105 protein-coding genes and 3 pseudogenes are annotated in these 99,337 nt (G+C 57.2%); 49 read left to right on the top strand and 59 right to left on the bottom strand.

Annotated features, from left to right (window positions below):
• The first annotated feature begins 444 nt into the window (after nt 1–444).
• Complete coding sequence (metA, locus tag NFS22_RS11025; protein WP_251317816.1) at nt 445–1,359, top strand: homoserine O-acetyltransferase MetA; 915 nt, start codon at nt 445–447, stop codon at nt 1,357–1,359.
• Nucleotides 1,360–1,371: 12 nt separating this feature from the next.
• Here the strand turns inward: metA and NFS22_RS11020 are convergent, their stop codons facing one another.
• The 11 genes from NFS22_RS11020 to NFS22_RS10970 form a co-directional block, all read right to left on the bottom strand.
• Nucleotides 1,372–1,737, bottom strand: a complete 366-nt coding sequence (locus tag NFS22_RS11020; RefSeq protein WP_251317815.1) for a sulfite exporter TauE/SafE family protein — start codon at nt 1,735–1,737, stop codon at nt 1,372–1,374.
• Nucleotides 1,734–2,087 carry a TSUP family transporter gene (locus tag NFS22_RS11015; RefSeq protein ID WP_251317814.1) on the bottom strand — a complete coding sequence of 118 codons (354 nt, stop codon included), beginning with the start codon at nt 2,085–2,087 and terminating at the stop codon, nt 1,734–1,736. Before NFS22_RS11015 ends, NFS22_RS11020 begins: the two co-directional genes overlap by 4 nt.
• A 124-nt stretch (nt 2,088–2,211) precedes the next feature.
• Complete coding sequence (locus tag NFS22_RS11010; protein WP_251317813.1) at nt 2,212–2,706, bottom strand: flavodoxin family protein; 495 nt, start codon at nt 2,704–2,706, stop codon at nt 2,212–2,214.
• 46 nt (nt 2,707–2,752) lie between these two features.
• Complete coding sequence (locus NFS22_RS11005) at nt 2,753–3,016, bottom strand: metal-sensing transcriptional repressor (protein WP_251317812.1); 264 nt, start codon at nt 3,014–3,016, stop codon at nt 2,753–2,755.
• Nucleotides 3,013–5,586 carry a heavy metal translocating P-type ATPase gene (locus NFS22_RS11000; protein WP_251317811.1) on the bottom strand — a complete coding sequence of 858 codons (2,574 nt, stop codon included), beginning with the start codon at nt 5,584–5,586 and terminating at the stop codon, nt 3,013–3,015. Before NFS22_RS11000 ends, NFS22_RS11005 begins: the two co-directional genes overlap by 4 nt.
• A gap of 108 nt (nt 5,587–5,694) precedes the next feature.
• A complete protein-coding gene (locus tag NFS22_RS10995; RefSeq protein WP_251317810.1) occupies nt 5,695–6,450 on the bottom strand; it encodes a GNAT family N-acetyltransferase in 756 nt (251 codons plus the stop codon).
• A gap of 83 nt (nt 6,451–6,533) precedes the next feature.
• Nucleotides 6,534–6,689, bottom strand: a complete 156-nt coding sequence (locus NFS22_RS10990) for a putative motility protein (protein ID WP_251317809.1) — start codon at nt 6,687–6,689, stop codon at nt 6,534–6,536.
• A 99-nt stretch (nt 6,690–6,788) separates the two neighbouring features.
• Nucleotides 6,789–7,739: a hypothetical protein gene (locus NFS22_RS10985; protein WP_251317808.1), complete on the bottom strand. Its 951-nt coding sequence runs from the start codon at nt 7,737–7,739 to the stop codon at nt 6,789–6,791.
• Between the two features lie 14 nt (nt 7,740–7,753).
• The gene (locus NFS22_RS10980) at nt 7,754–9,817 is read right to left on the bottom strand and encodes a cell division protein FtsA (protein ID WP_251317807.1); all 2,064 of its coding nucleotides are present in this window, start codon (nt 9,815–9,817) and stop codon (nt 7,754–7,756) included.
• A 92-nt stretch (nt 9,818–9,909) separates the two neighbouring features.
• Complete coding sequence (locus tag NFS22_RS10975; protein ID WP_251317806.1) at nt 9,910–11,715, bottom strand: methyl-accepting chemotaxis protein; 1,806 nt, start codon at nt 11,713–11,715, stop codon at nt 9,910–9,912.
• Between the two features lie 169 nt (nt 11,716–11,884).
• On the bottom strand, nt 11,885–12,586 hold the full coding sequence (locus NFS22_RS10970) for a cell division ATP-binding protein FtsE (protein WP_251317805.1): 702 nt from the start codon (nt 12,584–12,586) through the stop codon (nt 11,885–11,887).
• A 126-nt stretch (nt 12,587–12,712) separates the two neighbouring features.
• On the opposite strand from NFS22_RS10970, the gene NFS22_RS10965 reads away from it, so the two are divergent.
• A complete protein-coding gene (locus NFS22_RS10965) occupies nt 12,713–13,678 on the top strand; it encodes a C39 family peptidase (protein ID WP_251317804.1) in 966 nt (321 codons plus the stop codon).
• Between the two features lie 42 nt (nt 13,679–13,720).
• Here NFS22_RS10965 and NFS22_RS10960 read toward each other — a convergent pair whose 3' ends face one another.
• From NFS22_RS10960 to fliD, 3 genes are read right to left on the bottom strand one after another with little or no spacing between them, the layout of a single operon-like run.
• Nucleotides 13,721–14,116, bottom strand: coding sequence for a hypothetical protein (locus tag NFS22_RS10960; protein WP_251317803.1), 396 nt, complete (start codon nt 14,114–14,116; stop codon nt 13,721–13,723).
• Nucleotides 14,113–14,499, bottom strand: a complete 387-nt coding sequence (locus NFS22_RS10955) for a flagellar export chaperone FliS (RefSeq protein ID WP_251317802.1) — start codon at nt 14,497–14,499, stop codon at nt 14,113–14,115. The genes NFS22_RS10960 and NFS22_RS10955 overlap by 4 nt, the downstream gene beginning before the upstream one ends.
• 24 nt (nt 14,500–14,523) lie before the next feature.
• Nucleotides 14,524–17,361, bottom strand: a complete 2,838-nt coding sequence (gene fliD / locus NFS22_RS10950) for a flagellar filament capping protein FliD (protein WP_251317801.1) — start codon at nt 17,359–17,361, stop codon at nt 14,524–14,526.
• 144 nt (nt 17,362–17,505) lie between these two features.
• Here fliD and NFS22_RS10945 point away from each other — a divergent pair, with 144 nt between their 5' ends.
• Both NFS22_RS10945 and NFS22_RS10940 read left to right on the top strand, forming a co-directional pair.
• Complete coding sequence (locus tag NFS22_RS10945) at nt 17,506–18,285, top strand: ParA family protein (protein WP_251317800.1); 780 nt, start codon at nt 17,506–17,508, stop codon at nt 18,283–18,285.
• 23 nt (nt 18,286–18,308) lie between these two features.
• On the top strand, nt 18,309–19,532 hold the full coding sequence (locus tag NFS22_RS10940) for a late competence development ComFB family protein (protein WP_251317799.1): 1,224 nt from the start codon (nt 18,309–18,311) through the stop codon (nt 19,530–19,532).
• A gap of 469 nt (nt 19,533–20,001) precedes the next feature.
• Here NFS22_RS10940 and NFS22_RS10935 read toward each other — a convergent pair whose 3' ends face one another.
• On the bottom strand, nt 20,002–20,220 hold the full coding sequence (locus tag NFS22_RS10935) for a ribbon-helix-helix protein, CopG family (RefSeq protein ID WP_251317798.1): 219 nt from the start codon (nt 20,218–20,220) through the stop codon (nt 20,002–20,004).
• Between the two features lie 86 nt (nt 20,221–20,306).
• Here NFS22_RS10935 and NFS22_RS10930 point away from each other — a divergent pair, with 86 nt between their 5' ends.
• The gene (locus tag NFS22_RS10930; RefSeq protein ID WP_251317797.1) at nt 20,307–20,843 is read left to right on the top strand and encodes a hypothetical protein; all 537 of its coding nucleotides are present in this window, start codon (nt 20,307–20,309) and stop codon (nt 20,841–20,843) included.
• 183 nt (nt 20,844–21,026) lie between these two features.
• On the opposite strand, the gene NFS22_RS10925 is transcribed toward NFS22_RS10930, so the two are convergent.
• A complete protein-coding gene (locus NFS22_RS10925) occupies nt 21,027–21,386 on the bottom strand; it encodes a helix-turn-helix domain-containing protein (protein ID WP_251317796.1) in 360 nt (119 codons plus the stop codon).
• Nucleotides 21,387–21,593: 207 nt separating this feature from the next.
• Between NFS22_RS10925 and NFS22_RS10920 the strand changes: the two genes are divergently transcribed.
• On the top strand, nt 21,594–22,007 hold the full coding sequence (locus NFS22_RS10920; RefSeq protein ID WP_251317795.1) for an NINE protein: 414 nt from the start codon (nt 21,594–21,596) through the stop codon (nt 22,005–22,007).
• A 182-nt stretch (nt 22,008–22,189) separates the two neighbouring features.
• On the opposite strand, the gene NFS22_RS10915 is transcribed toward NFS22_RS10920, so the two are convergent.
• Genes NFS22_RS10915 through NFS22_RS10905 form a run of 3 tightly spaced genes read right to left on the bottom strand, consistent with a single transcriptional unit; the run spans nt 22,190 to nt 24,926 of the window.
• Nucleotides 22,190–22,399 carry a helix-turn-helix domain-containing protein gene (locus NFS22_RS10915; protein WP_251317794.1) on the bottom strand — a complete coding sequence of 70 codons (210 nt, stop codon included), beginning with the start codon at nt 22,397–22,399 and terminating at the stop codon, nt 22,190–22,192.
• Nucleotides 22,400–22,450: 51 nt separating this feature from the next.
• Nucleotides 22,451–23,725, bottom strand: a complete 1,275-nt coding sequence (locus NFS22_RS10910; protein WP_251317793.1) for a recombinase family protein — start codon at nt 23,723–23,725, stop codon at nt 22,451–22,453.
• A 1-nt stretch (nt 23,726) separates the two neighbouring features.
• Nucleotides 23,727–24,926 (bottom strand): recombinase family protein, encoded by a 1,200-nt coding sequence (locus tag NFS22_RS10905; RefSeq protein ID WP_251317792.1) that lies wholly within the window; start codon nt 24,924–24,926, stop codon nt 23,727–23,729.
• Between the two features lie 221 nt (nt 24,927–25,147).
• On the opposite strand from NFS22_RS10905, the gene NFS22_RS10900 reads away from it, so the two are divergent.
• From NFS22_RS10900 to NFS22_RS10815, 18 genes and pseudogenes are all read left to right on the top strand, one after another.
• A complete protein-coding gene (locus tag NFS22_RS10900) occupies nt 25,148–25,969 on the top strand; it encodes a ParA family protein (protein WP_004081473.1) in 822 nt (273 codons plus the stop codon).
• Nucleotides 25,926–26,855, top strand: coding sequence for a ParB/RepB/Spo0J family partition protein (locus tag NFS22_RS10895; RefSeq protein ID WP_251317791.1), 930 nt, complete (start codon nt 25,926–25,928; stop codon nt 26,853–26,855). Before NFS22_RS10900 ends, NFS22_RS10895 begins: the two co-directional genes overlap by 44 nt.
• 11 nt (nt 26,856–26,866) lie before the next feature.
• Nucleotides 26,867–27,142: a DUF5720 family protein gene (locus tag NFS22_RS10890; RefSeq protein ID WP_004054662.1), complete on the top strand. Its 276-nt coding sequence runs from the start codon at nt 26,867–26,869 to the stop codon at nt 27,140–27,142.
• Nucleotides 27,143–27,171: 29 nt separating this feature from the next.
• Nucleotides 27,172–27,357: a hypothetical protein gene (locus NFS22_RS10885; RefSeq protein ID WP_016322379.1), complete on the top strand. Its 186-nt coding sequence runs from the start codon at nt 27,172–27,174 to the stop codon at nt 27,355–27,357.
• Between the two features lie 67 nt (nt 27,358–27,424).
• Nucleotides 27,425–28,324, top strand: a complete 900-nt coding sequence (locus tag NFS22_RS10880) for a DUF6017 domain-containing protein (RefSeq protein WP_251317790.1) — start codon at nt 27,425–27,427, stop codon at nt 28,322–28,324.
• 50 nt (nt 28,325–28,374) lie between these two features.
• Nucleotides 28,375–28,761, top strand: a pseudogene (locus NFS22_RS10875) (DUF7768 domain-containing protein); the annotation flags it as partial.
• A 5-nt stretch (nt 28,762–28,766) separates the two neighbouring features.
• Complete coding sequence (locus NFS22_RS10870) at nt 28,767–29,441, top strand: ABC transporter permease (RefSeq protein ID WP_251317820.1); 675 nt, start codon at nt 28,767–28,769, stop codon at nt 29,439–29,441.
• A 16-nt stretch (nt 29,442–29,457) separates the two neighbouring features.
• Nucleotides 29,458–29,646, top strand: coding sequence for a hypothetical protein (locus NFS22_RS10865; RefSeq protein WP_016215690.1), 189 nt, complete (start codon nt 29,458–29,460; stop codon nt 29,644–29,646).
• An 11-nt stretch (nt 29,647–29,657) separates the two neighbouring features.
• Complete coding sequence (locus NFS22_RS10860) at nt 29,658–30,305, top strand: ATP-binding cassette domain-containing protein (RefSeq protein WP_016215691.1); 648 nt, start codon at nt 29,658–29,660, stop codon at nt 30,303–30,305.
• A 179-nt stretch (nt 30,306–30,484) separates the two neighbouring features.
• Nucleotides 30,485–30,907 carry a hypothetical protein gene (locus NFS22_RS10855; RefSeq protein WP_251317788.1) on the top strand — a complete coding sequence of 141 codons (423 nt, stop codon included), beginning with the start codon at nt 30,485–30,487 and terminating at the stop codon, nt 30,905–30,907.
• Nucleotides 30,865–31,300 (top strand): annotated as a pseudogene (locus NFS22_RS10850) (response regulator). Before NFS22_RS10855 ends, NFS22_RS10850 begins: the two are co-directional and overlap by 43 nt.
• Nucleotides 31,301–31,777: 477 nt before the next feature.
• Nucleotides 31,778–32,107 carry a hypothetical protein gene (locus NFS22_RS10845; protein ID WP_251317787.1) on the top strand — a complete coding sequence of 110 codons (330 nt, stop codon included), beginning with the start codon at nt 31,778–31,780 and terminating at the stop codon, nt 32,105–32,107.
• Nucleotides 32,108–32,118: 11 nt separating this feature from the next.
• The gene (locus NFS22_RS10840; RefSeq protein WP_251317786.1) at nt 32,119–32,916 is read left to right on the top strand and encodes an ABC transporter permease; all 798 of its coding nucleotides are present in this window, start codon (nt 32,119–32,121) and stop codon (nt 32,914–32,916) included.
• A gap of 257 nt (nt 32,917–33,173) precedes the next feature.
• Nucleotides 33,174–33,557, top strand: coding sequence for a GntR family transcriptional regulator (locus NFS22_RS10835; RefSeq protein WP_004074184.1), 384 nt, complete (start codon nt 33,174–33,176; stop codon nt 33,555–33,557).
• Entirely contained in the window at nt 33,550–34,410 is an 861-nt protein-coding gene (locus NFS22_RS10830; RefSeq protein ID WP_004074186.1) for an ABC transporter ATP-binding protein, read from the top strand. Before NFS22_RS10835 ends, NFS22_RS10830 begins: the two co-directional genes overlap by 8 nt.
• On the top strand, nt 34,403–35,050 hold the full coding sequence (locus tag NFS22_RS10825; RefSeq protein WP_004074187.1) for an ABC-2 transporter permease: 648 nt from the start codon (nt 34,403–34,405) through the stop codon (nt 35,048–35,050). Before NFS22_RS10830 ends, NFS22_RS10825 begins: the two co-directional genes overlap by 8 nt.
• Nucleotides 35,051–35,058: 8 nt before the next feature.
• Nucleotides 35,059–35,445 (top strand): annotated as a pseudogene (locus NFS22_RS10820) (recombinase zinc ribbon domain-containing protein); the annotation flags it as partial.
• Nucleotides 35,446–35,777: 332 nt separating this feature from the next.
• Nucleotides 35,778–37,082 (top strand): DEAD/DEAH box helicase, encoded by a 1,305-nt coding sequence (locus NFS22_RS10815; protein ID WP_251317785.1) that lies wholly within the window; start codon nt 35,778–35,780, stop codon nt 37,080–37,082.
• 387 nt (nt 37,083–37,469) lie between these two features.
• Here the strand turns inward: NFS22_RS10815 and NFS22_RS10810 are convergent, their stop codons facing one another.
• The 5 genes from NFS22_RS10810 to NFS22_RS10790 all read right to left on the bottom strand — a co-directional run bounded on the left by NFS22_RS10810 (nt 37,470) and on the right by NFS22_RS10790 (nt 40,246).
• A complete protein-coding gene (locus NFS22_RS10810) occupies nt 37,470–37,625 on the bottom strand; it encodes a rubredoxin (protein ID WP_251317784.1) in 156 nt (51 codons plus the stop codon).
• 18 nt (nt 37,626–37,643) lie between these two features.
• A complete protein-coding gene (locus NFS22_RS10805; protein WP_251317783.1) occupies nt 37,644–38,186 on the bottom strand; it encodes a rubredoxin-like domain-containing protein in 543 nt (180 codons plus the stop codon).
• Nucleotides 38,183–38,605 (bottom strand): Fur family transcriptional regulator, encoded by a 423-nt coding sequence (locus tag NFS22_RS10800; RefSeq protein WP_251317782.1) that lies wholly within the window; start codon nt 38,603–38,605, stop codon nt 38,183–38,185. The genes NFS22_RS10805 and NFS22_RS10800 overlap by 4 nt, the downstream gene beginning before the upstream one ends.
• A gap of 114 nt (nt 38,606–38,719) precedes the next feature.
• A complete protein-coding gene (locus tag NFS22_RS10795) occupies nt 38,720–39,418 on the bottom strand; it encodes a TVP38/TMEM64 family protein (protein ID WP_251317781.1) in 699 nt (232 codons plus the stop codon).
• Nucleotides 39,419–39,550: 132 nt separating this feature from the next.
• A complete protein-coding gene (locus tag NFS22_RS10790; RefSeq protein WP_251317780.1) occupies nt 39,551–40,246 on the bottom strand; it encodes a hypothetical protein in 696 nt (231 codons plus the stop codon).
• A gap of 148 nt (nt 40,247–40,394) precedes the next feature.
• Between NFS22_RS10790 and NFS22_RS10785 the strand changes: the two genes are divergently transcribed.
• Nucleotides 40,395–40,754, top strand: coding sequence for a helix-turn-helix domain-containing protein (locus NFS22_RS10785; protein WP_251317779.1), 360 nt, complete (start codon nt 40,395–40,397; stop codon nt 40,752–40,754).
• 99 nt (nt 40,755–40,853) lie between these two features.
• On the opposite strand, the gene metF is transcribed toward NFS22_RS10785, so the two are convergent.
• From metF to serC, 6 genes are all read right to left on the bottom strand, one after another.
• Nucleotides 40,854–41,723 (bottom strand): methylenetetrahydrofolate reductase [NAD(P)H], encoded by an 870-nt coding sequence (gene metF / locus NFS22_RS10780; protein WP_251317778.1) that lies wholly within the window; start codon nt 41,721–41,723, stop codon nt 40,854–40,856.
• Nucleotides 41,724–41,837: 114 nt separating this feature from the next.
• On the bottom strand, nt 41,838–42,596 hold the full coding sequence (locus tag NFS22_RS10775; RefSeq protein ID WP_251317777.1) for an exodeoxyribonuclease III: 759 nt from the start codon (nt 42,594–42,596) through the stop codon (nt 41,838–41,840).
• Nucleotides 42,597–42,608: 12 nt separating this feature from the next.
• Nucleotides 42,609–43,781, bottom strand: coding sequence for a phosphoglycerate dehydrogenase (locus NFS22_RS10770; protein WP_251317776.1), 1,173 nt, complete (start codon nt 43,779–43,781; stop codon nt 42,609–42,611).
• A gap of 43 nt (nt 43,782–43,824) precedes the next feature.
• Complete coding sequence (locus tag NFS22_RS10765; RefSeq protein WP_251317775.1) at nt 43,825–44,673, bottom strand: YwqG family protein; 849 nt, start codon at nt 44,671–44,673, stop codon at nt 43,825–43,827.
• Nucleotides 44,674–44,687: 14 nt separating this feature from the next.
• Entirely contained in the window at nt 44,688–45,197 is a 510-nt protein-coding gene (locus NFS22_RS10760) for a TIGR04002 family protein (protein ID WP_251317774.1), read from the bottom strand.
• 65 nt (nt 45,198–45,262) lie between these two features.
• The gene (serC, locus tag NFS22_RS10755) at nt 45,263–46,348 is read right to left on the bottom strand and encodes a 3-phosphoserine/phosphohydroxythreonine transaminase (RefSeq protein WP_251317773.1); all 1,086 of its coding nucleotides are present in this window, start codon (nt 46,346–46,348) and stop codon (nt 45,263–45,265) included.
• A 346-nt stretch (nt 46,349–46,694) separates the two neighbouring features.
• Between serC and NFS22_RS10750 the strand changes: the two genes are divergently transcribed.
• The 3 genes from NFS22_RS10750 (at nt 46,695) to NFS22_RS10740 (ending at nt 49,475) form a co-directional block, all read left to right on the top strand.
• On the top strand, nt 46,695–46,916 hold the full coding sequence (locus tag NFS22_RS10750) for an HPr family phosphocarrier protein (RefSeq protein ID WP_251317772.1): 222 nt from the start codon (nt 46,695–46,697) through the stop codon (nt 46,914–46,916).
• A 357-nt stretch (nt 46,917–47,273) separates the two neighbouring features.
• Complete coding sequence (locus tag NFS22_RS10745) at nt 47,274–48,620, top strand: MATE family efflux transporter (protein WP_251317771.1); 1,347 nt, start codon at nt 47,274–47,276, stop codon at nt 48,618–48,620.
• Nucleotides 48,621–48,629: 9 nt separating this feature from the next.
• Nucleotides 48,630–49,475: a DegV family protein gene (locus NFS22_RS10740; RefSeq protein ID WP_251317770.1), complete on the top strand. Its 846-nt coding sequence runs from the start codon at nt 48,630–48,632 to the stop codon at nt 49,473–49,475.
• A 233-nt stretch (nt 49,476–49,708) separates the two neighbouring features.
• Here the strand turns inward: NFS22_RS10740 and NFS22_RS10735 are convergent, their stop codons facing one another.
• Entirely contained in the window at nt 49,709–49,924 is a 216-nt protein-coding gene (locus NFS22_RS10735; RefSeq protein ID WP_251317769.1) for a helix-turn-helix domain-containing protein, read from the bottom strand.
• 587 nt (nt 49,925–50,511) lie between these two features.
• Between NFS22_RS10735 and NFS22_RS10730 the strand changes: the two genes are divergently transcribed.
• On the top strand, nt 50,512–50,715 hold the full coding sequence (locus tag NFS22_RS10730) for a hypothetical protein (protein ID WP_251317768.1): 204 nt from the start codon (nt 50,512–50,514) through the stop codon (nt 50,713–50,715).
• A 36-nt stretch (nt 50,716–50,751) separates the two neighbouring features.
• Here the strand turns inward: NFS22_RS10730 and NFS22_RS10725 are convergent, their stop codons facing one another.
• On the bottom strand, nt 50,752–51,540 hold the full coding sequence (locus tag NFS22_RS10725) for a MerR family transcriptional regulator (protein ID WP_251317767.1): 789 nt from the start codon (nt 51,538–51,540) through the stop codon (nt 50,752–50,754).
• Between the two features lie 328 nt (nt 51,541–51,868).
• Nucleotides 51,869–52,540, bottom strand: coding sequence for a thiamine diphosphokinase (locus NFS22_RS10720; RefSeq protein ID WP_251317766.1), 672 nt, complete (start codon nt 52,538–52,540; stop codon nt 51,869–51,871).
• A 261-nt stretch (nt 52,541–52,801) separates the two neighbouring features.
• On the opposite strand from NFS22_RS10720, the gene NFS22_RS10715 reads away from it, so the two are divergent.
• Genes NFS22_RS10715 through NFS22_RS10705 form a run of 3 tightly spaced genes read left to right on the top strand, consistent with a single transcriptional unit; the run spans nt 52,802 to nt 56,211 of the window.
• Nucleotides 52,802–53,953, top strand: a complete 1,152-nt coding sequence (locus tag NFS22_RS10715; protein WP_251317765.1) for a cysteine desulfurase family protein — start codon at nt 52,802–52,804, stop codon at nt 53,951–53,953.
• A gap of 16 nt (nt 53,954–53,969) precedes the next feature.
• Nucleotides 53,970–55,346 (top strand): MATE family efflux transporter, encoded by a 1,377-nt coding sequence (locus NFS22_RS10710; protein WP_251317764.1) that lies wholly within the window; start codon nt 53,970–53,972, stop codon nt 55,344–55,346.
• A gap of 22 nt (nt 55,347–55,368) precedes the next feature.
• A complete protein-coding gene (locus NFS22_RS10705) occupies nt 55,369–56,211 on the top strand; it encodes an MBL fold metallo-hydrolase (RefSeq protein WP_251317763.1) in 843 nt (280 codons plus the stop codon).
• Nucleotides 56,212–56,391: 180 nt separating this feature from the next.
• On the opposite strand, the gene NFS22_RS10700 is transcribed toward NFS22_RS10705, so the two are convergent.
• Both NFS22_RS10700 and NFS22_RS10695 read right to left on the bottom strand, forming a co-directional pair.
• Nucleotides 56,392–56,928, bottom strand: coding sequence for a 4'-phosphopantetheinyl transferase family protein (locus NFS22_RS10700; protein ID WP_251317762.1), 537 nt, complete (start codon nt 56,926–56,928; stop codon nt 56,392–56,394).
• Between the two features lie 169 nt (nt 56,929–57,097).
• Nucleotides 57,098–57,613: a DUF6512 family protein gene (locus NFS22_RS10695; RefSeq protein WP_251317761.1), complete on the bottom strand. Its 516-nt coding sequence runs from the start codon at nt 57,611–57,613 to the stop codon at nt 57,098–57,100.
• Nucleotides 57,614–57,724: 111 nt separating this feature from the next.
• Between NFS22_RS10695 and spoVAC the strand changes: the two genes are divergently transcribed.
• Nucleotides 57,725–58,168 carry a stage V sporulation protein AC gene (gene spoVAC / locus NFS22_RS10690; RefSeq protein ID WP_251317760.1) on the top strand — a complete coding sequence of 148 codons (444 nt, stop codon included), beginning with the start codon at nt 57,725–57,727 and terminating at the stop codon, nt 58,166–58,168.
• Between the two features lie 37 nt (nt 58,169–58,205).
• Here spoVAC and NFS22_RS10685 read toward each other — a convergent pair whose 3' ends face one another.
• The 5 genes from NFS22_RS10685 to NFS22_RS10665 all read right to left on the bottom strand — a co-directional run bounded on the left by NFS22_RS10685 (nt 58,206) and on the right by NFS22_RS10665 (nt 63,846).
• On the bottom strand, nt 58,206–59,147 hold the full coding sequence (locus NFS22_RS10685) for an L-lactate dehydrogenase (protein ID WP_478293000.1): 942 nt from the start codon (nt 59,145–59,147) through the stop codon (nt 58,206–58,208).
• Between the two features lie 295 nt (nt 59,148–59,442).
• Nucleotides 59,443–60,777, bottom strand: a complete 1,335-nt coding sequence (locus NFS22_RS10680) for a hypothetical protein (RefSeq protein WP_251317758.1) — start codon at nt 60,775–60,777, stop codon at nt 59,443–59,445.
• A gap of 12 nt (nt 60,778–60,789) precedes the next feature.
• Nucleotides 60,790–61,872, bottom strand: a complete 1,083-nt coding sequence (locus NFS22_RS10675) for a phosphodiester glycosidase family protein (protein ID WP_251317757.1) — start codon at nt 61,870–61,872, stop codon at nt 60,790–60,792.
• Entirely contained in the window at nt 61,869–63,017 is a 1,149-nt protein-coding gene (locus NFS22_RS10670) for a glycosyltransferase family 2 protein (protein WP_251317756.1), read from the bottom strand. Before NFS22_RS10670 ends, NFS22_RS10675 begins: the two co-directional genes overlap by 4 nt.
• Nucleotides 63,018–63,069: 52 nt before the next feature.
• Nucleotides 63,070–63,846, bottom strand: coding sequence for a hypothetical protein (locus NFS22_RS10665; RefSeq protein WP_251317755.1), 777 nt, complete (start codon nt 63,844–63,846; stop codon nt 63,070–63,072).
• 326 nt (nt 63,847–64,172) lie between these two features.
• Between NFS22_RS10665 and NFS22_RS10660 the strand changes: the two genes are divergently transcribed.
• The 3 genes from NFS22_RS10660 to NFS22_RS10650 are packed head-to-tail and all read left to right on the top strand — an operon-like array spanning nt 64,173 to nt 65,378.
• Nucleotides 64,173–64,418, top strand: a complete 246-nt coding sequence (locus NFS22_RS10660; RefSeq protein ID WP_251317754.1) for a hypothetical protein — start codon at nt 64,173–64,175, stop codon at nt 64,416–64,418.
• Nucleotides 64,402–64,608, top strand: a complete 207-nt coding sequence (locus NFS22_RS10655; RefSeq protein ID WP_251317753.1) for a hypothetical protein — start codon at nt 64,402–64,404, stop codon at nt 64,606–64,608. The genes NFS22_RS10660 and NFS22_RS10655 overlap by 17 nt, the downstream gene beginning before the upstream one ends.
• The gene (locus tag NFS22_RS10650) at nt 64,605–65,378 is read left to right on the top strand and encodes a peptidoglycan recognition protein family protein (protein ID WP_251317752.1); all 774 of its coding nucleotides are present in this window, start codon (nt 64,605–64,607) and stop codon (nt 65,376–65,378) included. Before NFS22_RS10655 ends, NFS22_RS10650 begins: the two co-directional genes overlap by 4 nt.
• A 44-nt stretch (nt 65,379–65,422) precedes the next feature.
• Here the strand turns inward: NFS22_RS10650 and NFS22_RS10645 are convergent, their stop codons facing one another.
• The 3 genes from NFS22_RS10645 to NFS22_RS10635 form a co-directional block, all read right to left on the bottom strand.
• Nucleotides 65,423–66,079: a hypothetical protein gene (locus NFS22_RS10645; protein WP_251317751.1), complete on the bottom strand. Its 657-nt coding sequence runs from the start codon at nt 66,077–66,079 to the stop codon at nt 65,423–65,425.
• Nucleotides 66,076–66,636, bottom strand: a complete 561-nt coding sequence (locus NFS22_RS10640; protein ID WP_251317750.1) for an RNA polymerase sigma factor — start codon at nt 66,634–66,636, stop codon at nt 66,076–66,078. The genes NFS22_RS10645 and NFS22_RS10640 overlap by 4 nt, the downstream gene beginning before the upstream one ends.
• A gap of 241 nt (nt 66,637–66,877) precedes the next feature.
• Nucleotides 66,878–67,498 (bottom strand): flavin reductase, encoded by a 621-nt coding sequence (locus NFS22_RS10635; protein WP_251317749.1) that lies wholly within the window; start codon nt 67,496–67,498, stop codon nt 66,878–66,880.
• Nucleotides 67,499–67,680: 182 nt separating this feature from the next.
• On the opposite strand from NFS22_RS10635, the gene NFS22_RS10630 reads away from it, so the two are divergent.
• From NFS22_RS10630 to NFS22_RS10600, 7 genes are all read left to right on the top strand, one after another.
• Complete coding sequence (locus tag NFS22_RS10630) at nt 67,681–67,989, top strand: hypothetical protein (protein ID WP_251317748.1); 309 nt, start codon at nt 67,681–67,683, stop codon at nt 67,987–67,989.
• A 14-nt stretch (nt 67,990–68,003) separates the two neighbouring features.
• A complete protein-coding gene (locus NFS22_RS10625; RefSeq protein ID WP_251317747.1) occupies nt 68,004–68,384 on the top strand; it encodes a BlaI/MecI/CopY family transcriptional regulator in 381 nt (126 codons plus the stop codon).
• Entirely contained in the window at nt 68,381–71,047 is a 2,667-nt protein-coding gene (locus tag NFS22_RS10620) for a M56 family metallopeptidase (protein WP_251317746.1), read from the top strand. The genes NFS22_RS10625 and NFS22_RS10620 overlap by 4 nt, the downstream gene beginning before the upstream one ends.
• A gap of 323 nt (nt 71,048–71,370) precedes the next feature.
• Nucleotides 71,371–74,319 (top strand): acyl-CoA dehydratase activase, encoded by a 2,949-nt coding sequence (locus NFS22_RS10615; protein ID WP_251317745.1) that lies wholly within the window; start codon nt 71,371–71,373, stop codon nt 74,317–74,319.
• Nucleotides 74,316–75,218: a hypothetical protein gene (locus NFS22_RS10610; RefSeq protein ID WP_251317744.1), complete on the top strand. Its 903-nt coding sequence runs from the start codon at nt 74,316–74,318 to the stop codon at nt 75,216–75,218. Before NFS22_RS10615 ends, NFS22_RS10610 begins: the two co-directional genes overlap by 4 nt.
• Nucleotides 75,219–75,234: 16 nt before the next feature.
• Nucleotides 75,235–76,569: a 2-hydroxyacyl-CoA dehydratase gene (locus NFS22_RS10605; RefSeq protein WP_251317743.1), complete on the top strand. Its 1,335-nt coding sequence runs from the start codon at nt 75,235–75,237 to the stop codon at nt 76,567–76,569.
• Nucleotides 76,570–76,581: 12 nt separating this feature from the next.
• Nucleotides 76,582–77,097: a DUF6892 domain-containing protein gene (locus NFS22_RS10600; RefSeq protein WP_251317742.1), complete on the top strand. Its 516-nt coding sequence runs from the start codon at nt 76,582–76,584 to the stop codon at nt 77,095–77,097.
• A gap of 96 nt (nt 77,098–77,193) precedes the next feature.
• Here NFS22_RS10600 and NFS22_RS10595 read toward each other — a convergent pair whose 3' ends face one another.
• Complete coding sequence (locus NFS22_RS10595) at nt 77,194–79,623, bottom strand: ATP-dependent Clp protease ATP-binding subunit (RefSeq protein ID WP_251317741.1); 2,430 nt, start codon at nt 79,621–79,623, stop codon at nt 77,194–77,196.
• A gap of 120 nt (nt 79,624–79,743) precedes the next feature.
• Between NFS22_RS10595 and NFS22_RS10590 the strand changes: the two genes are divergently transcribed.
• The 5 genes from NFS22_RS10590 (at nt 79,744) to NFS22_RS10570 (ending at nt 83,899) form a co-directional block, all read left to right on the top strand.
• On the top strand, nt 79,744–79,914 hold the full coding sequence (locus NFS22_RS10590; RefSeq protein WP_251317740.1) for a DUF362 domain-containing protein: 171 nt from the start codon (nt 79,744–79,746) through the stop codon (nt 79,912–79,914).
• A gap of 316 nt (nt 79,915–80,230) precedes the next feature.
• On the top strand, nt 80,231–80,959 hold the full coding sequence (trhA, locus tag NFS22_RS10585) for a PAQR family membrane homeostasis protein TrhA (RefSeq protein WP_251317739.1): 729 nt from the start codon (nt 80,231–80,233) through the stop codon (nt 80,957–80,959).
• Between the two features lie 402 nt (nt 80,960–81,361).
• Nucleotides 81,362–81,925 carry an elongation factor P gene (gene efp / locus NFS22_RS10580; RefSeq protein WP_251317818.1) on the top strand — a complete coding sequence of 188 codons (564 nt, stop codon included), beginning with the start codon at nt 81,362–81,364 and terminating at the stop codon, nt 81,923–81,925.
• 14 nt (nt 81,926–81,939) lie between these two features.
• Nucleotides 81,940–82,365, top strand: coding sequence for a CD1247 N-terminal domain-containing protein (locus NFS22_RS10575; RefSeq protein WP_251317738.1), 426 nt, complete (start codon nt 81,940–81,942; stop codon nt 82,363–82,365).
• 127 nt (nt 82,366–82,492) lie between these two features.
• Nucleotides 82,493–83,899, top strand: a complete 1,407-nt coding sequence (locus NFS22_RS10570; protein WP_251317737.1) for a serpin family protein — start codon at nt 82,493–82,495, stop codon at nt 83,897–83,899.
• A 54-nt stretch (nt 83,900–83,953) separates the two neighbouring features.
• Here NFS22_RS10570 and NFS22_RS10565 read toward each other — a convergent pair whose 3' ends face one another.
• From NFS22_RS10565 to NFS22_RS10510, 12 genes are all read right to left on the bottom strand, one after another.
• The gene (locus tag NFS22_RS10565) at nt 83,954–85,324 is read right to left on the bottom strand and encodes a DUF1576 domain-containing protein (protein WP_251317736.1); all 1,371 of its coding nucleotides are present in this window, start codon (nt 85,322–85,324) and stop codon (nt 83,954–83,956) included.
• 6 nt (nt 85,325–85,330) lie between these two features.
• The gene (gene ribF / locus NFS22_RS10560) at nt 85,331–86,233 is read right to left on the bottom strand and encodes a riboflavin biosynthesis protein RibF (RefSeq protein ID WP_251317735.1); all 903 of its coding nucleotides are present in this window, start codon (nt 86,231–86,233) and stop codon (nt 85,331–85,333) included.
• A gap of 6 nt (nt 86,234–86,239) precedes the next feature.
• A complete protein-coding gene (truB, locus tag NFS22_RS10555) occupies nt 86,240–87,109 on the bottom strand; it encodes a tRNA pseudouridine(55) synthase TruB (protein WP_251317734.1) in 870 nt (289 codons plus the stop codon).
• Nucleotides 87,102–88,049, bottom strand: a complete 948-nt coding sequence (locus tag NFS22_RS10550; RefSeq protein WP_251317733.1) for a DHH family phosphoesterase — start codon at nt 88,047–88,049, stop codon at nt 87,102–87,104. Before NFS22_RS10550 ends, truB begins: the two co-directional genes overlap by 8 nt.
• Before the next feature lie 4 nt (nt 88,050–88,053).
• Nucleotides 88,054–88,443, bottom strand: a complete 390-nt coding sequence (gene rbfA / locus NFS22_RS10545) for a 30S ribosome-binding factor RbfA (RefSeq protein WP_251317732.1) — start codon at nt 88,441–88,443, stop codon at nt 88,054–88,056.
• Nucleotides 88,444–88,466: 23 nt separating this feature from the next.
• Nucleotides 88,467–88,694: an endonuclease domain-containing protein gene (locus NFS22_RS10540; RefSeq protein WP_277614762.1), complete on the bottom strand. Its 228-nt coding sequence runs from the start codon at nt 88,692–88,694 to the stop codon at nt 88,467–88,469.
• Between the two features lie 415 nt (nt 88,695–89,109).
• A complete protein-coding gene (locus NFS22_RS10535; RefSeq protein WP_251317731.1) occupies nt 89,110–89,250 on the bottom strand; it encodes a hypothetical protein in 141 nt (46 codons plus the stop codon).
• A 38-nt stretch (nt 89,251–89,288) separates the two neighbouring features.
• Nucleotides 89,289–91,661, bottom strand: coding sequence for a translation initiation factor IF-2 (infB, locus tag NFS22_RS10530; RefSeq protein WP_251317730.1), 2,373 nt, complete (start codon nt 91,659–91,661; stop codon nt 89,289–89,291).
• 20 nt (nt 91,662–91,681) lie between these two features.
• Nucleotides 91,682–92,299, bottom strand: a complete 618-nt coding sequence (locus tag NFS22_RS10525; RefSeq protein WP_251317729.1) for a L7Ae/L30e/S12e/Gadd45 family ribosomal protein — start codon at nt 92,297–92,299, stop codon at nt 91,682–91,684.
• Nucleotides 92,292–92,567 carry an RNase P modulator RnpM gene (gene rnpM, locus NFS22_RS10520; protein ID WP_251317728.1) on the bottom strand — a complete coding sequence of 92 codons (276 nt, stop codon included), beginning with the start codon at nt 92,565–92,567 and terminating at the stop codon, nt 92,292–92,294. The genes NFS22_RS10525 and rnpM overlap by 8 nt, the downstream gene beginning before the upstream one ends.
• 209 nt (nt 92,568–92,776) lie before the next feature.
• The gene (nusA, locus tag NFS22_RS10515) at nt 92,777–93,958 is read right to left on the bottom strand and encodes a transcription termination factor NusA (RefSeq protein ID WP_420908863.1); all 1,182 of its coding nucleotides are present in this window, start codon (nt 93,956–93,958) and stop codon (nt 92,777–92,779) included.
• A 61-nt stretch (nt 93,959–94,019) separates the two neighbouring features.
• Nucleotides 94,020–94,475: a ribosome maturation factor RimP gene (locus NFS22_RS10510; RefSeq protein WP_251317726.1), complete on the bottom strand. Its 456-nt coding sequence runs from the start codon at nt 94,473–94,475 to the stop codon at nt 94,020–94,022.
• A 317-nt stretch (nt 94,476–94,792) separates the two neighbouring features.
• Between NFS22_RS10510 and NFS22_RS10505 the strand changes: the two genes are divergently transcribed.
• Nucleotides 94,793–95,251 carry a hypothetical protein gene (locus NFS22_RS10505; RefSeq protein WP_251317725.1) on the top strand — a complete coding sequence of 153 codons (459 nt, stop codon included), beginning with the start codon at nt 94,793–94,795 and terminating at the stop codon, nt 95,249–95,251.
• A 28-nt stretch (nt 95,252–95,279) separates the two neighbouring features.
• Here the strand turns inward: NFS22_RS10505 and NFS22_RS10500 are convergent, their stop codons facing one another.
• The 3 genes from NFS22_RS10500 to NFS22_RS10490 all read right to left on the bottom strand — a co-directional run bounded on the left by NFS22_RS10500 (nt 95,280) and on the right by NFS22_RS10490 (nt 99,255).
• On the bottom strand, nt 95,280–97,250 hold the full coding sequence (locus tag NFS22_RS10500; protein ID WP_251317724.1) for a YgiQ family radical SAM protein: 1,971 nt from the start codon (nt 97,248–97,250) through the stop codon (nt 95,280–95,282).
• Nucleotides 97,251–97,658: 408 nt separating this feature from the next.
• Nucleotides 97,659–98,150 (bottom strand): hypothetical protein, encoded by a 492-nt coding sequence (locus tag NFS22_RS10495; RefSeq protein WP_251317723.1) that lies wholly within the window; start codon nt 98,148–98,150, stop codon nt 97,659–97,661.
• A 49-nt stretch (nt 98,151–98,199) separates the two neighbouring features.
• On the bottom strand, nt 98,200–99,255 hold the full coding sequence (locus tag NFS22_RS10490; protein WP_251317722.1) for a hybrid sensor histidine kinase/response regulator: 1,056 nt from the start codon (nt 99,253–99,255) through the stop codon (nt 98,200–98,202).
• Nucleotides 99,256–99,337 lie beyond the last annotated feature (82 nt).

Raw genomic sequence — 99,337 nt, 5'->3', positions numbered from 1 at the left:
TCATCAGCGGCGGGGATTATCTTACCACATCAGTTTCGCTTTGTCAAGCACTTCTTTAGATTTTTTTGAATCTTTTTTCGTGCCATACTTAGCCTGACCGGTGGTTCGTTGCTGCCGCAACGGTTTCATATCTTAACACACTTACCAGCCTTTGTCAAGAACTTTTTTCGACTTTTTTCAAAATCTTTTGTTCTCTCGCCCGGCTGACCGCTTCAGATACGTTGTCCTCGCGGACAGCTTCGACATAATACCACTCCGTCCATCCTTTGTCAATAGTTTTTTTCAAATTTTTTTAATTTTTTCTAAAAAACCCTATTTTTGCCTGCTCTGTCCCGGAATCCGCCTCAAAAGTCCGCCATTAGCGGACAAACTCCTGTATAATTTCCTCTTGCACAAAGACAGCGCTTGTGCTAACCTTTTACTATATGAGTAAGGAGGGATACTATGCCCATCAAAATTCCCGACTCCCTGCCCGCCAGGGCGACCTTAGAGGGTGAAAACATCTTTGTTATGACCGAGTATCGGGCCATTCATCAGGATATGCGCCCGCTTAATCTGCTCATTTTGAATCTGATGCCCACTAAAATTGTCACCGAGACCCAGCTGCTGCGCAAGCTGTCCAATTCCCCTCTTCAGGTCCAGGTGGAATTGCTCCAGATGTCCAGTCACACTTCTCAGAATACAGATGCCAGTCATCTGTCCTCCTTTTATACCACATTCGATCAAATTATGGACCGGAAATTTGATGGCATGATTATCACCGGTGCCCCGGTGGAAAACTACGATTTCACTGATGTGGACTACTGGCCGGAGCTGTGCAGAATTATGGACTGGACCAGCACCCATGTTCACTCCACCCTCCATGTGTGCTGGGGGGCTCAGGCGGGGCTGTTCCACCACTACGGTATCCCCAAGTACTCCCTGGACAAAAAGCTCTTTGGCGTCTTTCCCCATACCGCGCTGAAAACGCAGTCCCCTCTGTTCCGGGGGTTTGATGATGTGTTTTATGTCCCTCACTCCCGGCACACAGAGAACCATGAGGAGGATATACGCAGGATTTCGGAGCTGGAAATGCTGGCTGTGTCAGAGGAGGCCGGAGTTTTCGCCGTCAAGAGCGAGGACAACCGCCGCTTTTTCATTACCGGACACCCGGAGTATGATCCGGACACCCTGTCCCGGGAGTACTACCGGGATGTGGAAAAGGGACTGCCCATTGATGTGCCTAAGCATTACTTCCCCAACGACGATCCCAGCCGCCCCCCTGTCGTCCAGTGGCGCTCCGCCGGACAGCTGTTTTACACAAATTGGCTCAATTATTACGTCTATCAGACGACGCCTTACGATATTACACAGATTTAAACAAGGGCAGTCTTACTCTTTTTTCCTTCCAAACAGCTCAATTAACCCGATTACGATTAAGAACGCGCCAAAGCATTTTTTCAGCAATCCCACCTCAATGGCGGTGGCCGCCCAGGCGGACAGGGCGGCACAGATCAGTCCTGCACCTATGGCGGGGAGGAGGACCGGCTTTTCAATATAGCCGTTTTTCATGTGGGCGGGCAGGGCCATCAGCCCGGCGGGGAGAAAGTAGAGCAGATTGATCCCCTGGGCCAGGCGCTGGTCCACCCCGGCAAAGGCTGTCATATAGACCAGCAGCAGCGTCCCGCCTCCCACGCCGAACCCGGACAACACCCCTGTGGCTCCGCCTACAATCAGCGGCAATATCCAATTTTTCACAAAAAGCTCCTCACCCCTCCATAGATCAGCAACAGGCCGAAGGCCCGCTTGAGCCAGGGCATCTTAGTCCCTTTGAACCACTTTCCCCCGGCCCAGCCCCCTGCGGTGCCGCCAATTAGATAGGGCAGGGCGGTTATCAAGTCCAGCCCGCCCCGAAACAGGTAAATGACCACTGACAGGGCGCACAGGGGCAGAATTACCGCCACCGAGGTGGCGAAGGCCCGCCGCTGGTCCAGCTTGCAGTATCTGGTAAGCAGAGGGACAAACACCGACCCGCCCCCGCCGCCGAACAGACCGTTGGCAATACCGGCCAGCCCCCCGGCTATGGCGTATTTCCATTTTGAGCGCAAAAAACCGCCCCCTTCCAGGTTAGTGTGCCTGAAAGGGGGCATTTTATGTGTCTTCTCTTTTGAAAAGGCGGAAAGAAAACAAAGTTTTTCGCAAACGCTTCTTGTTAAGCAGCTGCAAGGGGAATTATGAAAAGAGCTCCTTTGCTTTCGTTGCCATCCGTGTTCCATAGACCACAAAGTTTTCTGCAAATTCATGAATGTTCAGCGTAATGTCAATCCCCACCGGGCCAAGGTGAATCACCGGTTTACCAAAGGACGCTCCGCCTGAGTAAGTAAGCGCCCCCATTACCATGCAGTGGTCCAGCATTTCACGGATACCAAGCTCTCCGCCGCCGTGAACATACTGAGCGGTGGTATATGCTCCCGCAAGCTTCCCGGCCAGTTCAAGCTTTCCTCCCTCTGCCAGCAGGTAGTTCATCATCTGCCCGGTAATATGCGCCGCATAAATGGGGGAGCCGAACACCACACACTTCGCTTCCTTCACAAATTCCACGTCTACGTCCTCAATAGGAAACCCTTTGGCCTCAACGCCTTCCACACAGTTCATGCCCTTTACTATCTGCTCTCCCATATTTTTGGTGTTGCCTGTGACCGAGTGATAAATAACTGCCATTTTCATAATCGTTTTGCACTCTTTCTTTTCATTGCATTGCGAGAAAAGCAGTTTATTCCGCCAGCTTATCCAGCAGGGCGGCCAGCTCCTCCAGCTTGGGGCCGGGGTCGCCGGAGGCCACCGCCTCCCGGACACAGCAGTCCATGTGGGCCCGGAGGACCATGCGGTTGGCTTTTTTCAGGATGGACTGGGCGGCCATGATCTGGCTGGAGATGTCCAGGCAGTAGCGGTCCTCCTCCACCATTTTCAAAATACCGTCAATCTGGCCCCGGGCGGTTTTCAGCAGGCGGTTGACCTGGACGGGATCGGCCTTCACTGGACGGACACCACCTCATACCCCGCCTCGGTTACGGCGTCGGTGAGCGCCTGGTTATCCACATCCTTGCTGAGGGTCAGGGAGGCAGACTTGCCCTCCAGGCTCATCTCCACGGCGGTTACGCCGTCAATGGCGGCCAGGGCCTTTTCCACCCGGCCGGTGCAGTGGGTACACATCATGCCCTCAATTTTCATGGTCTTGTTCATGGTTTTGTTTCCTCCTTGATTTGTTTTATCCTGTATCTCCAGGGGGCAGGAGCCCTTGCAGGCTTGCTCCGCTGGAGCTTCAGACCGGTATTTGCTCTTGAAAAAGCGCAGGCGCAGGGCGTTGGTTACCACCGTCACAGAGCTGAGACTCATGGCGGCGGCGGCAAACATGGGGTTGAGCTGCCAGTTCAGGGCGGCGTAGAATACGCCGGCGGCCAGAGGGATACCCAGGGAGTTGTAAAAGAAGGCCCAGAACAGGTTCTGCTTGATGTTCCGGATGGTGGCCCGAGACAGCTCCACAGCGGCGGCCACATCCAGCAGGTCAGATTTCATCAGCACAATGTCGGCCGACTCAATGGCCACATCGGTGCCCGCTCCGATCGCCAGGCCCACGTCGGCCCTAGCCAGGGCGGGGGCGTCGTTGATGCCGTCCCCCACCATGGCCACCTTCTTGCTCTCCCCCTGAAGGGAGGCGATCTTCCGCTCCTTGTCCTGGGGCAGGACTTCGGCCATGACCTGGGTTACTCCCAGCTCTCTGCCGATTGCCTCGGCGGTGCGATTATTGTCGCCGGTAAGCATGACCACCTCCAGCCCCAGCTCCTTGAAGGCGGCCACGGCGTCTCTGCTGGAGGGCTTGGGCGTGTCGGCCACGGCGATAACGCCCAGTATTTTTTTCTCTGTCTCATCCCCGAAGTAGAGGGGCGTCTTGCCCTGAGCAGCCAGCGCGTCGGCCTGCCGGGCCAGAGGACCGGGATCAATGCCCGCCTCCTCCATCATGGCCCGGTTGCCGCCAATATAGATGTGCTTGCCCAACTCAGCCCGGACACCCCGTCCGTGGACAGCGGTGAAGTTTCCCACAGAGGTGATGGGGATATTCCGCCGTTCGGCTTCCTCCACAATGGCGGCGGCCAAAGGATGCTCTGAGGGACCCTCCAGGCAGAAAGCCGTACAGAGCAGGCCGTCTTCAGGCAAGCCGGGGGCGGGCAGGATGTCGGTGACCACCGGCTTGCCCTGGGTGAGGGTGCCTGTTTTGTCCAGCACCACGGTATTCACGGTGTGGAGCAGCTCCAGGGCCTCGGCGGATTTGATCAAAATGCCGTTTTCCGCCCCTTTGCCGGTGCCCACCATGATGGCCACGGGGGTAGCCAGTCCCAGGGCGCAGGGACAGGAAATCACCAATACGGCTACCCCGGCGGTGAGGGCCTGGGTGACGGTGTGGCCGGTGACCAGCCAGGCCAGAGCGGCGACAAGGGCAATGCCCATCACCACTGGGACAAACACTCCGGCCACCTTGTCAGCCAGCTTGGCAATGGGGGCTTTCGATGCCGAGGCCTCCTCCACCAGGCGGATCATCTGGGCCAGGGTGGTGTCCTCCCCCACCCGGCTGGCCTCAAAGATAAAGGAGCCCGACTTGTTGATGGATGCGGCGGCCACCTTGTCCCCCGGACCCTTGTCCACGGGAAGGGACTCGCCGGTGAGGGCGGACTCGTCCACGGCGGATACCCCCTCTGAAATGACCCCGTCCACCGGGATGGACTGTCCCGGCCGGACAACCACCCGGTCCCCCACCTGGACCTCCTCCACGGGAATCTCCACTTCGGCACCGTCCCGGAGCACATGGGCTGTCTTGGGGGCCAGGTCCATCAGCCGGGTGATGGCCTCAGAGGTCTTGCCCTTGGAACGGGTCTCCAGAAACTTGCCCAGCGTAATCAGGGCGAGGATCATGCCGGCGGATTCGAAATACAGGTCCATATGGTACTTTGCCACCAGATCCATGTCGCCGTGACCCAGGCCGAAGCCCATCTGGTAGATGGCAAAAACGCCGTAAACAACGGCGGCGGCGGAACCCACCGCAATCAGGCTGTCCATATTGGGAGCCCGATTCCAAAGGGTTTTGAATCCCACCTTATAATACTTATCGTTGATATACATAATGGGCAGGGTGAGCAGCAGCTGGGTCAACCCAAAGGCCACCGCGTTCTCATGGCCCAGCAGAAAGGCGGGCAGCGGCGCACCCATCATGTGTCCCATGGAGATATAAAACAGCGGGATGAGGAACACAAAGGACCAGATCAGCCGCCTTTTCATGGCGGCCAGCTCTTGGCCCACCACGTCCTCCTGGGGCGCGGCCTGGACCTTCGCTCCCGCCTTTTGTGGCAGGGCCGCCCCGTATCCGGACTGTATTACCGCGGCGATAATATCCTCCGGGGATAGGACCGCCTCGTCATATTCCGCCGTCATAGAGTTGGTCATCAGGCTGACATCGGCGGCCCGGATGCCCTCCAGCTTGCGCACCGCCTTCTCCACATGGGCGGAGCAGGCGGAACAGGTCATGCCTGTAATATTGAACTTTTGTTTTGCCATTTGATTCACCTGACTTTCAAGGTTAGCTTTACCACCCCCCCGGGGTGGGGTGTTTCTATCATAACCTTGCCGTCCGACTTTGTCAAGTGGCAGTTTAAACTTTTTTCCTTAATTTATTCCCGACGGCCACCGCTTGCGCACCTTTTCCTCCACCCAGTAAGCGGTGTAGGGCCGGTCCAGCTGATAGCCCAGTCTTTGGGCTAGAGACACAGAGCGGCTGTCGTGGGCGTCCCAGCCGGGATAAATTCCTCCTTTCAGGCACTCCAGGATCAGCTTCGCCCCGCAGGCGGAGGCCAGTCCCATACGGCGGTAATCCGGGCGTGTGTCGATCTCAATCTCAATAGCCCCGGCGCAGACGGCGTAGGACGCCGCCCCCGCCACCGGCAGGCCGCCGCCCGCTGTGACCACAAAACCCAGTCCCTGTTCCAGAAACTCCTCTGCACGTTCAAAGCAGCCGCACAGGTCCCGGGCCCACTCTTTCTCCATCAGTGTAAAGTAGATCTCCTTATCGATAGGTCTAATCGAAAATCCCTGGGGCACAGAGGTTATAAAGGTAAATAACCTGCGTCGGTCAAAATTCTCCGGCGCGTGCTGGGTGGCATATCGGGTAAAGGGAAGGGCCCTCTCCCCCAGAATGGCCTTGATCTGTTCCGACCAGCCCCCACCGCAGGGGACCAGAATGGGGGCGGCTGTCTGGGCCACCAGTTCAGGCACCGGCCTGCCCGCCAGAAAGCAAAAGTCGCCGATTGAGGCCAGGGCACTGTCTTCGCCCCAGCGGGTCAGCTTCCCCATACGCCCCTGGAGGCAGGCCTGCACCATGGGGGACTCCCAGCCCGCAAAAAGCTCCGCAATTTTGTCTGTCATTGCAATCTCTCCTCTCCATACAGCAAAGCGGTGTGAGAGCCAAGCCTCACACCGCTTTTGGTTGCTGGAACGATCCGACTGTGTTACGCCCACACGTCAAAACCGTACTGGGCGGGCGCGGGCACATCGGACAGCATTTCGATCATATCCTGCGCCTGAGTTTCCATATCTCTCATAGCCATTTTCATCAGGCCAAAGGTATAATTGGTCTGAAACTGGGCAGCGCTGAGACCATCCATATGTAACCCTCCCTTCCAAGTAAATTTGGTGTCGCTCCGTTTAGAATATCGGCAAAAACTTCCGCCTTCTTAAGTGTAGAATCAAGGTTTCCCTTTGTATCAGCGTATGGTGCTCACGCTGTTGGTGTTGGGGTCCAGCACATACACATGATCGCCTTCCACGCTGAACAGGTACACTCCCGCAATGCTGCCCGGGTTACTGCTTTCATACACATTGAACCGGCGGCAATCCATGCCGTCTACCTTCACAAAGCCGTCCACGGGGAAAATAGTGTATTGATCCATAGAGTCTCCGGACAGGCCCAGGTGGGCGGGGGACATGCCCCGCAGCTGTTCCATCTGCATACTCACGCTGGAGGGCTCCTGGGTCTTGTCGGGCTCTGTCTCCTTCTTCGGGAAGGAAATCTTGCCCTCCGCCGTGGATACCCGTACGGCCAGGTTGGCGCTGGACTGGGACCAGCCAATCACCAGCTGGAAGACGCGGCTGGTCTCCGCCTCCTCCCCTTCGGCCACTGCCGCATTACGCGCCAGAATCAAAACTCCCTCGGCGTCCTGAAGCTCCGGACGCTCCTCCTGGACTACATAGCTCTCATCAGTGATGTAAAAGCCCTGCTCACTGCCCATCATAACGTCCAGATAGCGGTTCATGATGTCGGCAAAGCTGTTCAGCTCGTAAATATAGGTGAACCGGTCATCCACCCCGCCGGAGCTGTCACCCTTCGACTTTCCGGGACTGCGCAGGGCAATCAGCGCTCCGTCGCCCTCCTCCAGGATGGTATCAAGAGACGGGACGCTGTCCGCCCCCACCACATAGGTCTCCACCCCTTTTTTGGGAATGGGCTCCTCTATCTGCTCCTCAGGTGTAAGCTCCTTGTGCAGCAGGTCAATCCCGAAGTGGGGCAGCACAAAAAACACCGCCGCCGCCGCAATGGCGGCCACCAGTACCAGAGCAACGGGAATCAGAAGCAGCTTTTTCTTGCCGCCCTTCTTCTTGCCAGTATTTTCTCCGTTTTCAACATTTGCGGCTTTCACTTTTTTCGCTTTTTTCAAGACAGATCACTCCATTATGTTTCCAAATACCGGATGATTACTTCATCCTGGGGACGCAGCTCCTGGGTGAACGCGCATTCCTCCCCGTTTACTTGCAGCTCCACACCCCGGTCCAGATGCTCAAAATCAATACCGGAGTGCTCTAAAAGGTCCATCACAAAATAGGGCACTCCCTCCGGTTTGCCGGGCAGAATCAGCGTTTTTCCATTGAGCGCCACTTGCAGCACACCGTTTAACCGGGGCCGCTTCACGGGGGCCGGCTCAGGCTCCTTTTCCCCAGGGCGGGAGGGCGGGGCGGCGGGACGCTCTTGGACCTCCTCACGGACAAGCTCCGGTTTGGGGGCCGCCGCCTTGGGAGGGACCGCCCTTGGGGGCCCCACTTTTGGAGGCTCCGCTCTGGGAACCTTTGTTCTGGCCGGTTCTACTTTTGGAGTCTCCACCCTGGGAGGCGCTGTCTTCGGGGGCTCAGTCACAGCGGCCCGCTGTCCGGAATGGACACCGTGGGCAGAGGTGACAATCTGATCCCCGGTATTCAGCAGCGTGCCCAGATCAGCCAGCCTGCCGTTGAGGGTCACACCGCCAGTAAAGTCGGCCCCGAGCAGATCCTTCAACGTGCGCTTTGCGGGAGAGCCGGACACCGCCGGAGTAAACTCAATGCTGTCCCCCGCATAGACAACCGCTGAGGGGGCGGCCTCCGCCCCATTCAGCTTCAACACACAGGGGACCGCCGGTTCACCTCGGAAGAACATCCGCTGTCCATCCACTGTAATATTTAAATTTTTGCCCGTCCGGCCCAACAGGTCCGCAGAGTTGTAGCCGTTCATCATCAGCAGCTCCAGCACAGTCAGCGCGCCGCTGCGGAACAGCTTGGCGGGCTTGCCGTTGAGCATAATGCGGTAGCTGTCACTAATCAGTCCCAAGCCGGCAGACACCGCAATGCCAAGGGGGGTAGCCAGCTCCGGGTCGTTCAGGTCATAGTCATCAGAAAAGGCGGTAATATCATAATTGTTTCCCGCCAAAGCGACCCGGTTTTCATCCATCTCCAGTGCCTCGGCCACCATCTCCAGGATTCCATCCAGCTTGCTGCCCCCTCCCGCTAAAAAGAGGGCAGACGGGGCTCCGCCGTTGAGGGCGGTCACCCGCTGGGCAATCTCTTGGGCCAAGGCATAGGCAGGCTGCTGTACCGTCTCCCGCACCACCGCACCGGAAACAGTCTGCTCCAGGCCCAGCACGTCCCGGTAGGTGATGGTCTCCTCGTCCAGCTGGGTCTTCATCCGCTCCGCTGTGGCAAAGGGGATCAGGAAGCGGCGCATCAGCTCCTCGGTAATCTCGTCACCGGCAATGGTAGCCATGGTGTAGCCTACCACGGCACCGTCCCGGCACACTGCAATGTCCGAAGTGCCCGCACCGATATCGGTCAGCACCAGATTAAGCAGGCGCAGATCGGCTGGGATGGCCGCATTGAGGGCGGCAATAGGCTCCAGGGTCAGGCTGGCCACCTCCAGGCCGGAGGCCTCCATCACGGAATAGAGGCTCTCCACAACCTCCCGGGGGAGAAAGGTGGCCACCACCGTGGCCTCTAATATCTGGCCGGTGTGGTTGCGCAGGGTGGACATGGGGTAATGGTCCAGGTGGTACCCGGCAACGGTGTAGCCCACCAGATAAAAGCGCCGCTCCCCCTCCTGAACCTGACCCAGCATGGCCTCGGCCTCTGACACCGCGCCGCTCTCCAGCCTGCTGATCATATCGTTGGTAATGCGGGTGACTTCTGGAAATTCCATAGTATAGCTGCCCTGTTCAGTGCGCAGGGCGCGGCCAGCCGCCGCCACGCACACCCGCTCCAGGGAACAGTCCAGTTTTTTCTCCAGGCGGTCCGTCACCCGTCGGGCCACCTTGGCCACCTGGGCGATGTCCTCAATCTGGCCGTCCAGCATGGCCCGTTTGCCGTGTTCTTCCTTTTCAATGGCCAGCACTTGTAAGCGCTCGTCAACCACCCGGCCAACGATGCCGATGATGCTGCGGGTCCCGATGTCCAGCGCAAAAATCAAACCGCTGTCCTGGGGCTTTTTTTTCATCATCCGCGTGTACCTCCCATGGTCCTTGATTGCGAATATGGCGCCCCGATGGTCGGGGCGCCATATCCTTTACAGTACGCGCTCAGGGCGCCTGCTTAATACTTAACGCTGGAAAAAGGATTGGAACCGCCGCCGGAATAGCCATCATCATCACTGCTGTCCCAGCCGGAGGAGGCGGGGGCAGCGCTGTAGGAGGGCTGAGGCTTGGAACTGCTATAACCGAAATCCTGACGCAGCTTGAAGCGGGACAGCAGCTCCTTCATCAGCGTGGCCTGGCTGGACAGCTCCTCGCTGGCGGCCGCGGACTCCTCACTGGTGGCGGAGTTGGTCTGGACCACAGCGGAGATCTGGTCAATGCCTTCGGTAACCTGCATAATGGCCTGAGTCTGGCTCTCCACGGCCTCCACCACAACTTCCATCATGCCCACAACTCCGCTGGCCAGCTCGTTGGTCTGCTCCAGAGAGGTGGTAACCTTGCTCACGGCCTCGGTGCCCTCACGGACGGCGGACATGGAGCCGTCGATCAGGTCCTTGGTGGCCTTGGCGGCCTCGTCGGATCTGGTGGCCAGATTGCGCACCTCGTCAGCCACCACGGCGAAGCCCTTGCCGGCGGAGCCCGCGCGGGCGGCCTCAACGGCAGCGTTCAGGGCCAGGATGTTGGTCTGGAAGGCGATATTCTCAATGGTGGCGATAATCTTGCCAATCTCCTGAGAGGAGCTGGAGATGTTATCCATAGCCACATTCAGCTGCTTGACATACTCCACGCTGGTGGTAATCTGGTTGCCGGCCTCACGGACGGACTGGCCCGCCTGCTCGGCGGATTCGGCGGTCTTCTTGGCGTTCTCGGAGATATCGGCGATGGTGGCGGACAGCTCCTGAACGGCACTGGCCTGCTCGGTGGCGCCCTGGGCCAGAGCCTGGGCGCTGTTGGACACCTGGTCGGAGCCGGCGGCCACCTGGTCGGAGCTCTGGCTGATCTGAGTCAGGTCGTCGCTCATGCTGCGGTTGATCTCACGCACGGAGGACAGAATCTGGCTCAGAGCGCCCACATAAATGGCCTCGTCCTTTGTACGTACGTTGAAATTGCCAGCGGCCATCTCGGCCAGCAGATGGCAGGTATCGCTGATACACTCGCCCAGAACATGCTGGCTGGTACGCAGCGCGTCACACATCTCGCCCAGCTCGTTCTTGCCTGTGTAGTCCACCTGAACACCCAGATTGCCCTGGCTGAAACCGACCAGCGCACTGCGCACCTGGTTGCTGGGCTCCACAATGCTGCGGATGATCTTGGTAGCCATCATCAGTACAACCAGTGTAGCAACGATCATCACAGCGATGATAACAGCCAGACCAATATTAGAGGTTAAGTTCTGCTTGTCAATAATATCTTCCTGCTTTGCCTGAAGATCCTCTGCCAGCACCGTACCAGCGGTGGCGGCGGCGTCCAGCGCAGGAGTACACTCGTTGACAATCATCTCCGCCGCACGGTTGCGGTCGGTCTTGACAACCTCGGCAATCTTCTCCGCCTCGCCGGACCAGGCATCCAGGGTATTGACAAAAGCGTTGAGCAGGCTTCGGTCGCTCAACTCCGCAGGATAGGTCTCTTTCATCTCGGCAATTTCACTGTCAAGCTCTTTCAACTTGCTGGTAACAGCGGCAAGTCCATCCTGATTGCCGGAGAGGGCTACATCCCGCAGATTGCGGGCTGCGATATTGTAGTTGATCCGGCAGTCGGAAACCAGCTGGTTGGTCTTTACATAGTGGTCAAGGATATCCTGATAGGCATTCTTCTGCAAGTTCATCATAACCAGCGCGGTGATGATGATGATAACGGAAACCGAAATTGTTGTGCCAAAGCCTACGATCAGGCTTTTCCTGATGGACATGTTCTTAAAGTTCATGCTGTATTCCTCCCAATTTCTTCCCGCGCGCGCGGCGTGAGCATCTTGACTTGTATTATACACCACTTTCCCTTGAGACGCAAGAAAAAGTCAAGATTTTTGCTTTTTTTCCTCTACTTCCCTGTTTTGGCAGAAAATCAAAACTAACCTTCCATTTTCCCACAAATTTTCAAACAATATCGCCGTATTTCCCGTGCTGGACGTCTCCGGCCAATTTTCCGTCCACCAGCGTGATTACCCTGCGGCGCATAATGTTGACATACTGGCTGGCATGGGTCGCCATGATGATGGTGGTGCCTCGGCTGTTCAGCTCGTTGAGCAGGTGCATGATGTCCCAGATGGTGTCATCATCCAGGTTGGCGGTAAGCTCATCCAGCAGCAGCAGCGGCGGACTGCTGAGCAGCGCCCTGGCCAGCTCCACCCGGCGCACCTCACCAATGGACAACTGGGCGGGGAAGCAATCCCCCACATTGGGCAGGCCCACAAGGCCCAGGGCCTTCTCCGCCGCCGCTTTGCTCTTGCGCTGCATCCCGCTGGCCCGGCCGGCCACCATCAGATTTTCCATAATGGTCCGCTTGCGGATCAGCAGCGTCTGCTGGCTGACAATGCCGAAGGTACGGGTCAGCCGCACCTTCCAGGGGCCAAAAAACCGGGAGATATTGACGTTGTCCACATACACGGCGCCCTCTTCCGGGGCGATCTCCCCCCCGATCAGCTTCAGCATAGTGCTCTTTCCCGCCCCACTGCTGCCGATCAGAAAGACAAATTCCCCCTGCTGCACAGTGAAATCCAGTTCACGCACCGCGTAATGCTTGCGCTTATCCTCAGTTTTATATATTTTTGATACTTTTTCCATGCGTATTTCTGGCATTTCTCCTACGGCTCCTTGCTTTCATGATGGTGCGCCATAAATTTATAGTTCAAAAAAATCGCTTCTTGTAGTATAATCGTTTTTGAAGCAGTTGAAAAGAACTATTTTTAAATGTGGAGGGCGACTGTGAAAAATTATGAGCGACCGGGAAAGTGGAAACGATATATCTTCCCTGTTCTTCTGCTGGCCGTGGTCTGCATTGGATCTGTGGAGCTTCTAGTCTGCGCCTGGCGGGCGCCTGACGTATACAGCGCCATCACCGCCCCCGTTCGGGAGGCCGCCCGGCGGGCGGGGGAGCTGGGCGAGGCGGCCTGGGACCGCCTGGGCCAGCGCTTCGACTCCGCCGTGGCCGAAGGCGTCTATCAGGTTCAGGTCGGCCTGCGCCGCCTGGACGACTACCTCACCCGGGAGCCTGAGTCAGACCCGGAACCCGGCCCGGAGCTTGACGGCGAGGTTCAGCTGGTGGACAGCGAGGAGGTGGAGCCGCCCCCCAGGGCGCAGGCCGACTATTCTGTAACCGCGCTGGCCATACGGGGGGGCAAGCAGTACCTCACTGGCGGAAGCCGGGAGCTGGTCTACTATGACCAGACTGCCAGCACCTGGGCGGATGAGCCCTACGGTTCCGACACCATTGGCCGCTACGGCTGCGGGCCAACGGCCATGGCCATGGTGGTCTCCACCCTCACTGAAACCTCTGTTGACCCGGCCCGGATGGCCCAGCACTGCGTGGACCAGGGCTACTGGGCCCGGAAGCGGGGCTCCTACTGGTCCATCGTCCCCGGGGTAGCTGAGGATTTCGGTTTGACCTGCACCTCGCTCCCCCCTGAGGAGACGGACTCTGACACCATTATCCAATGCCTTGCCACCGGCCAGCTGCTGGTGGCCCTGGTGGGACCGGGCCACTTTACCAATGGCGGACATTTTATAGTTCTGCGGGGCGTCACCTTGGATGGCAGCATCCTGGTGGGCGACCCGGCCAGCTCCGAGCGCAGTCTGACCGCCTGGGACCTTGAGCTGATTTTGGAGGAGCTGTCCTCCACCCGAAACAGCGGCGGTCCTCTCTGGGCAATCTCCCCCAGCTTTCTGCCATAACGCCTCATAAAGAAATCCCCCTGGCTCACAGGGGGAATTTCTTTATTTTTTCTGCTCGTAGAAGGAATTTTTGCCGGCCAGACGGCGGTTCAGCCGTTCATCCAGCTCCACAATCCGCTCCAGCAGGCGGCGGGCAGCGCCTGCCTGGCTGTGGTAGGTGGTCTCCTCCTCCCCCTTGGGGGAGGCCCCCTGACCAAGAGCGGATACCCGCTCCCGATCCTCCGGGGACAGGCTCTCCTTTTTCATGTTGATGGCCTGTTTCAGCTCCTGCAGCTGGACCAGAGGGTCCTCCCGCAGGGCCAGCAGCATGCGCACCGACACATCATCACTGCGGTCCAGCGCCTCGCCCATCTGCCGGCTCAAATCCATCACCTCAGACAGGCAGTTATACTTTTTCCGCTCCAGCACGGCCAGATCCAGCCAATCTCCCTTTGTCATGCCCGGCGCTCCTGCCCGCCGCTGTTGCGTTCTGCGGCGCGGAAGGTGTCCCGCATATCGGCCAGCATGGGGCGCAGCCGCTCCAGCTCCTTCTTGTTTCTGCCGATTTTGACACGCCCCAGCTCATAGGTAAAGTAGTCGTACATCCGGCTTAAATCCCGGCTGATGGGATACTGGCGGTCCAGCGTCTCATCCAGGTAGTTGACAATATCGGTACAGCGGTCCAGCGCCGCCTCAAAGGTAGGCCAGTCCTGCTTATCCCAGGCAATAGAGGCCAAGGTGCTGCGTTTGACCAGCTCATCATAGAGCAGCAGCAGCAATTCCCCCGGGGTCATAGAGTTGATGGACTGCTGTTTATATTGCTGATAACCTCTTGCGTCCATGTACGATTATCCTTTCTTGCGGCATTAGCCGCCCATCATGCCCGCCAGGGTGGAGCTCTGGGAGTTCATCTGCTGAATCAGCAGCTCCAGGCGGCTGAACTGGCTGGTGTAGCGCTCTACCTGGCTGGTCAGCTTATCCTGCCATTTTTCAATCTGCGTGTTGTAGTTTTCAATTTCCTTCTGCCACGCATTGTTCATCAGGGACAGGGAGCTCAGGGAGCTGCCGGCCTGCTGAATCAGGATACCCTTGGGCTCGCCGGTGGTCTTGGCGTAGGTATCCAGAGTGTTCTTCATGCTCTGCATCACGCCGTTTTCACCGGTAAAGGTCTCAGTTACCTTCTCCGGGTCGCTTTCCAGGGCGGCGCGCAGCTTATCCTCGTCCAGAGTCACGGCCTGAACGCCGTCACTGATGGAATAGCTGATGGTGATACCCATAGAGCGCAGGGCCGCCTCGTTTGTGCCGGCAAAGGCGTTGCGCATCTTGTCATAGAGGGCGGACAGGTTCCGGTCACCGAAGAGGATACCCTGTTTGGCCTTCTCCTCGTAGCGCTCGATGGCGCTCTCCGACATGCCGGCCCGGTCGTCTTCGGTCAGCGGCTCGTAGCCGGCAAAGGTGCCGTCAGACTTCTGGTAGGGCAGGGTGGAGTAGGCCGACTTGATCTCGGCCATCATGGTGTTGTAGTCGTCGATCATGGTCTTCACGGCGTCCACAATCTTGTCGGAGTCGGTGGTGCTCTTAAAGGTGACGGCGTTTTGAGGCTTGCCCGCACTGGTCACGGCGTCCTCCTTGCCGTCCTCGCTCTTGTAGCCGTCGAACACGTCCTTCATGGTGATGGACAGCCCGTCGATGGTCACCGTGTTGGAGCTGCGGGTCATCTCCTTCTGCTCGCCGTTGACGGTAACGGTAAACTTGGCGTCCTGGCCGGGGGTATAGGAGATATTGGGGGCGTAGCTGGTGTCGAACTTCACCTCGTCGCCATCCCGATCTGTTATATTGAGCTCAGCCTGCGCGCCGCTCTTTTTGTCCTTCGCCTCAATCTGGCCTGTGTATTTGTTGTAGGCAAAGGTATAGTCTGTATTAAGCGCAGACCCGTTCAGCTGATCCACCACGTCTCCAAGCGTGGTATCCTTTGTGATATCAAATTCAATGTGGCTGTCTCCGGGTATCGCAAATGTGAACTTCGCGCTATCGCCGTCTTCCAGCCAATCAATGCCATAGGCGTCGGCAAAGCTGCTGCTGCTGTGGTCGATGACCTCAGTCGAGCCGAACATGGCCTGGGCCAGGCCCTCGCCAAAGCTGATCTCGCTCTCTACGCCGGTCTCCTTTGAAGTGAACAGGAAGTTCTTGGTGGTCTGAGAGTAGCTGACCTGCATAGCGGCCTCGGAGTTGCCGTTAATGTCGGACATGACCTCGGCCAGGGTGCTGTTCTTGGAGTAGCTGCCCACCACTACGCCGTTGATCTCAAAGTCGTACATTGGGTCGCCATTGTCGTCTGTGCGCAGGATCTTATTGCCGTTTTCATCCAGCTTATACTTGCCGTTTTCGTCCCGCTCATAGGCCTGGGTCATGTTCTGGCCCAGCTTGTCTCCCAGCAGCTCACCCAGAGTCTTGCTGGTGTTGAGATAGCTGGTGGCCGTCTTGCCGATACCCAGGGCACTGCCCACGTCGGTATTGATAATCAGGTCGGAGCCCTCCTGCACGTCAAAGCGCAGCTTGAGGCTGTCCCCTGTCTCATCAGCGTTTGTCACGGTGATCTTGCTGCCCTTAAAAGCCTTCTGCACCGCCTCGTTCAGCGCCTTGGTGTAGTTATCCGCGTTCAGCTCTGAGATGTCATTGCCGTTGGCATCCTTGAGGGCGTTGCCGTCAGCATCCACCAGCTTGCCGTCCTTAATGGTGGGCATGGTGATCTGCTTGGTGGTGCCGTCCAGGCTCAGATTCATGGTCTTACCGGACAGATACTCCGAATTTTTTACATCCTGGGTCAGGCTGTCGCGCATGCCGCCGGACAGACTGAAGGAGGTGGGCCGAGTCTCGCTGGCGTCTTCCAGGTCCAGCCCCAGGACGCTGGCCACATTGCCGCTGGCTCCGGAAATATACAGCCCGTTGCCCGCGTTGCCCAGCTCACTGAAGGAGATCTGCCCGTCATTGACATCAACCTTAATGCGCTGATTGGCGGTCTCCGCGACGCCGCTGCTAAAGGTAATCTTTTGGTCGGCCAGCTTCTGCTCAATGAGCTTGCCCAGAGCCTCATCCTCGCTGATCCCCGCGTTTTTCTCTTTAATCTCCTTCAAAGCCTCAACATCCTTCACCTGGTTAAACTGGATGCTGACGGTTTTGGTGCCGTAGGTCAGTGTCAGGCTGCCGCCCAGCTTGCCCAGCTCGGTGGTGCCGTTAATCAGGTCAACGCCCTCTTCGGCCTCAATGCTCTTGCCGTCTCCCGCCTTGAGATTGCTGGAAGTCCGGTACTGGGCGGCGGTGGCCAGCTGAGACACCCGGTCCAGGGAAATTTCGCTGTTGGTCTTGCCGCTGGCGGACACCCGGTCGGCAAACAGGCCCAGGGTACTCACCTTCACGGCGCTGTTGAAGAAACTGGGGGAGGCCAGGTTGCTGCTGGAGGTGTAGGAGGTGTACTTATTGCTGAACCCCACCAATTTGCTGATAATGCTCCGGTAGGCGTCCTGCTTCCACTCCACCTTGGTTACCTTCTGATTCAGCGTATTAATTTTTGTTTGATAGCTTTGAACCAGGCTTTCGATCATGCCTTCTGTGTCCAGGCCGCTGGCCAGGCCGCTGATCATGTTCGCGCTGTTCATCAGACTGCTGACTGTATTGCTGCTTGTTGCTCCGCTAATAGAGGCCATAGTAATCGCTCCTTCCGTCTTGTATCTGTATTCTAACGGTTTTTTATTGAAATTGAACGCAAAAATACTCTGTACTTTTTTATCGGCATGTAGTATGATTAAGTTAATAGCTCTCAGAGAAAGATTTTAATGGGAGGAGATCGTTTGTCCGCTATCATCACTATCACCAACCAGAAGGGCGGCGTGGGAAAAACCACCACGTCCAGCGCCCTGATGGACGGCCTGCACAGCAGAGGCGCCCGGGTACTGGGCGTCGATCTGGACCCCCAGGGCAGTCTGGGTTTCTGCCTGGGGTTGGATATTGAAAACTGTGCCACTATCTACGACGTATTGAAGGGCGCTCAGAGTATTAAAGACGCCGTTATGGAGTCTGACTGCGGGGATATCCTGCCCTCCAACATCCTGCTGTCTGCCGCTGAGCTGGAATTTAACCGGCCCGGCCGGGAGTTTTTGCTGAAAAACGCCCTGGCGGAGGTGGCGGAGGACTATGACTATATCATTATCGACACGCCTCCCGCCCTCAACGTGCTGACGGTAAACGCCTATGTGGCCGCCGACGGCCTGGTCATCCCCATGGCCCCGGAGATACTCAGCCTGCTGGGCGTGTCTCAGATCCGGGAGACTATCGATACAGTCCGCCGGTGCTACAACTCCCGCCTGCGGGTGCTGGGCATTGTGCTGAACAAGTTCAACCAACGCTTTACCCTCAACCGTGAGGTGCTGGAAATGACTGAGCAGATTGCCCAGCAGCTGGACACCAAGGTGTTCCAGTCCCGTATCCGCTCCGGCGTGGCGGTGGCCGAGGCCCCCGCCCACGGGGAGAGCGTACTGTCCTACGCCCCGGAGTCCAAAGTGGCCCGGGACTTCCGGCTGCTCATCAACGAGATTGCCCGTATGTACGACCCCACATTCCCTAACTCCTGAAACTTCGGAAAGGAGCCGTTTTCATGGCTGCAAACAAGAAAAATGCCAAAGGCAACAAAACCGCCCATGTATTAAACCTTCTCACCGCCCCCGGTGCCCCCAGAGAGGGCGCCCCCGCCGGCGAGGAGACTTCCCCGGCAGAGGCCGCCACGGAACCCTCCACCTCCGCGCCCTCCCGTCCTCTGCTCCCCCCCATTCTGGAGGTGGCCCAGGCCAATGACGACAATCTGTCCCAACAGATCCAGCGTGCCCTGGAGGAGGAGCTGGAGGAGGAACCCGCCGCCCAGCCGGCGGCTCAACAGCCCACACAATCTACCATTGAGGAGGTGCCCCCAGTGGCATCGGAACTGCCCATCACACAACAGCCCCCCGCGTCCCCTGCCACCTCGGCCGGCAAAATGAGTCAGGATGAGATCGAAAAGCTCCTGGCTGCCGCCAACGCCCCCGTAGACGAGCCCGCTCCCGCCCCTGTGCCCGAACCGCCCGCGCCCTCTGCACCCTCCGGCGGCAAGATGAGCCAGGAGGAGATCGAAAAGCTGCTGTCTGCCGCCAACGCCCCCGCAGACGAGCCCGCTCCCGCCCCTGTGCCCGAACCGCCCGCGCCCTCTGCACCCTCCGGCGGCAAGATGAGCCAGGAGGAAATTGAAAAGCTGCTGGCTGCCGCCAATGCCCCCGCAGACGAACCCGCTCCCGCCCCTGCGCCCGAACCGCCTGCGCCCTCTGCACCCTCCGGCGGCAAGATGAGCCAGGGGGAAATTGAAAAACTTCTGGCCGCCGCCAATGCCCCCGCGGAAGAGCCCGCCCCTGCGCCCGAACCGCCCGCGCCCTCTGCACCCTCCGGCGGCAAGATGAACCAGGAGGAAATAGAAAAACTTCTGGCTGCCGCCAATGCTCCTGTGGACAAGCCCGCCCCTGTCAATGAGTCCGTTCCCGCCCCTAAGCCAGCCCCCAACCCCCAGGAGGAAGAGGATGTGTCTTACACAAACATCATGGAGGTGCTGGTGGAGGAAAAGGCTCCGGGATATATGAAAAAATTCGGTCTGTGCACCTGCAAGCAGTGTCTGGCGGATGTCAAGGCCCTTACCCTTACCAACCTGGTGCCCAAATATGTGGTGCTGTCCAAGCTGGACCGCATTCCCATGCTCACCGTCTACGAGGGCCGCTTTAACTCCACCATTTTTGCCCAGCTCACCCGTGCCTGTAAAACCGTTATGGACCACCCCCACCACAACCGCAAAGAAGATTGACTTTACAATAAACGCCTGCAAAATGAAGACACCCCATTTGCTGGAACCCGGTTAACAATCCAGCAAATGGGGTGACGCCAAGACAGGGGCCAATTCCGGCCCGGACTGCCTGCTGCGGGCAGACGCAGAATATAAATCGTCATGTAAAGCAGGCAGTTCCAGATATTATCAGAGTGCGGATGACGGACAGCCGCGAATGGTATTTATCAAAGTATAAATGAAATGCAGGAGATAATTTCGGGAAAATCTCAAATTTATTATCCGCACCAGTTTCTGACACTTTTTCTATTCGACACAAAATCGCGAGGAAAAACGCGCAAAAACGGCAGGAACAGCAAATAAAAACACAAGGGGCGCAAAAAGCGTTCCTTGTGTTTTTTGTTGGAATGCTATGCAGCCAGTTAATTGTTTTCCCATGTCAAGTATGCTACTATTGATAAAAATTGTATTTTATTTTGTCCCCTGCCAGCTATTCAAGTTCCATATTTTGCACTCCATACCTTAGAATGATGTTGATAAGCTCATTGCGCGAACGGTTTGTTTCCGCCGCAATTTTGTCCAGTGCGTCAAGGATATCTACTCTAATCCGAATGGTAATAACCTTGTTCCCATCCTCGCCGCGCCTCTTAATCTGTAATGAATTATAGCTTGACAAAGAGGTACAAAGTACAATGCAATTAGATATCACTAAAGATATCAGTTTACATTACAGGAGGTATCAAAGAAAAACCACACAGATGGAAAAGGAGTACTATTAAAGAAGGAGAATTGGTTATGGATGATAAAATGAATGTTAATTCTGAGCAGAAGGAAAGTGTTTCTATGGTTTCCCCAGATGATAAGACGAATGCTGCTCCAGCAGCCAAAGGCGGCGCGGGAAAACTGGCAGCATTAATGCCAAAATTCGCTAAGAATAAGCTTGCCATCTTGGGTGTAATCGCCGTTGTAGTCATTGCCGTTGCATTTGCTTTCCTCCATAAGTCTAAATTTGAAAAGGTAAGAGACGAGTGCCTTCACATTGCAGGTATAGTTAGCGGAAGCGGCAACTATTTTACCATTGATACATATCCCGATACATACGAAAACATGGATGATGCCGTGGTGGCCCTCCTGCTTCCCAGCACACAGGAGAATGCACTGAAAGCAATTCGATATGCAAACGAACAGTTAGGTTTTAATGGCTCTGTATACTCCAAAATGATAAAAACCACCGCCTTAATGGGGCGTCAAAGCGAGGAAAATGATAAATACAAAGTATCTTGGACCTATCATCCAGATAATGGCCTTGAAGTGACATACGAAAAGAAGTAACGGCGATATAGCAGGGCGGCACGTCAACGTGCCGCCCTGCAACTGATCGAAAAAGCCTGCCAGCTTTCATGTTAAAACACGTTACCGCCACAAAATCACGGCGGACGCGGACGAAAACGGCGGACGCGGCGGTGGTTGTTCCTCGTAGCCAAAGCAAGCGCGGCTTTCCAGTAGCCGCGCTTGCTATTTCTGTTCAAAGTATCTTGAAAAATCGTGTATCACATCAGATATTAACGATAACTCCTTTATTTCATACCCATTTAGTGTTTTCATAATCCGTGCAATCTCTAAATCGCGCTCTGTCACGGGAGAATTGCTGCTAATGCTTTTCTTTTCGGCGCAGGCCCCTAACAAATAGTCGATAGACACATTGAGTGTAACACCTAAATTGAAAAGTGTATTCAATGCGGGGGCCTTGCGTCCGGCCTCTATTTCCCAAAGGTAGTTTCTGGATATTCCCACCTGTTCTGATAACGTTTCCAACGTCAGGTTAAGCCGTTTCCGTTCCGACTTGATTTTGCTGCCCATAAGAGTTAAATCCATAGTATTACACCCTCGACTGCCTTATTGATAGATTTTACAGCATACAGCCAGAAATTAAACACGCTAATTGATAGAAATATAAAGATTTTTCTTGCAATTAGCATTAAATCAGAGTATAATCAGTTTTGGTGCGTGACTGTTAGCAAGACCATGACAGATAGATAAAAATAACCCATTAGACGTGGGAGAATGAAAAGGAGCGAGACTATGTATTGCAGAAATTGCGGGAATGAAATGAACCAAAATGCGGTTGTATGCGTAAAATGCGGAGTATCCAAAGGTACTGGAAATTTCTATTGTCCACACTGTGGGAAAGAAACAAATCCAGTTGCGGCTGTATGTTTAAGCTGTGGGTGCTCTCTTGCAAATACAAACGCATCGGAAAACGCTAAGTCAAAATTGGTTGCGGGTCTGCTTGGGATTTTTCTGGGCGGTTTGGGAATACACGATTTTTACCTTGGAAATACCAAAAAAGCCATTATCCATATTCTGCTTGCAACAGTAGGGGCTTTCGTCTTCGTGGGGCCGGTCATTTCTGGAATTTGGGGCCTGGTCGATGGCATTTTTATCCTTACCGGAAAAATTTCTGTTGACGCAAACGGTAACGCTTTGCGAGATTAAGTATTGGGGCGGCACGTCAACGTGCCGCCCCTCAGCTGATCGAAAAAGCCTGCCAGCTTTCATATTAAAACACGTTACCGCCACAAAATCACGGCGGAAACGGACGAAAACGGTGGACGCGGCGGCGGTTATACCCCATGTAGAAAGGGCGAAGAAAAAGGGCGGGTTTCCCCGCCACAAGGTTAAACTTCATCATCCCTAATGTACTTCATAATGTCCTCTACCTCACAATCCAGTATTTTGCAGAACATTTCTATTGTGTGAGTGCTGACGCTTTCATTTCTCTTTAATCTGGTGATTTGCGCAGGGCTGATGTTGTACTTTTTTATCAGTGCATATTGCGAAATGCCTTTTTCCTTCATGACCTTCCACAAGTTGTTGTAAGAAATCATAACATTCAAGCCTCACTTTCCACTTGAATGTTAAAGGAAAATGATGTATAATCAGAATAACCAATATCGGTTATTATTCGTGCAAAATAAAGTAGGAGGAAACAAGAATGAAAAAACTTTTAGTACTCGCACTTGCAGCGGCTCTGGCCCTCTCGTTGGTGGCCTGTGGTGGTGGCGGTGACACAGGGGACACGAATACACCCAGCGGCGGGAACGGGGATATAACAAGTATAGGCATTTGTAGCGCACCAATGGACGGCCATAGTCAGCACAGAAGATCAGGCCCCGCAGGATATTGGGGATCGTCCCCAAGGCGTCATGACATCCAAGCCGCTCCTTATAGGCGCTGCTGGCCTCTACGGCCATTTTCTGAACCGCACGGAAGGTTTCTTCATCCACCAGCGGCTCATGGGTGTCGCGGACGATCACCCACTCGGATTCCGGCACATAGTAGGGCTTTTTCCCCTCGGAGAAGCCGGACCGCTTGCGTCCCTGGACCATGTGACCCAAGTAGACCTCGGCGGTCAGGACTTTTTTTACGGAGGCTATGGTCCACCGGGAATTGGCATAGGATTCGCACTTTGCCGCCCCCTTCAAGCAGAGATACCGTCCGGGGGAAGGGACTTCCTGCTCATTCAAGGTCCGGGCAATCCGCTGATAGCTCATCCCCGTCAGACGCAGGGAGAATATCTCACGCACCACCGGCGCAGTCTCCGGGTCCGGCTCAATCCGGTGGGCATTACCGGCACACTTCTGGTAGCCGTATGCCGCCCATGAACCGATGAACTCTCCTTTCTGTTGCTTGGTCGAAATGGCCGGAAGAATCTTCCTGGATATGTCCTTGCTGTAAACGGCGTTCATGATGTTTTTCAGCGGCACTATGTAGCCGTCCTGGGTCCGCTCGGCGGTCAGCGTGTCAAAATTGTCGTTGACGGCGATAAACCGCACGTCCAAGAGCGGGAAAATCCGTTCCAGATAGTTGCCGGTTTCCCGGTAGTTGCGGCCAAACCGGGATAAATCCTTCACCACAATGCAGTCTACCTTGCCAGAGCGAACATCCTCCATCATCCGTTCAAACTCCGGGCGGTCAAAGTTCGTTCCCGTCCGTCCGTTGTCGCAGTAAAGGTCATAGAGCCGCATATCCGGCTGGCCGTCAATGTAGCTTTGAATCAATTCCCGCTGTGTGCTGATCGTGTCCGCTCCGGGCTTTCCGCTGTCCTCTACCGACAAGCGGGCATAGCCGCCCACCTGATAAATCCGGCGGGGCTGTTCCGCTTGGACAGCTACCGGCAGGACGGGATTGACCTTGCGTTTCGTCCGCGCCATTTCAGACCGCCTCCCTTCCGGGAAGGGTTCCCTGGGCCTGCCGCAGCAAATCCATCTGCCAGTGAAATTCATCGTGCCAGCGGTAGACGATCTCCACACGGCGGTCACGGAAAATCAGGATACGCTCAATCAGCGATACAATGATGGTACGGTCCAGAGCGTCAATGTTCTGGTGCTTGCGGAACTGCTCCATCCAGCCCCGGCCCTCCGAAAAATTGCCCATTTCCCGGCTCATTTCCTCTTGGATGGCCTCGGCCTGTTCCTCCGCCTCGGCACGGCGGCGGGAGTAGGTCTTTTTCAAATCCTGGTATTCGTCCCGGTCGATCACGCCGTCAGCGAGGCTTTCATAAAGGGAGCGCAAAAGGGCCTGATTGCGGTCGATTTCTTCCCGTTTCTTCTCCAAACGGCCTTGCAGCTTTCGCATACCCGCTTGCTGAAGCTGGGCCGTGTCGGTCAGTTCCAGCAGGTCAGAGAGGTTGATCACATCCTGGATGTATCTTCTCAATGCGTCCAGCACGATCTCATCCAGCGTTTCCACCCGCATGGAGTGGGAGAAGCAGCGCTTTTCGTTCTTGTGCGCGGCGCACACATAGTACACATACTTCTTCTTGGCGGTGGGGACGGTTTTTCGTATCATGGCCCCGCCGCACTCGCCGCAGTAGACCATGCCGGAGAACAGCTCCACCGCCTTGCCGCTGACGCTGGTGCGCGTATCCAGGGCAAGCACCTTCTGAACGCTTTCAAAGTCATAGCGGTCAATGACCGGCTCATGGCAGTTCTCCACCACCGCCCATTCTTCGCGGGGCTTCACCACCAGCCGCTTCACCCGATAGCTGGGGGTGGTCACGCGCCCCTGCTCCAACACGCCGATGTAGACCGGATTTTTCAGAATCCGCAGCACCATCCCGGCATCCCACACGGATTCCTCTTTCAGCCGGAAGGACGTAGAGTAGCGCATCCCCTGGGACCGCTTGTAGTCCATAGGCGTGGGGATGCCCGCCGCTGTAAGGCGGTCGGCAATATCGCCCGCGCTGATTCCTTCCAGCTTCCACTTGAACATATCCCGTACCACACCGGCGGCGTATTCATCTACCAGCAGGCGGTGGCGGTTCTCCGGGTCCTTCCGGTAGCCAAAAACAGCAAAAGAGCCGATGAAATCTCCGCGCTGGCGTTTGATTTCAAGCTGGCTCCGTGTTTTCACCGAGGTATCCCGGCAATATGCCTCGTTGAACACAGGTTATTGGGGAAAGGGAAAGCAAACAGGCAAAAATCCAGTATTCATGCGGGTTTGCGGCGAGATGGCTCTCAAAAGCTAACCTCACAAAAGACAGATTATTGCACAATCACATATCGTTTCTAAGGGAGAATGTTGATTCCGGTCACATTCTCCCTTTTTTCATACCAAGAAACGAGGTGATTATCTTGAACACGCAAATCATCGCCATCGCCAACCAAAAGGGAGGTGTGGGCAAGACCACAACCTGTGCCAACTTAGGGATTGGGCTGGCGCAGGCCGGAAAGAAAGTGCTTCTCATTGACGGGGACCCGCAAGGGAGCCTGACCATCAGCCTGGGCAATCCCCAGCCGGATAAGCTGCCCTTTACCCTCTCTGACGCGATGGGCCGTATCCTGACCGATCAGCCGGTCCGCCCCGGCGAGGGGATTCTGCGCCACCCGGAGGGTGTGGACCTGATGCCGGCGGATATTCAGCTGTCCGGCATGGAGGTGTCGCTGGTAAACGCTATGAGCCGGGAAACGATTCTGCGGCAATATCTGGACAGTGTAAAGGGGCAGTATTCCCATATCCTCATAGACTGCCAGCCCTCCCTGGGTATGCTCACCGTCAACGCGCTGGCCGCCGCCAACCGGATCATAATCCCCGTCCAGGCGGAGTATCTGCCCGCCAAAGGGCTGGAACAGCTGCTCTCTACGGTAGCCAAAGTCAAGCGGCAGATCAACCCGAAACTGCAAATAGACGGTATCCTGCTGACGATGGTGGACAACCGCACCAACTTTGCCAAAGAGATTGCCGCCCTGCTGCGGGAAACTTACGGCAGCAAAATCAAGGTGTTTGGCACTGAGATTCCCCATTCTGTCCGGGCAAAGGAAACCAGCGCGGAGGGCAGGAGCATTTTCGCCCATGACCCAGGCGGCAAAGTAGCCGAAGGCTACGCAAATCTGACCAAGGAGGTGTTGAAACTTGAAAAGCAGCGCGAAAAAAGTAGAGCTGGCATCGGTCGATGATCTGTTTTCCACCGAGGAAAGCCGCGCCGACGCGGGGCGGGAAAAGGTGGTAGAAATTCCTTTAAGCGAGCTGCACTCGTTCAAGGGACACCCCTTCAAGGTCAAAGATGATGATGCCATGATGGAAACAGCGGACAGCATCCGGCAGTACGGCGTTCTTGTTCCTGCTATCGCCCGTCCTGACCCCAGCGGCGGCTATGAGCTGGTAGCCGGACACAGGCGGCATCGGGCCAGTGAACTGGCAGAGAAAGAAACCATGCCGGTCATTGTCCGGGATTTGGACGATGACGCCGCCACGATTATCATGGTTGACAGCAATTTACAACGGGAAAGCCTGCTCCCCAGCGAGAGGGCCTTTGCCTACAAGATGAAATTGGAGGCCATCAAACATCAAGGAGAACGGTCGGATTTAACTTCTCGCCAAGTTGGCGAGAAGTCCAGCACTTCTATTCAGCTTGTCGCAAATCAAGCTGGTGAAAGTCAAAGGCAGGTGCAACGCTACATCCGCCTGACCGAGTTAATCCCCGAACTGCTGAACATGGTGGACGAGAAGAAAATTGCCCTGAACCCGGCCTATGAGCTGTCCTTTCTCAAAAAAGAAGAACAGACACAGCTTTTGGACGCGATGGACAGCGAACAGGCCACCCCCTCCCTTTCCCAAGCCCAGCGGCTCAAGAAATTCAGTCAGGAGGGGCATCTGTCCATAGATGTAATGCGGGCGATTATGGGCGAGGAAAAGAAAAGCGATCTGGACAAGCTGACGTTTACCTCCGACACCCTGCGGAAGTATTTTCCCAAAAGCTACACCCCTGCCCGGATGCAGGAAACCATCATCAAACTGCTGGAACAGTGGCAGAAAAAGCGTCAGAGAGATCAGGAACGCTGAAAGGAGCGCCTATGAGAGATCACGTTGCCAGGGAGTTAAAGGGCCACAACATACTGGCTGTGGAACGGTTTCAGGATAAGACCCGCTGGATGGTGGAGTTTTCCGTCCTGCGGCCCCGTACCGCCTACGGCGCACCCGGCGATGAAACGCGCCTGTTTCTGGACGAGGACGGCTATCAGGCCGTTCTCGCCAGCCAGAAACGCCGGGACATCAAAATCAAACGGTATGCCCGCGTCATTGAGGGGCATATCCTGGACTTCAAGCCCAAAAAGAAACGCCACCCGTAAACCCGACAAATTGAGAGGAAGGAATGAATATGTGTACCGTTAAGGAAATCAGAGAAGCCATCCGGGAGGACTGCCGCTCCCAGCGAAACATGGAAACCATTGAGATTGACCGGATTTTTCAAACCCTGACGTTTCCGCAGTTAGAGAGCCTGTTTGACAAACCGCCCATGCCGCCGTTTTTTCACCGGTACAGGCAGAAGTCAGCCAGCAAATGAACGCCGCAATTCTTTTTACGGGATTGTGGCTTTTTTCATGCCCTGGGAAACGAAAGGAGTGCAGAAAATGGCCGTTTTTCGCGTAGAACGCACACAGGGATACACCGTTATGAGCAACTATCATCTGCGGGACAAGAGCCTGAGCCTGAAAGCAAAGGGCCTGCTGTCCCAGATGCTTTCGCTGCCGGAGGATTGGGACTACACCCTTTCCGGCCTGGCTGTTATCAACCGGGAAAGCAAGGACGCGATCCGCTCCGCAGTCAATGAGCTGGAAAAGGCAGGGTACATCAAGCGCCGCCAGACCACCGACGCGGGCGGCAAGTTCAGCGCCAACGAGTATGTGATTTATGAGCGTCCGGTAACAGAGGAACCGCCCGCCCAACCGTTGCCCCCAAAACCGTTGTTGGAAAAACCGTTGTCGGGTTTTCCGACAACGGATAATCCGGCAACGGGAAAACCGTCAACGGAAAATCCAACGCAAATAAATATAGAGAAATTAAATACCCAAAAATCAATTACTGACGGATCAATTACCGATTCCCTTCCCTTCCGGGGAATGGCGGCAAAGCCACCGGAACCGAAACGAAGGGAAACGATGTCGCTGACAGAGATGGAAAATTATCGGGAGCTGATTTTGGAGAATATCGAGTATGACTGCCTCAAACAGCGGTTTGGAACCTACCGGGAGGACTTGGACGAGATTGTGGAGCTGCTGGTGGAAACCGTCTGCGCGAAGCGTAAGACCACCCGGATTGCCGGGGCGGACTTCCCCCATGAGGTGGTGCGTTCCCGCTTCCTGAAGCTGGACAGCTCCCACATCGAGTTTGTCATGGACTGCCTGCAAAAGAACACCACCGAGGTACGGAACATGAAGCAGTACCTTTTGACGGTGCTGTTCAACGCGCCCACCACCATGAGCAACCATTACACCTCACAGGTCAACCACGATATGTACGGCGGCTTCTGAAAGCTGGCCGTTTTTGTCTGCCCGGAACTGCCGGGAGAAAGGAATCTGTTATGAAACGACCGCTTGCGTATATCACCGCTCCCTGGAGCAAGAACCCCCATGAAAATGCGGCAAACGCCGCCAGCTACTGCCGCCAGGTGTATGACGCCGGATATTCCCCGGTCTGCCCTGTTTTGTTCCTGCCGCTGTTTTTGAAAGATGAAATCCCCCAGGAACACAAGGACGGGATCGACATCGCCAGAGATTTCCATAACCACATCATCTGGAACGCGGTCAATCTGAACTGTGACCGGAAATTCCGAAACTTTTGGGGCAGTACCCGCGCGGTCCGGCGGCTCAACGATACTATCTGCGTTGAGAACGGCTATTCCATTGTAGAGGACCCAAAACCGCATGGAAAAAGCTACAACAAAACCTTATCATCACCGACCTTGCCACTTTGGTGGCTTACGAAAACGGCCCCGCAATACAGGGCTTTAACGAGCTGACGGTATCGGTGAACGACCCGCAGAACATGGAGGAAATCATTTCTAAAGTAAAGGAAATCAGCGGCGTGGACTGGAAAGGCTTTTCTTTTCTGGTTGACAACGAGGACTATGAAAACGCCGCGTCCTCTTTGGAACAGTTATCGGAGCTGGTATCCACCATTTTGATGATCGCGCTGATTGTAAGCATCGCCATCCTCTCGCTCATTCTAACCATGTGGGCCAGAACCCGCATCCATGAAACCGGCGTCCTGCTCTCGGTTGGGATCAGCAAGCTGTCCATCTTAGGGCAGTATATTGCCGAGGTTTTGCTGATTGCGATATTAGCATTTTCCCTCTCTTATTTCTCCGCCAGCGCCATTGCGGGCCAGATGGGAAACGTATTGCAATCCGGGCAGGCGGTAACGGAGGCGCAGCAGGAAGACGGCTTATCTGCCGGAACCCGTGGGGAGGCCGGAACAGATACCGGTGAGCCGGAAATCGAAACCCCGGAATTACAGGTTCGTGTACAGCTTGAGGAAATGGGCCTCCTATTCCTGCTGGGGATCGGGATTGTAACGGTATCCGCTGGAATATCCTCAATTTCCGTCATGCGGCTGAAACCGCGGGAAATTCTATCGAAAATGAGCTGAGAAAGGCGGTAACGATATGAAAAAAGTATGGAAAATGTTTTCTGTCCTCCTTTTTGTGGGATTGCTGTTCACAGGGTGTACCCCCAAGGAGAATAAATCAGACGAAACGCAGGAGCAATCCGGCTCGCCCATCATAGATTACGAGGTGCCGGATAAAGTAAAGGACTATGATTTTGACTATGAATTTGTGCCCGAAGGTGAATAGGAGGTGCCTCTATGGGAATTTTGGAACTGCAAAATCTAACATACTCTTATGACAAAAAGAGGAAGGTGCTGAGAGGGATCAATGCGCAGATGGAGGCGGGAAAAATGTATGCCATTCTCGGCCCGTCCGGGTGCGGCAAGACAACCCTTCTATCCCTGCTGGGCGGTCTGGACAGCCCCACAAGCGGGAATATCCTGTTTGAAGGGAAAGACATTGCACAGGCCGGATTGGCAGGCCATCGGAAAAAGAATGTTTCTTTTATCTTTCAGAGCTACAACCTGATTGACTATATGACCCCGCAGGAGAATGTCCGGCTGACTTCAAAGAAACCGGCACTCCCGTTTCTGGAACGGCTGGGGCTGACGAGGGAGGAATCCAAACGGAACGTGCTGAAACTCTCCGGCGGCCAGCAGCAGCGGGTAGCCATTGCAAGGGCGCTCGCAAGCGAAGCTCCGGTGATTCTGGCGGACGAGCCTACCGGCAATCTGGACGAGGATACGGCTGGGGATATTACGGAAATCTTGAAAGAAAGCGCCCATCAGATGAAGAAATGCGTGATAGTTGTTACCCACTCAGGTGAGCTGGCAAAACAGGCGGATGTGGTGTTCCGGCTGAAAAAGGGTGAATTACAGATAGAGCAAAGCGAGAAATCTTCATAACTATAAATGAGTAAATACCAAATATTGCACAAAATAAAGACACCCGCTGCTGAATGATGTATCATTGAAGTACCAACAAACAACATACTCAAACAACAAGGGGGTGTCCGTTGCAAACAGTATTCAAATTTATTCAGGAGCTGTATAGAGCAACAAATAGAGTTGGGAGGAACATAAAAATGAGAAGCTATCATGCAGAAGTAATTAATTTGAGCTTGAAAGACAAAAAGATGATAAAAAAATTTCCTGTTCTCAAATGTCAAAGTCGTTTTTTTGGTCTATGCAAAATATATACAATTTCAATACCTGAAAAAGATATTGAAGATGAAGTAAAAGCATTTCAAAAAAACATGAGTACAGCTTTGAAGAAAGAATGGTACATTACATTTCATACATCAGAAAATGCAATTGTAGTTTTTAGAGAAAAGATTTTTGTTATGTCCTGCAAGGGGATTGTTCCGGTATATAAAAAACGTATTGATACCTCTCATGCGAAAGATAAACAAAGGTGGGATGATATGATACAATATGCAAAATCATTGGGAGTACCAGATGAACAGTGCGATTTTTTACCAGAGGATTTTACAAAGCAAGAATATTGACAATTCCCGACGACAGCGACACCTTATATATGGTGTCTGCAAAAATATTTACAACGGCGAGGCTACCCGGCTAAAACGGCATCCACTCTGCAGGAAGCACGAACTGTCATTCAGGAGGAAATGCCGCTGGTAATTTGCTGTAACCTCGACCTACCGGACGGTTCCGGCATGGATTTTCTGGACGAGGTACGGGCCGTACAAGGAGATTCCTTTGTGGTGGGGATGTTCCAAATGAAGAATCCCCCTGTCCGGTTTCTGCTGTTCTTTATCCTTACCGAGAACAACGACCTTACCACGGAATATGAATACCGGCATGAGGGCGTGAACGACTATATCACCTCCCCGGTAAATATCCCGGAGCTGATTCGGCGGGTTCTGTTCTTTGTGGAATGAAACGAGCTTACATATCCAAACATCTGCCTCCACAGCGGGGAAAAGAAAAAAACCGCTGACGGGCAGAGGATTTCGTGCGCTTTCCTGCACAGCTGATTTCTTCGGCGGTTTTGAGTAATCAAGGCCGCCGTTTCTTTTTGCCTAAAAGCAGACCCCCGATGACCCTCAGCAATCAGCAGGGGCGGTATATAGGAGGATACCGCCATGTCTGCAATATTCATTTGTAATAGCTATGGGATATATCAATTAAAAAAAGCATAGGCCCTCCTCCGGGATATTATAGTTATCTATCAGTATTATCAATCCATATAAATCAGCATAATCATGGTGTTTTTTGTTGCGCCAGTTTCTCATTGCGAGAAACTGGCGTTTCTTATTGTCGATTTTTAGGGAAACCTCCCGATGTGTACCGCTGCCGGTCCCCGCCTCCATTCGATTCACCCGTCAACCACGCCTGAATCGAAATGGAGGAAAACTATGGGATTTCACTATGGATACGAAAAAAGGAAGTTTGATACAGAATGGACCCGGCTGGAACAGGAATACCGTGCAGCCGGTATGGACGATAGGCAGATCGCGGCGATGAAGGAATATGACTGGACCTGGTTTTGCAGCCAGCGGGCCTATCTAAACCGCGTACAGGCCCTTCCCGGCGAACAGTGTGAGGACGAGAGCGAGCAGTCCTGCCTGTTCCGAAAATTTGAATCCCTGTCCTGCACCTGGGACACCGGCGATGTGGATTCCCGGCGGTTTGGCTGGCTGTCCTCCCTGGAGGATGAACTGCTGTACCGGCGGCTCAGCACCTGACTTCCGGGCGGATGCCGGAGAACGACCGGGAAATTCTCATAGCAGACGCCTATGCCAATAATCCGGATTCCAACAACTTCATTCAATTAGGGGAAGAAATCGAGCTGGAAACGGAAGAAGATACCATGACCGTCACAATGGTAGGAACCTATGGCAAGCCCGGCTCAAGCAACGGAACCTATGCCCTGGACTCCGCCGCCGTTATGATTACAGAAGGGCTTGCCAGAGAAATGATTTCCAGCGTGGAGAACTTTGATTATACCTGGGTGATCTCCGCAGACCCTAACAAAGAGGATTCTGTGACAGCAGCATTGGAATCTGTCGCTACCAATGCGCCTTCCGGCATGGGGCTTTATACCTATGCCGAGGAACTGGACTTTTTGACCTTACAGCAGGCTGTGATTTTTGGCGGGCTTCAGGGGTTATCCTGGATGATTTTCCTCTTTGGCGTGGTCAATCTGGTCAACATGACCCTCTCGAACCAACTTTCCCGCCGCCGGGAACTCTGTATGATGCGCTCCGTGGGCATGACCAAACGGCAGCTTTATCAGGTGCTGACAGCGGAAGGGATGTTCTATGTTCTGTTCAGCGCCGTGATCGCACTGGTGGCAGGAACCCCCGTGGCGATTGGGATTTGCCGCTGGATGGGTGAAGCGATGATGGGACAGGTAATGCCTTATCAGTTCCCCGTTGGATCAATGCTGCTGTATATCGGCGTCCTGGTGGTGCTGGAACTGCTACTTTCCATCTGCACCATCCGCAAGCAGGAGCAAAATTCTCTCATTGAGCAGATGCGGCTTGTGGAATAACAACCGCTGGCCGGGACAGAAAATTTCTGTTCCGGCCAATTTTTTTGTTTTCAGGACATTTCTGCAACATTTCCCCTTTAGGATTACGGTATAAGGGAGGATTTGTCGTATGAAACCTATCTTAATCATAGATTCCGATGCCGACCAGTTTTTGCTATTTGTAAACTTTTTTGAATCGTATTGTCTTTTCATTTGTTTTGTGTTATAGTGTTATGTATAATAGTATAACAGTTAAAACAGCAAGAAGGTGAGATGGATTGAAACTAATTATTTCAAATGTATCAGGCATACCCATCTATGAGCAAATTAAGCAGCAGGTCAAGGCGGCGATCCTATCTGGAGAACTGAAAGAGGACGAAGCCTTACCTTCTCTCAGAACGCTGGCAAAAGATTTGAAAATCAGCGTTCTAACGGTTACACGGGCCTACACAGAATTAGAGCAAGAGGGATTCGTCAAAAATGTTCAGGGGCGCGGCTGCTTTGTCATGGGCCGTGGCTCTGAACTGATGAGAGAGCAGCTTATTTGTAAAGTGGAAAATGGGTTGACCGATGCAATCAAGGCGGCAAGAATCGCAGATCTTCCAAACGAAGAACTGCACCGTCTTTTAGATATTTTATTGGAGGCGAATAAAGATGACTAACTATTTAGAGGTGAAAAACCTGTCGAAATCCTTTGACAGTTTCCAGCTTCACAATATCAGCTTCACCTTGCCGAAAGGATATATTATGGGGCTGATCGGGCCAAACGGCTCCGGCAAGACAACCACCATCAAACTCATTCTGAATATGCTCAAGCGCAACGGCGGCGAAATCAAAATCATGGGGCTGGATAATATCGCTGACGAGCAGAAAGCAAAATCGGAACTTGGTGTTGTATTTGATACCAACTATTTCAGCGATGATTGGCAGGTAACACAGGTAGAAAAATCTATCTCCGTTTTCTATCCCAACTGGAAGTCGGAACGGTTTGCGGAGATGCTGCGGAAGTTTCACATCGCTCCCACCAAGAAAGTGAAAGAACTCTCAAAGGGGATGCAGATGAAGTTGATGCTGGCCTGTGCGTTCTCTTACGACGCAAAGCTGCTGATCCTGGACGAACCCACCAGCGGCCTCGATCCGGTTTCCAGAGATGAACTGCTGCAAATTCTCTCGGAGTATATTGAGGATGGAGAACACAGTGTACTGTTCTCTACCCATATCACCGGCGATCTGGAACGCGCTGCTGACTATATCACTTATATCAGCTATGGAGAATTGTTTTTCAGCGGCAGCAAGGATGAATTTGTCGATATGTTCCGCATTGTCAAGGGAGGAACAGAAGAGCTTACTCCTGATCTGAGAGAAAAAGCGGTCGGTGTCCGTACATTTCCCACAGGCTTTGAGGCTCTGGTCAAGACCGAGGATACGGGCGCTTTTTCCTCTTTGAGCATTGAACCGGCGACTATTGATGAAATCGTTGTATTCACGAGCAAGAAAGGTGACGATTATGAGTAATACATTAAAAGCAACAAAATTGGACTTTTCGCTGGTAAAGCCCTATATCAAGGTGATCGGGTTTACCATGCTTCTTCCTATCGCTTTTGCGGCCATTAACCGTTCCATCCTGACCGGCGTTTCCTTTGCCATGTGCTTTATCGCCATGACCACAGGCTACACCTTCTCGGTAACAGAAAAAAACAGCATGGAGCGTTTGTATGGGATTTTGCCCATTAAGAAAAGCGAAATGGTAACAGGCAGGTATCTCTTTGTTCTTGCGCTGGGCGCGATGGCTCTGGTGGTTTCTCTTATCACACAGCCGATTGTGCTGCGGGCAATGGGTGAAAGTGTTGGAGCATTTGATATGATTAGTGCGGCTATCGGCGGTTTGTTCCTGTTTGCCCTTTATACCGTATTTCAAATTCCGGGCTATTACAAATATGGAGCCATCAAAGGCCGTGTGTTCATGTATATTCCTGTGGCTGGATTTTTGGCGACCTTGTTTTTCCTGCCCAAGATGCCCGCAGACAATCCCATTGTGACTACGGTTGTAAGTTCCCCGGTGCTGCTGATCGGTCTTGTGCTTGTATTGGTTGTTGTCATGTACGCTGTGTCGATCTGGTTCTCCATTCGGATTATGGAAAACAAAGAAATGTGAGGTGAGCAATAAGGAAACCGGAATCGGAATGGATTTCCCATGAGGGTGCGCACGAGGCAATTATCGGGCCGGAGCTGTGGGAGGCTGTCCAGAAAATCAATCAGGCGGCGAAACAGATTTCCGCTAACAATACGCCGCCCCAAGCATCTCTGTTTACCGGAAAGCTGGTTTGTGCGGACTGCGGGCATCCTCTGGTTGCCGCCCGCGAAACACAGCGCCGGAAAAACGGAACTGTCAAGCACTATACTTCTTATTTTTGCTCCCGGTTTGCCACTACCGGACACAGCATCTGCTCCTGGCACCGGATTTTTGAGATCAGCTTGAAAAACTTGGTGCTGAGTGAAATCCGGGCGCATGGCAAAGCGGTTGCAGCCGATGAAGCCGCTGTACTGGATATGTGAACAGAGCCTAGAAAAGGAATTAGAAGAAATTAGAGAAAGAGTGCTAAAGAAATAGAGGAGATAAGAAGAAAAATAGCAAAGTTAGAAAGAAAAAGAAAAAGGAGAGGAGGGATATAAGAAAAGAATTAGCAGAATTAGAAAAAAGAGGAAAGAGGAGAGGAGGGAGGAATAAGGATAAGAAGAATATCTCTATATAGTACCTCCAAAGTATTTTGAATATCAACATTCAACCCCCATACATAAAACCTCCTGGCCTGGTCCAATGACAACGACTTAGGCCAGGAGGTTTTATAATTTCATCCTACTACAAGAAGAAGGCTATAAACATGAAAAACAAAGGTGCAAACTATTATAAAACAATCATTATCATTAGTGGTAGACCGGGTGTTCCTCTTATGTCTGGAACACCTGAACCGCTAAACAATCTCCTACTAAAAAAGGTAAAAAAACAAACATACTTTCATTTTGCTGATTACTTTGACCTATGTAATCATGTGGAACCTAAAAAGGTTATTGTCAGACAAGAAAGCAAAACGGAAGAGGCAGCAAGAGTAATTAAAAAATATCACAAGAAGAACAGGAAAGTTATATATTTTGCTAGTAGTATAACAAATATCCTACAGTTAATTAAGGATTTAAACAAGAAAGGAATTACAGAGGGTGATATCGGAGTAGCTTTTACTAGCAACGAGAAAAAGAAAGAATTTTCTGATTATATGTTAAGTAAGAGAGAAATGATTGAAGAACGCCTAAAGACAGAGGAATTACTACCAGATGATGTTAAAATCTTTCTTACAACTACCAAGTGCAAAGAGGGCATTAATATTCAGAATGACGATATAAAAATCATGTTTGCTGAGAGCTCACAGAGAGCAGAACTTGTTCAAATGGCCGGACGTGTTCGTAAGGGCCTGGATGAATTGAATGTTATGTGTGAATTGTCTAGGGTCTATAAAAAAGATATATTAAAATGGGAACGTTATTTTTCTAATGAATCACTTCAACATGTTACAGACAAATACAAAGATTTTATCAGTAAAACCGAAAAGCCTACAAAGAAGGACGTTATAGCTAGAATAGAAGAAAGCTTTCCCTATATTAGATTTGACTTCTTTCGGCAAAAATTTATCTTTTTTGATGGAAAAATGGAAGGAGAAGATTTGGCAATAAAAGAAAAATATATGCTGATAAATTGGATTGATTATTGGTATGACAATAAAATCGTTAAGGGAGAAATAGTATCACCCCCTGGCAATGAAAACTTTAAAGACTGGTTTCCCTATTCTACAGTAAGGTTAGCCGAAAAAACGCCTTCCGATGAAGAAATCATAGTTAGGGTCATAAAGAAGTACTTTGAAGAGCATGATGAATTACTTGAAAAAGTAATTTCAAAAGAAGAAAGAGATAATATATTGAAAGACATAAATGTTCTCCTCAAAAAAGAAATTGATGATTATCAAGATATGAAGCAAGCGAATTCACTTTTTAAGAAGGGCGGCTATATAGCAGACGAAGTTACAAAAGCTGATAAAAAAAGAGGGCGAGAATCAGAATATAGAATCATTCCAATCCCTGTTGAATCAAGTCAAGAGGACAGAATTGAGGATATTCCAGAAGATGTTTGTATATGACCCAATATATGACCCAAGTTTTACAAGTTTATCAAAACGCTCTTTCCCTTGGCAATCTGTATTACTTCCTCATTCTTGATATTGATTGCACAAAAGAAACAGGGCAATATAAAGGAGGTGCATAGCTGCTTGATAAAAACAAGGAAATTCAAAATAATATAGAAAAAGGGGGGATAACCAGATAAAGCTAACATAATTATAATATTTTACAACAAAAAGCTCGTGACACAATAGTTGATGACACTTTTAACGATATCACAATTTATAGGACATTCCCATGACACAAATATGCCACATAGGGGATATGAAAACGGGATAAGCGGCGACAAAAAGAGAGGAACAAGTTTCCTCGTTCCTCTCCGAAAAACACTCTCTTGCGGATACGTTTTATTCCTTCTCAAAAACGTCCTTGCCCAGTCCGCAGGTGGGGCAGACCCAGCTGTCGGGGACCTGGTCCCAGGGGGTGCCGGGGGCGATGCCGTTGTCCGGGTCGCCGACGGCGGGGTCATAGACGTAGCCGCAGGGGCAGACATACTTATCCATTAGAAATTCCTCCCTGAATCAGCCGAAGTAACGCTCCAGCAGGCCCTTGAAGGCACGGCCATGGCGGGCTTCGTCGCGAGCCATCTCGTGGACGGTGTCATGGATGGCGTCCAGATTCAGCTCCTTGGCCTTCTTGGCGATGGCGACCTTGCCAGCGGTGGCGCCGTTCTCGGCCTCGACGCGCATCTCCAGGTTCTTCTTGGTGGAGTCGGTGACCACCTCGCCCAGCAGCTCGGCGAACTTGGCAGCGTGCTCAGCCTCTTCCCAGGCGGCCTTCTCCCAGTACAGGCCGATCTCGGGATAGCCCTCACGGTGGGCTACCCGAGCCATAGCCAGGTACATGCCGACCTCGGTGCACTCGCCCTGGAAGTTAGCGCGCAGGCCCTCCAGGATCTCGGGGTCAACGCCCTGAGCTACGCCCACAATGTGCTCAGCGGCCCAGGACATCTCGCCCTTCTGCTCCACAAACTTCTCCGGGCCAACGCCGCACTGGGGGCACTTTTCGGGGGCCGCGTCACCCTCGTAGACATAACCGCATACGCTGCAAACGAACTTTTTCATGATAATGTTTCCTCCTTAAAATTTTGGTTTTGATGCAGACAGCTGGGACATAGACCATAGAATGTGAGTTCGCAGCGTTCCACTACGAACCCGTATTGCGAGCTGACGGACTGCTCCAGGCCGGTCTCCGGACGGACATCCGGCAGGTCCAGAACAGAGCCGCAGCTATTGCAAACAAAGTGACTGTGGGGGGCAACGATACCGTCGAACCGCTCCTGTCCCTGAACCACCCCCACGCTCCGGATCAGGCCCTGCTTTTGAAAGAAAGCCAGATTGCGGTAGACCGTTCCCAGGCTGAGGTCGGGATGAAGGGGCTTGAGCTGCTGATACACCCACTCGGCGGAGGGGTGACAGCTTGTCCCCTGGATGGCGTTCAGGATCGCCTCCCGTTTTTTGCTGTAGCGAACGGTGCGTTCCATGAGCGGCCCTCCTTAATAATATTAATTCTTATTACGGCGGTATTATATCATACTCCAGGGAATTTGTAAAGGGGGAAAATAGGAAAATTTGGGGCGGGGCCCCAAATTTTTTTCTTATTCATTTTTGCCCGTTTTCCGCTCTTTTAAACGGCTGAGGATAAATTCCTCCACTTTGCCCCCATATTTCATCCCCAGCAGGAACACAGCCGCCCCCGCCAGCCCGATCGGGACCATCACCCAGGGGGACAGGCCCAGGGTGGAGCCCCCCAGGGCACTGGCAAAAAGCAGTCCCCAGGGCCTGGCCAGCAGCACGATTGCGGCAAACCGGCGGAAAGACAGCGCGGTGAGCCCGGCCAGAATGCACAGCATATCGTCAGGGAAAAAGGGGAACAGAAAGGCCAACGTCAAAAAGACGGGGGCCTTGGCCCGCAGAATGTCCTGGTATTTTTCCGACAGCTTTTGGCTGACAATCCGGCTGGCAAAGTCCCGGCCCAAGGCCCGGGCCAGGCTGAACGTCAGCAGAGAGCCGGTCACCACCGCCCCAAAGGTAAGCAGAAAGGCGGGCCAGGTTCCAAACAGCACCCCCCCCGCCGCGGCAATCACATTGCTCGGGATGGGAGCGAATACCACCGAGAGAAACTGCACCAGAAAAAACAGCAGATGGGAATATGGGGTAAAGTTTGTGATATAGGCCCGCAGTGCGTCCAGGGACCGGACCGCCCGGAAAAAGCCGCTGCTGTACAAAAACCATCCGCCCCCCGCCAGCAGCAGAAGAGCGGCGGTGAGAATAATAAGCTTTTGCCGCCTGTTCATGAAAACGCCTCCGTTCTCAGAGGGTATTCTACCACACAGAAGAGGAAATAACGACAAAAATCTCCTTAAATTTTCGTGAAGAAGATATGAACAGGCAAGGCGGCTAGTATTGTTAATACTAGCCGCCTTATACTACTCTATAATAACTGCATCATGATATTCTTTCTCATAATAATATTTTGCAGAAAATGTAATTTCTTTCCCCTCGTATTGATTTATATCTATACTTTCATCAAAGTAAACCAGTCTTTGATAAGAACTATTAGGAAATTTAACATTCCATGCACCTGGAAAATCCGTATTTTTGCTTGTCAGCGTTCCAGTATACTCATACCTGTCTGTTACAAAATAAGCTGGGCTGACTTCATAAACATATTTATTTTGTGGAATACCGGGGCCCATTGGTTCCTCTTTGATTTCTGCTCCTGTCTGCCCAACAATAGTTACATATTGTCCAACCTCTAAATTAGCAATTTCTTCTACCGGAAGATAAACTTTATAGCGTGTAATAGAATCTGGGTCTATTTGAATGTGGTCAGCACTTATTTCACCTATTCGTCCCGTTATTAAAAGTATTTTTTCGCAGTATGTTTGCGTTGCTCTTACAATATTGCTGGTTGTATCACTACTTATCGTCATTGTATCGCATTCTATTGCCTGCTCCAGCATTTCCTCTTTTGTCATGCCGCCGCTGGGCGTGTCTGTGCTTGTTGTGTCCCCGTTCCCGGTGCTGGGCGTGTTGGTGTCCCCTGCTCCGCTATCGCCGCCGCAGGCCACCAGAGAGAGGGCCAGAGCCGCCGCAAGGATAAGGGCTAATAGTTTCTTCATTGTGTCAACCTCCGTCTAATTTTGTTGTTGTGCTGGGGTACTCCATGAATTTTAGCAGAATATGGAGTAATAGTCAATTCTATTTTCATCAACACTCAATTTATCTTTTGCTAATAGCTAGATATTATGGAGTAAAAGGGGGTTGAATATGGAATACAAGTATAAGTTGGACTATCAAGCCATTGCAAAAAGAATTAGAGCCGCTAGGAAAGCGGCACAATTAACGCAGGCAGAACTAGCAGAGAAGATAAACATATCTACAAATGCAGTTGCAAAATTAGAAACAAATTTAATGAATGTAAGTTTACAAACATTGATAAACATAGCAAATGAACTTGATATAGATATGAACTATTTATTATCAGATAGTAACGATATAAATGACAAGGATGAAAATATTGATTTATTTTTAGAAAATATAATCGCTAATTTATCCATGCGTGAAAAGGCATTTATAATCCACACTATAAACGGGCTAAAGGCATATAATGCCGAAAGCAAGAATTAAAGAATACTGTTCGTAAAGGTATACCTTTACGGGCATTTTATTTGAGTACAAGAAAACAGGAGCGGCAAGGGAAAGCCCCTGCCGCTCCTGTTGATTTTCTTATACCTTTCGAATAGAGGAGATAGCCTTGGCGATAGCTTTGGCGGTATCCGGGTTGTTCATGGTGTACAGGTGGATGCCGTCCACGCCGCCGGCGATCAGGTCAGAGATCTGGTCAATGGCGTAGGCAATGCTGGCTTCCCGCAGGGCCTCGGGGTGGTCGCCGTACTTGGCCAGCAGGCGGGTAAGCTTGCTGGGGATAGTGGCGCCGCACATGGTCACCATCCGCTGGATGGAGTTTTTGGACTGGATGGGCATGATGCCCGCTTCAATAGGCACGTTGATGCCCGCGATACGGGCCCGCTCCAGAAAGCGGAAAAAGTCGTCGTTGTCAAAAAACAGCTGGCTGACCAGATGCTGGGCGCCGGCGTCCACCTTCTCTTTCAGGTGGCGGATGTCACTGACCAGGTCGGGGCTTTCAAAGTGGCCCTCGGGGTAGCAGGCAGCGGAGATGCCAAAGTCCCCCTTCTCCCGGATGTAAGCCACCAGCTCGCTGGCATACTTGAAGTCGGTTTTGGGGAGATAGTCCGGGTTTACGTCCCCCCGCAGGGCCAGGACGTTCTCCACCCCGGCTTTCTTCAATTCGGCCAAAATGCGGTCGGCGTCCTCCCGCCCGGCGGCCACGCAGGTCAGGTGGGCCATGGCGGGGATGTGGTACTTGTTTTCAATCAGGGCGGCGATCTCGCTGGTGCTCTGGTTCACATTGCTGGAGCCGCCTGCCCCGTAGGTGACGCTGATAAAGTCAAAGCGGATGTCTTTCAGGCCGTCCAGCGTCTGGTAGATGCTGTCCACCGGGGCGGTCTTTTTGGGCGGGAACACCTCGCAGGAGAAAACGGTCCGGCCCTGGCCGAATAACTGGCACAATTTCATGATAATCGCTTCTTTCTGTCATGTAGGGCAAGGGCTTTGCCCTTGCCTGAGACTAAGTTCTTCGTCCTCTCAGGCCCCCTCTTTGAGGGAGGCTTTTTGACAATCTGAGGTAAGTCAAATATCCAGCTCTAACAATACAGGGCAGTGGTCGCTGCCCTCCACGTCAGAGAGGATCTCTGCCCGGAGAATTTTGTCACGCAGGCGGTCGGAGACGATAAAGTAGTCAATGCGCCACCCCGCGTTGTTCTGCCGGGCGTGGAAGCGGTAGGACCACCAGGAGTAGGCCCCCTCCCGGTCGGGGTAGAGCCATCGGAAGGTGTCGGTAAAGCCGGAGGACAGGAGGGCGGTCATCTTCTCCCGCTCCTGGTCGGAGAAGCCGGCGTTGCCCCGGTTGGTTTTTGGGTTTTTCAGGTCGATCTCCTCATGGGCCACGTTCAAATCGCCGCAGTAAATCACCGGCTTGGTCTTGTCCAGGGACATGAGGTAGCCGCGCAGATCCTCCTCCCACTCCATGCGGTAGTCGATCCGCTTCAGACCGTCCTGGGCGTTGGGGGTGTAGCAGCACACCAGGTAGAACTTCTCATACTCCAGCGTGATGAGCCGCCCCTCGTGGTCGTGCCGGTCCAGGTCCATGCCGTAGGCCTCGGCGATGGGCTGGTGGGGGGTGAAGACAGCGGTGCCGGAGTAGCCCTTCTTCTCGGCGGAGTTCCAGAACTCCAGCACCCCCTCCCCCAGGGGGACGTCCGCCTGACCCCGCTCCATCTTCGTCTCCTGAAGACAGAGAAAATCGGGCTTTTGCCCCTGATAAAAGTCCAAAAACCCCTTTTTCATGCAGGCCCGCAGGCCGTTTACGTTCCAGGAAATGAATATCATGGGAACACTCCTTTAATGATTCAGCACCCGCACCCTTATCATGTTGGGGATGGCCCGCAGCTCCTCCACAGCCTCCTCAGTGAGGCGGGTATTTACGTCCACCATGGTGTAGGCGTAGTCCTTCTTTGACTTGTTGGTCATATTCTCCACATTGATGTGGTCGTCGGACAGGGTGGTCATGATCTGGGTCAGCATAGCGGGGACGTTTTTATGGATCAGGCAGATGCGGGCAATGCCGCTCCACTCCTGGGACACGTTGGGCAGATTAACGGAGTTGGTGATATTGCCGTTGAGCAGGTAGTCCTGGAGCTGCCGGGCGGCCATGACGGCGCAGTTCTCCTCGCTCTCCGGGGTGGAGGCCCCCAGGTGGGGCAGAGCAATGACATTTTTTACGGTGGCAATCTGCTCATCCGGGAAGTCGGTGACATATTTGGCCACCCGTCCCGACTCCAGGGCGGCAATCATGTCATCATTATCCACAAGCCCGCCCCGGGCCAGGTTGAGCACCCGCACCTGCCCTTTCATCCTGGAAATGGCCTCGGCGTTGATAAAATCCTTGGTGGCGCTGGTGTAGGGGATGTGGAGGGTGACATAGTCAGACACCCGGTACAGCTCGGTCACATCCTTTACCACATGGACATGGCGGTCCAGCCGCAGGGCGGCGTCCACCGACAGGAAGGGGTCATAGCCGTACACGTCCATCCCCAGATCCAGGGCGATATTGCACACCAGGGCCCCAATGGCCCCCAGGCCAATGACACCCAGAGTCTTGCGGTACAGCTCCGGTCCGGCAAAGGCGGACTTGCCCTTCTCCACGGCGGCGGCCACGTCCACCTTGGGGGTGTGGGCCTGCTCCTGCACCCAGTCGGCCCCCCCCAGTATGTCCCGGGAGGCCACCAGCATGGCGGCAATGACCAGTTCCTTTACCGCGTTGGCGTTGGCGCCGGGGGTGTTGAAGACCACAATGCCATTTTCAGAGCAGCGGTCAATGGGTATATTGTTGGTGCCCGCCCCCGCCCGGGCCACCGCCCGGAGAGAGTTGGGGAATACATAGTCGTGCATGGGGGCGGAGCGGACCAGAATGCCGTCCTCCTCCTCCACCTCGCTCCCCACCTGGAACCGGTCCCGGTCCAGCCGGTCCAGGCCCACGGAGGAGATTTTGTTCAGTGTTTTGATACGGTACATACCTATTACCTCAAACTTTTGTTGATCTTGCGGGGACATCTGTTCAGCCGCAGTCCCAGTTGTACAGCACCCGGGAGAAATCCCGGCGCTTCAGTGCCTCCCGGTTGATGAAGAAATTGCCCACCCCGCAGTCGCCCCAGCAGACCAGATCTTTCCGGTCCCGCATCTCGCTGTCCAGCTGAAACAGGAGGGTGTCAAATTCCTCATATTCGTTGTCCTCACTCCGGGGGTCGGCCTGGGTAAAAAAGGGGTAGCCGTCCAGCTGGTGGCCGGCAGCGTTGGCCGGGTCCAGAGTGAAGATATCGTAATCCCGCTCCTCCTTAGGAAACAGGCCGTAGAAGTCCCAGATGGAGCGGATAGGCTTTTCCGGTCTGAGCTGATTCCAGCGCTGCAGGAACAGCTTTTCAAACCGGCAGTCGCCGTCCGGGATGTCCTGATTCTGCACCGGACCGAAGACAATCCGGCAGGGCTGGTCCCCCAAAGGGGTGTAGCACTCCTTGCCGTCAGAGGGCCGGGGAACGGCAACGCTCTCCGCCGTGACGGTGGGGTCCACCGTCTCCCGGTAGATAATCTGAAAGCCCAGCTGGGCAATCTGGTCGTCAAAATCCGCGCCGTACACATCATCCGTCCCGACAAAGAATTGCAGCAGGCCGGCGTGGGGGAAGTCGGGCAGGCCTTTCAGCTGTGTACAATCAATCTGGGCCAGAAAGCTCATGGGGTCGCCATAGCTGCATACCGGCCAGGCCTCGCCCCTGGACAGATAAGGCATGCCCCCCACCTTGCTGTCAGCGATACCGGGTTCGCCCACCTCCAGGGTATAGGGGAGACATATCTTTTTGCAGGCGGCGCGGATTTCTCCACAGATCTCCAGAGCCAGTTCAGTGTCAGTCATTGTGGCGTCTCCTTTTAGAAAGTAATCATCCGCTCCTTGAGCTTTACCCCATCCAGAGCGGGGGCAATGACAATAAAGAGGGCTCCGCTGCCAATCCCCTGGACCAGAGTGCCCAGGAACTGGGGGACAAAGGCGGCCATGGTCCCGGCCATGGCGCAGCCGGCCAGGGCGTAGGCGGTGGGGGAGAACAGTCCGGCAATTACCACCGCGGCCAGGTTCCGGCGGCACAGCAGCCGCTCGCCTTTGCTGGTAAAGAACAGCACCAAAACCGCCTTGATAACCAGGGTGGGCAGTACCCACATGGGGGCGGTGAGCAGGTCGGCCAGCCCCGCGCCGACAGCGGCGGCGGCCGCCGCATAGGGGAGGGGCAGCAGGCAGGCGGCCAGATAGATGAGCGCGTCGCCCAGATGGATGTAGCCCCCGGTGGGGATGGGGATGTGGAGCATGTAGGCGGTCATCACGGCGATGGCCGCAGCAAACAGCGCGGTGATGGTGAGCAGATGGATTTTATCCTTTTGAAGCATAAGAACTCCTCCTCTATTTGGTTGGTGAGAGAAGTATACGGCGAATTCCCTACTTTGTCAATGGGTTAGTTCGCCTTCTCGAAGGCCCGGATAAAGTCGCACAGCTTTTCCACCGCCTCCACCGGCATGGCGTTGTAGATGGAGGCCCGCATCCCGCCAGTCATCCGGTGGCCCTTCAGGTTGACAAACCCGGCTTCCGTGGCCTCCCGGACGAACTTGGCGTCCAGCTCCTCGCTGGCGGTGCGGAAGGTGACATTCATTCCGGAGCGGGAGCCCTGCTCCGCGTGGCAGGTGAACAGCCGGGAGGAGTCCAGCGTATCGTAGAGCATTCCGGAGCGCTGCTGTTTCAGCTTCTCCATACCCTCAGGGCCGCCGTTCTCCTCCACCCAGTCCAGCATCAGCCCCAGCATGTAGACGCACCAGCAGGGAGGGGTGTTGTACATGGAATCCTTGTCGATCATGGTCTTGTAATTCATCATCAAGGGGGTATATGGCAGCTCATGGCCCTGGAGGCCGTCCTTGATAATCACCACAGTCAGCCCGGCGGGGGCCAGGTTTTTCTGGGCCCCGGCGTAAATGATGCCAAACCTGGACACATCCACCGGCATAGTCAGAATGTCAGAGGACATATCGCATACCAGGGTCACATCCCCGGTCTCAGGAATGTAGTCCCACTCGGTGCCATAGATGGTGTTGTTGGCGCAGTAGTAGAAGTAGCTGGCGTCCAGGTTCAGCTTCAGCTCCTCCTGCCGGGGGATGTAGCTGTGGTTCCGGTCGGAGGTGTCGCAGGCGGTGGAGATGTCCCCGTACTTTTTCGCCTCTTTACAGGCCAGGCCGGAGAAGTTGCCGGTGACGGCGTAGTCCGCCTTTCCCGTCTTGCTGATCAGGTTCAGGGGGATCATGGAAAACTGGCCGGAAGCTCCCGTCTGGAGAAAGAGAATGTGGTATCCCTCAGGGACGTTCATCAGCCGGCGCAGCTTGTCCCGTGTGTCCTGGAAAATGTCCATAAAGACCTTAGACCGGTGGCTCATCTCCATCACGGACATACCGGAGCCTCGATAGTTGGTAATCTCCAATCCGGCCCGCTCCAGCACGGACAGCGGGAGTACGGAGGGACCGGCGGCAAAATTGTAGACGCGGGAATCGCTCATGAGAAGAGCCCCTTTCTGTACAGAAAATGTGATTGTACACACTGGTGTACGGTAATTTTCAATTATAGTCCGGGAAAAATGTGGTGTCAATGGCGAAAGCGAAGAACCGGGCGGTATTTTCTCCTCTCTTTGTGTGAATAGTCCCCACAACAAGGACAGGTGTTTTTGCGGATACCCTGTTCAACGCCCATGATTGTATATATTGCATAAAAATATATTATAAAATTATGCGAATTCAACAAAACGATCCTTGACGCAAGCCGCCCCGCCCTGCTACAATACGGGCAGCCGCTGAGGGAAGCGGCATCACAAAACGGTTTGAATTGAATGCAAGGAGGTCTTTGCAATGATTAAAGAGATTGACATCAAGAGCCAGGAGCAGATTGAGAAGATCAACAGGCTGGCCTGTGAAACACCCTATGAGGTCTGGCTGAGTTCCGGCAGCATGATGCTGGACGCCCGCTCTCTGCTGGGGCTGTTCGCTCTGATCGGCAGGAAGGCCCACGTAGTGGTGGAGGACAGCGTCGCTCCCCGCTCCTTCCAAAAGCTGGTCGCCAAGATGGCTTGATAGGGGCAGCGCACTGGAAAAAACATAGCTTTGACGATACGTCAAGCCCCTCATGGCCGTTGGGTCTGGGGAAATCAATTTTGGCGCCGTAGGGCGCGACGGCCCCGGCGCGCCGTTGGCAACAGTTGCTAACCGGCGGCGGGCCGGGTCGTCCCGCCCTACAAATATGGCGGAATGTTCTGAAAATTGATTTCCGTGCCGCTGGCCACGGGGGGCTTGACATCTCTGCAAAACTCTGGTATGCTGGAAAAAATAAATATGTTACCGCCGGGTAACCTGGTTAACGTCTTTGCCGCTCTATAGGCCGTAGAAGGAGCGGTCGGGGGCGTTTTATTTTTTTGTTTGGAGGTTTTTTCCATGTATGAGGGCAAGCCCCCTGCGCTGTTCTTCCGCTTTGCCGTCCCCCAGATGATCGGGCTGCTGTTCAACTCGGTTTATACCATTGTGGACGGCATCTTTATCGGCAACCGCCTGGGGCGGGAGGCCATGGCCGCCGCCGCTGTGGCGGTGCCGCTGATCGAGATTTTGATTTCGGTGGCTATCGCCGCCGGCTCAGGGGCGGGGGTGCTGATTGCCGCCCGCCTGGGGTCGGAGGACCGGGCGGGTGCCCGGAAGCTGTTCAACACCGCAGTCTGGATGCTGGGGCTGGCCGGAGTGCTGACGGCGGTGCTGGGAAACCTGTTTTTGATCCCTCTGGCCCGGCTGCTGGGAGCTACCCCGGAGATTCTGGAACCGGCCGCCGGCTACCTGTGGTTTATTGTCACCTTCGCTCCCTTTCAGCTGTTCAGCTTTCTGCTGGGAGGGATGGCCCGGAATGATGGCCGCCCCAAGCTGGCCATGACTGCCATGATTCTGGGGGCGGGGTCTAACATTGTGCTGGACTACCTCTTCATGTACCCCCTGAACATGGGCATTCGGGGCGCTGCCCTGGCCACCGCCCTGGGGCCTGTGTTCAGTGTGCTTCTCCTTCTGCCCCATTTTCTTCGGAAGCGGGGGGCGCTGTATTTCGCCCCCTTCCGACCCAGGCTGGCTGACGGCAGGGACATTCTGGTGTGCGGCGTGCCCTCCTTTATCATGGAGTTCTCCATTGGCATTGTCACATTTCTGTACAACCTGGCCATCGCCCAATGCGGCTATGGAGAGCTGGGGCTGGCCGCCTACCTGGTAATCGGGTATCTGATGCTCATCATCCTCACCCTGTTTTTGGGGATGGCGGAGGGCCTCCAGCCGGTGTTCAGCCGCTTTATGGCCACCGGGGAGCGGGACCGGGGGCTGGCTATGCGGCGGTTTTCCACCAAAGTCTTTCTGGGGGTGGGACTGGCCGGCTGCGCCCTGATCTTCTTCGGCTCCCGCTGGTTTTTCCTCCTTTTTGCCCCGGAGGACCCGGAGCTGGTGGCCTTCGCTGTGGAGCAGTCGGTCCCCTACTTCTGCGGGTTCTTCCTCACCGGGTTCAATATTTTGATGATCTCCTTCTGGCAGGCCACCCGCCGCACCGAACAGGCGCTGGCCGTCTCGCTGCTGCGCAGCGTCATTCTGCCCCCGGCGCTGCTGCTGGCCCTGCCCCCTCTGCTGGGCCGGGAGGCCCTGTGGCCCTGCCAGTCCGCCGCCGACGCCATAACCGCATTCTTCGTCATTTTTGCCCTTGTATTTCGCAAGGAGCCATGGTACAATCGACCAACCTTGCGAGAGAGCATGGAGAAATGAGGAAAAAACATGAAGGTTAGAGTAATCACCGATTCCGCCAGCGACCTGCTGCCCCCTCACCGGCCTGAGGTAACCGTTCTGCCTATGGAGGTCACCTTTGGGGAGGAGACCTACCGTGACGGCGTGGACCTGACCCACCACCAGTTCTACGAGAAGCTGATCGAGGGGGACGACCTGCCCACCACCAGCCAGATCTCCCCCGCCCGGTTTGAGGAGGCCTTCCGCGCCGCTGTGGAGGCCGGGGAGACGGTGGTAGCTGTGGTGCTGTCCGCCAGGCTGTCAGGTACCTATCAGAGCGCCTGCATTGCGGCGGAGGAGTTCCCCGGCAAGGTGTTTGTGGTGGACAGCGCCAACGCCACCATTGGGGAGCTGATTTTGGTGGAGCGGGCGCTGGAGCTGATGGACGCCGGGCTGGATGCCTCCTCCATAGCCGCCCGGCTGGAGGAGGAAAAAACCGACATCCGCCTGGTGGCCCTGCTGGACACCCTGGAGTACCTGAAGCGGGGCGGCCGGGTGTCCGCCTCGGTGGCTCTGGTGGGCGGACTGCTGGCCATCAAGCCGGTGGTGGCCGTTCAGGAGGGCGAGGTGGTGGTGCTGGGCAAGGCCCGGGGCTCCAAAAACGGCAACAACCTGCTGGTACAGGAGATTCAAAAGACAGGCGGCGTGGACTTTTCCCGCCCCTACAAGCTGGGCTACGCCGGCCTGGATGACAGCCTGCTGCAAAAGTACATCACCGACAGCGCCGCCCTTTGGACGAATCACGCCGACCGTCTCCCCCTGGGCACCGTAGGCGGCACCATCGGCACCCACGTGGGCCCAGGCGCCATTGCCGTGGCCTTCTTCCAGAAGCATTAACCTCTGCGCCCCCGCCCAAAGCCTCCTTATAAAGTGGGAATCAATAGTTAAAAGTAAAGAAAAATAGAGACAAATGGCGCCCAAAGGATGAGAATGGTCTTGTGGAAACAAAACTCATCAAATTATACTGCACCATTTGCCAATGCAATGATAGCAGATTTAGAGAAGAATTACAACGCCAAAGCAACAACAATTGTCCCCAATTTACAGATGAGGAGCTGATTACGGTCTACCTATTCTTTGGGGTAAAAAATGTAATCTCCCGGTATTGACAGTGTCCGAACCAGTCTGCCGAGCACATCAAAGCTGGGGGTTTTGTCCTCGTTTTCAATGCGGTAAAGATACCGTTCTGTGATATCAGCCTGCTCCGCAACCTTTTCTACCGTGAGGCCAGCCCGTGTACGAAAGTGCTTAACAATCTCGCTGAACTTTTCAGGATTATCCTGCATCGTCCGTTCACCTCCACTTATTATCTTAACGGATGAAGGAAATAAGACAATGGCACAACATTAATAATGCCGCATACAAAGCTTGTCCAGACCTCGTTTGCTCCGCACATTTTGCCTGCGGCAAAATACAATCCTCAGTCAGCCTGCGGCTGACAGCTCCTTTCCAAAGGAGCCTTGCCCTGCGGGGGAACGAGAGTTTTTGGCGCAAAAGGGGACAGCGTTTGAGCTGTCCCCTGATTTTTTGACTTTCTGCCCTTGCAAACATATAATTGTTGCGAGGGCAGAAAGCGGGTGATGAAATGAGCCCAAAGACAGGGCGTCCTCCCAAAGAGAACCCCCGTAATGTGAACCTCAATCTTCGCCTAACCAGAGATGAAGCAGATTTGATTCAAGCGTGTGCGGATTCTCTCAACACAACAAGGACAGAGGTTATTGTCAAAGGGGTCAAACTGGTGCAGGAAAGCATGGAAAATAAATAGAGTGTTGGTCGCCACACAAAAGCCATCCAACACTCTATTACCACACCAAGGAGGAGCGGCAAATTTGATTATGCCATAACTCCTGGTGAAAAGCAAGGAGATTTTAGAATGGATATAAAGCGCAATTTGTTAGAACTGGAGGCCTCCGCCCAGCGCATTTCAGACGGTCTGGCGGCGATCCAGGTGATGGTCATTGGCCTGGACGGCTCAGGGAGCGAGTATACCGGCGCGTTTCACGCCGTTTGGCACTACCTCTCTGAGGCGGAAAAGAAATTTCAAAAGCAGCTGACAGCCTGTCTGAACGTGGTATAGCAAAAACAGGGGACGGCCCGGGGGCCGTCCCTTCGCTTATACCTTCTCCACCGGGAAGAGCACCCCGGTTTCCAGCTGGTCAGCGGGCGTGTTGTCAGGATCGCCGAAGTAGCGGTCCATAGCGGGACCGCACATCCGATACTCGGTGTGCTCTCCCAGCCAGACGCACAGGGCGTCATAGGCCCGATGCAGGTTGTCATAGCTCCCCCTGTGATGCACCGCCGCGCAGGTACAGGCGGGCTTGATTTTAACATCAGGGCCATCCTGGGCCACCACCATCTGGGCCTCTACGTCAGAGCGCTCATGGTTGAACTCCTCGTCGTGGTAGAGCATCTGGATGGGCCCCGCCTGGGTCAGCCCCCGGGCCTCCGCCTCCTGGTACAGCCGGTTAAAAAAGTCGTGGTACTGGTCCACGCCAATGGTTTCCCGGATGGAGAAGACCTTCTGCTCCGGGTCCTGAATCAAAACGACATGATACTGAGTTTCCATAAATGTTGTTCCCTCCATACGGAGTATGTCCGCCTCGATCTGGTGGATAATCCCCTGCTGCCGGCTCAGCTCCAGATACAGCTCCCGCCGCCGCTGCCGCAGGCGGGGCAGCAGCTGGCCGCTGTCCAGGGCCATCAGGGGGCCGATCTCCCCCAGGGAGAAGCCGTAGCCCTTCAGCCACTGGATTTTCATCAGATCAGACAGCTGCTCCTGCCGGTAGTAGCGGTAGCCGTTGTCCCCCACCGCCTGGGGACGGAGCAGTCCCAGCGCGTCGTAGTGGCGCAGCATCCGGGGCGTGACCCGGCTCAGCCGGGAAAAATCACCAATGGTCAGCATGACATTCCTCCTGAATTGTTGTGGGAACCGGTTCCTGAACACAGGATAAACCCTTACATTGTGGAAATGTCAAGCGCTTTTTGCAAAATTTTTTCCGGCGGAGGATTGTGCCCGCATACCGCCCGCAAGCTTTTTCATGCGATAACTCCCGCTTTTCGGCTTTATCCTGCGCTCTGCGCCTTTGGACATTGTACAAATGCACCAGCCGAATGGGATTGACCCTTCCGGCTGGCCTGTCATATCTATTTGCGGGTAAGATGCCCCAAAAGGGCGGGGCGCTCTTGTTTGTTTTTCTTGTTCCCTGCGAATTATTCTCGACGTTCAGCCGTCATTTCGCCCACAGTCTGGGGAGCTGGGCGTAGAAGTCCCCCTTGTCCTCCCAGATCAGCAGCAGGCTGCCCTTTTCCACCGATACGGTAGCCTGTGTTCCCAGAAACTGATTGCTCACCCCCAGGGGGAAGTCGCTGGTGAGAGTGTATTTGCTCAGCGGATATTTTAATCCGGTCAGGTTCACCCCTTCCGCCTTGCCGCTGCTGCACAGCACAGACAGATAGCCGGACATGGACGGGGGGAAGGTGATGGCCATACCGTCCCGAATACAGGTAACTGCCGTCTTTTCCCCTGCCAGAAAGCCCTGGGCTCCGTGGAGGGTCAGCCAGTCCAGCAGCTGGAGGTTGCCCAGGGTGTGCTCCAGCCGTCCCCCCAGGCCGCCCAGAAGGATAAAGCGGCGATATCCCAGGTCAATCCCCTTGCGCAGGGCGTAGACCATGTCGGTGTCGTCCTTCTCGGCGGGGAGCTGGATGACGTTGGGGTGGTTGGGCCGGTGGCCCAGGGAGTCGAAGTCCCCCACCGCCAGGTCGGGCTTGACCCCGTAGGCCACCAGGGAGTCGAACCCCCGGTCGGCAGCAATGACGTAGTCCCCCTGGAGGGGGTAAGGCCGCAGGTCAGGGGTCAGGGACATGGCCCCCACAATGTAGCAGATATTGGAAGCAGGATTCATAGCGTGCCACTCCTTTGGCAGTCTGTATTTCTGTTTTCCATTATATACAAGAGCAAGCCGGTTTGCAAGGGGCATGGAAATCAATTTTGACGCCGTAAGGAAAGGGCGCCAGCCAGAGGCGGGCTGAGTCGTCCCGCTCTGAAATAGGGCTGAATTTTCTGAAGATGGATTTCCGTGCGCAAGGGGGAAATAGGGATTGACTTTCCCCTGATATCGGCATAGAATAGCCGATACTGACTCTGTTTTTGGGAGATGGACGCCATGTTCCACTATTTAGATAACGCCGCCACCACACCGGTGCGGCATGAGGCCGCCCAGGCGGCGCTGGAGGCTATGACTGAGGGCTGGGGGAATCCCTCCTCCCAGTACGCCTTTGGCAAAAAGGCCTCGGACCAGGTAAAGCTCTGGCGGCAGGATCTTGCCCAGGCCCTGGGCTGTCAGGCCGGGGAGGTCTTCTTCACCTCCTGCGGGTCGGAGAGTGACAACTGGGCCATCTGCGGGGCACTGGAGCTGAACCGGCGGAAGGGCAGGCACATTGTCACCACCGCCATTGAGCACGCCGCCGTGCTGGAGCCGGTCAAAGCTATGGAGCGCCAGGGCTTTGAGGTGACCTGTCTCCAGCCCAACCGCCAGGGGGAGATTGACCCCGCCCAGCTGGCCGCCGCCCTCCGCCCGGACACGGTTCTGGTGTCCATCATGCTGGTCAACAACGAGCTGGGGACGGTTCTCCCTGTCAAGGAGGCGGCCCGGGCCATCCAAAGGGCCGGCTGTCCCGCCCTGCTCCACTGCGACGCGGTCCAGGGGTTTTTAAAGGTGCCCTTTACCCCCAGGGAGCTGGGGGTGGATCTGCTGTCTGTCAGCGGCCACAAGATCCACGCCCCCAAGGGGGTGGGGGCGCTGTATGTGCGGGAGGAACTGGTGAACTCCAAGCGGTTTCCCCCTCTGATCCGGGGGGGAGGCCAGGAGGGCGGCTACCGCTCCGGCACTGAGGCCACCAGCCAGATTGCCGCCTTTGCCGCCGCCGCCCGGCTGGGGGCCTCCTCTATGAAAGAGGATACGTCCCATATGGCGGAGCTGAAAGCCTATGCCATCGAGCGGCTGAACCAGGTTCTCCCGGAGGCGGAGGTTCTCACCCGAGGGGGAGCCCCCCACATCCTGCCTGTCTCTCTGCCCGGCTACAAGAGCGAGGTGATGGTCCGATTTCTCAGCGACCGGGGCATCTGTCTGTCCTCCGGCTCCGCCTGTCACCGGGGAAGGCCCAGCCATGTCTTCGCCGCCCTCAAGCTGCCCAAGCCGGTGCTGGACGGCGCACTGCGAATCAGCTTCTCCTACGATACCGCCCGTGAGGATGTGGACGCCCTGGTGGAGGGGCTGAGGGCGGCAAAGGAATCACTTTTTACTACCCTATCATAAAAAGGAGCAATATCCCATGTTCGCGTTTATGAAGCAAAAGCCCGGCTTTTACCGGCAGGTGGTTCTGCTGGCCACGCCCATTGTACTGCAAAACCTTATCACCAGCGCCCTTGGCATGGCGGACACCTTTATGGTGGGCATGCTGGGGGAGGCCCCCATGGCGGCAGTAACTCTGGCCAACATCCCCCTGTTTGCGGTGCAAATGTTCATCTTTGGCGTGCAGAGCGGGTCCTCTGTCCTCATCAGTCAGTACTGGGGCAAGCAGGAGATGGAGTCCATCAACCGGGTTTTAGGTGTGGCCCTGTGGGTGGCGCTGGGGGTATCCTCAGTGGTCGCGGTGGTGCTGCTCATCTGCCCGGTGGAGTTTCTCAGCCTGTTCGGCAACGAGCCGGAGGTGATTGAGCTGGCCGCCCAGTACGGGTCCATTGCCGGATTTTCCTTTGTGTGCAACGCTTTTACCATGATGTATGTGGCCGCCTACCGCAGTATGGAACGGCCCCAGTTGGGCATGTATATCCTGGGCGCATCTATGACCGTCAATACTTTTCTCAACTGGGTGTTCATCTTCGGCAACCTGGGAGCTCCCGCCCTGGGGGTAAGGGGGGCGGCCGTTGCAACCCTTACTGCCCGGCTGCTGGAGGTGTCTATCGTTATCCTCCACATGATGAAAAACCGCTTTTTCCGGGTCCATCTCCATCTGCTTCTCCAGCCCGGGATGGATATGACCCGCCGGTTCCTGAAATACGGTGGACTGGTGGTGTGCAATGAGACCATGTGGGGGCTTGGTACCTCCGTCTTCCCCACCATCATGGGGCATATGGCGGGCAGTACTGAGATTCTGGCTGCCTACACCATTGCCGGAAACATGGAAAAGATTGTTATGGTGGCCTCCTTCGGTCTGGCATCCACCGCCGCCATCATTATCGGGCGGGAGATCGGCGCGGGCCGGCAGGACAGGCTGCTGGATGTGGGCAAGGCGCTGAACACCCTGGCAGTGGCCTGCGGGGCCGTTCTGGGAGGGCTGCTGTTAGCATTGGTCTGGCTTGCCGCTCCGATCTGGATCTATCCTCTGTTCAAGCTGTCTTCCAAGGCGGCGTCGGTGGCTTCCATCATGATGACAGTCATGGCCCTGCAAATGCCGCTGAAGGATTTTAACACGGTAAACATTGTAGGTGTTCTCCGGGGCGGCGGGGACGTGAGGGCGGCCACCCTGATCGACATCAGCCCCCTGTGGCTGGTAGCCATCCCCTATGCCGCCCTGTGCGGGCTGGTACTGAAAACCTCCGTCTTCTGGGTTTATCTGGCCTTCCCTCTGGAGCAGGTTGTGAAATTCTTTGTGGGCATCCACCGTCTGCGTTCCGGAAAATGGGTCCGGGACCTGACTCAGGCATAATTATAATAAGGAGGCATTTCCCATGAAAATAACTGTCCTGATGGAAAACACTGCCCTGGAGGGCTGTGGCCTCACTCCGGAGCACGGGTTGTCATTGTACATAGAATACCGGGGCCGCAGGCTGCTGCTGGACGCCGGCTCCTCCGGCAAATTTGCGGACAACGCCCAGACCCTGGGGGCGGATCTGTCCGGGGTGGAGCTGGCGGTGCTGTCCCACGGCCACTACGACCACGGCGACGGCCTGCGCCGGTTCTTCCAGGTCAACAGCCACGCCAAGGTGCATGTCCGCCCCGGCGCGGGCGGCCCCTATTTCTCTATGGGGAAGGATGGCCCCTACTTTATCGGTATCCACCAGGACATCTGGGCCCAGTGCCAAGACCGCTTTGTCTGTGTAGAAGGCCTATATCCCCTGATGGAGGGGGCCTGGCTGGTCCCGGATCGCGTCCAGACCTCGGATAGCTCCGGTCGGTCCGGCGGCCTGCTCTTTAAGCGGGGAGAAGACGATTTTATCCCGGACGACTTCCGCCATGAGCAGTCCCTGGTGCTGGAGGGGGAGCAGGGACTGGTGGTCTTTAACTCGTGCAGCCACACCGGGATTGTCCCGATTGTACGGGAGGTGCTGGACCAGCTGCCTGGGAAACAGGTGTACGCCGTGGTGGGCGGCTTCCACATGGCCGCCAAAGGACAGGGCGCGCTGAACTGTACCCCCGAGTATGTCTTCCAGGTGGCCGACGCCCTCAAGGAGCTGGGGGTGAAGGAGATCTATACCGGCCACTGCACCGGCGAGACAGCCCTGAACCTGTTGCAAGAGCGCTTTGGCCCCGGCTGTCACGCTTTGGCGACTGGACAGGTATTGAATTTTTAAAAGCGGCTTCGTCAGGGATGGAACCTGTAATTTCCCCAAAGGAGAACTGCACAAAACAGTGCGGATATGAAAACTATCCCTATGAATTGCGTCACTTGACAAAAAACTGGTTTGACGTCCCTTTCACTATCTCCTTCAATTTTAGCCGGCATATTTTCACTGCGCGAAAGCCGGTTGAAATCACCAGCAGCATGATTGCACAATTTGTTCCGGCGGAGGATTGTGCCCGCATACTGCCGCCGCCCAGCCGGGGCCGGTCCAGGTACGGAACCACAGACCGTCCAATCTGGCATCCCCCTCCCCCGGAAGAGGGACCCGGATATCCCGGATAGAGGAGGTCAGTCCCCGGCCGCTCTCCTTGGCCCGGGCCTCCTTCAGGGCCCACACCAGGGTGAAGGCGGGCCACAGATCGGGCTGGCCCTCCAGCCAGTCCAGCTCCTCAGAAGAACATACCCGTCCGGGCAGGGAGGGCCGCCACTGCTTTACAATCTGGATATCTGCCCCGACAGGCAAGCTGTCCAGGGCGCACAGGGCCAGCTCCCCGCTGTGGGACAGGTTGAAGTGGAAATTTTCATGTTCGGGAAAGAAGGGCTTTCCCCCCTCCTGCCGGGCAATCTCAGGCAGAGGGGAAAGCCCCCACATCTCCCGGACCGCCACAGCCAGCAGCCCCCGGGCCTGAGCGCGGCTGGTCAAATTCTTTGCGCTGTAAACGACCATAAAAAGCTCCCCTTCTCCCTTTTGCGGCAATGATCAAAGCTGCGTCATGTGTAGGGGCGGCCTGTGGCCGCCCCTACAGGGCTGATATCAACAACTTTGATTCTTGCTATAGTATACCAAAAGGGAGAGGAGGAAACAAGCTTGTAAGGCTGGACAGAAAAGCGAAAGCTCAGCATGGCAGCGCAATCCAGGAGCCCACCGCGGACAGGTCCCGGAACAGCAGGCCCTCGGGGGGATAGAGTGTGAACCAGCCTATGAACAGGCCCAGGGCGATAACGGCAATTATGGGCAGCACCCACCTGACGCCCTTGAAGGGGCCGGAAAACCGGGTGGCCAGCCAAAAGCCCAGGGTCATCACCAGAACAAAGATGGTGATATCCACCCACATGGCCTCGCCCCCCAGTGTAACGTGATAGACCCAGCCCAGCCCCAGCGTCAGGGCGCACAGCAGAGGAAGCACCAGCAGCCAGGGTCTGGTCCCGCCCGGTCTGCCCCGGTTGAGGATGAGCGCCGCCCCTAAAAAGGGCCAGAAAATCAGCTTGACGTGTTCCCACAGGCTCTCGTTCACCGGGGAGAACAGGGCGGTAACGGCGTTGGGCAGCCACTCATACACAAAATGGAGGATGCACCCCGCCAGCAGGGCGGCAATCCAGGTGATAATCAGCTGTCGTTTGGGATAGAACAATTCCCTCACTCCTTCCGGTACAATTTATGCGCAGACAGGCCGTTTCATTCAACGCCGCATAATTTTTTGAACCGGGGAAAACCTACTGAAAAACCGGAAGGAGAGAAAAACATGAGCATGACCAATCAGGACTACGGCAAGCTGGTCAACGAACGGTCCAAGCCCTCCCCTATGGGGAAGAACATTGTCTGGGCCTTTCTGGTGGGAGGCGCGATCTGCGCCGCCGGACAGGGCCTGACCGGCCTGTATCAGAGCTATGGCCTGGACAAGGAACAGGCTGGAACGGCCACCTCGGTCACCCTGATCTTCGCCGCCGCGCTGCTCACCGGCCTGGGTGTATTCGACAAGCTGGCCAAGCGTGCGGGGGCGGGCACTCTGGTGCCCATCACCGGCTTTGCCAACGCCATGGTATCCCCGGCGCTGGAATTCAAAAGCGAGGGCCTGATTACCGGCACCGCCGCCAAGCTGTTCACCGTGGCCGGGCCGGTGCTGGTGTTCGGCATCAGCACCAGCGTGATCTACGGACTGATCCTGTGCCTGTTGAAGGCCGTTTAAAAAGCCGCCCGCGCCGCAAAAGCGGCGCGGGCATTTTTTACAGGTTCAGTCCGGTGATGACCTCCCTGAGCTGCCCGGCGGAGCTGTTCAGCGCTTCCCGCTCCGTCTCGCCCAGGGGGATTTCCAAAATCTTTTCCAGCCCGTTTTTGCCCACAATGGAGGGGATGCTCAAGGCCACCCGGTCCAGGCCGTACTCCCCCTCCAGCACCACCGAGATGGGCAGCACTGCGTGCTCATCCTTCACAATACACTCCGCAATACGGCCCACTGCCATGGCGATGCCGTAGTAGGTAGCCCCCTTGCGCTTGATAATCTCGTCGGCGCTGTCCCTGATCTCCCGGTAGATCCGCTCCCGGCCCGGGTCGTGGAGCTCCTGGCCCCGAAGGCGGCAAAAGTCGTCCAGGTCCAGGCCGGACACGTTGGCCCCGCTCCACACCGCCAGCTCGCTGTCGCCGTGCTCGCCGACAATAAAGGCGTGGACGTTGCGGCTGTCCACCGCCAGCTCCTCACCCAGCAGCTGCTTCAGCCGGGCGGTGTCCAGCACCGTTCCGGAACCGATTACCCGATGCCTGGGATAGCCGGACAGCTCCCTGGCCACATAGGTCAGCACGTCCACCGGGTTGGACACAATCAGAAGAATGCCCTCAAAGCTCCGGGCGGTAATTTCCGCCAAAATACTGCGCATTATAGCGGCGTTGCGCTCAATCAGCTGGAGCCGGGTCTCCCCCGGCTTCTGGTTTACTCCGGCGGTAACCACCACCAGGCCGCATTCGGCAATGTCGTCATAGGTTCCGGCGGTAATCTCCATAGACGCACCATAGGGCAGGCCGTCGCTCAAGTCCATGGCCTCCCCCTCCGCCTTCTCCCGGTTGGCGTCGATAAGCACCAGATGGGAGAACAGCCCCTGCTGTAAAAACCGGAAGGCGATAGAGGCCCCCACAAAGCCGCAGCCCACAATGGCGGCCTTTCTATAGTTGATTGCCACAAATATCCGCTCCTTTTCAAAATCGCTGGTCCGCAGACCATACTATCTTCATTGTGGCGGATTTTCGGCTTATTATGCAAAAAACGGGGGCGGTCTGAAGACCGCCCCCAGCTGTTACGCCCTGCTTATTCTTTTGGCTTCCTCAGGGAGGGAGCTGTCACCGCCAAAGGCGGTGATCGAGGGAGTAAACAGCGATTTTATAACTTTTTTGGGCAAAAACTCCCTTTGTCACGGCTTTGCCGTGCCGCCTTCCTCATTGAATGAGGCTTTTCGACAGGCCGCCGTTTTCCTACTCCTGCTCAAAGGCGGCGTACAGCGCCATGGGCTTGAGCTCATAGCCCGCCGGGAGAGTGACGCTGCCCGCCTCATCAGGCTGGAAGAGAACGGTCATGGTGACGCTGTTTCCCTCCTGTTCCCGGATGGCCCAGCCGGCGAAGCGCTGGCCTGGCCGCTCCGGCGGGGCGGGCGGGGTGAAACTGTGGTCCTCTGAGGAGACAAACAGCCGTCCCAGCTCCTCCTGTCCGTCCATAAAGACCAGACGGCTGTGAACAATCTCCTCCTGCACGTCCACATTGGTCATCTCAAAGGCCCGCCAGACGCCGTTTGTCCGGTGGAAAAACAGGGTGTTGTCCACCTCGTAGGGCTTGGCAGAGCCATTGCTCCGTTTGACGTCCATGTGCATGGACACCTGGGCGGAGAACAGGTCCTCCCCGTAGCGCTGGAAGTTGCTCACCGTCTCGCCGGTGAAGGAGTGGCCGGCGGTGGTCTTGATCCAGATTTCGCTGGAGCAGATGGTGCGGTAGATGGCGCTGCCGCTGTCAAAATATTTTTGCAGCTGGGCGGCGTCCGACGCCCGGATCATATACCGGGCATAGGTCTTTGCCGCCCCGATGAGCAGTTCCCGCTCCTGATCGGTGGGCTCCTCCTCCGCCTCCCGCACGGCATACACGCCCGTCTCCTGGTCAAAGTCCAGGGGGACCTCCTCCCCGTTTCCGTCCAGAACGGTGACTTCCGCATACCTGGCCGCCCCCACCTGGGCCTGCCACAGGATGGTCCTCCGTCCCAACACCCCCTCCGGAAGGTAGCGCTCCGCCGCCGTCTCGGTAAGCTGAACCTGACAGTCTATCCCCAGGTCCTCGCCGTTGACCAACACCCTATGGCTGTCCAGGGTCCGAATCAAAACAGTCTCCCCCTCCGCCGCGGACAGCAGCTCCACGCTGTCCAGCCTCCAGGCTGGGGTCTCCCCCTCTGGGGCGGCGGTGAGTGTAAAGGCGGCCAGGCTGTCGCTCTCCAGCTTTACAATATAGCGCCGGTCGCCGGACAGCCCGGCGGAGGTCTCCACCAGGGTCAGCTCCCGGCCCTGGGTCATCTCCTCCATAGCCTGGACAAAGTTGTCCCGGCTCATCTGGGCGCCGGACGTCAGGTCGTAGACCCGGCCCCAGTCGGCGGGGGAGAAGAGGTCGGCAAAGACCTCCTGGCTGACATGCTTGGGCTGGGCCGCCTCATAGCGGGTGAGCCAGGGGCGCAGCAGCCCAAAGCGGATATAGACAAACACCAGCAGTAAGACCAGCAGAAAACCCAGCAGAACCGGATAAAAAACGCCGATTTTTTCTTTCTTTTCCATATCCCCCACCCCTTACTCTTTGTCCAAAGGCCGTACCATGAAGAAGGTGGGCATACGCCGGGGCTCCTCCTGGAGCAGGGAGACGTTATTCACCGTCTGAACCTGGCCCTCCTCATCCCGCAGGAGCATCACAGTGGAGGAGCCGCCGTCCAGATTGCAGGCGTTTACCGCGCCATACTCCACCATCACGTCAATGATATCGGCGTAGGTGGCCCCCAGGCTACCCGCCTGACGGCCATCGATACACAGCAGGATTACCGTGCCGTCAGCCCGCTGGCCAATGGCCGTGCGGGGGTTGTAGCCGGAGTTGGTGTTGTAGGCCTCTTCATTGACGGCACTGTTCATGATAAGCACCGGACCGTAGCAGCAGCCGTCCCGGATGCGGGCCTCCTCGGCCTCCTTGGCGGACATTTTCTTAGAGACCACCAGGATGTCGTCCTCGTTAAAGCCGGCAAAGCCGTTGTAGGAGCTGCCGTCGTTCCAAAGAATATCCCCCTGGGAGACCACCAGGCCGCAGGGGACGCTGCCCACCTCCGGGCTGATGGTGCCGTTGTCAAAGAAGGCGCCGCCGTTGATGGCCGCCGCCGCCCTCTCTGTCTCGATCTGCCGGGTAATCCGGGTGCCCGGCTTGCTCCTGGAGTAGCTCCGGGAGGAGGGGCACAGATAGAGCCGGGAGGGGTCCTGCACCAGCATCACATAGGCGTTGTAGGTGTCGCCATGGACCTCCTCCACCCGCAGGCCCTCAGGACAGTCCGCCCACTCGTCGCTGTCCGGTATGCCGTCCGCCCGGATGACCACCTGGGTGGGGTCGGACTGCTCGTCAGGCAGGCCGGCGGCCACCTTGGCCTGGATCTGGTCCACGGTGTCCGCCCCGATAAAGACGGCGGGCACCCACTTGGTGGCGCTGGCCTCCAGCAGAGACATGGTCAGCCGGTTCCGGGCGGTCTCGGAGGGGCCGTTGAAGACCTCATCCAGAATCATACACAGCCCCGCCACCAGCACCGCCGCCACCGACAAAATGGCCAGCAGCGTCCGCCAGAGCCAGCGCAAAACCCGCCTGGCCTTTTTGGGGGCGGTCCGTTTCCCTTCGCTCATAGCCGTTCGTTCCTTTCCTCTTTCTTATCCGGGGCGAAAACCCAGCGGTGCTGGATCACATAGCTGCCCACAAAGAGCGCCGTCATCACCACCGCGTAGATCACCGTCCGCAAAACGGTCTGCCTGTCGCTGACATGGGCAACCTGAAACACGCCCTCAGTCAGCAAAAACTGGGCCAGCAGCAGAGGAAGGGCCAGGGCGTAGTACCGGAGCAGAGCCCTCCCCAGCGGTCCGCCGCCCCGAAAGACCAGATACCGGTTCAGGGAGAAGTTCAGCAGGGAGGACAGCAGCCGCGCCCCCGCCGTGGCGGCGGCGGTGAGGGCCGTCCCGGCCAGCACTCCCGCCAGGAGGAAGGACAGCAGACCGAACAGCCCGGTGTCCGCCGCCGCGCTGGCCAGCGAGCTGAGGGCATAGCGGAAAAAGTGGGCCAGAATCAGCTTGTAGATCCGCCAGGAGTCCCGAACAACGTGGAAATGGGAACCCCTGTTCTCCTCCAGATAGATGGTGCGGATCTCCACCTCGCTGTAGGGGATGTGCTGGTCCTTCAGGGCCAGCAGCATATTGGTCTCATACTCATACCGCTCCCCGGCCACAGCGGTCAGGGGCTCCAGATACCGGCGGGGGATGGCCCGCAGGCCGGTCTGGGTGTCGGAGACGGTCATGCCGCAAAAAATGTGAAAGACCGCCCGGGTGATGCGGTTGCCCATTCGGGAGCGGGGAGGCACCTCAGGCCGGGAGAAATTCCGGCACCCCAGCACCACCTGTTCCTTTTCCTGCATCCGCCGGACGCAGGCCAGGGCATCCTCCGGGTGGTGCTGGCCGTCACCGTCCACCGTCACCACGCCGGAGCACTGGGGCCGGTGCTCCAGCAGCCAGGCGAAGGCAGTCTTTAAAGCCGCCCCCTTGCCCCGGTTGACCGTGTGGGTCAAAAGGGTGACTTGGGGCAGCCGGGCCAGATCCTGAAAGGGGGCCAGCGTTTCGGCACTGCTTCCATCGTTGATCAGGACAATGTCACAAAAACCCGCCGCCAGAAGGCCCTCCACCGTTGTACACAGCCGCTGGTCTGGGTTGAAAGACGGCACTACCGCCGTTACAGAGCTCTTCCCGGCCTCCATAGGTGTCCACTCCTTGCTTTTGGATTCCACATGTGAAAAACCTCCCCGCCGGACAGCGGGGAGGCATGGGTCAGCAAAAGGCTTACATCAGCTTGACGGTGTAGTACACGAACAGGGCAAACAGCCATGCGATCATGACAAACACCAGGTAGTAGGCCACAGTATCTCCCGCCAGCATCGCTACCACCACCGCCGCCAGGCTGGCCAGACAGGTGACCAGCAGCACGGCATAATTGGTCTTTTTGGGCAGGAACTGGATGGGCTCCTTGCCGGGCAGGACGCCATCGCTCTTTTTCATCCACAGGGAGACCGCGCCCACCAGAATAATGGCCGCTGACAGCACTATAGCCTCAGGCCTGCCGACTACACCGAAGCGGACGAACCACAGGGCCAGCACCGACATACCGCAGGCGGAGGCACCGAGGAAGAACTCCCGCTGGTAGATATAAAACACCATTGCCAGCACAGCCCAGGCGATCACCAGCCAATACAGCATGGACATGCCGTCCGAGCGGTACTTCACAGCCACGTGGACGCAGATGGTGACGGCGGCCAGAGCGATGGCCGCAATCAGGGGCAGGGCAAACTTTTTGCCCTGCTTCAACTGCCAGCCCGCCCACAGCAGAGCCAGCACCGCCGCTGCCGCCGCCGTCGGCCGCACAATCTTCAGTGCCTCGTGCAGGGCGGCAAAGGTATTGATTCCGGCCTCGCTGAGGGAGTAATTAATATAGAAGCGGTTGAGCAGCACCAGCAGGACCTCTAACACGATGGCTCCCACCACCCACAGCAAACCTCTTTGCAGGGCGATATCCTCCTGCCGGCGGCGTGCTTCCTGTGCTTCTCTGTGTTTCTTATCCATGTGCGTTCATTCTCCTTGCCGCGGGCCGCCATGACCCGATCGAGTATTGCAGTTATGCCCAAATGTTCGGACATTTTATTATTGTACCAGATGGCTCCCTTTTTTGCAAGACATAAATCGGGAAAAGTATCCAAATTTCAAAAATCTATCCAGCGATTCTCCCGCCTGATGCACGAAAATGTACAACTATCACCCTGAACCCAGGGATATATGAGGGAAATTTTTCCCTTGAAAGGAGCTGACAGCAGTGATTGTACACGAAAAGAAACCGTTTTGCAAGGGGGAGGTGAAAAATTGACGAATTTTACTTTTGGGGAGGCGGCGGCGTGAAAGAACTGATCTCCCGCCTGCGGGCTGTCCCCCATCTGTTTGCAAAGGCCACGGTGGTGTACTGTGTGGCCTTTGCCAGCGGGAGCAGTCTGTGGTCGCTGCGCATCCTCTCCCGCACCGGCCACGACCCCGCCCCGCTGCTGGGCGTGATTCTGGCCTTTTTTGGCGGGGAGCTGCTTTTGTTGTGTCTAAAAACCATTCTATATAAAAGAAAGGATGATTCTGATGAACCATATCTATAAACGGCTGTCCCGGCTGCTGTCCGTCAAGAGCCTGGTTACCCTGATGCTGAGCGTTGTGTTCTGTGTGCTGGCCCTTACAGGCAGAATCGCCCAGGATTTTATGACCGTATACGCGGTTATTATCGCCTTTTACTTTGGGACCCAGAGCCAGAAGGTGCAGGACATGATGGAGGGGACGGAGGAGAAATGAGGCTTCGAAAACAGTACCTCACCCAAAACGACTGCTACCGGCAGGGCCGCTCCCTCCAGGTCCGGGGGGTGATGGTCCACTCCACAGGGGCCAACAACCCCAGGGTAGCCCGGTACGTCCCGGGGGACGGGGAAATTGGCCGCAACACAGCCGGAAACCACTGGAACCGCCCCGGACTGACCAAGTGCGTCCACGCCTTTATCGGCCGGTTTGCCGACGGCGGGGTGGGCACCGTCCAGACCCTGCCCTGGAACAGAAAGGGGTGGCACTCCGGGTCCGGGTCCAAGCCGGTGAGTGCCAACAGCACCCATATCGGCTTTGAGATCTGCGAGGACGGCCTGACCGACCCCTACTACTTTCAGCCGGCCTACCAGGAGGCGGTGGAGCTGACAGCCATGCTGTGCGGGCAGTTTGCCCTGGACCCTCTGGAAAGCGGAGTGGTCATCTGCCACGCCGAGGGCCATAAACTGGGGATCGCCTCCAACCACGGGGACGTGCTCCACTGGTTTCCAAAGCATGGCAAGACAATGGACGATTTCCGGGCAGATGTGGCCCGCATGATGAGAGGAGAGGATGAACAAGTGACCTATGAGCAGTGGAAGGAGTACATGGACCGATACCGCCGGGAGCTGGGCGGACAGCCCGTCCCCGAATGGGGCAGGGCGGAGCTGGAGCAGGCCCAAAAGCTGGGCCTGACCGACGGAAGCCGTCCCCTGGACCTGGCCACCCGGCAGGAGGTGGCCTCTATGGTAGTCCGGGCAAAGGGCTGAGCTCCCGACTGGCAGGGCCCACCTAACCGGGTGGGCCCTGTTTCTCATTGCTCCTCAGGGAGTATGGGCACAAAGACCTTCCACTGGCAGCTGTTATCCCAGTTTACGCCTACTTTGCCCTCCTCCAGCACCACATAACGGACCCCCTCTTTGGGGAAGTTGACCTGTCCGTCCTCCTCCGGGTCTCCGTCCACATAGGAGGAGCTGTACCGGATGTCTCCCTCATCCGGACAGGCTGTGACAATGGCTGATGTGTACCAATAGAGTGTGCCGTCCACCATAATGGCGGGACACCGGCCCTCCTCCATGCCGAAGATCTCATCAGCGGCATTGGCCTCATCACAGCCTGCGCCGGGAGGCTGGGGCAGGCCTTCGCCGTTGTATTCTTCGCCGCTGGGGGCCCCAAACCCATTGGACTCCCCGCCCGCCGTGGCGCCGGGAAGGCACTCGATGGGACTGCTGCTGGCCGGGGTGTCTGCCTGGCCGCCGCCAGACGGCTCGGCGCTGTTCCCGCTGGAGCCGCCTCCCCTCAACAGGAGGTTCACCCCGTAGCCCAACGTGATCACCAGCACAAGACAGGACGCCAGGCTCAGCCAGGCGTTGTAATTGACCTTGGGCCTGGGGCGGCTGTACTGTTCTGCTTCTTGGATCAGGTCGTCATCCAGCAGGCCCATGGCGTTTAACAAGTATTCCGGGTTCATACCGCTACCCCCTCCCGTTCCAGCTCCAGCTTCAGCTTGGAGCGCATCCGGTGAAGCCTGGACTTCACCTGTCCCACAGACAGCCCGAACCGGTCCGCCAGCTCGCTCAGCGGCTCCAGGTGGAAGTACCGGCGGACGAACAGGGCCCGGTCCGCCTCCGAATGCCGGCGCAGGAATGCGGAGATAATGGCCGCTGTTTCCCCGGCCTCCAGGTTTTCGTCGGGGGTGCGGCGGTCAGGCAGGCAGTCCTCCAGCTCGTGGAGGGCCACCTCCACCTGGCTGCCTCCCCGCTTGGCCGCCTTCAGCCGCCGCCACCGGTCCAGGGACAGGTTCCTGGTCAGCTTGCCAAAAAAGGCGGACAGTATCCCCGGCCGCTGGGGTGGTATGGCGTTCCAGGCGTGGAGCCAGGTGTCGTTGACGCACTCCTCCGCGTCCTCCTCCCGGTCCAGAATCCGCCGGGCAATGGTGTGGCAGTAGGGGCCGTATTTCTCTTCGCTGGCCGCAATGGCCTGCTGGGACCGGGCCCAGTACAGATCAATTATTTTGCTGTCCTCCATGGGGGAATCCTCCTTATTTCTGTCTGCACTCCCCAAGGCCCCCTTCGCAAGGGGGGGGGCTCCCGGCAAAGCCGGGTGGGGTTTTCTCCTAAAGCTGCAGATGCGGTTTGATTGGGGAAAACCCTCCGTCATCCGCTGTGCGGATGCCACCTCCCTTTGTGAAGGGAGGCTTTTTTGCACTCTTTTATATAGACGCAAAACCCGCGCCGAAGGTTTCCACTCCGGCGCGGGTTTTAAAATTTTATGCCAAGAGCTCAAAGTCGGAGGCGGGGTGCTTGCACAGCGGGCAGATATAGTCGGCGGGCAGCTCGTCCCCCTCGTAGACGTAGCCGCACACCTTGCATACCCACCGCTTTTTCTCGCTGGGGGCAGCGGAAGCGGCGGGCTTGGGCTTGATGTGGGCCTGATAGTAGCTGTAGGTGGCGCTGGGTGCGGAGGAGATGACCCCGCCGTCCAGCACGTCGGCCAGGAACAGGGTGTGGCTGCCCAGGTCGGTGGCGGAAACCACCTTGCAGCTCAGCCAGGCGTTGGTCCCCTGGGTGACGTAGCGGATGCCGTCGGAATCCTTTCCGGTGTGGTCCTCAAAGCCGGCAAACTTATCCACGTCCCTGCCAGACTGGAAGCCGAAGCGCTGGAACAGGTCGAACTTGGCCTCCTCCGACAGGATGGAGACAGTAAAGCGGCCGGTCTCCTTTACCATGTCGTGGGTATAGTTGCTCTTGTTCACGGCAATGACAATGCGGTTGGGGTCGGTGGTTACCTGGATGGCGGTGTTGGTGATGCAGCCGTTGTCCTTATCCCCCTGACGGGCGGACAGCACAAACAGACCGTAGCTCAGGGAATACATAACCTTGTTGTCCATAAAAAATCCTCCTTGTTTCCGATTTGGATGGGTATTACCAGTTTACCATAGTTTGCCCGAAAAGTCTAGAAACAAAACAGAAACACAAAAAAGCCTCCTGTGCGCCGGCCTGAAATTTTGGTTGACATTGTAGACCAGCCGTGGTATGATTGGTCTACAAAGTAAACCAAAAGGAGGTTCCTGTGAAAAAGCTGATTTTATGTGCGCTCGGCCTGGCTCTGTGCCTGACGGGCTGCGGGCGCAGTGAAATCCCGGCCCTCAGCGAGGTGGGCGCGCTGTATTCCGAGAGCGGATACTCAGACGCGCAGCTTCTGGAAAGTCTGTCCGGGCTGGACCGGGAGGAGATTGTGGACGCCTGGGGAGAACCGGACGGCATGCTCTCCGGTCTCTGCGGGGACATCTGGCACACCGGCGAGGAGCTGATTGTGGTCCTCTATTATGACAGGGATTCAAAGGTGATAGACGTGATTGTCGGGAAACCGGACGTGTAAGGAGGCTGAACAGTATGGATGACATCAATCTGACCAACAGTGAGTGGTACGTTTTGGACTGCCTGTGGGAAAAGTCTCCTATGACAGTGATGGAGCTGGTGGGAGCGCTGGGGGAGAGGCTGGGCTGGGCCAAGAGCACCACCATCACCACCCTGCGGCGGATGGAGGACAAGGGCCTGGTCCGCTGCACCGTGGAGGGCCGGGGCAAGCACTACACCCCCGTTGTCCGGCGGGACCGGGCGGTGCGGGGGGAGACGCGATCCTTTTTAAATAAGGTCTACCAGGGCAGCGTGGGGCTGATGGTGTCCGCCCTGGCCCAGGACAAGGCGCTGTCCAAACAGGAAATTGACGAGCTGTATGAAATTTTGCGCAAAGCGGAGGAGGGAGAGAAATGAAGCTGCTGATTCAGTGGGCCGTCACCTCCAGCGCGCTGATTTTGATTGTGCTGGCGGCCCGGTTTTTGTGCAAGGATAAGCTGTCCGCCCGGCTGAAATATGCCCTGTGGGGGGTAGTGCTCCTGCGGCTGCTGGTCCCCTTCCAGGTGGAGCTGCCCGCCGCCGCTGGTGACGCTTTGCCGGTACTGGCCTCCAATCTGGCCCCGGAGACCGCACGGTGGGAGGAGCCATCCATCCCTGTACTCCCTGAGCGGAGCAAACCTGTTGCCGAGTTCAATCTTGACATTGAAACCACACTAGAGCCGGGGGATATTTTGTCCTACTCAGACGGAGTGGGCTGTCTGCGGCGAGATGGGGAGACAATTACCTGGTACCGCTATATCCTGTCCCCGGAACAGATTGTTCTTGCCCTGTGGCTGGTCGGGGCCGGACTGGCCGGGGCGGTTATGCTGGTCTCCAACCTTCGCTTCTATGGCCGGCTGAGAAAGCGGCGGGAAGGGTTGGAACGGGCGGAGGCCCCTATCCCCGTCTACGTGACAGAGGGCCTGTCCTCCCCCTGCCTGTTTGGGGTACTGCGGCCCGCCGTCTATGTGACGGCGGAGGCGGCGGAACGTCCGGACACCCTGCGCCACATCCTGGCCCATGAGCTGACCCACTACGCCCACTTCGATCACGTCTGGTCTCTCCTGCGGTGTCTGGCTCTGGCCCTCCACTGGTACAATCCCCTGGTGTGGCTGGCGGTGTGGCTGTCCAAGGAGGATGGCGAGCTGGCCTGTGACGAGGGGGCCGTCGCCCGGCTGGGGGAGGGGGAGCGCATCCCCTACGGGCGCACCCTGGTGGACATGGTGGCCGCCCGGTCCCTGCGTCCGGGGGACCTGCTGTCCTGCTCCACCGCCATGACGGGCGGAAAAAAATCCATCCAGCAGCGGGTGGCCCTGCTGGTGAAAAAACCGGAGACGGTGAAAACCGCCCTCTTCGCCGCTGTCTCAGTGGTGGTCCTGGCGGTGGTGTTTGTCTTCGCCGGACGGGGGGACGGCGGCAAACCGGGGGACTACCAGCGGTTCAAGCTCGATGTAAACAGGGCCCAGTCCATCCATCTGAGCCAGGAAAGCACCTCCAGCTATGATGACCCCACCGCCATTACCGACCCGGAGCTGCTGGAGCTGGCTAAGGAGGTTCTGGAGAAGGGCGCAGCCGACTGGCTCACCCCTCCTTCGGTGCTGGAAGACTTAAATCTGTCCTCTCTGCGCACCCTGACCCTCACCGGTCAGGACGGACAGGAGCTGCGCTATCTGCTGGTCAGCCCCAACACGAAGTATCCGGATTTTTATGTAATCACAGAAGGAAGCATTTCCAACGTCTCGGGCAGCCGGATTGCCGCCAGCTTGAAGCGGGAGACCGTCTACCAGCTCTATGAGCTGATGCGGCGGCAGGGGGAGCAAAGCGGCTTCGACTCCCCTGCGCTGACCGCCTTCCTTCAGGATGTGGAGTCCGCCTCCTCCATCCGATTTGACTACCCGCCCTCCTACTCCGGACAGACCTGCCCCGACCCCATTACCGACCCCAGACTGCTGGCCCTGGCCAGGGAAAAGCTGTGCCGCTTTGTCCCTCCCGAGGAGAACAACACCCCGCCCGACCCCAAAAAGCTGACATCCTCCAGTATGATTGTCCTGTCCGACGGCACAAAGGAGACCGTATATACCTTGGTCCCGTGGAACGACTGGACCTGGCTGATTCCAGGGGACGCCCTCAGCCAGTACCTCTGCCTGGAGGAGGGCGAGGAGCTGGAATACGGCCCCATCTTCCGCTCCCAGGTCAGAAGCGACATGATTCCCGACATTGCCGCGCTGGCCCAGATGCAGCAGCAGCTGGCCCAGGACCCAACCATCCCCGTTCCCATGACCCGGACAGAGCTGAGCGGCCACACCCCGGAGGGGATTTGGGAGGCCCGGGGCTACCGGCTCCAGGGGTGGAGCGGCGATTTGAAGGAGGCGGAATTCTATAAAGGCTGTACCTCACTGATTCGTATGCAGCTGTGGTACTACGGTGACGAGACCCACGATGGCTCCTGGGTTCTGGAGCTGCTCGCCCCTGGAGTCAGTTCCCATTCCTCCGGCTATACCGTCGTGTCCGACCAGCCATCGGCGGTGTTCGTTGCCGACCAGTACCGGGACAGCTGGGCTGACTTGTCCAGCTATGAGGTGACAACCCCGGACACATTCGCCGCCTGCCTGCTGCCCGAGGATGTGGTCTCGGTGACAACGGGGGGCTCCGCTCCCGGCCAGACGGTCGAGCCGGACATCCTAGCTCTGAAGGACCAGCTCACCCGGGCCCTGTACCACCAGTTCTCCAGTGAGTACGAGCAGGAGAAGCACGGCCAGTATGTCCTTACCATCCAGGTGAAGCGCAGCGGCATAGACAGCTACCTTGGACACGAAATCGCGCAGGACGCGGACCGGCTCACCCTGTCGGTGGGCAGTGAGGAGGGGGTGGTCTGCCTCAGCCACAGGAACTTCGCCATAACTTCGGAACCCACCCGCCTGTTTGTCCGCAGCCTTGAGCTGTACCACACCATCCTGGCGCTCCACGGGCTGCCTTCCGGCAATATCCCGTTGGGAATCGCCACCCTTCATGTTCCAAGCGGGGAAGGCGCTTCCTCTTAATCACATCCCCCGGCGGCCTGTGCCGCCGGGGGCCTTCTTTTTGTCACTTCTGACAATTTTTAATCTGTGTTTTGTGGCTTTTGCCCAGCTTTCCCGGCGTTAATTTCCCGCTTTTCTTCTCTTTCGCCCCGTTAAAAAGCCGTTAATTTCGTTGTTTTTCCGACAAAAAATCAGTATCATATATCATAGAATCAGCCTCCTTTTAGGAAGGCGGCACGGTGAAGCCGTGATAGAGGGAATCCATGAAAACTCCCTCAGTCAGCCCTGCGTGCTGACAGCTCCCACCTTGAGGGAGCCTTAGTTAGAAAGGAAAGGTATTATCTATGAGTCTGCGCGTCGGCATTGACATTGGCTCTACCACCGTGAAGGTGGTGGTCCTCAGCGAACAGGATCAGCTGCTGTTCCGCTCCTACGAGCGGCACTTCTCCAAAACCCGGGAGCGGGCGCTGGAGACGCTGAACTCCATCCGGGATATGCTCTCCGGACAGGACATCAAGCTCACCATCACCGGCTCCGCCGGGCTGGGGGTGGCGGACGCCGCGGGTATAGACTTTGTGCAGGAGGTGTACGCCACCGCCGCCGCTGTGAATACATACATCCCGGACACCGACGCGGTGATTGAGCTGGGGGGCGAGGACGCCAAGATCATCTTTTTCGGCGGTGCGCTGGAGGAGCGGATGAACGGCTCCTGCGCCGGGGGCACCGGGGCCTTTATCGACCAGATGGCCACCCTGATGAACGTCACCGTCAGCGAGCTGGACGAGCTCAGCCTGAAGCACGAGAAAATCTACCCCATTGCCTCCCGCTGCGGGGTGTTTGCCAAAAGCGACATCCAGCCCATCCTGAACCAGGGCGGGCGGAAGGAGGACGTGGCCGCCTCCATCTTCCAGGCGGTGGTGGACCAGACGGTGGCCGGCCTGACCCAGGGCCGGGAGCTGAAGGGCAAGATTGTCTTTCTGGGCGGACCCCTCCACTTCCTCACGGGTCTGCGAGAGCGGTTTGTAGAGACGTTAAAGCTGGATTTCGACCACGCCGTCTTCCCCCAGGACGGCGACTGCTTTGCCGCCATGGGGGCCGCCCTGTGCGCCACCGACTACCCACCCGCTCCCTTCGAGACAGTGATGAAAAAGCTGGAGGACAGCGCCGCGGCCACCACCGTGGTGGATACCATGCCTCCTCTGTTTACCGGCAAGGAGGAGTATGAGGACTTCTGCAACCGGCATGACAGTGCCGCGGGACTGTCCGTTCTGCCCATCAGCGAATACAGCGGGGACGCCTACTTGGGCATCGACGCCGGGTCCACCACCACGAAAATCGTGCTCATCACCTCGGAGGGGGACCTGCTGTATCAGTATTACCACTCCAACCAGGGCAACCCGGTTGCCATCGTGCTGGAGCAGCTGAAGCATATTTACGGGCTGTGCGATCTGCCAAAGAAGAACCATATTGTCATCAAGGGAGCCGCCGTCACCGGCTACGGCGAGGACCTGATTAAAAATGCCTTCAACTGCGACCTGGGGCTGGTGGAGACTATGGCCCACTACAAGGCCGCCGCCCACTTCCAGCCCCAGGTGGACTTTATCATCGACATCGGCGGGCAGGACATGAAGTGCTTCAAAATCAGGAATGGTGCGGTGGACTCCATCATGCTCAACGAGGCCTGTTCCTCCGGCTGCGGCTCCTTTATTGAGACCTTTGCCAAGGCCCTGGGCTATGAGATCGACGACTTTGCCAAGCTGGGCCTGTTCACCCAGAAGCCGGTGAACCTGGGGTCCCGGTGTACGGTGTTCATGAACTCCTCCGTGAAGCAGGCCCAGAAGGACGGGGCCAGCGTGGAGGATATCTCCGCCGGGCTGTCTATCTCCATTGTAAAAAACGCCATCTACAAGGTGATCCGGGCCGCCTCCGCCGACGACCTCGGAAAACACATCGTGGTCCAGGGGGGGACCTTTTACAACGACGCGGTCCTCCGGGCCTTTGAGCAGGAGATTGGCCGGGAGGTCACCCGCCCCACCATCTCAGGCAGCATGGGGGCCTTCGGCGCCGCCCTGGCCGCCCGGGACCTGGGACTGGAACGGTCTGCCCTCCTCTCCCGGGAGGCGCTGGAGCACTTCACCCACACCGCCAAACCCGCCACCTGCGGGCTGTGTACCAACCACTGCTCCCTGACGGTAAACTCCTTCGACGGCGGGCGGCGGTTTGTCTCGGGCAACCGGTGCTCCCGCCCCCTGGGCGAGGAGCCTCACCGTCAGCCCGACCTGATGCGGTACAAATACGCCAAGCTCCGGGCCCTCCAGGGCAGAGGCCAGGGGGACGGCTCCCGGGGCAAGATCGGCATCCCCTTCGGGCTGAATATGTATGAAAATCTGCCCTTCTGGTTTGAGCTGTTCACCAAGCTGAACTTTGAGGTGGTCCTCTCCCCGGAATCCTCCCGAAAAATTTATCTGAAGGGCCAGCGCACCATCCCCTCCGACACGGTTTGCTACCCCGCCAAGCTGCTCCACGGCCACGTGGAGGCCCTGGTGGAGGTGGGGGTGGACGCCATCTTCTACCCCTGCATGCCCTACAACTTTGACGAGGGGGCGGGGGACAACAATTACAACTGCCCTGTGGTGGCCTACTACCCCGAGCTGCTGGCCGCCAACCTTCCGGAGCTGAAGCATGTCCGCTACCTCTACCCCTACTTTGGCCTCCACCGCCCCCGCGACATGGAGCGCAAGGCCGGGGAGTGGTTTTTCAACGAATTCCACATTCCCAAACGGGAGACGGCGGCTGCGGTGCGGTCCGCCTACGCCGCCTATGAGGCCTACAAAACAGACCTGCGGGCCGCCGGACAGGCCTGCATCCAACAGGCCCGGGCAGAGGGCCGCCCCATTCTGGTGGTGGCGGGCCGTCCCTACCACATGGACCCGGAGATCAACCACGGCATCAACGACCTGATTACCTCCTACGGCTTTGTGCTGGTCACTGAAGACGCCGTCGCCCACCTGGAGGACAAGGCCCCCCGCCATGTCCTGAACCAGTGGACCTACCACGCCCGGATGTACAACGCCGCCCGGTACGTCTGCACCCAGCCGGACATGGAGGTGATCCAACTGGTCTCCTTCGGCTGCGGGATCGACGCCATCACCGGCGACGAGATGCGCTCCATCCTGGAGGGGGGCGGCAAGCTGTATACCCAACTGAAAATCGACGACATCAGCAACCTGGGGGCGGTGAAGATCCGCATCCGCTCTCTGATGGCCGCCATAGAAGCGAGGAAAACACAATGAATGAGACTGTCTCCAAAATTATGGACGAGCTGGACCAATTTTCCCTCCACTTTGCCTTTGCCTATGCCGAGCCCAACGACCGGGGAGAGGACATTCTGGTCTTCACCTGCCGGGAGCTGCCCCACCGGGAGTTCATCTATGTCCCCGGCAAAAAAGGCATGACCCTGGGCTGGGACACCAAACAGTGCCCCCTGGCCCCGGCCATTCTGGAGGAGTTCCGCCGGTACTGGCAGGAGGAGGCCCACTGGAAGGTCAACGAGATCTTAGAGGACATCGCTAGCTACCAGGAAAGGCTGGCGGGGGAGCTGTCCCACAAGGAGCGGGGCGAGTGGGAGCAGGCCTTGCGCTGGGCGCAGGAAGCTCTGGAAGAGGAAAAAGAGAAGGTCCAGCCCTGGGAGGACTATCTCCAGGAGCTGCTGGCCGAGCTGGATGCCAACACCTCCCCTCTGCGCACCGCCGATATCCCGCCCATGCTGGTGGAGCGGTGGGCCTGGAATACGCCGGAGACAGTGGAGCCGCCCTTCGGCCTGCCCACCGAGGACGAGTGGGAGTATCTCTGCTCCGGCGGCGTCCACACCCTCTTCCCCTGGGGTGACACCCTGGAGCTGGAACCCATTTACAATGAGGAGCTGGACAATGACGTGAAGAACGCCTTCGGCCTGGTGATCGGATACTGCTGCCGGGCGGAGCGGGTGTCCGGCTCCCGCTGGCTGCTGAAGGGGGACGACGGAGGCTGCTTCCTGTGCGGCGGCGAGGGGGACCGGGCGGCCTTCGCCTACTCCCCCTACTTCCAATACGGCCTTCCCCGCTATCCTGGGGAGACGGATGAGGAGTTGGAGGAGGAGATGTCCAAGCGCTGGTGCCGGCGTATTCTGCGCCTGCCCCCACTTGAAACTTGAAAGGAGCTTCTTCATAATGGCAAAACTGGTTTACGACAACACCGGACGCCTGCTGTTTACCCGGGAGATGAAGGAGGAGTACACCCTCCTCATGCCCCAGATGCTGCCTGTCCACTTCGGCATGATGAAAAAGCTGCTGGAGTGCGAGGGCTACAAGGTGGATATGCTCACCACCAATCACCGGTGCATTGTGGACGAGGGCCTGAAATATGTCCACAACGACACCTGTTACCCCGCCCTGCTGGTCATTGGCCAGCTTATCGACGCGGTGAAGCACGGGGGCTACGACCCCCACAAGGTGGGCCTGCTCATCACCCAGACCGGGGGCGGATGCCGGGCCAGCAACTACATCCACCTGCTGCGCAAGGCCCTGGAAAAAGCGGACATGGCCTACATCCCCGTGGTGTCGGTGAATCTGTCCGGGCTGGAGAAAAACCCCGGCTTCTCTCTCACCCTGCCCTTTGTCCGCAAGGCGGTGTACGCCATGATGTACGGTGATCTGATTGTCAATGCGGCAAACCAGGTCCGCCCCTACGAGGTGGAGCCGGGAGCCGCCGACGCCATGACCGAGCGCTGGTCCCAGAAGCTGGTGGACGGCTTTCAGGCCGGCAAGGGCATGAGCCGCAGGCAGATGCGGGCCAATTTTGACCAGATTTGTTCCGATTTTGCCGCCATCCCCGTGGCGGGGGAGCCCAAGATCCGCGTGGGTGTGGTGGGGGAAATTTATGTGAAATTCGCCCCTCTGGGCAACAACAACCTGGAAAAATTCCTCCTGTCCGAGGGGGTGGAGCCGGTGGTGCCCGGACTGACCGACTTCATCATCTTCAAGATCTACAACCGGGTGGCCGATGTGGAGCTCTACGGCGGCAAGTGGATCAAGAAGTTCGGCTGTTCTCTGTTTATGAAATACATTGAGGCCTGCCAGCGGGACATGATCGAGGCCCTGGAGCACTCGGGCCGCTTCCGCGCCCCCGGCACCTTCCAGGAGCTGCACAGCCTGGTCCAGGGCTACCTGGGGGACGGCAACAAAATGGGCGAGGGCTGGCTGCTTACCGCCGAGATGCTGGAGCTGATCCACTCGGGCACCAACAATATTGTCTGCACCCAGCCCTTTGGCTGCCTGCCCAACCATATCGTGGGCAAGGGCATGATCCGCAAGCTGAAGGATGACTACCCCTACAGCAACATTGTGGCTATCGACTACGACCCCGGCGCCACCCGGATCAATCAGGAAAACCGGATCAAGCTGATGCTGGCCAACGCCAGGGGGCTCACCCAGTCCCAGCCCGCCCGCCCCCGGGAGGAGCCCCAAACCGACCGGGAGCCCCAACTGGCCCACGCGAACATTTAGGAGGTTATGAAAATGGGACTGCTGGACCGGTTTAAGCGGAATACAGCGCCGGCGGAGGAATTCCTGGTGTTTGACAACCTGCCCTTCAAGCTGGCCGTCGTCCAGAAGCTGATGTATGACGAGGCCCTTCTGGGGGAGAAATACCGGGGCGGCGACGAGTATTTTGAACGGTATGACGATATAGAAGAGGCATCGGAACAGGAATCCCTTGCCCGGCTGAAACCGTACATCCAACGGGGGAACCGGTTTTTCCAGGCGCTGCAAGTTCCCGTCTCCCTGGCCGGAAAAATCACTGAGCTCTATGTGGGGGAGGAATTGGAGATATACTTCCAAATCAACCCTCAGTGGCTGGATTTTGACGAATTTTTTCAGGATGGGGCGGCCTTCGATATTCTTGATATCAGCGAACGGGAGCTGAAGCAGTTTCCCAATTTAACCTCCATCACCTTCGGCATGTACCACACACCCCCGGCGGAACTTGTAAAGAAGCTGGAGGGATTCGGAATCCAAGTGACAGCGGAGGACTAAACCTCCGGCAGTGTCCTTAATCGCAGATTTTCATGTAGGGGCGGCCTTTGGCCGCCCTTACGTTAAAATATGCGAAAGGGACACTCCCGCCTGGTTTTACACCAATCTTACCTTCACCTCGTCCCCCTGGGCGGAGACGCACAGGGTATCCCCCTTTTTCAGCTGGCCGGCCAGCATCAAATCGGCGGCGGGGTCCTCTACCAGATTGGCGATTGCCCGGCGGAGGGGGCGGGCGCCGTACTCACGGCTGCTGCCCTTGCCGGCCAGCAGGGAGACGGCCTCCTCCTCCACCGCCATAGCGATGCCCAGCTTGTCCAGCCGCTTCCGGGTTTCGGACAGCAGCTGGCGGGTGATGGCGTTCAATGTGTCTCCATCCAGGGGGTGGAAGACCAGGGTGGCATCCAGGCGGTTGAGAAACTCGGGGGCAAAGGTCCGGCCCGCGTCGGACAGCACTGCCCGCTCCAGCTCCTCCCGCTCCGCCTCACCCCCGGCGGCAAAGCCCAGCCGCTTTCCCTTTGCGAACCGCTGAGCCCCCAGGTTGGAGGTCATCACCAGCACCGTATTGCGAAAGTCGGTCCTCCGGCCCTGGGCGTCGGTGAGGACCCCCTCCTCCATCACCTGAAGGAGGAGAGACCAGATGTCGTGGTGAGCCTTTTCCAGCTCGTCCAGCAGCACCACCGACCAGGGGTGGCGGCGTACCCGCTCGGTGAGCTGTCCCCCCTCCTCGTGGCCCACGTAGCCCGGCGGGGAGCCGAGAAGACGGGAGACGGTGTGGCTCTCCATATACTCGGACATGTCGAAGCGGAGCAGGGCCTCCTCGCTGCCAAAGAGGGCGGCGGCCAGAGACCGGCACAGCTGGGTCTTGCCTACCCCGCTGGGGCCCAGGAGGAGGAAGCAGCCCACCGGGCGGCGGGGGTCCTTCAGACCCAGGCGGCCCCGGCGGATGGCCTTTACCACTGTCTCCACCGCCCTGTCCTGACCCAGAAGGCGGCGGCGCAGCCGGGACTCCAGCTCACTCAGGGCGCGTTTGTCCTCCTCATCCGGGTCACAGACGGGCACCCCCGTCCACTGGGACAGCACCGCCTGGATGTGGTGGGACTCCACAGCGAACTGCCCCTGGCCTGACTGCCACTTTTGCCGCTCTCCCTCCAGCTCCCGGCGAAAGTCCCGCTCCACATTGCGCAGGATGGCCGCCTGTTCAAAGTCCTGGCGGCGGACGGCGTCGGCCAGCTGGCGGCCGGCCTGGGACACCCTCCCCTCCAGCCGCTGGAGCTCCGGGGGCAGGGCCTTGCCGGACAGCCGGGCCTGGGCCGCCGCCTCGTCCACCAGGTCAATGGCCTTGTCAGGCAGGAACCGCTGGGGCAGATAGCGGCAGGACAGGTCCACCGCCGCCTCCAAGGCACTGTCGGAGATAATCAGGTGGTGGTGGGCCTCATACCGGCCCCGGAGACCCTGCAAAATCTCCAGCGCCTCCGTCCGGGTGGGCTCCTTCACAGTGATGGGCTGGAAGCGGCGCTCCAGGGCGGCGTCCTTTTCGATATATTTCCGGTACTCGTCAATGGTGGTGGCCCCGATGACCTGGAGCTCTCCCCGGCTGAGGGCTGGCTTGAGGATATTGGCGGCGTCGATAGCCCCCTCGGCGCTGCCCGCCCCCACAATGGTGTGGAGCTCGTCGATAAACAGGATGATATTTCCCGCCCGACGTACCTCCTGGATGATGTGCTTCAGCTTCTCCTCAAACTCCCCCCGGTACTTGGTGCCCGCCACCATGGCGGACAGGTCCAGGGCGTACACCCGCTTGCCCAGCAGGTGCTGAGGGGCGGCGCCGTCGGCAATGGCGGTGGCCAGCCCCTCCACAACGGCGGTTTTGCCCACGCCGGGCTCGCCAATCAGGGCAGGGTTGTTCTTAGTGCGGCGGGACAGGATCTGGATCACCCGGGCCAGCTCCTCCTTCCGCCCGATCATGGGGTCCAGCCGGCCCTCTGAGGCCATGCGGGTCATGTCCTGGGCGCACTGGTCCAGCTGGCGGGTGTCGCCGCTGGGACGGGGCTCCGGCTCCCGGGCCCGGGGCTTGGGGGTGGGAGCCTCTTCCCCGCCCAGGGAGGCGGAAACCGTGCGGTACAGTCCCTCCCCGTCCACCCCGCAGTGGGACAGCAGGCGGGAGGCCCCGTTGCTCTTGCCCCGCAGCAGGCCCAGCAGCAGATGCTCTGAGTTTACCGCGTTCTGGCCCAGGCGGCGGCTCTCCTCCACCGCGCCCTGGATGGCCAGGCAGCAGTTGGGGGTAAGGCCCTGAAAGCTGGACTTGGCGGGCACGCCGGTCCCTACCCGCTGGGCTATGGCGGAGCGCAGCGCCTGGCTGTCCGCCCCCGCCCGTCGCAGGGCCATGGCCGCAGGACTGAACTCCTGGCCCGCCAGACCCAGGAGCAGATGCTCGCTGCCCACATAGCTGTGCCCCAGGCGGGCGGCGTTCTGCTGGGCCAGACGGATGGCCCCCAGAGCGGTGGATGTGAATTGGCTGTCTGCCATGTACAATCACCTCAGAAAGAAGTCTTCTTCCATCATACCCGTATTTTCAAAAATTTAGCATTGCATTTTTAAAAAATTGTGATAGAATAGGGGTACCATTCTAATGGAGGTGTACATACTATGGCCTATGTTATCAGTGACGCTTGCATCAGCTGCGGTTCCTGCACTGACGGCTGCCCCGTGGGCGCGATTTCCCAGGGCGACGACCACTACGTCATCGACGCCGGCGCCTGCATCGACTGCGGCTCCTGCGCTGGTACCTGCCCCATGGGCGCGATTTCCCAGGGCTAATGACCAAAAAGCAACGCCGGTTTTACCGGCGCTGTTTTTTTGCGCTCAAAACAGGTATTGTTCCTCCACATATCTACGTAGGGACGGCCACAGGACGCCTCCACATTGAAATCTGCAATTAAGGTGCTCCCTCAAGAGGAATATTACATGACGGATTCCGAATCAATCCCGGCGCAGGGAGGCTTTTTACATCATATTATCTAGTTTTAAAAATTATATTTGGTAATATTTTATATAGATAATTGGAGCGCGATAGGATATACTTATATCAGAAGAAAGACCGAAACCCAGCCTCCTCTGGAAAGGAGTGTGTTCTATGCGCACCGATACATTAACTGTCAACCCCGTTTTGCCCGCTGTAAACGTCCGCCCCCGCCGCCGGAAGGAGGTCCGGGACCCCTACGACGGCCTGCGGCCCTGGTCGGCCATCACCCATGGTGCAGGCGCGGTGCTGGCTGCGCTGGGCACTGTCGCGCTGCTGGTTCAGTCCGCCAGTCAGGGAAAGTGGCTGCTGTTCGGGCTGTTCGCCGTCTACGGTCTGTCCATGATCTGCCTGTACACCGCCAGCACCCTGTATCACTGCCTCAATGTCTCCGTCCCCGGGCGGCTGGCCCTGCGCAAGTATGACCACTGCTCCATCTATCTGCTTATCGCCGGCAGCTACACCCCGCTGTGCCTTACCGTCCTGCGAAACGCCGGGGGCATCCCGCTGGTAATCGCTGTATGGACCCTGGCCCTGGCCGGGATGGTGCTCACCGTTGCCAAGCTGGCCATCCCCCGCTGGCTCACCAGCGCTATCTACCTGTTTATGGGCTGGCTGGCCATCTTTGCAATCGTCCCTATCTACCGCGCTCTGCCCGCCAACGGCTTTTTCTGGCTGCTGGCCGGAGGACTGCTGTACACTGCGGGCGGCGTGCTCTACGCCGTCAAGTGGCCGGGCCGGAACAACCCCCGCTTCGGCTGTCACGAAATTTTCCACCTGTTCATCCTGCTGGGCAGTATCGCCCACTTTGTGATGATGTACCGGGTGGTACTGTGGCTGTAAAAAGCCGCTGCAGACATCAATTTTGGCGCTGCAGGGCGAGACGGCCCCGGCGCGCCGTCCGCAAAAGCTGCCAATCAGCGGCGAGCCGAGCTGTCCCGCCCTACAAATACGGCTGGATGTTCTGAATATTGATTTCCGTGAAAAACCGCTTTGTCTCCTTGACAAAGCAATCAGAATGTCTATAATGAAAACCAGAAGGGTGCTGTTACAGCGGCCAGTCCAAGATTAGTTCATAAAATTTAGCCGCCTGGATGCAGACCGGGCGGCTAATGCGTATTTAAAATAATGATAGTACAGTGTGGGTTTTTCTGTCAAACCCCTTGCCAAAGGGGAAAAAATAGGGTAAAATAGGTCAGCATATCTTAAAATCAGTTTATATAATGGAGGATGATTCCTATGGCAATGATTTCCGCCAGCGATTTCCGCAACGGCGTGACCTTTGAGATGGATGGCAAGGTCATGCAGGTGGTCGAGTTCCAGCACGTCAAGCCCGGCAAGGGCGCGGCCTTTGTCCGCACCAAGATGAAGAACGTCATCACCGGCGGCGTGACCGAGACCTCCTTCAACCCCACCGCCAAGTTTGAGCAGGCTTTTGTGGAGCGCAAGGATATGGAGTACAGCTACAACGACGGTGATCTGTACTACTTTATGGACCCCGAGACCTTTGATATGATCCCCATTGGCAAGGACCTGCTGGGTGACAGCTTCCGCTTTGTCAAGGAGAACATGACCTGCAAGATCATGTCCTACAAGGGCAGCGTATTCGGCGTGGAGCCCCCCAACTTTGTGGAGCTGGAGGTCACCGAGACCGATCCCGGCTTTAAGGGCGACACCGCCACCAACGTGACCAAGCCCGCCACCTTGGAGACCGGCACCGAGATCAAGGTCCCCCTGTTCATCAACCCCGGTGACAAGATCAAGATTGATACCCGCACCGGCGAGTATCTGGAGCGCTGCAAGGCGTAATAAGGAGTAAAATTATGACTATTTCCGAAAAAGTCGCCTATCTGAAGGGCCTGGCCGAGGGGCTGGATCTGGATACCACCAAATCCAAGGAGGGCAAGCTCATCTCCGTGATGATCGGCATCATGGAGGAGTTGGCCATGTCTGTGGAGGACCTGGAGGAGAACGCCCTCAACCTGGGCGAGGAGATCGACGTACTGTCCGACGACCTGGCCGACGTGGAAGAGGTGGTCTTCGACGAGGATGAGGACGCCGGGGACTACGACGACGACTGGTTTGAGGTGGAGTGCCCCACCTGCGGCGCGGATATCCTGGTGGATGACGAGGCCCTGGTGGACGGTGAGGTGGAGTGTCCCAGCTGCGGTACCCGCTACGCCATGGAGCTCACTGACGACGAGGAAGACGAGGAGGAGTCCGGGGGTATTGAGGTACCTGAGGACTGAGTCAGCATATATAAATTGGGGCGGCCGCAGGGCCGCCCTTTTTTATAAAAAATTTTCTCCCGGTGGAAACTTTTTCTGAAAAAATGCGTCCAAAGAAACAGAAGACAAAACGGAAGGGAGAGACATCATGAAACGAATCGTATCTTTCGCCCTGGCCTGTGTTTTGCTGCTCACTGGCTGCGCCGGTTACCCCGCCGGCGAACAGCCCCCGGAACAGAACGCCTACAGCACAGCCGGAAAAGGAGGCGCGCCTGTGAACATGAACTATGCTCTGTCTGAGCCGGTGTACCCGGAGTTCCCCAAGCAGCCCCAATTCCCGGAGGAGGGCGGCGAGGAGGCCTGGAAAACCTACAGCGAAGCTTATGACAAATACACCGACGCTCTCAGGGCGCTCAGAGGAGAGGCCGGTAGTGTCACCGAGGCGGAGCACGCCGCCCTCAACGCCTTCGCCGCCAAAAGCGTTCCCCTGGTCCTGGCCGGTCAGGAGGGGAAAAACGCCGTCTACTCCCCGCTCTCCCTGTGGTCAGCTCTGGCCATGCTGGCCCAGTGCGCCAACGGGGACAGCCGCCAGCAGGTGCTGGACGCCATGGGCGTGGACAGCGTGGAGGCCCTTCAGGATCAGGCGGAGCACCTCTGGCGGGCCCTGTACACCGACGACGGCCAGAGCGCACTGATTCTGGGCAGCTCCATCTGGCTCAACAGCAATATGCAGGGAAATTATGTCCAGAAAACTTTGGATACCCTGTCCCAAAAGTACTTTGCCGGGGCCTACTCTGTCCCCATGGGGAGCGATGAAGCCGACCAAGCGGTAACCGGCTGGGTAAGCAATCAGACCAACGGCCTCATTGGCGGGGACGCCCCTGTGGTGCAGACCATGCCCGAAACTCTGGCTCTGCTGGTGTCCTCCCTGTACTACAAGGCCGCCTGGCAGGAGGAGTTCAACGCCGGCCAGACAGAGGAGGACATCTTCACTGACGCCGCCGGGGAGGAGAGCCGGGTGGACTTTATGCACAAGACCCAGGACACCTACTTTATCCGCCGGGAGGGCTATCAGGCCGCCCGGCTGGCCACCCACCTGGGGGAGATGGTCTTTGTGCTGCCTGACGAGGGGATCGCCCCCCAGTCTCTGCTCCAGGAGGAGGACTTCCTCTCCCGCCTGGAGTTCTACGGGGATGCCGCCCTCTATGGGGAGGTGCAATGGTCGGTGCCCAAGTTTGACGTCAACTCCGACCTGGACCTGATGGGAGCTCTGAACAGCCTGGAAATCACCGATCTGTCCAATCCGGACAGGGCTGACCTGTCCGCCCTCACAGATCTGAGGGCTTTCCTGGATCAGGCCAAGCAGCTGGCCCGGGTGAAGGTGGATGAGGAGGGGGTGGAGGCCGCCGCCGTCACCATGATGATGGTGAAAAACACCAGTTTGCCGCCCCAGCCCACCGAGGTCTGCGTTATGGACCTGGACCGGCCCTTCCTGTTCCTTATCCGCAACCAGGACATTCCCCTGTTTGTGGGAGTCGTCAACCAGGTTCACTGATTTTCCTTTACAGCAGCAAAACAAACAGCGGCGCCATATATGGCGCCGCTGTTTTTACTCCTCCTCCTTGAGCTTCTTTGGCTCAGGGGGCATAACGGGCCGGTCGCCCTCCAACTGGTCGAAGTAGTCCTCCTCCTGGAGCACCGGCTTGCGGTGGCGGGCAATGGCCATAATGGTGGGGTAGAGCACAATGGCAATGAGCCCGCCGGAAAAGCCGTTGTTATACAGGTTCATCCCCGCCACCGGGGAGCCGGTATACAGCACCACCGACGAGTGGAGAAACCCGGCCAGCACCCCATAGCCCCACCCGAAGTATCCCGCTACGGGGGCCAGGGTGGTGCAGAACAGGCAGGCCAGCTGAACTGCGGAGTCAGTGAGGGACCAGTCCATCACCACGCTGCCCAGAGCCACCCCGGCCATCACCGGAAGGATATTGAAGGCGTGTTTGCCAAAGGCGGAAAAGCCCATAATAGTGAGGATGCCCCCTACGGTGGGGCCATTCAGGTCGCCTCCGGTGGCCAGCAGAAAGGCCATGCCGATCAGGCCGTTGACTCCGATATTGATGCACACCGGGGCCGGGCCGAACATGCGCAGATAGTCGCTGGGCGCCCGGCCGCTGGTCTGGAGCAGGCGGCGGTACCCCGCCCAGGACGCCCACACCGGCTTTTGAGCAAAAAACAGTCCGCCCACAATCAGAAGTACGCACAGCACCCCCAGCATCAGCCCGAAGGGCAGCTCATAGCCTCTGGCCCAGCGGTAGTGGGTGGTGGGGTCCGCCCCCAGGGATGCCATCAGCGGCACGCAGACCAGGGCCACCAGCCCGCAGGCAAACCCCACGTTATACAGGTTCATGCCGTTTTGGATGCGGTAGGTATAGGTGGCCAGCGGAGGCATGATAAATCCAATGGCTATTCCCACCAGAACCCCTTCCACCGGGCCGCCCCAGCCGTTATCCAAGGCGATGTAGCTGACAATGGGGGCCAGGGCGGTTGCCATCAGTCCAATGCCGATATTGCCCGCCAGCCGCTGTCTGCGCACCCTTGTATACAGCCAGGTCCCGGCCAGAATGGGCCAGATATTCAAAAAATTCTTTCCAAACAGGGAAAACCCCGACATCAGCCCCATCTCCACCAGAGTCATGCCGTTGAGGGTATCCCGGGAGGCGTAGAGCAGACAGATGCTGATCGCGGTGACAATGGCTGAGTTTACCAGCGCGGCCCCCGGCCCGGCCACCAGAACGTAGTCGGTAATCAGGGCGTCCTCGGTGGTAATGATGGTGTACAGCCCGCGCAGGATGTTGGCGGGGTTGTCCAGCACAAAGCCGGCCAGCACCAGCAAAATGGCATAGGCCCACAGATAGGGGAACATCTTGTCATACCGGGCCTGGTGCTCATGGTGCAGAAGGTGGAATACGCCCCTCGTCATTGGCTGTCACGCTCCCTCAAAAAACTCCCGTGTCTGCTCCGCGTTCCTTCTGATCTCCCTGGCCAGGGCCTCCATGGAGGGGAATTTCCGCTCCCCCCGCAGCCGCTTGTGGAACTCCATCCGCACCTGGCGGCCATAGAGATTGCCGTCAAAGTCCAGAATAAAGCCCTCCACAGTCACCCGTCCGTCGTTATCGGCCACGGTGGGCCGGACCCCAACATTTGTCACGGCGGCCCGGCTCTGGCCGTCAAACCACACCTTGGTGGCGTAGACGCCGAAGGCGGGGACAATCACACCCTCGGGCACCCGCAGGTTGACCGTTGGAAAGCCCAGGGCCGAGTGGCCGATCCCCTTGCCGTGGCTCACCTGCTGGGTGAGGATGTGGGGATGGCCCAAAAACTCCGCCGCCCGCTCCATCTCCCCCTGAGCCACCAGGTTCCGAATGTAGGTGGAGGAGATGGTGATGCCGTCCTGCTCCACTTTTTGGATGATGTCACAGCCTACGCCCAGCTGGGCGCATTTATGCCGCAGCCGCTCCGGGTTGCCCTTGCCCATGTAGCCAAAGTGGAAGTCGTGGCCGGCCACCACATGGATCACGCCCAGTTCCTCCACCAGATATTTGGTGATAAAGTCCTCCCAGTCCATGCGCTGCATGGCGTCGAAGGAGGCCACCACCGCCTCCTGTATCCCGTAGCACCTCCGCATAAGGAGGATGCGGTCCTCCACGGTGGACAGCAGGGGGACGCTCTGCCCGGTGATAACAGCAGTGGGGCTCTTGTCAAAGGTAAAGGCCGCCGGGACGGCCTCCAGCCGGGCTGCCGTCTCCTTCACGGTGCGCAGCAAAGCCCCGTGGCCCAGATGCACCCCGTCAAAAAAGCCCAGGGCGATTACTCTGCGTTGTTTCTCCATTGGATACTACACCTCAAAAAAGCTCTTGATTGCGCCCAGCTTGCCGTTCCGGCACCGGCACAGGGCCAGGAATTCACCGCTCATGGCATAGGTCCGATACTCCCCCGAGTCAAGATGGGGCAGCACAGCAATCATACCGTTTCGGATCTTTTTTTCTGTCGCCCGGTCCAGCACCAGCTTTTTTCGGTCCTGGAAGAGGGTGTCTACCGGCATAAGCAGGGCGGCGGGGTCCTGTGCACTCTGAACCTCATCCATAGTACGGGCGTCCCCCAGGGAAAAGCCCGCCGTCATGGTCCGCTCCAGGGAGGACATGCACCCCCCGCAGCCCAGGGCCTGGCCGATATCGTGGCACAGGGTGCGGATGTAGGTGCCCTTGGTGCAGCGCACCCGGATGATATAAAGGTCTTCTCCTTGTTGGCGCAGCAGTTCCAGGGCCTTTATGGTCACCGGCCTGGCAGGCCGTTCCACTTCACGGCCCTTGCGGGCCAGCTCGTAGAGCTTCTTGCCGTTGATCTTGATGGCGGAGTACATGGGGGGGATCTGCATAATGTCCCCCCGGAACCGCACCAAGGCCTCCTCCAGCTGCTCTTGGCTGATTTGGACGGGGTGTGTCTCCAGAACTTCGCCGGTGATATCCTGGGTGTTGGTGACAACGCCCAGTTTTAATCCGGCCACATATTCCTTTTCGGATTTCTCCGCAAACTCCACCGCCCGGGTGGCCCGGCCAATAAAGACGGGGAGCACACCGGTGGCCATGGGGTCCAGGGTACCCCCATGGCCCACCCGCTTCTCGTGAAATATCCCCCGCAGCTTGGCGCATACGTCCATGGAGGTCCAGCCGGCGGGCTTATCAATCACTAAAATTCCACTAGCCATTGCGCACCTGCTCAATTGCGTCAATAACCCGCTGGCGCACCTGCTCCATAGTCCCCTCCAGCATGGCACCCGCGGCGGCGGCGTGGCCGCCGCCCCCCAGAAGAGCACAGACGGAGGAGGCGTTCAGGTCACCGGGGTCGGTGCGCAGGGAAATTTTCACATGACCGCCGACACTCTCCTTCAGGGTCACCCCGTTTTTGACCCCCTCGATCTGGCCCACAAAGGCGGAAATATCGTCCATATCCCTCTCGCTGGCCCCCACTTCCTCGATCATCTTTCGGGTCAGGAAGACCAGGGCGGTGGCACCCTGGTCCCGCAGCTCCATCCCGGCGGTAAGGAGGCCCTCCAGCTTGAGCCGTTTAAAGGTCTTGGTGCGGAAGAACTTCCGGTTGACAGGGTAGGGATCAAAGCCGCTCTCCATCAGCTCAGCCGCCGCCCGGTGGGCGTCGGCGTCTGCGTTGCTGTACTGAAAACAGCCGCAGTCGGTGGAGACGGCCACATAGAGGGCCTCCCCAATCTCCGGTGTGATTTTGGCAAATTGTTTCACAATATCCAAAATCAGTTGACCGCAGGCGGCCCGCTTGCTGTCCAGACAGGTTTCCTTTGCGAAAAATTCCTGGGAGGGGTGGTGGTCAATGGCTAGGTCCACCCGGTCCAAATAGGGCTTTGCTGCCTCCGGAAAGAGGGAGCGGGCGGCAATGTCAACCGACACCACCGTGCCGGGGACAAAATCCGGCCCAACCGTCAACCCTTCCACATAATTGGTGAACAGCTCTGTGACCTCCGGGTTTTCCAGAATATAGGCGGTTTTTCCAATCTGGCGCAGGGCCCTGCACAGGCCTGCCCCGCAGCCGATGGTATCCCCGTCGGGGCGCACATGGGTCAAAATCAGATAGTTATCGTGGGCCGTCAGAAATGCGGCTGCCTGCTGAGGGGTCATGTCTTTAGTCCTCCTCGTCTAAAATGATGTGCTCGTTGGCCGGGTTGGCCGGCTTGACCACCTCGGGGTTGCGGAGCATCTCCAGAATTTTGGCCCCCTTGGCCATGGAGTCGTCCTGGAAAAAGGTGAGCTCCGGTGTATGGCGCAGGTTCAGCGCCCGGCCCAGCTCCCGCCGGAGCCAGCCGGAGGCGGATTTCAGTCCCTTGAGTACCTGGCTGCTGTCCTCCTTGTCCAGAACTGAAATATACACCTTGGCAAATTTCAGATCCGGGGTCACGTCCACCGCCGTTACCGAAATCATCCCCGTCACCCGAGGGTCCTTTACGTTGGGAATAAGGGCGGCCAGCTCCCGCTGGACCTCTTCGTTAATGCGTCCGATTCGATTGCTTGCCATGTTGTTTCTCCTTCAGGTTGTCTTTAGTCTCTGATCTGTTTCAAGCTGTATTTTTTGCAGACCCTAGCAAAGTTATTTTCAACTTCCTCATTGGTAAACCTCAAAACTTTCAGTTCCAACGCTTCCAAATAGTCTGTCCTGATTTTATCATATTCGATCAAGCCATTGTCATCATAGTGCTGGCTTCCATCCAACTCAACAACCAGCTTCGCTTTCAGGCAGAAAAAATCTACAATGTAGCTGTCAATAATCCGCTGCCGGTTCCATCAGGGGGATGCGGTACGCAGAAAATCATACCACAGCCGCCTCTCCGCAGGCGTAGGCTCGTTGCGCAGCCGCGTTGAATGCGGCCTCTCTTTTTTATTGCGTGGTAAAAAAGTCACAGCGGCCTCCTCCTTCATCTCTCATCCCCGCCGCATCGGGCAAGGCCCCTTTTGAAAGGGGCTGTCAGCCGAAGGCTGACTGAGGATTGTGTTTCGCGAAGCGAACCATATGCAATAAACCAGGTTTGCAAGCTTTCGTCTGCTTCGCATATTTTGGCTTCGCCAAAATGCAATCCTCCGCCCCAGTGTGCGCACTGGGGCACCTCCTTTCAAAAGGAGGCTTACGCCTGCGGGCGGGACCGAAAACCAAACCGGGGCGGGCGAAAACGCCCGCCCCGTTGGCTCAGTCCTCTAATACTTTTTGGAGATTATCAATCACCTTTTGGGTTTTGGCGTCCCGAACTCTTTGGTCCTTCTCGCTTTGAGCGTCCAGCAGGGCATCCAAGACGAACTGAATGAAATCTTTGAATTGACTATCAGTCATTCCCGTAATTGATATCTCCTTTCTGAACAATTAAAAGCTTACACCTCAATCTGTTCCATCAGGTAGGCCTCAATGATGTCGCCCTCTTTGATATCCTGGAATTTCTCAAAGGTGATGCCGCACTCATAGCCGGAGGCCACCTCCTTGACGGAGTCCTTGAAGCGCTGGAGGGAGGCAATAGCTCCGTCGTAGATGACGATATTGTCCCGCAGCAGGCGCATCTGAGCGTTGCGCTGCATCTTGCCGTCCAGCACGTAGCAGCCTGCCACCATGCCCACGCCGGTAATGCGGAACACGTTCCGGACCTCGGCCCGGCCCAGGTCCACCTCTTTGAACTTGGGGGCCAGCATGCCCTTCATGGCTGCTTCAATTTCGTTGATTGCGTCATAGATGACCCGATACATCCGCATATCCACCCCCATGCGGGAGGCGGAATCCTTGGCGTTGTTGTCAGGACGGACGTTGAAGCCCACGATAATGGCCCCGGAGGTGCCCGCCAGCATCACGTCGCTCTCGCTGATGGCGCCCACGGCGCAGTGGATGACCCGGACCCGGACCTCCTCATTGGACAGCTTCTCCAGGGAGGCCTTCACCGCCTCGGCGGAGCCCTGGACGTCGGCCTTGACAATGACGTTCAGGTTCTTCATCTCTCCCGCCTGGATCTGGCTGAACAGGTCCTCCAGGGTGACCTTGCCCACCGGGCTGTTGACGGCCGCCTTCTGCTCGTGCTTGCGCTGCTCCACCAGGGTGCGGGCCATGCGTTCATCCGCTACAGCGTGGAAGTCGTCGCCCGCTCCGGGCACCTCGCCCATACCGATAATCTCCACCGGCACAGAGGGACCCGCCTCGGTGAGCTTGCGGCCCCGGGCGTCGGTCATGGCCCGGACACGGCCCACGGCGGTGCCGGCAATAATCACGTCGCCCTGTTTCAAAGTGCCGTTTTGCACCAGCAGGGTAGCCACCGGGCCCCGGCCCTTGTCCAGCCGGGCCTCGATCACCGCACCGTGGGCAGAGCGGTTGGGATTGGCCTTCAGCTCCTGGACCTCGGCGGTGAGGACCACCATGTCCAGCAGATTGTCAATGCCCATGCCCGTTTTGGCGGAGATGGGGCACACAATGGTCTCGCCGCCCCACTCCTCGGGAACCAGCTCATACTCAGTGAGCTGCTGCATGATGCGGTCGGGATTGGCGGCGGGCTTATCCATCTTGTTGATGGCCACAATGATGGGGATGTTGGCCGCCTTGGCGTGGTTGATGGACTCCACTGTCTGGGGCATAATGCCGTCGTCGGCGGCCACCACCAGGATGGCCACGTCGGTAATCATGGCACCCCGGGCGCGCATGGCGGTAAAGGCCTCGTGGCCGGGGGTATCCAGGAAGGTGACGGTGTGATCCTTCACATTCACCTGGTAGGCGCCGATATGCTGGGTAATGCCGCCGGCCTCGCCGGACACCACGTTGGCGTGGCGGATGTAGTCCAGCAAGGAGGTCTTGCCGTGGTCCACGTGGCCCATGACCACCACTACCGGGGCGCGGCCCACCAGATCCTCTTCCTTGTCCTCGGCGGTGTCGATCAGGCGCTCCTCAATGGTGACAATCACTTCCTTTTCCACCTTGCAGCCCATCTCCTCAGCGATGATGGCGGCGGTGTCAAAGTCGATAATGTCGGAAAGGGAGGCCATAACCCCGTTCTTGATAAGGCACTTGACCACCTCGGCGCCCGTCTTCTTCATCCGGGAGGCCAACTCGCCCACGCCGATCTCGTCGGGAATGAGTACCTTGACAGGGGCCTTTTTAGCAATCTCCAGCTGGAGGCGGCGCATCCGGTCCTGCTCCTCCTGGCGGCGCTTGCTGCCAAAGGACTGGCCCCGGCCGCCCTGCTGGCGGCTGCGCTGGTTCTGTTTGGGGAGCTTCTGCTTGCCGCCCCGCATGTCCTGGCGGCGCTGGTCGGTAAAGTTCTCCAGCCGCTCGTCGTATTTCTCCAGGTTGACTGCCGGGCCGCCCCGGGTGTCCACCACCTTCTTGGCTGGGACGCGGCTGGTGGGCTGCTGGATTGCCGGCTTGGCCTTATCCTGCTGGGGTGCGGGCTTGGACTGACCCTGCTGGGGCTGGCCATCCTTCTTCTCCTCCTTGGCGGCGGACTGCCCCGCCTCCGCTTTGGGCGCCTCCCCCTTCTTCTCCTCAGGATCGTGGTAGACGTCGGCATAGACCGATTCAATGGAGTCGATCTGGTTGTGCTGGGTCAGGTACTCAAACACAATGGACAGCTCCACGTCGGTAAGGGGCTGCATGTGGTTCTTGGGGGGGTGGCCGTACTGGGTCAGGATGTCCATGATCTCTTTGGAGGGCAGGACCTTTCCGTTTTTGGTAAAGTCCTTGGCCAGCTTATGGACAGGATATTTAATCATCATAGATGGATACACCTCGATTCTTAGGAGTGACGGAGCTTGCCGGTAAGGCGGCGTCCGCCGGGACCGCCGGTTGCTTTATGGGGTTGTCTGCTGTCCGCCTGAGGCCCCTTGGGAGGGCCGTCCTTGGGACGCCGGTGGGCCTTGGGCGGCCTGGGCTTGCCCCGCTGGGGCGGCACAGCCTCATCCTTGGGCGGAGGCGGCGGGGCCCAAGGCTTTCCCCTGCCCCGGCGGAGGTTTTTCTCATGCTGCCTTTGCTCCTTTTGCCGCTGGAGCACCCGGTCGGCCCTGGTACGCAGCTGTTGGGCGGCGGGGCCGTACTGATCCGGGTTCCGGGCGGCCAGCTTTTCCACAACGGCGGCGGAAAAGCCCGCGTCGGTAAGGGCCAGCATGGCACAGGAGGACCGGCCCAGGATAAAGCCCAGCTCCTCCTTGGAGAAGGGGACCTCCAGCCACAGCACCTCTCCCGCCTCGCCGAAGTGGGCGGCCCGGCGGCAGGTATTGGGGGCGGCGTCGGCGGCCAGCAGTACCAGCCTGGCCTGCCTGGCCCGGCACACGGCCCCCACAGGCTCTTCGCCAACCTCCAGCAGGCCGGCCTTTTTGGCCAGACCCAGCAGATGGAGGACAGGATCGTTAGCCATGGGGCTCCACCTCCTTTATCTGCTCCTCCAGCCCCTCCCAGACCTCCGGGGGAAGCTGGGCGGAAAAGGCCCGCTCCAGCGCCCGGCTCTTCCGGGCCCGCTTCAAGCACTCCGGGCTGGGACACACATAGGCCCCCCGACCGGGCAGCTTGCCCTTGAAGTCCAGGGACACCTGGCCCTCGGGAGATTTTACCACCCGGATCAGCAACTTTTTTTCTTTCATCTCCCGGCAGCCAACGCATTGGCGCATGGGTATCTTTTTGGGCAAGGCTCTTCCTCCTCTTTGAGGTCGTTCATTCCAGTCATCTTTGCGGGGCGGACAGCGTTCGCTCAAGGCCCTCTTCGCAAAGGGGGCTCCCGGCGGAGCTGGGTGGGGGTTTTCTCCTGACAGAGACAGATGTATTTCGATTGGAGAAAACCTTCCGTCATTTGCATCGCAAATGCCACCTCCCTTTGGGAAGGGAGGCTTTCATGCCCTTACTCCTCTGTGCGCTCGGGAATCTCCCCGTCCTCTTCGGCCTGGGCCATGGCCTCCTCCAGGGCGGCCTCGGCGGCGTCTGCCTCAACCTGAGCCATCAGCTCCTCAATAGGCTCCAGGGGAGCGGAGGCGGGCTTGATGTCAATCTTATAGCCGGTGAGCTTGGCGGCCAGGCGGGCGTTCTGGCCCTCCTTGCCAATGGCCAGAGACAGCTGGTCGTCAGGAACCACCACCCGGCAGCTCTTGGCGTCACCCACAGCGGGCAGCTCCTCCACGCTGATCACGTCGGCGGGGGACAGAGCGGCGGCAATGTATTCCATTGGATTTTCCGACCAGGGGATAATATCAATCTTCTCCCCCTTCAGCTCCTCCACAATGGTGTTCACCCGCTGTCCACGGGGACCGATACAGGCGCCGGTGGCATCTATATTGGGCTCAGAGGCCCAGACGGCCATCTTGGTACGGGAGCCCGCCTCACGGGCCACGGAGCGGATCTCCACCGTGCCGTCGTAGACCTCGGGGACCTCCAGCTCAAACAGCCGCTTGACCAGGCCGGGGTGGGTGCGGGAGATGAGCACCTGGGGGCCCTTGGTGGCCCGGCGGACCTCCACCACATACACCTTCAGCCGCTGGCCCTCGACATACCGCTCCCCCTTCACCTGTTCGCCCGAGCCCAGGTAGGCGTCGGTAAACTCAGAGCCGGAGTGCAGCCGCAGGGACACCGCCCCGTTTCGGGGGTCAATGCGGGTGATGGTACCGGTGAGCAGCTCGTGCTCCTTGGTGGAAAACTCGTCGTAGATCATCCCCTGCTCCGCCTCGCGGATGCCCTGGATGATGACCTGGCGGGCGGTCTGGGCGGCGATACGGCCAAAGGAGCGGGCCTTGACCTCCATACGCACTGTGTCGCCCAGCTCGGCCTGGGGCAGGGAGCGGCGGGCCTCATCCAGGCTGATCTCGGTGGCGGGGTTGTCTACCACCTCTACAATCTCCTTTTTCAAAAACAGGCGGACGGTGTAGGTGGCCTCGTCGGCCTCAATCACCAGGTTTTCACCCACCCCCTCGTGGTCCCGGCGGTAGGCGGACAGCAGGGCCTGGGTCACCTTCTCCATCATGTAGCCGGGCTTAATGCCCTTCTCCTGCTCAATCTGATGGATTGCCTCAAAAAACTCCTTACCGTCCATCTCGTTGGTATTGACGGCTTTTTTCGTTACTCGTTTTGCCACGGTCCTCTTCCTCCTAAAGTCAAACCCGCAGGTACAGCCGTACCAGCGCAATTTCCTGCTTGCTGAACATAATCTCCTCGCCGCCCGCATCCAGGGTGACACCGCCGTCCTCATAAGATCTCAGCAGCCCCACAAACTCCTTGCGGCCCTCCCGGGGGCGGTAGAGCCTGACCTCTACCTCCTCACCTTGGAACCGGGCAAAGTGCTCAGGCTTTTTCAGCGCCCGGTCCGCCCCGGCGGAGGACACCTCAAAGGTATAGCTGCCCTCGATAGGGTCGGCCTCGTCCAGAACGTTGGACAGGGGGCGGGAGACAGCCTCGCAGTCGTCAATAGACACGCCGCCCTCCTTATCAATATAGACGCGGAGGAACCATGTCCCCGCCTCCTTCACATATTCCACATCCCACAGGGAACAGCCCGCGCCCTCCACGATAGGACGGGCCAGAGCCGCTACAGCGTCAGTTACCTTTGCCATGCAATAATCTCCTGTCTCCGGTTCGCCCGCACCCCCAGGGGCAGGCGGTTTTTTCAATCAAAAAGAGCGGAGCCGCGACCCCACTCTCACTCATACCACCTTACATTCTGAGTATACTATACCACACCGCAATATAAATTGCAAGGGATTCCACCGAAGTTTTTTCCAAAAAAGCGGAGGGCTTCCAAGGATTTTTCCGTCAAAATCGGTCAAAAATTCCAATTTAGCCGCTCATTACCGGACTGAACAGGTCAAATCAGGCACATAATAGACAGCGGATGGGACTTCCGTGAAAAAAAGAGCGGGAGGATATTTTGATGAAAAAGAGCATTCTGGCTCTGGCCCTGGCCCTCACCCTGGCGGGTTCGCTGACGGCCTGCAGCAACCGGGACCCCAACACCAACGCCGGCAATCAGAGCGGCGCCAACGGCTCAACCGGCTCCGGAACCGTCTCCGGCAGCACCGCTGGCGGTTCCGTGTCCGGCAGTGCCGGTACGGTAAGCCGGCGCTACGGCGGTGAGACCATCTACAACGGACGCAGCTATTTTGATGACGGCCGCTACACCGCCGGCACCAACGGCCAGGTCTATGACAATGACGGCAGCGCCGCCTCCCGGGACCTGACCCAGGACGCCCGGGATATTGTCCGGGACGCCGGTGACGCCATTGGCGACATTGGCCGGGGTATTGGCGACGTGATTACCGGCAATAACGCCGGGATGGCCAGCAGCGGCACCCCCAGCTGGGAGCCTGACTCCAGCGCGGTGCGATATTAACCAAAATAGGATGGGCAATCAGCCCATCCTATTTTTTCTTCTTCGGCTTGGCCCAGCCCTTCTTTCGGACCGGTTTGGCGGGGCTGTCCGTTTTCTCCACCCGGGTGCGGGTATCGGCTCGAGGCTTCTTTCTTCCCTTGTCTCCTATGGAGGAGCTGTCTGCCCTGCGGGCCGGCTGAGGGGGGTGTTCCCCCTTGTCCGGTTTGACCAGGCAGTGCTTACCGTAGCCGATCAGGTCCTCCCGGCCTGTTTTGCGGAGGGCCTCCAGCACCAGCTTCCGGTTCTGGGGCTTGCGCCACTGCATCAGCGCCCGCTGGAGGGCCTTGTCATGGGGCGTTTTGGGGACAAATACCGGCTCCATGGTTCGGGGATCAATACCGGTGTACCACATGCAGGTGGCCAGTGTGCCGGGGGTGGGGTAAAAATCCTGAACCTGCTCGGGCATGTGACCCTGCTTGTTCAGCCACTCGGCCAGCCGGACGGCATCCTCTAAGGTACAGCCGGGATGGGAGGAGATCAGGTAGGGCACCAGATACTGGTCCTTGCCGTAGCGGCGGTTTAGTTTAAAGTATTTCTCTCGGAATTTTTCATAGACCTCAATGCGGGGCTTGCCCATGTAGTCCAGGGTGTGGGCCACGCAGTGCTCCGGAGCCACCTTCAGCTGTCCGGAGATGTGGTGCTGGACCAGATCGGTGAAAAACTCTCCGCTGGGGTCCTTCATCAGGTAGTCAAAACGAATGCCTGAGCGGATAAACACCTTTTTTACCTTGGGAATCTCCCGCAGCCTGCGCAGAAGCATCATATAATCGGTGTGGTCAGCGTCCAGGTTGGGGCAGGGCTCCGGAGCCAGGCAGGCCCGGTTCCGGCACATACCGCTTTTCAGCTGCTTTTGACAGGAAGGGCGGCGGAAGGTGGCCGACGGCCCGCCCACGTCGTGGATGTAACCTTTGAAGCCGGGGTGCTCTGTGAGGGCCTTTACCTCCCGGATGACGCTGTCGTGGCTGCGGCAGGAGATGGTTCGGCCCTGGTGAAAGGCCAGGGAGCAGAAATTGCAGGCCCCGAAGCACCCCCGGTTGTGGGTGACGGAAAAGCGCACCTCCTCGATAGCGGGGACGCCTCCCATCTCGTCGTACATTGGGTGGGGCTCCCGGACGTAGGGCAGCTCAGCCACCCGGTCCAGCTCCCGGGTGGTCAGGGGGAGGGCGGGGGGATTGACAATCAGGAACCGGTCCCCGTGCCTCTGGAGAATGGCCCTTCCTGATACGGCGTCGTGCTCCTGATACTCCACCATGTTGGCCTGGGCGTAGGCCCGTTTGGAGGCGGACACCTCCTCAAAGGAGGGTACCTCCACCCGGGGGTAGGCGCAAATACCGGGGTGCTTCCCCACAACGCAGGTGCCCCGGACGTCGGTGATTTCAGAAACTGGCGTACCTGAAGCCAGCCGGGCGGCGATCTCCAGGGTGGCCGTCTCCCCCATGCCGTAGGTGAGAATGTCCGCCTGGGCGTCCAGGAGGACGGAGCGGCGGACCTTGTCTTCCCAGTAGTCGTAGTGGGCAAAGCGGCGCAGACTGGCTTCCAGTCCTCCTATAATAATGGGGATATCTGAAAAAGCCTCCCGCACCCGGTTGGAGTAGACCGCCGTGGCGTGGTCGGGCCGCAGGCCCGCCCTGCGGCCGGGGGAGTAGGCGTCGTCATGGCGGCGCTTTTTGGCGGCGGTATAGTGGGCCACCATGGAATCGATATTCCCCGCCCCGATCAGCACCCCCAGCCGGGGCCGGCCCAGGGCGGCAAAGGGGGCAGCGGACTTCCAGTCCGGCTGGGCCAGCACGGCCACCCGATAGCCCGCCCCCTCCAGCAGCCGCCCGATAATGGCCGGGCCAAAGGAGGGATGATCCACATAGGCATCTCCGGTGATCAGCAGGAAATCATAAAAATCCCATCCCCGGCGCGCCATGTCCTCCCGGCTCACAGGGAGGAATAAATCTCGGTCAAAGGACATCATTGGCCCTCCTTTCAGTAGGGAAAGTATATCAGCCGCAAAGAAATCCGTCAACTGGACAGACTTGTCCTGTCTGTCGGATTTTCATATAATATGGATACATAGCGAAAAGTACAACTATTCCAAGGCCAAGCAGCAGAGTCTACAAGATACCTCAGATGAGAGTATAGCTTGTCCGCCGGCAAGGTCTTCTGACTGTCTGGTGTGGCTAGAAAAGCAAAATAGCCGCCTGTTACATCAGGCGGTGTGGGAGGCGGTCAACAGTAGCTGAACTGTGGAGATGATGGAGAAGTTTCTCTGACGTAAGGACAAATTGTAGAAACCCGTTAAAACAGAAACCCATACAAAACCTACTGGATACAGTCAAGAATTATGCGCAAATTGTTTGCAGACGCTGGCTGAATGAGGTCAGCCAGCAATAGAGATGTCTTCCTGGATTACCAGTGCTTCATATTTAAGCGGCCGCGTTAAACCGCTGTTTTTCGCCTTAACCTGGGGCTGTATGATATTGATAATACTGTCCATCAACTCCCTCAGCGACATTGGCTTGACATTCAGCGTCATCTTGCCGCTTTCAATCTTCGAGATATCCAGCCCGTCGAACGGAAGGACCGTCACCAGATACCATTCGCAGTAAGGCAGGCTGGTGCAGTGCAGATGTTGGCGCGATTCGCCGCTTTTCAAAATAACGGAGTGCTCTTCGCCGGCGTTCATGGCGGCCGTCAGCTGCTGAATGATAGATATAGGCCTCTTCGCTTTGGCCGTCAAAGATTTTATACTGCCGATCAAAATAGCTTTCGTTTTCCCGCCCTGATCCCGTACAACGTAACTGCCGCCCTTTCGTATCACAAAGGAGTACATCAGTGAGCTGTCCGGCTCCAGGAACAGGACCTCGCCCATATATTTGGAAGAAATCCTCACCACCATGGCAAGGCTGGCGCTCCCGCCGTCACCGCAGGCTGTTCATGAGCCGGAACATCTTGCGGATGTCCACCGGTTTTGCCAGATGTCCGTTCATTCCGGCGTCCTTTGCCAGCGCAACGTCCTCTTCAAAGGCGTTGGCCGACAGCGCGATGATGGGTACGGTCTTCGCGTCTGCCCGATCCAGGCTGCGGATTACCCGGGCCGCCTCATATCCGCTCATGACCGGCATCATCAAATCCATCAGGATGCAGTCAAATGTTCCCGGAGCATAGGACTTGAAGATGTCTACAGCGACTTTTCCGTTCACGGCGGTCACTACCTCCGCATTCGCGCCCTGAAGAATAAACTCCACAATTTCGCAGTTAATCTCGTTGTCCTCTACCAGCAAGACATGCATCCCGGCAATATCACCCTGTCCGTCCTGTTTTTCCTCCCTGGTCCGCCCCGCCTCGTCGACGCGGATGGGCAGGCTAATTTGGACGACGCTCCCCTTGCCGGGGGAACTGTTTACCTCAACGCTTCCCTGCATTTGGTCCACCAGTTTCTTTACGATGGACATGCCAAGGCCAACGCCATTATAGTGGGTCCTCGCATCCGGGTGCTCCTGGGTGAAGGGTTCAAAAATGTGCGGCTTAAAGTCCTCCCCAATGCCGATTCCGGTATCTTCCACCACAAAACGGTAGCTTGCACTGCCGTTACAGAAAGCAGTTTCCTCCACCCGGATAGATACAGAACCGTGAGGGCGGTTATACTTGAGGGCGTTGTCAATAACATTCATCAAAATTTGCTTCAAATGCAGCGGATTTCCAATTAACCGACTGTGGCGCAGGCTGACCTCCTCCAGCGCCAGCCGGATTTCTGCCTCCTCTGCCTGAGGAGACAGGATAGTAATGCAGTCTTCCAGGGTGGCGTGAAGGTCAAAGGGCTCCTCCACCTCCGCCGTTGGCCGGCCGCTCTCCAGCTTGCTGACCTGCAGAACGTCGTTTACCAGGGACAGCAGATGCTCCGTCGACACGCGGATTTTCTTTCGGCACGCCTGCTGCCGCTCCGGATCGTCCGGGCTTTTTTCCAGAATGGCCAACAGTCCTAAGGAACCACTGATTTAATCCCCCCCGCCCGGAAAGTATGGTAAAATAGAAGGGAAGGGGGCAGAAGAAATGAAA

Origin of the sequence: Flintibacter muris (genome assembly GCF_943192995.1) — a bacterium.
Lineage (GTDB): Bacteria > Bacillota > Clostridia > Oscillospirales > Oscillospiraceae > Lawsonibacter > Lawsonibacter muris.
Note: the sequence above shows the minus strand (reverse complement) of the source record. Positions and strands in the feature narration are given on the sequence as shown.

Coding starts and splice junctions, on each gene's coding strand:
- NFS22_RS10785 (WP_251317779.1), top strand. CDS start 40,395: ATGGAATACAAGTATAAGTTGGACTATCAAGCCATTGCAAAAAGAATT.
- NFS22_RS10775 (WP_251317777.1), bottom strand. CDS start 42,596: ATGATATTCATTTCCTGGAACGTAAACGGCCTGCGGGCCTGCATGAAA.
- NFS22_RS10795 (WP_251317781.1), bottom strand. CDS start 39,418: ATGAACAGGCGGCAAAAGCTTATTATTCTCACCGCCGCTCTTCTGCTG.
- NFS22_RS10960 (WP_251317803.1), bottom strand. CDS start 14,116: ATGACAAAGGGAGATTGGCTGGATCTGGCCGTGCTGGAGCGGAAAAAG.
- NFS22_RS10930 (WP_251317797.1), top strand. CDS start 20,307: ATGGATGATAAAATGAATGTTAATTCTGAGCAGAAGGAAAGTGTTTCT.
- NFS22_RS10800 (WP_251317782.1), bottom strand. CDS start 38,605: ATGGAACGCACCGTTCGCTACAGCAAAAAACGGGAGGCGATCCTGAAC.
- NFS22_RS10710 (WP_251317764.1), top strand. CDS start 53,970: ATGTTCGCGTTTATGAAGCAAAAGCCCGGCTTTTACCGGCAGGTGGTT.
- fliD (WP_251317801.1), bottom strand. CDS start 17,361: ATGGCCTCTATTAGCGGAGCAACAAGCAGCAATACAGTCAGCAGTCTG.
- serC (WP_251317773.1), bottom strand. CDS start 46,348: ATGAGCGATTCCCGCGTCTACAATTTTGCCGCCGGTCCCTCCGTACTC.
- NFS22_RS10645 (WP_251317751.1), bottom strand. CDS start 66,079: ATGAACCCGGAATACTTGTTAAACGCCATGGGCCTGCTGGATGACGAC.
- metF (WP_251317778.1), bottom strand. CDS start 41,723: ATGAAATTGTGCCAGTTATTCGGCCAGGGCCGGACCGTTTTCTCCTGC.
- NFS22_RS10740 (WP_251317770.1), top strand. CDS start 48,630: ATGAAGGTTAGAGTAATCACCGATTCCGCCAGCGACCTGCTGCCCCCT.
- NFS22_RS10810 (WP_251317784.1), bottom strand. CDS start 37,625: ATGGATAAGTATGTCTGCCCCTGCGGCTACGTCTATGACCCCGCCGTC.
- NFS22_RS10700 (WP_251317762.1), bottom strand. CDS start 56,928: ATGGTCGTTTACAGCGCAAAGAATTTGACCAGCCGCGCTCAGGCCCGG.
- NFS22_RS10865 (WP_016215690.1), top strand. CDS start 29,458: ATGAAAAAAGTATGGAAAATGTTTTCTGTCCTCCTTTTTGTGGGATTG.
- ribF (WP_251317735.1), bottom strand. CDS start 86,233: ATGGAGAAACAACGCAGAGTAATCGCCCTGGGCTTTTTTGACGGGGTG.
- NFS22_RS10880 (WP_251317790.1), top strand. CDS start 27,425: ATGGCCGTTTTTCGCGTAGAACGCACACAGGGATACACCGTTATGAGC.
- NFS22_RS10770 (WP_251317776.1), bottom strand. CDS start 43,781: ATGTACCGTATCAAAACACTGAACAAAATCTCCTCCGTGGGCCTGGAC.
- NFS22_RS10655 (WP_251317753.1), top strand. CDS start 64,402: ATGAACCATATCTATAAACGGCTGTCCCGGCTGCTGTCCGTCAAGAGC.
- NFS22_RS10915 (WP_251317794.1), bottom strand. CDS start 22,399: ATGATTTCTTACAACAACTTGTGGAAGGTCATGAAGGAAAAAGGCATT.
- NFS22_RS11000 (WP_251317811.1), bottom strand. CDS start 5,586: ATGGCAAAACAAAAGTTCAATATTACAGGCATGACCTGTTCCGCCTGC.
- NFS22_RS10595 (WP_251317741.1), bottom strand. CDS start 79,623: ATGGCAGACAGCCAATTCACATCCACCGCTCTGGGGGCCATCCGTCTG.
- NFS22_RS10735 (WP_251317769.1), bottom strand. CDS start 49,924: ATGCAGGATAATCCTGAAAAGTTCAGCGAGATTGTTAAGCACTTTCGT.
- NFS22_RS10500 (WP_251317724.1), bottom strand. CDS start 97,250: ATGTCCTTTGACCGAGATTTATTCCTCCCTGTGAGCCGGGAGGACATG.
- efp (WP_251317818.1), top strand. CDS start 81,362: ATGATTTCCGCCAGCGATTTCCGCAACGGCGTGACCTTTGAGATGGAT.
- NFS22_RS10955 (WP_251317802.1), bottom strand. CDS start 14,499: ATGGACGCAAGAGGTTATCAGCAATATAAACAGCAGTCCATCAACTCT.
- NFS22_RS10590 (WP_251317740.1), top strand. CDS start 79,744: ATGGCCTATGTTATCAGTGACGCTTGCATCAGCTGCGGTTCCTGCACT.
- NFS22_RS10605 (WP_251317743.1), top strand. CDS start 75,235: ATGGCAAAACTGGTTTACGACAACACCGGACGCCTGCTGTTTACCCGG.
- NFS22_RS10715 (WP_251317765.1), top strand. CDS start 52,802: ATGTTCCACTATTTAGATAACGCCGCCACCACACCGGTGCGGCATGAG.
- NFS22_RS10910 (WP_251317793.1), bottom strand. CDS start 23,725: ATGGCGCGGACGAAACGCAAGGTCAATCCCGTCCTGCCGGTAGCTGTC.
- nusA (WP_420908863.1), bottom strand. CDS start 93,958: ATGGACGGTAAGGAGTTTTTTGAGGCAATCCATCAGATTGAGCAGGAG.
- NFS22_RS10565 (WP_251317736.1), bottom strand. CDS start 85,324: ATGACGAGGGGCGTATTCCACCTTCTGCACCATGAGCACCAGGCCCGG.
- NFS22_RS10570 (WP_251317737.1), top strand. CDS start 82,493: ATGAAACGAATCGTATCTTTCGCCCTGGCCTGTGTTTTGCTGCTCACT.
- NFS22_RS10830 (WP_004074186.1), top strand. CDS start 33,550: ATGACTAACTATTTAGAGGTGAAAAACCTGTCGAAATCCTTTGACAGT.
- NFS22_RS10705 (WP_251317763.1), top strand. CDS start 55,369: ATGAAAATAACTGTCCTGATGGAAAACACTGCCCTGGAGGGCTGTGGC.
- NFS22_RS10970 (WP_251317805.1), bottom strand. CDS start 12,586: ATGCCAGAAATACGCATGGAAAAAGTATCAAAAATATATAAAACTGAG.
- NFS22_RS10640 (WP_251317750.1), bottom strand. CDS start 66,636: ATGGAGGACAGCAAAATAATTGATCTGTACTGGGCCCGGTCCCAGCAG.
- NFS22_RS10550 (WP_251317733.1), bottom strand. CDS start 88,049: ATGACCCCTCAGCAGGCAGCCGCATTTCTGACGGCCCACGATAACTAT.
- NFS22_RS10995 (WP_251317810.1), bottom strand. CDS start 6,450: ATGACAGACAAAATTGCGGAGCTTTTTGCGGGCTGGGAGTCCCCCATG.
- NFS22_RS10925 (WP_251317796.1), bottom strand. CDS start 21,386: ATGGATTTAACTCTTATGGGCAGCAAAATCAAGTCGGAACGGAAACGG.
- NFS22_RS10535 (WP_251317731.1), bottom strand. CDS start 89,250: ATGACTGATAGTCAATTCAAAGATTTCATTCAGTTCGTCTTGGATGCC.
- NFS22_RS10675 (WP_251317757.1), bottom strand. CDS start 61,872: ATGAGCGAAGGGAAACGGACCGCCCCCAAAAAGGCCAGGCGGGTTTTG.
- NFS22_RS11010 (WP_251317813.1), bottom strand. CDS start 2,706: ATGAAAATGGCAGTTATTTATCACTCGGTCACAGGCAACACCAAAAAT.
- NFS22_RS10505 (WP_251317725.1), top strand. CDS start 94,793: ATGAAAAAGAGCATTCTGGCTCTGGCCCTGGCCCTCACCCTGGCGGGT.
- NFS22_RS10680 (WP_251317758.1), bottom strand. CDS start 60,777: ATGGAAAAGAAAGAAAAAATCGGCGTTTTTTATCCGGTTCTGCTGGGT.
- NFS22_RS10615 (WP_251317745.1), top strand. CDS start 71,371: ATGAGTCTGCGCGTCGGCATTGACATTGGCTCTACCACCGTGAAGGTG.
- NFS22_RS10510 (WP_251317726.1), bottom strand. CDS start 94,475: ATGGCAAAGGTAACTGACGCTGTAGCGGCTCTGGCCCGTCCTATCGTG.
- NFS22_RS10610 (WP_251317744.1), top strand. CDS start 74,316: ATGAATGAGACTGTCTCCAAAATTATGGACGAGCTGGACCAATTTTCC.
- NFS22_RS10650 (WP_251317752.1), top strand. CDS start 64,605: ATGAGGCTTCGAAAACAGTACCTCACCCAAAACGACTGCTACCGGCAG.
- NFS22_RS10975 (WP_251317806.1), bottom strand. CDS start 11,715: ATGAACTTTAAGAACATGTCCATCAGGAAAAGCCTGATCGTAGGCTTT.
- NFS22_RS10980 (WP_251317807.1), bottom strand. CDS start 9,817: ATGATGAAAAAAAAGCCCCAGGACAGCGGTTTGATTTTTGCGCTGGAC.
- NFS22_RS10575 (WP_251317738.1), top strand. CDS start 81,940: ATGACTATTTCCGAAAAAGTCGCCTATCTGAAGGGCCTGGCCGAGGGG.
- NFS22_RS10790 (WP_251317780.1), bottom strand. CDS start 40,246: ATGAAGAAACTATTAGCCCTTATCCTTGCGGCGGCTCTGGCCCTCTCT.
- NFS22_RS10845 (WP_251317787.1), top strand. CDS start 31,778: ATGGGATTTCACTATGGATACGAAAAAAGGAAGTTTGATACAGAATGG.
- NFS22_RS10765 (WP_251317775.1), bottom strand. CDS start 44,673: ATGACTGACACTGAACTGGCTCTGGAGATCTGTGGAGAAATCCGCGCC.
- NFS22_RS10730 (WP_251317768.1), top strand. CDS start 50,512: ATGGATATAAAGCGCAATTTGTTAGAACTGGAGGCCTCCGCCCAGCGC.
- NFS22_RS10940 (WP_251317799.1), top strand. CDS start 18,309: ATGGCTGCAAACAAGAAAAATGCCAAAGGCAACAAAACCGCCCATGTA.
- NFS22_RS10665 (WP_251317755.1), bottom strand. CDS start 63,846: ATGGATAAGAAACACAGAGAAGCACAGGAAGCACGCCGCCGGCAGGAG.
- truB (WP_251317734.1), bottom strand. CDS start 87,109: ATGGCTAGTGGAATTTTAGTGATTGATAAGCCCGCCGGCTGGACCTCC.
- NFS22_RS10815 (WP_251317785.1), top strand. CDS start 35,778: ATGAAAAACAAAGGTGCAAACTATTATAAAACAATCATTATCATTAGT.
- rbfA (WP_251317732.1), bottom strand. CDS start 88,443: ATGGCAAGCAATCGAATCGGACGCATTAACGAAGAGGTCCAGCGGGAG.
- NFS22_RS10990 (WP_251317809.1), bottom strand. CDS start 6,689: ATGGATGGTCTCAGCGCTGCCCAGTTTCAGACCAATTATACCTTTGGC.
- NFS22_RS10760 (WP_251317774.1), bottom strand. CDS start 45,197: ATGCTTCAAAAGGATAAAATCCATCTGCTCACCATCACCGCGCTGTTT.
- NFS22_RS10745 (WP_251317771.1), top strand. CDS start 47,274: ATGTATGAGGGCAAGCCCCCTGCGCTGTTCTTCCGCTTTGCCGTCCCC.
- NFS22_RS10525 (WP_251317729.1), bottom strand. CDS start 92,299: ATGGCTAACGATCCTGTCCTCCATCTGCTGGGTCTGGCCAAAAAGGCC.
- NFS22_RS10890 (WP_004054662.1), top strand. CDS start 26,867: ATGAGAGATCACGTTGCCAGGGAGTTAAAGGGCCACAACATACTGGCT.
- NFS22_RS10625 (WP_251317747.1), top strand. CDS start 68,004: ATGGATGACATCAATCTGACCAACAGTGAGTGGTACGTTTTGGACTGC.
- NFS22_RS10725 (WP_251317767.1), bottom strand. CDS start 51,540: ATGCTGACCATTGGTGATTTTTCCCGGCTGAGCCGGGTCACGCCCCGG.
- NFS22_RS10720 (WP_251317766.1), bottom strand. CDS start 52,540: ATGAATCCTGCTTCCAATATCTGCTACATTGTGGGGGCCATGTCCCTG.
- NFS22_RS10620 (WP_251317746.1), top strand. CDS start 68,381: ATGAAGCTGCTGATTCAGTGGGCCGTCACCTCCAGCGCGCTGATTTTG.
- NFS22_RS10825 (WP_004074187.1), top strand. CDS start 34,403: ATGAGTAATACATTAAAAGCAACAAAATTGGACTTTTCGCTGGTAAAG.
- NFS22_RS10635 (WP_251317749.1), bottom strand. CDS start 67,498: ATGGACAACAAGGTTATGTATTCCCTGAGCTACGGTCTGTTTGTGCTG.
- NFS22_RS10885 (WP_016322379.1), top strand. CDS start 27,172: ATGTGTACCGTTAAGGAAATCAGAGAAGCCATCCGGGAGGACTGCCGC.
- NFS22_RS10750 (WP_251317772.1), top strand. CDS start 46,695: ATGATTAAAGAGATTGACATCAAGAGCCAGGAGCAGATTGAGAAGATC.
- NFS22_RS10495 (WP_251317723.1), bottom strand. CDS start 98,150: ATGGGCGAGGTCCTGTTCCTGGAGCCGGACAGCTCACTGATGTACTCC.
- NFS22_RS10600 (WP_251317742.1), top strand. CDS start 76,582: ATGGGACTGCTGGACCGGTTTAAGCGGAATACAGCGCCGGCGGAGGAA.
- infB (WP_251317730.1), bottom strand. CDS start 91,661: ATGATGATTAAATATCCTGTCCATAAGCTGGCCAAGGACTTTACCAAA.
- NFS22_RS10920 (WP_251317795.1), top strand. CDS start 21,594: ATGTATTGCAGAAATTGCGGGAATGAAATGAACCAAAATGCGGTTGTA.
- trhA (WP_251317739.1), top strand. CDS start 80,231: ATGCGCACCGATACATTAACTGTCAACCCCGTTTTGCCCGCTGTAAAC.
- metA (WP_251317816.1), top strand. CDS start 445: ATGCCCATCAAAATTCCCGACTCCCTGCCCGCCAGGGCGACCTTAGAG.
- NFS22_RS10855 (WP_251317788.1), top strand. CDS start 30,485: ATGAGAAGCTATCATGCAGAAGTAATTAATTTGAGCTTGAAAGACAAA.
- NFS22_RS10840 (WP_251317786.1), top strand. CDS start 32,119: ATGCCGGAGAACGACCGGGAAATTCTCATAGCAGACGCCTATGCCAAT.
- spoVAC (WP_251317760.1), top strand. CDS start 57,725: ATGAGCATGACCAATCAGGACTACGGCAAGCTGGTCAACGAACGGTCC.
- NFS22_RS10860 (WP_016215691.1), top strand. CDS start 29,658: ATGGGAATTTTGGAACTGCAAAATCTAACATACTCTTATGACAAAAAG.
- NFS22_RS10805 (WP_251317783.1), bottom strand. CDS start 38,186: ATGAAAAAGTTCGTTTGCAGCGTATGCGGTTATGTCTACGAGGGTGAC.